The organism is Nocardioides sp. Bht2 (genome assembly GCF_047308515.1).
Taxonomy (GTDB): Bacteria; Actinomycetota; Actinomycetes; order Propionibacteriales; family Nocardioidaceae; genus Nocardioides.
In genome coordinates this window covers 109638-224980 of the sequence record NZ_JBLBWI010000001.1, presented here as the reverse complement: position 1 = coordinate 224980, position 115343 = coordinate 109638, and the positions used below count along the sequence as shown (strand labels likewise).

The window sequence follows — 115343 nt, the reverse complement described above, 5'->3', positions numbered from 1 at the left end:
GCCGGGGGAGTTGGAGACCATCGGTGGCACCACGTTGATGAAGTGCTCGCCGAACTTGGAGACACCGGCACCGATCCAGACGATGCAGATGATGACCTTGAAGGCGACGACGAGGTTGATGAAGTCCGCGGCGCTCGCGTTGTCGCTCATCACGATCCAGCCGAGCGTGGCCGAGAAGAGCATGATCGGCAGGTACTGCTCGGAGCGCGCGGCCAGGAAGATCACCTTGTCGCGCAGACCCATCAGCGGCATCAGGATCAGGATCGGCAGGAACGCCGACGGCGGCACGAGCTCCTGGGGGCCGGTGCCGGCCGGCAGGAACTGGACCGGCTCGGCCGAGATGGCCAAGGGGTAGATCAGTGCAGCGAGCACCGCCAGGTAGAGCAGGACGTCGCCGATGGTCCGCTCGTCGCCGCCGGTGAACGGCACCCGGCGACCCCAGGGCGCCATCCGCAGGGTTCCCGGGCGCAGCCAGTACCGGATGTTGCCGGTCATCGGCCGGAAGTGGCCGCAGAGCGGGCCCCAGGTCCCGCCGAGGCCGACCACCTCGAGCAGCATCAACCAGATCGCCAGCTTCTGATAGACGACCACGTTGTCGAACCAGGTGCCCGGCTCGGTGAAGTGCACGTACTCGGTGGTCGCTGAGGTGATCGCCAGACCGACCGCGAAATAGAGCCCGAGCATCTTGAGGATGTAGACCACGTGCAGCATTCGCGGGGTACCGAAGCCGTCCTCGACCCAGTGGGTGGAGAGGATCCGGATCCGTTCGCGCAGCGGCAGGGTGACGAACTCAGCCGGTGGCACCGGCGGGGTCGAGGGGTTGATGAATCCCATCTCAGGCCTCCTTGGCACCGACAGCGGCGAGCTGACGACGCAATGTGGGTTTGTCGATCTTTCCGACCGGGTTCTTGGGAAGTGCGTCGAGTACGTGGATCTCGACCGGGAGCTTGACCTTGGTGAGGTGCTGGCGGCTGTGCGCCAGGACGGCGTCGACGTCGAGCGGCGCACCCGCCGCGGCGGAGATGAAGGCGACCGGGACCTCGCCGTAGACCGGGTCGGAGCCGCCGACCACGGCTGCCTCCAGCACACCCGGGGCTCCGTGCAGGACGTTCTCGATCTCCTTGGGGTAGAGGTTCTCGCCGCCTCGGATGATCAGGTCCTTGATCCGGTCGACGATCCGGAGGTAGCCGTCCTCGTCGAGGACCCCGACGTCACCGGTGCGCAGCCAGCCGTCGACCAGGGTCTCGGCGGTCGCCTCGGGACGGTTCAGATAGCCGCGCATCACGTTGGCGCCGCGGATCACCACCTCGCCGCGCTCGCCGGTCGGTACTCCGGCGCCGTCCGGGCCGACCACGGCGACCTCCTGCCCGGGGAGGGCGACGCCGACCGTGCCGGGCTTGCGGACGCCGCGGACCGGGTTGCAGGTGGAGGCGCAGGTGCCCTCGGAGAGGCCGTAGCCCTCGATCATCCCGAACCCGAATCGCGCCTCGACCGCGGCCAAGAGGTCCGGGGGAGCCGGGGCGGCGCCGCAGATCGCGAACCGCAGCGAGCCGACGTCCGGGGTGATCTCGGCGGGCAGTGCGACCAGGTGCGAGTAGATGGTGGGGACCGCGGAGAAGTAGGTGGGCCGCAGGGTCTCCACGGAGGTGAGGAACTCGACCGGGTGGAACCGTTCCAGCACCGAAAGCTGAGCACCGACCGAGAGCGGGGTCAGGAAGCTGACGCAGATCGCGTTGACGTGGAAGAGCGGCAGCACCAGCAGACAGTGGTCGGTGGCGCTGATCGTGATCGCCGCACCCATGCTGGCCACCATCGCGTCGAGGTTGGCGTGGTCCAACATCACGCCCTTCGGTCGGCCGGTCGATCCGCTCGTGTAGACCAGGAGGGCCAGGTCGGCGGGGTCGGTCTTGGCCGCCGGCGGCGTCGTCGTCGAGGTGACGGCGAGGTCGTCGACGTGCAGCGGGACGACGGAGCCTAGGTCGAGGGTGGTGTCGGCGCAGACGACCAGCATCGCGCCGGAGTCGGTGATCTGGTACCCGGCCTCGGAGGCGGTGAAGGTGGGGTTGATCGGGGTGGCGGCGGCGCCGAGGCGCCAGGCGGCCATCACCGTGATCAGGAGTTCGACCCGGTTGGGGAGCATCGTCGCCACCACCGAGCCGGGGCCGACCCCGAGCGCCGCGAACTGTTCGGCAGCCGCGTCCACGCGGTCGGCGAACTGGTCGTAGGTCAGTTCGACGCGGGCGTCGCGGACGCAGGGACGTTCGTTGAAGGCGGCCGGACGGCGCCAGGGGAGGTAGGACATCGACATCGGGTGGGCTCCTGCAAGAAGGAAGGACGATGCGCTGACCGTAGGACGTAGATCACACTTCGTTCTTGGTCCCGGAGCACAAAGTCGGACCGCAGTTCAGGTTCGCGAACTGAAGCCGTCGAACCGGATCGACGTGGCATGATGGTGTGATGACCGTCACTGGGTTGTGTCGGTAACCCAATTGCCCAGGAGGAGCGGGTGACGGACGCCGAACGCGAGCTGCATCAGATCGCGGTGGTGATGTCGGAGCAGGGCGGCAGACTCGTCGACTACTTGGTGGACAGTTTCCGGACGCTGATCCCGGAGCTCCCCAGCGACCTGGTCCTGGTGGAGATGTTGGAGGGCAGTACCGGCTCCAACCTGGAGATGCTGGCCCACGTCTTCCGTGGACACGTGCCGATCGTCGAGGTCCAGGCGCCGGCCGCCGCCGTCGAATACGCCCGCAGGCTGGCGCAGCGGGGGACGCCGCCCAGCGCGTTGCTCCGCGCCTACCGTCTCGGGCAGCAGTTGGTATTGCGCTGGACGGGCGAGCAGTTGGCCCTGCGCCAGACGCCGCCGGCCGTCGCGCTGGCCACCAGCCAGCTGCTGATGGAGGTCTCCTTCCAGTACATCGACCGGGTCTCGGAGTCGGTGATGGGCGCCTACCAGGACGAGCGGGAACGGTGGCTGGCCAACCGGAGCGCCGTCCAGCGGGAGATGGTCGAGACCCTGCTTCGCGACGACCACGTGGACCTGGTCGCCGCCGAGGCGGCGATCGGCTACCGGCTCCGGCAGCAGCACGTCGCTCTGATCCTGTGGGCCGAGGCGGGCGACGTCGGGATGGCCAACGGCGAACGGCTGGTGGCTCGGATCGCGCAGAAGATCGGGTCGACCACCCGTCCGCTCTACGTACCCCGCGACCGCCAGACGGCGTGGTGCTGGCTCGCGGTGAACCGGCCGGGCGACGTCGACCAGGCCGCGATCGAGGAGTCGTTGCGGGGCAACGACGGGGTCTATGTCGCCGTCGGCTCTCCGGAGTCCGGGGCACCCGGTTTCCGGGCCACCCACCTGGGCGCGCTCGCCGCGTACCGCGTCGCGACGCTAGGACAGCGTCAGCAGCCGGTGATCTCGTACGGCGACCAGGAGGTCCGCGCCGCCGCGATGCTCGTCCACGACCTCCCGAGCGCGCGCCGGATGGTGGCCCGCACTCTGGGCGGGCTGGCCGAACCGAACCGGGGCGCGGCGCGGATGCGGGAGACCCTGCTCGCGTTCATCCAGGATCGGGAGAGCTACGTGGCGACCGCAGCCCGCCTGCACCTGCACAAGAACACCGTCAAGTACCGGGTCGACCGGGCACTGGAGGCGAGGGGCAAGCCGCTGCAGACCGAACGCCTCGACCTCGAGCTGGCGTTGATCGGCTGTGCCTGGCTGGGGCCGGAACTCCTTGCTTGACAACCGTCTCGCCGGTCAGCCTCCTGACGGAGCCGTCCCAGCTCCCCTCTAGCATTCAAGGCATGGCTGACGAGAAGATCGTGCTCGTCGACGGGGCCCGTACCCCGGTCGGCAGCTTCGGAGGAATGTTCAAGGACGTACCCGGCTTCGAGCTGGGTGCGGCGGCAACCGTGGAGGCGCTCAAGCGCTCCGGCGTCGAGGGAAGTGACGTCGACGAGGTCGTGATGGGCTGCATCGGCCAGGTCGGCCCGGACGCCTACAACGCCCGACGGGTCGCGGTCACCGCCGGCCTGCCGAAGAACGTTCCCGCCTACACCGTCAACCGGCTCTGCGGTTCGGGCCTGCAGGCGATCTGGTCGGCTGCGATGCAGATGCGCTGGGGTGGCGCCGACATCACCGTTGCCGGTGGTGACGAGTCGATGACCCGGATGCCTTTCTACGACTTCGGTGCCCGCAACGGGTACAAGCTCGGCAACCGCGAGCTGCTCGACGGCACCGTGCTGATGCTCACCGACCCGTTCCACAACACCCACATGGGTGTCACGGCCGAGAACGTGGCCAACAAGTACGGCGTCTCCCGCACCGAGCAGGACGAGTTCGCCGTCGAATCCCAGCGCCGCGCCGCGACCGCCGAGGCTAAGGCCGCCTTCGCCGAGGAGATCGTCGCGTTCGAGGTCGGCGGCCGCAAGCCGTTCACCGCGACCACCGACGAGCACCCCAAGCCCGAGACCACCGTGGAGACCCTGGCCAAGCTGCGGCCGGCCTTCGTCAAGGACGGGTCGGTCACCGCTGGCAACGCCTCCGGGATCAACGACGGCGCCGCCGCCGTCGTCCTGGCCCGTGAGTCGGTCGCCGCCGAGCGCGGCCTGACGGGTCTGGTCAGCCTCGAGTCCGTGGCCACCGCCGCGATGGAGCCCGAGCTGATGGGCTACGCCCCGGTGCTGGCGCTGAAGAAGCTCTTCGCGCAGACCGGCCTGGCGCCGTCCGACATCGGCACCATCGAGCTCAACGAGGCGTTCGCCTCCCAGGCCATCGCGGTGATCCGGGACGCCGAGCTCGACGCGACCAAGGTGAACCCCTACGGCGGTGCGATCGCGCTCGGCCACCCGGTCGGTGCGACCGGCGCGATCCTCTCGGTGCGTGCGGCCAAGACGATGGTCCGCAACGACCTCGAGTACGGCATCGTCACCATGTGCATCGGCGGCGGCCAGGCTCTTGCCGCCCTCTACAAGCGGATCTGAGGCCGGCATGTCTGAGAACCTGGTGAACTACTCCGTCGCTGACGGCGTTGCCCACATCGAGCTGAACCGTCCCGCGGTCTCCAACTCGATCGACCTGCCGACCGCGCTCGCGCTCGACGCCGCGGTCGAGGCCGCCGGTGCCGACGACGCGGTCCGCGCCGTCCTGCTGACCGGTGCCGGCAAGCGGTTCTGCGCCGGTGGCGACGTGGCTTCCATGGTCGCCGCCGAGGACCAGGCCGCCTTCCTGCTGGAGCTTGCCGAAGCCCTCGATCTGGCTGCGCGGAAGCTCGACGGGCTGGCCAAGCCGGTCGTCTGCGCCGTCCAGGGCGCGGTCGCCGGCGCCGGCAACTCGGTGATGCTGGCGGCTGACGTGATCGTGGCTGCGGCCTCGACCAAGTTCGTGATCGCCTACCCGGGTGTCGGACTGACGCCGGACATCGGTGCCTCCTGGCTGCTGCCGCGTGCGGTCGGCCAGGTCCGGGCACTGGAGTACGCGTTGACCGGCAAGCAGCTCACTGCCGCCGAGGCGCGCGAATGGGGCCTGGTGACCACGGTCGTCGACGACGAGGTGGTCATCGACGAGGCGCGCGTACTCGCCGTCAAGCTGGCAGCCGGCCCGGTCTTCGCGCTCGGCCAGGCCCGCAAGCTGATCCGCGGTTCGTGGGAGAAGACCCGCGAGCAGGCGGGTGCCGACGAGGCCCGCACCATCGCCGAGGCGGTACAGACCGAGGACGCCCAGCAGCGACTGGCCGCCTTCACCAAGAAGTGACGAGGCGTCGATGACGTCTCCGGCCCCGATCACCCCGCGCTACGACGCGGTGGTGGTCGGGGCCGGCATCGTTGGGCTGGCTGTGGCCCGCGAACTGCTGCACCGCCGTCCGGACAGCCGGATCGTGGTGGTCGAGCAGGCGGCCGACGTCGCGGCCCACCAGACCGGACACAACTCCGGCGTGATCCACGGCGGTATCTACTACCAGCCGGGCTCGTTGAAGGCACGGCTCTGTGTCGAGGGCGCGCGGTTGATGTACGACTACTGCGCCGAGCACAAGATTCCGCACGAGCGCTCCGGCAAGCTGATCGTGGCCCGCGATGCCCAGGAACTGGGACGGCTCGACGAGTTGGAACGTCGCGGCCTGGCCAACCAGGTGCCCGGGCTACGGCGGATCGACGGTGCTGAGATCGCCGAGATCGAGCCGCACGCGGTCGGCGCCGCAGCGCTGCACGCCCCGAACACCGGGATCGTCGACTATGCGCAGGTGGCCCGCGCGATCCGTGCCGAACTGGAGGGTCAGGGCGTCGAGTTCCGATTCGGCGAACAGGTCCGTGAGGTCGACGAGACCGGTGGGGTCCGGACGGCGACAGCGCGCCTGCGCGCCGATCGGGTGGTGGTCTGCGCGGGGCTCTGGGCCGACCGGCTGGCCCGCTCGTGTGGGGCGGAGGCGAATCCGCGGATCGTCCCCTTCCGGGGCGCCTATCTGCGTCTCGCGCGGACCGAGAATCCGGTGGTGCGCGGGATGATCTATCCGGTCCCCGACCCGGACCTTCCGTTCCTGGGTGTCCATCTGACCCGGCACCTCGACGGACTGGTCTCGCTCGGCCCGACCGCGATGCTGGTCGGCGCCCGCGACGCCTACCGGCTGGGGCGGGTGCGGGGGCGGGATCTCGCCGAGACGTTGAGCTGGCCCGGCACCTGGCGAGTGGCTCGGCAGTACTGGCGGACCGGGCTGGGGGAGATCGCGACCGCGGCCAGCCGCCGCAGGTTCGTGGCGGCTGCCGCGGAGTACGTGCCGGGACTCGGTGTCGGAGATCTCGACGGCACCGTCCATGCCGGCGTCAGAGCCCAGGCGGTGGACCGTGACGGAACCCTGGTCGACGACTTCGTGATCTCCGAGCACGGCGTCACCGGTTTCGTGCGCAACGCGCCGTCTCCGGCCGCGACGTCGGCCTTCGCGCTGGCCCGGGAGCTTGTCGACCGGCTCGGCTGAGGCCGCCTCCGGTCAGGCCGGGGGCTCCGAGGGGGTGTCGCCGTGACCGGAGGTACCGGAACTCGGGGCCTGATCCTTCTCGGTGTCGAGTTCGGTGACCTCCTCGGGGGTGACGTCGTCGAGTGCCGGGTTCTGGTCCGGATCGGGGTCGCGGCCGATGACGTCCTCGTTGTTCGCGCCGGGTGTCGAGTCGGGCAGCGCGTCGACGCCACCGGGGGCGAGGTCGGGGTCGATGGCGCGGGGCGCCGGCGGCGGGCTGGTCGCGCCGTCGGGCAGGTTGGGTTCTTCCGGCATGGTCACCACTTCCGAGTCGTGGTCGTCGGCCGTCCTGCGGCCCTGACTCCTGCATTGAAGGCAGGTGGTCCCAGGGTTTTCAAGGGCCGGGAACGCAGAGCGGGCGGTCACCCGCACCGGTGACCGCCCGCTCTCAGTGGCCGTGGCTCACTTGATGTCGTCGTTCTTGCCGTCCAGCTTGTCGAGGGCGTCCTTCGCCTTCTCGGCCGCCTTGTCGACCTTGTCGCCGAGCTTGCCGCCGCTCTTCTCGTTCACGAATCCAGCTGCCTTGTCGATGCCGTCGGAGATCTTGTCGCCGTGCTTGTCGACGGCGTCGGTCGCCTTCTCCTTGATCTCGGACGACTTGCCCTTCAGCTTGTCCAGAAAGCTCACGAGTCTTCCCCTCTTCCGCGATGAGTTGGTTGCGCCGCACTCGTCGCGGCGCGTGACACTTCGTTTGGAACACTAGCCCCCATGACCCCCGCCCCAACACCTCAACCGGAGCCGACCTTCGAAGCGGTGCCGAGCCTGGTGGTGGCCGTGGTCGGCGCAACGGCGGCGGGCAAGACGGGGCTGTCGCTGGAACTTGCGGAGCGGCTCGGCGGAGAGATCGTCAACACGGACGCTATGCAGGTCTATCGGGGCATGGACATCGGCACCGCGAAGCTGCCGGTCGCGGAGCGGCAAGGCATTCCGCATCACCTGCTGGATCTGATGGAGATCACCGAACAGGCGTCGGTCGCGGACTTCCAACAGTTGGCTCGCGCCACGATCACCGAGATCCAGAGCCGGGGACGGGTACCGATCCTGGTCGGGGGATCCGCGCTCTACACCCGGGCGGTGCTCGACCAGTTCGAGTTCCCGGGCACCGACCCCGAGGTCCGCGCGCGCTGGGAGGCCCGGCTGGAGGCCGAGGGTTCCGGGGTGCTGCACCGAGAGCTGGCGGTGCTGGATCCCCTTGCCGCACAGAGCATCCTCGCCTCCAACGGGCGGCGCGTCGTGCGGGCGCTCGAAGTGGTCGAGCTGACCGGGCGCCCCTACTCGGCGACCCTGCCCCGCCTCGAGTACGCGATGCCTGGCGCGGTCCAGGTCGGGGTCGAGATCGACCGGCCACGGTTGGACGCGCGGATCGTCGCTCGGGTCGACCAGATGTTCGCCGACGGTTTCGTCGCCGAGGTGGAGGGTCTGGTGGCGCGCGGCCTGGCCGCAACGCCGACCGCTTCGCGCGCGATCGGGTACCCCGAGGTGATGGCCCACCTGCGTGGCGAGCTCACCGAGGTCCAGGCCCGGGAACGGACCGTGATCGCGACCCGCCGGTTCGCTCGGCGTCAGGACCAGTGGTTCACCAAGGACCCCCGGATCAACTGGTTCGCCTGGGACGCCGACGACCTCGCCGACCAGGTGCTGGCGCGGTTGGTCGGAGCTTGAGCGGGCAACACCGGGCTGCGAAGTGAGCAAGAACGGTCGGGCGCGGACAGCGGCGGGCCGGGCAGACTTGCCCCATGGGAAGAGACCGGCTCCGCGAACTCCTTGACGCGGCGCTAGGCGAGGCCGACGGATCGCTGCCGGCGATGGCCGGTCGGGCCAACTCCTCGCCGTTCCACTTCGCACGTCAGATCTCGCGTGGGGCCAGGGAGGCTCCCGTCGCGCTGCGCCGCCGAGTGATGTTGGAGCGTGCTCGATGGCGGTTGACCGAGGGGGCCTCGGTCACCGAGGTGGCCCTCGAGGCGGGCTATGAGTCGACCGACGGCTTCGCCCGGGCGTTCGCGCGGGCGTGGGGACACCCGCCATCCGCAACACCGAAGGCGGACGGGGCGGCTCGCTACGACGCGCAGTGGCTGTCGGCGCCGAACGGGATCCACTTCCACCCACCCTTCAACCTCTGGCTCAGCCAGCAGGACACGGAGCTGGTCGAGATGCCGGTCACGATGCACCTGATCCACCATGACCTCGACGACACCCGGACGCTGCTGCTCGCGTCCGCTGATCTCGACCCGGACCAGCTCGACGCTGTCGGACTGCCCGGGATGCGGGTGCTGGCCTTCAACGGCGCGGAGGAGTCGTTGCGTCGCGTGTTGGGCAATCTCGTGCACAGTAAGGAGATCTGGCTCGCCGCGTTACAGGGCCATGCCCACCCCGGGGATGCCGACGAGTCGCCGTCGGGCCTGTTACGTCGTCACGATCAGGTGGCGGCGGCGTGGTCCGCGCAGGTCCGCGAGATCGAGCGTCGGGGTGCCTGGAACGACCAGTTCGTGGACGCCCTCTGCGAGCCGCCGGAGAGCTTCGTGGTGAGCAGCGTGATGGCGCACGTGCTCACCCACTCCGCGCAGCGGCGTGGGTTGGTCCGGCACCTGCTGCGCCAGCACGGGGTGAGGATCGACGACGGGGACCCGATCAACTGGCTGCGCGAGGGCAGCCGCTATCAGGAGGAACGATGACCAGGACCAGCTACTTCGTGGCCAGCACGGTGGACGGCTTCATCGCGACGCCCGACGACGGGTTGGACTGGTTGGTGACCCGCGACCAGGGCGCTGACGCGGGTGGAACTTTGGGCTACGAGGCCTTCATCGCCCAGGTCGGTGCGATCGCGATGGGCGCCGCCACCTATGAGTGGCTGCTCCGCCACCACGGCGACGAGCCGTGGTTCTATAGCCAGCCCTGTTGGGTCTTCACCCACCGCGACCTGCCGCTGCGCGAGGGCGCCGACCTCCGGCTCACGCAGTCCCCGGTCGCCGAGGTCCACGCCGAGATGGCGGCAGCCGCTGGTGAGAAGAACATCTGGATCGTCGGCGGCGGGGAGTTGGTGGCCCAGTTCCATGACGCCGGTCTGCTCGACGAGGTGCTCATCTCGGTTGCCCCGTTGACGATCGGCGCAGGCAAGCCGTTACTGCCCCGGCACGTCGAACTCGCCGTGGTCGAGTCACGTGTCGCAGGGGAGTTCGTGGTGACCCGCTACCGCACGGTCCGTTGATCGAGCCAGCGCCGTTGATCGAGCCAGCGCCGTTGATCGAGCCAGCCCCGTTGATCGAGCTTGTCGAGATCACTTTGCGTGGTCTCGACAGGCTCGACCACCGGGTGTGGGTGGTCTCGACAGGCTCGACCACCGGGGGTGTGGGTGGTCTCGACAGGCTCGACCACCGGGTGTGCGAGGTCAGTCGCCGGTTCCTTCGAGAGCTTCGCGGTGCAGGGCGCTGATCCTTTCGTAGCCGGGACCGTTGGTACGCAGACCGGCGACCTCGTCATCGGTGAGTTCGCGGCGCACCTTGGCCGGGACCCCGGCGACCAGGCTGCGGGGCGGGATCACCATGCCCTGTGGGATCAGGGCGCCACCGGCGATCAGCGACTCGGCGCCGACATGGGCACCGTTCATCACCGTGGCGTTCATCCCGATCAGCGAATAGTCGTCGACCCGGGCGCCGTGCACGACTGCGGCGTGCCCCACGGTCACCCCTGCGCCGATCACGATGGGGAAGCCCCGGTCGACGTGGAAGACCGCGTTGTCCTGGACGTTCGAGCCATCGCCGATGGTGATCGAGTCGAACTCCGCGCGCAGTACCGCGCCGTAGAAGACCGAGCAGCGGGCCCCGATCGTCACGTCGCCGACCAACGTGGCGTTGGGGGCGACCCAGGCGGACTCGTCGACTGAGGGGGACAGATCACCCAGGGAAAGCTGCATGGCGACGTAGCCTACGAAGGGTGACTTGGACGCCGATCACCGACCTCGACCAACTCGTCTCCATCGTGGGCGAGCCGATCCCGCGGGTGCGGGACAAGGTCCGCAGTGCCCTGCACCCGTTGGACCAGGCCTGGTTGGCGGCGTCCCCGTTCTGCGTCCTGGCGACCTCCGACGCCGAGGGGCGGTGCGACGCCTCGCCGAAGGGTGACCCTGCCGGGCAGCTCGCTCACGCTTTGGACGCGCAGACCGTGGTGCTCGCCGAGCGGCCGGGCAACCGTCGCGTCGACGGCTACCGCAACATCTTGGAGAACCCCCAGGTCGGTCTGAACTTCTTCATCCCGGGTCGGGGCGACACGTTGCGGGTCAACGGCCGCGCGACACTGGTGGCGGACGCGCCGTTCTTCGACGACCTCGCCGTGCAGGGCAAACGGCCGATCCTGGCGTTGGTGGTCGAGGTCGAGGAGGTCTTCCACCACTGTGCGAAGGCCTTCCTCCGGTCCGGTCTCTGGGAGCCCGAGACGTGGGCCCCCGAAGCGGTGGTGCCGTCGCGGCCCGAGATCGCGCAGCTGCTGGACCGCAACGACCTGACGCTGGCCGAACTGCGGGAGTACTACGGGGACCAGTACCGCAATCACCTGTACTGACCGTCCGCCTCCTCTCAGGATGGGGTCGCGCGCGGCGAGTGCGTTGCGAACGAGTGAGAGAATGGCTCGGTGAGCTACCCCTTCGCTATCGGCCATGGCACGGAGAACGACTTCGTGCTGCTGCCCGACCACGACGGCTCGGTGCACGGCGACCTGCCTGCCGAGCGGGTCGCTGCGCTCTGCGAGCGCCGCGCCGGGCTGGGCGGCGATGGGGTGATCCGGGTGATCCGGACGGCGGCGCTCGGCTTCGACCATGACGCCGAATGGTTCATGGACTACCGCAACAGCGACGGCTCGATCGCCGAGATGTGCGGTAACGGGGTCCGCGTCTTCGGTCGTTACCTCGCCGACGAGGGCCTCGTCTCCACCACCGAACCGGTCCCGGTCGGCACCCGCGACGGTGTCAAGGTGATCACCTTCGAGGCGGACGGTGAGATCACCGTCGACATGGGCACTCCGCAGATCTTCGGTCAGAGCCTGGTCGCGGTCGACTCACAGAAGTGGCCGGCGCTCCACGTCGACATGGGCAACCCGCACGCGGTCGCCTTCGTCGAGGATCTCCTCGACGCCGGCAGCCTGCTGACCGAGCCCGACTACGACACCACCGTCTACCCGCACGGCGTCAACATCGAGTTCGTCGCCCGCCGCGGCCCGGGCCATGTCGCCTTCCGCGTCCACGAACGCGGCTCGGGGGAGACCCGCTCCTGCGGCACCGGGGCCTGCGCCGTCCTGGTCGCTGCCGCCCTGGACGACGGCGTCGTTGCGCCGCCGTCGGAGGCGGTCCGGTACGAGGTCGACGTGCCCGGCGGCCGGTTGCACCTCACCTGGTTGCCGAACGGTCATGTGCTGTTGGGCGGCCCTGCCGTGATCGTGGCGCACGGGACCACCGATCTCTGAGGTTTGAACCTGGCGCTCAGCGGAGAAGAACTCCTCGCGATCACGATTCTCCGAGGAGCCCCATGACTGAGCAGCCGCCGACTGGCGAAGAACCCACCCGGATCGGCAACGGCCCGCAGCAGCCTCCGGTCCCGCCGCCGGGACAGCCCGGTGGTTGGACCCCGCCGTCCGGCCCGCCGGCCCCGCAGTGGGGGCCGCCCGGCGCCCAGCCGCCCGGCCAGCCGCCGTACGGTCAGCCTGCCTACGGGCAGCAGCCTCCCTACGGACAGCCGCAGCAGCCGCAGCAGCCTGGTCAGTGGGGCCCGCCGCAGCAGCCGGCCAACCCGTACGAAGGCGGCTACGCCCAGCCCGGTGGCCCCGGTTACGGAGCGGGCCCGGGAGGCCCCGGCGGACCGAGCGGCCCGCAGGGCGGCTGGACGCCGATGTCGGGTGGCCCCGCACCGCGCAAGTCGAAGGTCGGCCTGATCGTCGCTGCCGCCGTTGCGGCGATCGTGCTGATCGGCGGCGGCGTCACCGCCGCGGTGGTGCTCACCGGTGACGACGACAAGGACAGCCAGGCCTCGGAGAAGAGTTCGCAGAGCGACGAGCCCACCGAGGGCACGGAGTCGACCGACCCCGAGACCGACAGCCCCGAGACCGACACCCCCGAGTCCCCGGACCCCGACGCCAGCGGTGAGACGTTCACCCCGACCAGCCTCTTCGACGTCTCCCAGGTCTGCCTGGGCAAGGCGATGGCTGGTGCCACGCCGTTCGACAAGGCGACGGCCAAAGCGTCCGGCTATGTCAACACCCCGGCCAACCCGGAGTACGGCCGGAACATCTCGATCGGCTACGACGAGCCGTGGGACGTCGAGTTCAAGGAGTTCGCCCAGATCAACCTGGTGGTCTGCGTGGACGGCACGCCCAGCACCCGCGTCCAGTCGCTGAAGTGCGAGGCCGAGGTCGACGGCAAGAAGACGAAGTACACCTACGCGCCCTACGACTACACGGTGGTTTTCCGGGAGGCCGCGACCGGCCAGGTCATCCACGAGGCGGGCATCCTGCCGGAGGCCGACGACGACTGCCCGATGTTCGCCTTCATCGTCGACGGCACCTATACCCCGTCGGCCGACTCCACCGCGATCACCGATCAGGTCAAGGCGTTCCTCGCCTCCTGAGCGCGGCACGGATCCAGCGCGCACCTCGCTCGACGAGCCCGGCCCATCCGGCCGGGCTCGTCGGCATTTCTGGTGAACCGTCGATGACCCGGCGAAGTGGCCCCCTTTATGCTGCGGGTCATGGACATCTCTGGAGCAAGTGCAATCGTCACGGGTGGTGCCTCGGGTATCGGCGCCGCTGCCGCCCGTCAGCTCGCTGCGAAGGGCGCCCGCGTTGTGGTCGCCGACCTGAACGCTGAGAAGGGCGAGGCCCTTGCCGCCGAGATCGGTGGCGTCTTCGTCAAGGTCGACGTCACCTCGACCGAGCAGATCCAGGCTGCGATCGACGCTGCCGTCGAGCTCGCGCCGCTGCGCGCGCTGGTCAACTCGGCCGGTATCGGCTGGGCCCAGCGGACCATCGGTCGCGACGGCCAGCCGGAGTCGGCCCACAGCCTCGACGCGTACCGCAAGGTCATCGAGATCAACCTGATCGGCACCTTCGACGCGCTGCGCCTCGCCGCCACCGCGATGAGCCGCAACGAGCCGCTGGAGTCCGGTGAGCGCGGTGCCGTCGTCAACATGGCCTCCGTTGCCGCGTTCGACGGTCAGATCGGTCAGGCCGCCTACTCGTCGTCCAAGGGTGGCGTCGTCGGCCTCACCCTGCCCGCCGCTCGCGACCTCTCGGCCGCCGGCATCCGCGTCAACACCGTCGCCCCGGGCCTGATCGACACCCCGATCTACGGCGAGGGCCCGGAGTCGGAGGCGTTCAAGGCGAAGCTGGGCGAGAGCGTCCTCTTCCCGCACCGTCTCGGTTCGCCGGACGAGCTGGCCTCGATGGTCGTCGAGCTGGTCACCAACTCCTACATGAACGCCGAGGTCGTCCGCGTCGACGGCGGCATCCGGATGCCACCCAAGTGAGCTGACGAGCCGTTCTCGAACGGGGCGGACCGAGCACTCGGTCCGCCCCGTTCCGTGTTCGGGGCCCTCCGCACCGAGCCGCGGACAACCCTCGGGGCGGATAACGGTTAGCCCTCCTCGCCGCCGCGACCTAGGCTGGAGGGCATATGACGAACCAATCTTCTGACTTCTCCCTCGCCGACGAACTCGCCCAGAGCTCGCAGTGGGAGTCTGACGACCTCGACGACGAGTTCGAATCGGGCTATGCCGACGAACTGATCTCGGCCGACGGCCCGGACCCCGAAGAGCTCACCACCGGCGACCAGGACCTCGTCGAGCGCCACCAGTTGCGCCGGGTGGCCGGGCTGCGGACCGAGCTCGAGGACATCACCGAGGTCGAGTACCGGCAGCTCCGCCTGGAGCGCGTCGTGCTCGTCGGCGTGTGGACCTCCGGCACCGTGCAGGACGCCGAGAACTCGATGGCCGAGCTCGCGTTGTTGGCCGAGACCGCCGGCTCCGAGGTGCTGGAGGCGATGTATCAGCGCCGTACCAAGCCGGACCCGGCCACCTACATCGGGCGCGGCAAGGTCGACGGCGTCCGCGAGATCGTCCAGGCCAGCGGCGCGGACACGGTGATCTTCGACGGTGAGCTCGCCCCGTCCCAGCTGCGCAACCTGGAAGACCAGATCAAGGTCAAGTGCGTGGACCGCACCGCGCTGATCCTGGATATCTTCGCCCAGCACGCCAAGTCCAAGGAGGGCCAGGCGCAGGTCGAGTTGGCCCAGCTGCAGTACATGCGTCAGCGGCTCCGTGGTTGGGGTGGAAACCTCTCCCGCCAGGCTGGTGGCCGGGTCGCCGGTGGTGACGGTATCGGTGGCCGTGGTCCCGGTGAGACGAAGATCGAGACCGACCGACGTCGGATCAAGACCAAGATCGCGAAGCTCCGCCGTGAGCTCGCCCAGATGAAGGGCACCCGCGAGACCAAGCGGAACGAGCGCCGTCGCAACGCGGTGCCCTCCATCGTGATCGCCGGATACACCAACGCCGGCAAGTCCTCGCTGCTCAACAAACTCACCGACGCCGGGGTACTGGTCGAGGACGCGCTGTTCGCCACCCTCGACCCGACCACCCGCCGCGCCACGACGCCCGACGGCCGGGTCTACACGATGAGCGACACGGTCGGCTTCGTGCGGCACCTGCCGCACCAGTTGGTCGAGGCGTTCCGCTCCACGCTGGAGGAGGTGGCGGACGCCGACCTGATCCTGCACGTGGTCGACGGCTCACACCCCGACCCGGAGGGCCAGATCACCGCGGTCCGCGGCGTCTTCGCCGACATCGAGGCCCATGCCGTCCCCGAGTTGATCGTGATCAACAAGGCGGACGCCGCCGACCCGATGGTGCTGGCGCGGCTCAAGAACCGCGAACCGCACTCGGTGGTGGTCAGCGCCAAGACCGGCGAGGGGATCGCTGAGGTGCTCGCGTTGATCGAGGCCGAGCTGCCGCGGCCCGCCGTCGAGTTCAACGCGCTGGTCCCGTACAGCCGCGGTGACCTACTCGACAAGCTGCACCGGGGTGGCGAGATCACCTCGTTGGAGCACACCGCAGACGGAACGCTGGTCAAGGGGCGTGCTGATGAGGCACTTGCTGGGGAGTTTGCGGCCTACGCCGTCTGAACGACAGGTGCCGGAGCGATGGCCCGAAGGTGGCCTCACGCCGACTCGTTGGGGCCTGAGTCACCCCAAATGCAACATCGCTTGGTCCCTTGGTAGATGATGCTTCTCATGTCACGTGGTGCTTTCGTACGCCTTCTGCTAGTCCTAGGACTCCTGGGAGGCTGCCTGTGGATCTCGCTGGAGAAGAAGCCGACCCTCGGAATTGACCTCCGAGGCGGTACCCAGCTGATGTACCAGGCGCAGGACCCCGCCAACCCCGACGCCAACGTGAAGGGGTCGGAGGTCGACCGCACCATCGAGGTGCTGCGTGGCCGTATCGACTCGATCGGTGTCTCCGAGCCGACCATCGCCCGGGTGGGTGAGGACCGGGTGCTGGTGGAGCTTCCCGACGTCCAGGACCCGACCCAGGCCAAGGCCGTGATCGGTAAGACCGCCCAGCTCAGCATGCACGCGGTGATCGGCGGCGTCGTCGACCCGTCCGCGAAGCCGGCCAAGGGCAACCAGATCCTCGCCGACGAGCAGGGCAACCGGCTGGAGCTCGGCCCGACCGCGGTCAAGGGCAACGAGATCAAGAGCGCCGATGCGGTGATGCCGCAGAACAGTGTCGGCTGGGAAGTCTCGATCAAGTTCGACGGCAAGGGCGACGACGCCTACACCAAGTTGACCGCCGAGGCCGCTTGTGCGCCGACCGGCGACCCGAAGCGTCGGGTCGCGATCGTGCTCGACGAGCAGATCATCTCCTCGCCCGAGGTCAACGCACAGTGCAACGTCGGTATCTCCGGCGGCACCAACATCACCGGCAACTTCTCCGAGCAGGAGGCGAAGGACCTCGCCATCCTGATCGAGGGCGGTGCCCTGCCGCTCGCCCTGGGCTCGGTCGACGACAACGGCAAGTTCGTCAACGGTGTGCCGATGTCGGACTCCGTGATCGGCCCCACCCTGGGTGACGCCGCGATCAAGGCTTCCGCCGAGGCAGCGATCATCGGTGTGATCCTGACCGGCCTCTTCATCATCATCATCTACCGCCTGGTCGGTGCCCTCGCCGCGATCGCGCTGACCTCCTACGCGCTGCTCTCCTACGCGATGCTGGTCGGGATCGGAACCACGCTGACCCTGCCAGGTCTTGCCGGTTTCGTGCTCGCGATCGGTCTCGCGATCGATGCCAACGTCCTTGTCTTCGAACGAGCCAGAGAGGAGTACGCGGCGAATCCGAAGGCGGGTCTGCGCCGCGCGCTCCAGATCGGCTTCAACAAGGCGTGGACCGCGATCATCGACTCCAACGTCACCACCCTGTTGGCGGCGCTGCTGCTCTTCCTGCTCGCCAGCGGCCCGGTCAAGGGCTTCGGTGTCACCCTCTCCATCGGTGTGATCGCCTCGATGATCTCCGCGCTGGTGATCGCCCGCGTGCTGACCGAGATCGGCGTCGGCACCAAGGCGATCGCTCGACGTCCGGCGATCAGCGGTCTCGCCAACGTGGGTCGGACCCGCGTCTGGCTGATGCGCAAGAACCCGCAGATCGTGGTCAAGAAGAAGATCTGGCTCGGTATCGCCGGTGCCCTGGTTGTGGTCGCCCTGGCCGGTGTCTTCGGCAAGGGGCTCAACCTGGGCCTCGAGTTCACCGGTGGACGCACGCTGGTCTACAGCACCGACAACAAGATCACCGCTGACCAGGCCCGCGAACTCGTCGACGGGATCGGCATCTCCGAGGCTGTCGTCCAAGAGGTCAAGGGCAGCGACGGCTCCGAGCGGATCTCCGTGCGTGCCGGCCAGATCAGCGACGCGGAGGCCGCCGAGATCGAGGCTGCTCTCGACGACAAGGTCGGCGTCAAGGAGCGAATCTCCGACGACCGGATCGAAGCCAGCCTGGGTAAGGAGTTGAAGGAGAAGGCGCTGCTCGCCCTCTTCATCGCGCTCGCCGCCCAGATGCTCTACCTGGCGATCCGTTTCCACTGGACCTTCGCTCTCGCCGCGGTCCTCTCGATGGCGCACGACGTGCTCCTGGTGACCGGTATCTTCGCCTTCCTCGACAAGCCGATCGACGGCGTCTATCTGGCTGCGGCGCTGACCATCATCGGTATCTCCGTCAACGACACCGTGGTCGTCTTCGACCGGATCCGAGAACGTTGGCAGGGCACCAAGACCGGCACCTTCGACGAGGTCTCCAACACCGCGATCCTCGAGACGATGCCGCGCACGATCAACACCGGTCTGGGTGCCATGTTCATTCTGGCCGCGCTGGTCTTCATGTCGGGCGACTCGCTCACCGACTTCGCGCTGGCGATGCTGCTGGGTCTGATCATCGGTACCGCGTCCACGGTCTTCGTGGCTACCCCGCTGGCCAGCTACCTGCAGAAGTTCCAGGCCTTCCCTCGTGAGAAGAAGGAGAAGAAGGTCCGCGATCCCGAGGACTCGGGGGCCGTCGTCTAAGCGAGGGCACGTCTCCCCGACGGGGATGCGTACTGCGCGGCATCCGTCGGGGAGGCATGCCCATACGCCGGACCCCGCGGATAAGGTGCTCTGGTGCCTGACCCCGTGAAGACTCAAAGCGCCACCGCCTCGCTCCTTGCCGAGGCGGTGGCTGCGCTTGGGGGCCAAGAACGACTCGGCCAGGTCGAGATGGCCCAGGCCGTCTCTGACGCCTTCGACGCCGAGCAGCATCTGCTGGTCCAAGCCGGCACCGGTACCGGTAAGTCGCTCGGCTACCTGGTGCCATCGCTGCTCCACCCCGAGCGGGTGGTGATCGCGACCGCGACGCTGGCGCTGCAGCACCAACTGGTCGAGCGGGACATCCCGCGCCTGATCAACGCCGTCAAGCACCACCAGCAGCTCGACACGTCGTTCGCCGTGCTCAAGGGGCGCTCCAACTACGCCTGCCTGCACCGGGTTCGTGAGGGCGCTCCGGACGAGCAGGGTGCCCTGATCGAGGTCCCCACCGGCTCGATGGGGGCCGAGGTGGTCAAGCTCCGCGAGTGGGTCGAGGAGGAGGCCGAGTCCGGCGGCACCGGTGAACGCGACAACGCGCCGCGGCACACCGAGCGGGTATGGCGACAGGTCTCGGTCAGCGCGCGTGAATGCTTGGGCCGGACCCGCTGCGCCTACGGCGAGGAGTGCTTCGCCGAGCAGGCCCGGGACAAGGCCGCCAAGTCGAAGCTCGTGGTCACCAACCACTCGCTGCTCGCGATCGACGCCATCGAAGGTGTGCCGATGATTCCGGAGTACGACGCGGTGGTGATCGATGAGGCCCACGAGGTGACCCAGCGGATCACCCAGGCGGCGACCGACGAGATCAGCGTCGGCGACGTCGAGCGGGCGGCCCGGCGCGCGCAACGTCAGGTCGACGCGGCGGAGGCGGACTCGCTCGACGACGCTGCCGGCGTCCTGCATGAGGCGCTGGAGGCAGCCCCGGTGGGCCGGATCGATGTGATGCCGGAGCAGCTGCACGACGCGATCAGCCAGGTGCGCGACGCAGCCCGTCAGGTGCTCAGCTCGATCCCCAAGGAGAAGGACGGGGAGGTCGACGCGGCCCGCAACCAGGCCAAGGCGATGGTCCAGGACGTCTTCGACGTCGCCGAGCGGATGGCGAACAACTCCGACGCCGACGTGCTGTGGCGCAACGACCGCGAACCGAGCCGGGGCGGACCGCAGCTCTGTGTCGCGCCGCTCCAGGTGTGGAGCCAGATGCGGAACAAGCTGCTCACCGAGAAGACCGTGGTCTTCGCCTCGGCCACCTTGATGCTCGGCGGCAACTTCGAAGCGGTCGCCAGCTCGGTCGGCCTGATCGGTGCTGAGCGGGCCGAGGACACCTCAGTCGCCCGAGCCGGGGACCGGCTGCCGTGGCGCGGCATCGACGTGGGCTCGCCGTTCGACTACCCCAAGCAGGGCATCCTCTACGTCGCCAAGCACCTGCCGACGCCGGGCCGCGACGGTCTGGGCAAGGCGCAGCTCGACGAGATCGTGGAGTTGATCGACGCCGCCGACGGACGGGCACTCGGGCTCTTCTCCAGCCGTCGGGCCGCCGACGCCGCCGCCGAGGCGGTCCGCGAGCGGCTTCCGCACCTGACCACTCTGGCCCAGGGCGATGCCCAGCTGCCGGAGCTGACCCGTCAGTTCATCGACGATCCGCACACCGTGCTCTTCGGAACCTTGAGCCTGTGGCAGGGTCTCGACGTCCCGGGCGACACCTGTCAGCTGGTGATGATCGACCGGATCCCGTTCCCGCGGCCCGACGACCCGCTGATGTCGGCGCGCCAGCGGGCTGCGGACCAGGCGGGTGGCAACGGCTTCATGCAGGTCTCGGCCACCCACGCCGCGCTGCTGATGGCCCAAGGTGCGGGTCGCCTGATCCGGACCACCAGCGATAAAGGCGTCGTCGCGGTGCTCGATCCACGGCTGGCCACCGCCCGGTACGGAAGCTTCCTGCGCTCCAGTCTGCCGCCGATGTGGCCCACCGACGACCCGAAGCTGGTGCGCGCCGCGTTGAAGCGGCTGGCCGCCGGGTAGTGCCTGCGGGCGCGTGCGGCGTGGACTCTCTGGGCGCGGCTGACACAATGCCGTTGTGAACGAGGATCAGTTGGCCCCGGCCTCACCCGCCCCCGCAGCGCCCGCGACCAGTGCCGGCGAGGAACGCCGCGCCCGCCAGCGTGCGCAGCAGGAGTTCCGGCAACGCACTCAGGCGCGTGAGCAGACGATCGGGCGGGGGACCGCCTGGTTGGCGCGTTGGAGCCTGCGTCTGGTGCTGATCGTGCTCGGCCTGATCGTGCTCGGTCTGGTGATCCGGTACACCTGGAGCATCGTGCTCCCGGTGACCCTGGCGATGATCTTCACGACGGTGCTCCAGCCCCCGGCCTACTTCCTGGAACGCCACCTCAAGCTGCCGTCGGCGCTGGCTGCGGCCACCGTCATGCTCGGCTCGTTCTCGGTGATCGGTCTGCTGATCTACGTGATGGCGCCGTCGGTCGCCGACCAGTCCACGCAGCTCGCGGACGACGCCGTCAAGGGGATCAACCGGCTGAGCGACTGGCTCGCCGAGTCCGACCTCGGGGTCTCGGCCAACCAACTCGACGAGATGCTCACCTCGGCCGAGGAGAAGATCAAGGACAGCGCGGGCACCATCGCCTCGGGTGTCCTGGTCGGCGTCAACATGGCGACCAACATCGTGCTCAACCTGGTGCTAGCCCTGGTCCTGACCTTCCTCTTCATCAAGGACGGCCGCCGGTTCCTGCCCTGGATCAAGAACAACTCGGGCCCCACCGCCGGTCCGCACCTCTACGAGGTTGGCAATCGGATCTGGGCAACGCTGGGTGGCTTCATCCGGACCCAGGCTCTGGTCTCAGCGATCGACGCGGTCTTCATCTACATCGGTCTGATCGCGGTCGGCGTCCCATTGGCCTTCCCGCTCGCGGTGATCACCTTCTTCGCCGGCTTCATCCCGATCATCGGTGCGGTCAGTGCCGGTGCCCTGGCGGTCCTGATCGCCCTGGTCTCGGTCGGTCCGCTGAAGGCGCTGATCGTGTTGGCCGTGATCCTCGCGGTCCAGCAGTTGGAGGGCAACGTCCTCTCGCCGCTGCTCCAGTCGCGGTCGATGAACCTGCACGCTGCTGTGGTGCTGCTCTCGGTCACCCTGGGCAGTTCGCTCTTCGGCATCATCGGCGCCTTCCTGGCGGTGCCGGTGACCGCGATCGTCGCGGTGATACTGCGGTACCTCAATGAGCAGGTCGCGCTCAACTCCACCGACCCGGATCCGGTCGAGGAGGACCTTCAGGAGGGCGACGAGCTGGTCAATCCGCCTGACGAGATCCCCGAGGAAGCGCACTACCCGGAGGACTGAACCCAGCTCGGTGGCCGTGACGACGGCGCCGAGCCGTCAGCCCTTCACGCAGCGCCCGGTGGCGCGCACCGCGTAGGCGCCGAGGCTGCCGTAGTCGCTGTAGCCGGTGGTGAGCGGATCGCGGGCACCGACGCCGTCGACGGTGACGTACCAGGTTGCCTTGCCGCGGATGCCGTAGGTACCGCTGATCGAGGCGCTGAGCCCGGTAGCGGCGCCGCTGGACGGCGAACCGGGGTTCTTTGTGGTGGTCTTCGTCCTGCCGGCTCGGCGCAGCGACAGGGCCGCATCGAGGTTGGGGCCATTCGCCGCCGGGGTGACGCTGACCCGGAGCTTCGCGCGACACGTGGTGACGATCTTGAAGACGTCCCGATCCGCGCGCGTGGAGATCACCCCTGACGACGCCACCTTCCGGCGCAACCGCTCCACACCGCGGACGCCGTTGGGGTGATCGTCGCGCACCAGCGGCGCGCCGTTGCTGGTGATCAGCGCGATGTCGTCCTGATTACGGCTCGGGTTGTTGTACTCGCTGGCGCTCCATTGGGTCAGGTGGTTGAGCGACGAACCCATCAGCGGCGCCCAGATCCCATGGCCGGCGTAGTACTCCACCGCGCCGAAACCGAGCAGACCGCCGGCAGTGCCCTGGTGTTCAAGGCCCAACGTGTGACCGGCCTCGTGAGAGACCACGTCGGCGACCTGGCGAGGTGAGTTGTTCACCTCGGGGGAGAAGGCCCAGATGATCCGGGCGTGGTTGGCATCGGTACGGGGGAAGACCCCCAGCAACGCGACACCGGCACACCCGGGTCCGCCGCAGGTAGCGTTCCGAGCGGCCACGCTGCTGGTCACCACGGCGTGCACGCCGTAGCGCTGATCGGCGTTGCTCGTCCGGCTCAGGTCGCTGGCGGGCGGCCGGACGGTGGTCACATTGATGTTGAACGGGGCGTAGTCCTCAGCGACCCGCGCCCAGGCCTCACGGATCGCCTTCTGTTCACCCGCGGAGAAGCCGGGGGAGCCATCGGTGTCGTACCCGGCATAGGTGCCGCAGGGCAGCCCGTTGTCGTTCCACTCCGTGTTGCAGACCTCCTCGCCGTCGAAATCGAGGTAGAGGGTGCGCGGCGAGGATGGGCGCGAGCTCAGCGCGACCGCGGACCGCTTCGCTGCCGCCCGGGCCTGGGTGGTCGCCCAGCTGGCGTCGCTGGTCCTCCGAGTCACCTCACCGGAGGCTGTGGCGTTGCTCGACTCGAAGTCGGCGAAGGCGACTCGCCCGTTCTCGTGCAACCGCACCGTCGGGTCGTCGACGAGAAGGTCGCGGAGCTCGGAGACACTGGTGTCGGCGAGACGTGCCGCTTGGCGCAGCTCGTCGGCCTGGACGAGTTGCCCGCGGGCCGTCCGCAGTGGCTCGACGCGGTCGCCCGCGGCTGGGGCGCCCGGAGACAGGGCGCCCACTGTCGCCAGTGCGAGCAGCGCACCGCCCGCAGCGAGCCGTGCCCGTGGCCCGCGGCCGCGACGTTGTTGCAGGGGAGCGGTCGGCAAGCGTGAAGGCTGCATGCCCTGACAACGACAGATGCCCCACGGGGTTCCGTGAGGCATCGAGTCGCGAAGGAAGAACGTCAGAGGCGGCGCAGCACCGCGGTGACGATGCCGAGGATGCTGGCGTGGGTGCCGTCGATCGGGTCGTAGGCCTGGTTGTGCGGCATCAGCCACACCTCGCCGTCCTTCTTCTTCAACGTCTTCACCGTGGCCTCGCCGTCGATCAGTGCTGCCACGATCTCACCGTTGTTGGCGGTCGGCTGCTGACGGATCACCACGTAGTCGCCGTCGCAGATCGCGGCGTCGATCATCGAGTCGCCGGAGACCTCCAGGAGGAAGAGGGTGCCTTCGCCGACCAACGTCTTGGGAAGCGGGAAGATCTCTTCGACCCGCTCCTCGGCAAGGATCGGGCCACCGGCGGCGATCCGGCCCACGACAGGGACGTAGGCCGCAGCCGGAGCGGCGTCGCCGATCCCCGTCTCATCGATGATGCTCTCCTCGGCGGCACCGAGGACGGAGGCGGCTGCGGCGTTGCCGGGCTCGAAGACCTGGAGCGCCCGGGGCCGCTTCGGGTCGCGCTTGATGAACCCCTTGTTCTCCAGGACCTTGAGCTGGTGGGCCACCGAGGACGAGCTGGTCAGGCCGACCGTCTCGCCGATCTCCCGCATGCTCGGCGGGTAACCGAGCTTGTCGAGGGAGGCGCGGATCGTCTCCAGGATCCGCTGCTGGCGGGGTGTCAGTCCGGTGGCGTCCGGCGGCCCATCGGGCAGCTCGCTGACCTTGCGGGCGTCGTGGCGAGGAGTCATCAGTGGGTACTTGCCTTCCGCTTGGTCGTCCGTGCCCGAGTCCTTGGCACTGGCTTACTACTCTGCCTTAGAGGCGCCGGTACTCTCAAACAAATGTTCGAACTCGGCGTGTCGACCGGGGCTGGCTACTGGACCGGGATGTGCAGGGTCTGGCCGGCCTGCAGGGCCGAGGAGTCGAGCGCGTTGAGCTGCTTGATCGTCTGCACCATCTCGCGGACCTCGCCGTCGTCGGCGATCTCGGCCGCGATCGCCCAGAGGGTCTGGCCGTGGTCGACGCGGATCATCTCCGTTTGGGTGGGGGTGCCGCCCGCGGAGTTGGTCGCGACCGAGCTGGTGCCGAGTACGAGCGCTGCGGCCATCACCATCAAGCAGGCGGCAACGAAGACCACGATCCGTCCGCGCCGGGTGAGGCGAAGAGTGGGTCGCGAAGCAGCGATGCGGGGACCGGCGACGGTGATGGTGCTCATGGGAGACCTCCGGGGGGAAGTAGGTCGGTTGCTGTGTCAGACCGACCCTTTCGCCCACCTCCGACAGAATCCCTTCGTCGGAGCCAGTCGATCAGTTGTTCGATCGAACACAGGTACGAAGTTAGAGCATGTGTTCGAACGATGCAAGCATTTCGGGGAACAAATGTTCGAACGCCTCCGGGGTGGTCCCGGAGGCGTTCGAACGATGCGGTGCTGCTGCGGCGTCAGCGGACGGTGAAGCTCCGCGACCAGCGCTCGGTGCACTCCAGCTTGGCGGCACCCTTCGGCGAGTAGACCGGCGGGAGGTAGACCGTCAGCCTGCCGGTCTTCCCGCGCGGCAGGACGAAGCTGCCGTTCTTCTTCGTAGTGGTCTTGGAGACCTTCTTGTTGCCGCGGTAGACGACCACCGGCACCTTGCTCTGGCAGGCCGTCTTCGAGGTCGCGGCGACGACCTTGCCGACGAACGCCTTCTTGGACTTGTTGTACTTCGCCTTCAGGGTGCGCTTGACCTCAGGACAGCCGGAGAAGGTGTTCGCCTTGACGGTGGGGCACTTGTCGCCCGAGACGAGGCCGTCGCCGTCGCGGTCGGCGTCGCACGCGTCGCCGATCCCGTCCTTGTCCTGGTCGGCCTGGTTGGCGTTGGCGCGGGTCGGGCAGTTGTCCTTGTTGTTGAGGACGCCGTCGCCGTCCATGTCCGGGTCGCAAGCATCTCCGAGGCCGTCCCGGTCGAGGTTCGACTGGCTGGTGTTGGCCACCGTCGGGCAGTTGTCCCGAGTGTCCGCGACGCCATCCTTGTCGTAGTCGCAGTCGTAGGTCACGACCGCGGACCAGGAGTGCATCTGGCCGTTCTCGCTCCGGCCGACCTGGCGCGGGGTGGTCAGGGTCCAGGCCCCGTCGGCCGTCCTGCCCTCGAAGCGTGACAGGTTCTGCTTGGGCGCGTACGAGCCAGGCCCGCTGCGCTTGTTGATCGACGTGCTGGAGGCGTCGTCGAAGGTGATGCCGAGCAGCGGCTCATTGGTCTCGGACCAGTCGCCGAGCCAGTCGTTCTTCAGGACGGCGGTCGCGCCCTCATGGCTGATCTTGATCTCGTAGGCCCGCGACTCGCCCTTGTCTACGGTCATCGAGACCTTGGCCAGCGCCTTGAGCACCTTAGGCGCTACAGCGCCGGTGCTGACGTTGGCGGTGAAGGTGCTGCCAGCGGTGACGGCGCCGGTCGTCCCGGTGGCGTTCACCGTGCAGACCACGGGCGTCACCGCGGCTTCCGCCGCCGTCGTCGTGGAGACAGTGGTGAGCGCGGTCAAGCCGGCCGCAGAGACCGCGAGTGCGAGACCTGAGCGAATGGCTACGCCAAGGCGCGACGTCATATGGGTTCCCCTCCCAGAGTGCTTCAGGCCGCCTCCCCTCGGGGCCTTTCGACCCCGGCAGTCTAGGCCGGATGGAGGGGTCGGGTAGGACCTTTGGAGGAAAAGGCAGGACCTCTCCTCGAAGGGTCAACGAGCCGATCCGGGTGAGGTGACGGCGGCCCGCGTTCACCTCACGCCGAGTGGCACCCGGATCACGCCCGCCGCCACGCCGCCCACAGTTCGGCGTAGCGTCCTTCGTGGGCGATCAGCTCGGCATGGGTACCGGCCTCGACGACGGCGCCGTCGTGCATCACCAGGACCCGGTCCGCGGTCGCCGACTGGGTGAGTCGATGCGCGACGACCAGCGCACCGCGCCCCTCGGTGATCGCCAGCGCCGCCAGTTCCAGGTCGCGGGCACCGGCGGAACCGGCTTCAGCGGTCGCCTCGTCGAGGACGACGAACCAGGGGTCCGCGAGCCAGACCCGGGCCAACGCCAACTGCTGCGCTTGAGCGGGGGTCAGCGGGTGGCCGCCGTCGCCGACCACGGTCTCGAACCCCTCGGGCAGTGCGGTGACCCAGCCGTCGGCCCCGACCAGGGTGACGGCTTCCTGCAGTCGGGCCGGGCTCGCAGCGGGGTCGCCGAGGGTGAGCGCGTCTCGGATCGTTCCGGAGAAGATGTGGACGTCCTGGCTGACCAGGGCGACCCGGCTGCGGAGGGCGGGGCCGTTCAGGTTGCGGTACGGCTCCCCGGCCAGGGACACCTCACCGACGCTCGGCGTCAGTACCCCGCCTGCGATCGCGCCCAGGGTGGTCTTCCCCGCTCCGGTCGCACCGACCACGGCGACCCGTTCACCGGGGGCGATCTCCAGGTTGAGCGGGGCCAGCGCGGTGCGGCCGGCCAGGTAGGAGTGAGCGACGTCGTCCAGGCGCAGCGAACCGGGGTCAGCCGGGGCTGCCGCGGCCTGCGGCGGCTTCGCCACCTGAGTGACGCCGACCAGGCGCGAGAGGGAGGCCCCGGTCGACTGCAACTCGTCGAAGAGGTAGAGCAGGGCGCCGATCGGATTGAACAGCCGGTGGAAGAAGAGTGCGGCCGCAGTGACCGCGCCCACCGTGACGGCGTCCTCGCGGACCAGCCAGAAACCGACCCCGAGAACCGCGAGCAGACCGATCAGCTCGGAGCGGTTGCTGCGTGCGCCGAACCGGGTGAGCATCGCGAAGACGCCCAACGAGATCGACATCGCCGCGTCGGACCGCCGTTCGATCGCCTCGAGTCGCGGCGCCTGGTGGCCGAGAGCACGGAGGGTCCCGGCGCCACGGATGCCGCTGACCAGTGCCTCCGCCCGCTCGCCCTGGGCGATCCGCTCGGCGCGGTACATCGGACCGGAGCGGGGGAGGTACCAGCGCAGGCCGAGCAGATAGGACGGCGCGGCGAGCAGGCCGGCCAGGCCGAGCCGCCAGTCGAGGGCGAGCAGCCCGCCCACGGTGAAGGTGACCAGGATCAGCGAGTTGATCAGGACCGGGATCGCTTCGGAGAGCGAGGCGGCCACGGTCCGGGCGTCGTCGCCGACCCGGGAGAGGACGTCGCCCGCTCCGGCCGCCTCGATGCGGCCGGCGTCCAGGTGTAGCGCTCGATCCAGCACCTCCTCGCGCAGTTCGGCCAGTGCAGGTTCGCCGACCCGGGCGAGCAGCGCGACCGAGAGGACGGTGAAGAGTGCACCGACGACCGCAGCGACGGCGATCGCGGTGACCGGGACGGTGAGGGAAGCGCCTGGTTCGTCGATCGCATCGACGATCCGCCCGAGCATGAAGGGTGGCACCAGGGCGCAGAGTCCGACCACCACGAAGGAGGCGGCTGCGCCGATCAGCGTGATCCGGTGTCGGCGCAGCAGACGCCAGGCATAGCGGGCGGTGTCGCGGCCGGAGGCTACCGGCAACAGTTGGCGGGTACTCATCGCAGCACCAACTCCTGATAGTCGGGATGGTCGCCCAGGTCGTGGTGGGTGCCGCTGGCCACCACCCGGCCGTCGCGGATCAGGACGACCCGGTCGGCAGCCGCGAGCAGGGCCGGCGAGCTGGTGATCAGCCAGGTGGTCAACCCGCGCGGCTGGTCGTGGCGGAGAGCGCGAACGCCGGCGGCGATCCGGTGCTCGGTGACGGCGTCGACGGCGGTGGTCGGGTCGTGCAGGACGAGCCAGGGTGCGGCGCTCGCCAACGCCCGGGCGAGGGCCAACCGTTGTCGCTGGCCGCCCGAGAGCGCGGTCCCGTCCGGGGTGACGGCGGCGTCCAGACCGGCAGGGTCAGCGGCGACCACGTCGTCTGCGGCCGAAGCGTCGAGGAGCGCGGCCAGTGCGACGTCGTCGAGTAGGCCGGTGGGGTCGACGTTGCTCCGCAAGGTGCCCTCGAAGAGGTCGACGTGGTGCGGGATGACGGCCAGATGCTGGCGTCGGCTCTCCAGTGTCAAAGCGTCGAGTGCGACGCCGTCGAGCCGTACCGTCGCCGAGCCTTCGGCCAACGCGGCGAGCAGGTCGGCGGCGGTCGCCGGGTCGTCGACCGCGATGCCCAGGATCTCGCCGGGCGCCGAGGTGAATCGCAGCGCATCGGACTCGACGCTGACCGGCTTGGCCCGGCCCGGGTCGGAGAGCTGGTGGGTGCCGCTGCTGACCAGTGCCGGGCTGGCCAGGTAGTCGGCGATCCGGCGCGCGGAGCCGTGGGCCCGGGCGAACTGGGCGCTGAGGTCGCCGAGCCCGCGGATCGGCTCGGCGATGAACTGGGTGAGCCCGACGACCATCACCAGTTCGCCGATCGAGATCTCCCCGGCCAGTGCGGCCCGCCCGGCGAGGAGCGCGACGATGGCCAGGAAGAGGCCACTGAGCAGGTCGGTCACCCCCGTCATCGCCGCGTAGGACTCCGCGCTCCTGATGCCGGCGCGTTGTGCGTCGCGACTGACGGCGCGGTAGCGCTGGGCGGCGGTGTCCTCGGCGCCGATGCCCTTGAGTACCCGCAGGCCACGGACAAGATCGCTGGCGATGCCGGTGGCCCGGGCGGCGGCTGCCTGCTGCGCTCCGGCGCGACGCGCGATGAGAGGGGAGAGGCCCTGGATCAACACGAGCACCAGGGGAACGCCCCCGATCACCACCAACCCGAGCACCACGTCGATGCGGAGCAGGAGCCAGCCGCTGACGATCAACGAGGCAGCTGAGGAGAGGGTGAAGATCAACGAGCGCAGCGCGAAGCCGACGCTCTCGGCGTCCGAGGTGGCCAGGGAGAGCGTCTCGCCGGGGAGGAGCCGGGTGCGGACGCCGCGGGGTGCCAGTGCGTGGCCGGCGATCTCCAGGCGGAGGAGGTGCGTTTCGCGTTGGACGGCGCTGAATCCGAGGCGCGATCCGAAGCGGTAGGCGTAGGAGAGCACGCTGAACAACACGATCAGCGCGACTCCCCAACGCAGCAGGGCGTCTACGTCACCGGTGGCCACGGCGCGGTCGATGGTGAGGCCGATCAGCACCGGGACCAGCGTCTCGCAGAGGTGCCACACGATGATCAGCGCCATGCCGGCGCCGAGGCTCCGCCGGTGGCGGCCCAGCGCGCGCAGCAGCAGGCCCCGCGCGGTCAGGTTCGTGGGATCAGCCATGGTCGGGCACCAGCACAGGTCGCTCCTCGAAGGGGTCGGTGAAGACGTCGGGCACGGAGTCTCGGCCGGACCGCGCAAGAAGAGGTTAGCCTCACCTAACTGTTCTTGGCGCGCGGGTTCGCCACCGGGGATGGGGTCAGCCCTGATGTCGGGCGACCTGGTCCGTCGACCCTGAGGTCAGCGGGCGACCCGCTTTCCCTGGTAACGCGCGGGCGTACGCGGAGTGCCGGCCGGCTGCTGGTCGGGGCGTTGGGCCGGGATGGTGGCGGTCGGCGCCGGGTCGTCCTGGGTGGGATCGGCCTGGGTCGGGATGGTGGCGGTCGGCGCCGGATCCTCGAGCTCCGCGGCGTCGCGGTAGCTGGGCGGCGTCTCGCGCGGCTCTGCCGAACCGAAGCCGGGCAGGGGTGGGTCGACCGGTTCGGGGCGAGCCAGGGGAGCCAGGATGCCGACCAGTCGGAGCACCTTCGCACCCAGGATCAGGCCGGCGAAGAGGCAGGCCGCGGCGCCCACGCAGGCCAGTGCGAGGAAGCCCCAGGCGCGGCCGTCGCCCTCGCGGGCGGTGGCGCCGAAATCGATGGCGGCATAGACCAGGTAGCCCCAGGCCACGACCGACACGGTGACGCCCAAACAGTGCAGGACGGCGGTACGCGACGGCAGCGAGCGTTGCTTGCGTCCGCGTCGCGATCCGGTCCGCTTCCCTGCTGTTGCCACCCGGTCATTGTGTCAGGCCCCTGGTCGTGGCGGGCCGGAACAGGCAGGGGAGGTGGCCCAGATCGCACTGGCTGTGGCGGCCGACGGCGGTACCACCGTCTGGATGTCGGATTCGTCTCGTTTCGCGGGATCACCAGCTCTGGAGGCGACCGCAAATCTTGCGCCGACACGCCGCCTGGACGGGGTTCTGTCGGGGGTCGGTGCCACCCTGACCTGCGGTTTCTTTATGTCATCGGAGCCCCTCAAGTAAAGCTGGCGAGGGGACTTGCAACGCGTTGTGGCAGCACGTACGGTTACCACTACATCTAGTAGTTACACGGTTGTGCTTTTCCACATGTAGCGGCGTTTGCTCCACAGATAGAGACGCTGGATTCACAAGGAAAGCCGAGTTATCCACAGGCGCAGGAAGGGTTGTCGTGCACTGTCCGTACTGTCGCAGCACCGACACCCGCGTCCTTGACTCCCGAGTGGCGGACGACGGTGGCGCCATCCGGCGTCGTCGGACCTGCCCCTCGTGCGAGAAGCGGTTCACCACAGTGGAACAGATGCAGTTGACCGTGCTCAAGAGGTCCGGAGCGACCGAGCCGTTCAACCGAGAGAAGGCTGTGTCCGGCGTCCGCAAGGCTTGTAAGGGGCGCCCCGTGAGCGAGGACCAACTGGCCTGCCTGGGGCAGACCGTTGAGGATGTCCTCCGTTCAGAAGGATGGGCAGAGGTGCCGGCGAACGAGGTCGGCCTCGCCATCTTGGGACCACTGCGCGAGCTCGACGAGGTGGCCTACCTCCGATTCGCCAGTGTGTACCGCGCATTCGAATCGGCAGAGGACTTCGAGTCCGAGATCGCCATGCTCCGCATGGAGCGCGTCAGTTCCGCATCGGGCTGACGCCACAGATTCACCCGGCACGTAGTGGGGAAGCTGCGTGCCGGGTGGCACCACGTAGAAGGTGACGCACCGCTGCCGCGTAGGGAGCGGTGCGAGACCGAGCACCACCAGCACGGATCGCGCAGTAGAGATCAAGCAGCACGAAGCGGTACAGGGTGAAAAGAAATAAAGGGCGAAAGACCTACCGGCCGAAGGGGATTGGACCAAAGATGACCGAGACCGTGAACAACGGACAGAAGACCGCTGGATTGACCATCGAGCGGGTGTTCAGCACTGAGGGAGTGCACCCCTACGACGAGCTCAACTGGGAGCGTCGCGACGTCGTCCAGACCAACTGGAAGACCGGCGAGACCGTCTTCGAGCAGCGCGGTGTGGAGTACCCCGATTTCTGGTCGGTCAACGCCTCCACCATCGTCACCACCAAGTACTTCCGCGGCGCCGTCGGCACCGACGCCCGTGAGTGGAGCCTCAAGCAGCTCATCGACCGCGTCGTGAAGACCTACACCGACGCCGGCCAGGAGCACGGCTACTTCGCCTCCGCCGCTGACGCCGAGCTCTTCGAGCACGAGCTCACCTGGCTGCTGGTCCACCAGTACTTCTCGTTCAACTCCCCGGTCTGGTTCAACGTCGGTACCTCGTCCCCGCAGCAGGTCTCGGCCTGCTTCATCCTGTCGGTCGACGACTCGATGGACTCGATCCTCAACTGGTACAAGGAAGAGGGCTTCATCTTCAAGGGCGGCTCCGGTGCCGGCCTGAACCTCTCCCGGATCCGTTCGTCGAAGGAGCTGCTGACCTCCGGCGGCACCGCCTCGGGCCCGGTCTCCTTCATGCGCGGTGCCGACGCCTCCGCAGGAACCATCAAGTCCGGCGGCGCCACCCGTCGTGCCGCGAAGATGGTCGTCCTCGACGTCGACCACCCGGACATCGTCGAGTTCGTCGAGACCAAGGCCCGCGAAGAGGACAAGATCCGCGCGCTGCGCGACGCCGGCTTCGACATGGACCTCGGCGGCAAGGACATCACCTCGGTCCAGTACCAGAACGCCAACAACTCGGTGCGGGTCACCGACGAGTTCATGCGTGCGGTCGAGGACGGCACCGAGTTCGGCCTGCGTGCCCGTGGCACCGGCGAGGTGATCGAGACGGTCGACGCTCGTGACCTCTTCAAGAAGATCTCCAAGGCCGCCTGGGAGTGCGCCGACCCGGGTCTGCAGTACGACGACACCATCAACGACTGGCACACCAACCCGGAGACCGGCCGGATCACCGCATCCAACCCGTGCTCGGAGTACATGTCGCTGGACAACTCCTCGTGCAACCTGGCGTCGCTGAACCTGCTCAAGTTCCTCAAGGACGACGACACCTTCGACGCGAAGCTCTTCGCGCAGGCCGTCGAGCTGATCATCACCGCGATGGACATCTCGATCTGCTTCGCCGACTTCCCGACCGAGTCGATCGGCAAGACCACCGTCGACTACCGCCAGCTGGGTATCGGCTACGCCAACCTCGGCGCCCTGCTGATGGCGATGGGTCTGGGCTACGACTCCGAGGGTGGCCGCTCGATGGCCGCCACGATCACCTCGCTGATGACCGGTACCTCCTACCGTCGCTCGGCCGAGCTGGCCGGTGTCGTCGGTGCCTACAACGGCTACGCCCGCAACGCTGAGGCCCACAAGCGCGTCATGCGTAAGCACCAGGCCGCGAACGACGCCGTCCGCACCCTGCACGTCTCGGACGCCCAGGTGCACAAGCTGGCCACCGCCGAGTGGGCGAAGGTCCAGGAGATCGGTGCCGACAACGGCTTCCGTAACGCTCAGGCCTCGGTGCTCGCGCCGACCGGCACCATCGGCTTCATGATGGACTGCGACACCACCGGCATCGAGCCGGACTTCTCGCTGGTCAAGTTCAAGAAGCTGGTCGGCGGCGGCTCGATGCAGATCGTCAACCAGACGATCCCGCGGGCGCTGGTGAAGCTGGGTTACCAGCCTGAGCAGGTCGAGGCGATCGTCGCCTACATCTCCGAGCACGGTCACGTGGTCGACGCTCCGGGGCTGCGCACCGAGCACTACGAGATCTTCGACACCGCGATGGGTGAGCGCGCCCTGAAGCCGATGGGCCACGTCCGGATGATGGCTGCCACCCAGCCGTTCCTCTCCGGTGCGATCAGCAAGACGGTCAACCTGCCCGAGACCGCCACGGTCGAGGAGATCGAGGACATCTACCTGCAGTCGTGGAAGCTGGGCCTCAAGGCCACCGCTGTCTACCGCGACAACTGCAAGGTCGGTCAGCCGCTCTCCGACGGCAAGGCCAAGAAGGCCGACACCACCGTCGAGGAGACCGCCGAGGCCGACGCCCCGGCGAAGATCGTCGAGAAGATCGTCTACCGCCCGACCCGTAAGCGCCTGCCGAAGAGCCGGATCTCGCGGACCACCTCCTTCACGGTGGGTGGCGCCGAGGGTTACATGACCTCCGGTGCGCACGACGACGGCGAGCTCGGTGAGGTCTTCCTCAAGCTCGGCAAGCAGGGCTCGACCCTGGCCGGCGTGATGGACGCCTTCTCGATCGCGGTCTCGATCGGCCTGCAGTACGGCGTGCCGCTGGAGACCTACGTCTCGAAGTTCACCAACCTGCGCTTCGAGCCGGCCGGTCTGACCGACGACCCGGACGTGCGGATGGCGCAGTCGATCATGGACTACATCTTCCGTCGCCTCGCCCTGGACTACCTGTCCTTCGAGGAGCGGTCGATGCTCGGCATCTACTCCGCCGAGGAGCGTCAGCGTCACCTCGAGACCGGCTCGTACGAGCTGACCGAGGCCAGCGAGCTGGAGTCGCTCAAGTCCGAGCCCGAGGCCGAGGCCGCCCCGGTTGCCCAGGCCGAGGCAGTGATCGAGGCGACGGTGGTCGAGACCCAGACCGCGCACACCACCGCCGAGCTCCTGGAGAAGATCACCGGCACCGCCGTCGACTCGCCGCTCTGCTTCACCTGCGGCACCAAGATGCGCCCCGCCGGCTCCTGCTACGTCTGCGAAGGCTGCGGCAGCACCTCCGGCTGCAGCTGATCTGAGCCACGAACGGCCCGCCCTCACCTGAGGGCGGGCCGTTCTGCTGTTGCTTCAACGACTAAGTGGCGTCTGGCTCCCACCATCAGGGAGCCAGACGCCACTTAGGGACCTACAGCTACTTCTTGTACTTCAGCTTGGTCTTGGCGGACTGCACGTTGGCCGGGCCGGTGTAGCTGACGGTCAGCTTGTGCTTGCCACGCTTGAGCTTCGCGAGGCTGACGGTCGCTCTGCCCTTGGCCTTCGGCTTGAGAGTGATCGTGGCGATCACCTTCTTGCCGTCCTTGACCACGAGGGTGCCGGTGGGCCTGCTCCAGGTAGGCACGGTGACGGTGACGGTCAGCTTGGCCTTCGCCACCGACGCCTTCACCGAGGCGGGTGCCTTGGGCACGGTCACCGGCTTGCTGGTGAAGACCGTCGAGGCACGTAGGCCCTCGGGGTCGTCGATGGTCAGCGTGTAGGTCAGTGCGCGGTTACCCGCGGTGACGGGGACCTTGAACTTCTGGCCCCAGCCACCAGCTGCGAAATCGTCAGCGGGCCTGCCGTCCAAGAACCACTCCACCCAGGCCGAGTCCTTGTCGATGTCGGCGCCCACCAGGGAGCCGGGGTCGACGGTCAGGGTCTGCCCGACCGCGACCTTGCCGGTCAGCTTCGGCTTGATGGCGAAGACCGCCGCCGGAAGGAACAGTTGGACGTCGTCGATCAGCCCGTCGTACAACTCCAGACCCGGCGCGGTGATCGTGCCGGTGGCGCCGACGGTCACGGTGACCGGGGAACCGGTCTCCGGGTGGACCAACTGCTCCGTCTGATAGCCGGCCTTGCTGTAGGCGAGGCGGTACCGGCCCGGGCGCAGCGCCAGCCGGTAGACCCCGGCGTCGCCGAAGGTCGCATCCGGGCCGGTCAACACCGTCACGGCATCGCCGCCGGTCAACGGCGAGGCCGTCACGGTGACGCCGTCGAGAGGCTCGTAGTACGGGTCATAGACCAGCCCGACCACGTCGAAGGTCGAGTCGGCGCTGGCCGCGGTCAGCCGGGTCAGCAACGGCGTCGACTCACCGTCCACGGTGACGACGCCACCCTGGCCGACCTTCACCTCCGCAGCGATCTCGCCGCCGAACCAGGCGTCGCGGTAGCGGACGGCGTTGCTGGTGCGGTCGGTGAAGCGCAGCTTGTACGTGCCGATCCGTAGGCCGTGCGCGGTCGTCGCGGCGGTACCTGCGCCGGTGAAGGCGAAGGCCCCCGTGGAGTCGGTGACACCGGTGGCGATCACAGCGCCGTCGTCGGTGGAGACCGCTTCCACGGTGATTCCACCGACCCCGTCCTCGCCGTCGGTGGCGCTGCCTGCGACCGGGTACGGGACGGTGCCCTGGAGCACTACGACGCCCACCTCGCCGCCCAGCACGGGCTCCGCATCGACGGTGACCCCGGCGGCGCTGACCACGACGCGTGCCTTGGTGGGCGGCTCCGCCTCCTCGTTGGCCAGGAAGCCGGCCGCGAACTCCGCGTTGGCGGCAACCGTGATCTGGTAGCTACCGGCCTTCAGCGCCAGCTCGAACTGGCCATCGTCGGCGTCGCCAGGAACGGCGCCGGTCACGGTGCTGGCGACCGTGCCGATCGGGTTCGTGCCGGGGATCGGCGTGGCGGTCACGGTGACGCCGTCGATCGGGTCGGCGTTGACGTCCTCGACCGCGCCGAGCACCGAATAGGTGGTGGTCGCGTCGGCCTGAGCCAGGCGGATCGTGGGCAGCGTGGAGATCGGCTCGCCGTCCTCGATGGTGACCACGCCGCCCTGGGCGACCCAGACGGTCTCCGGGACCGAGCCGCCCAGCCACGCGGTCACGAAGTGTGGGGCGACCTGGTCCAGGTCGGTGAACTCCAGGTTGTAGGCACCGATGGGCAGCGCGAGGTGGTAGTTGCCGGACCCGTTGCTGATCCCGGTGATCGGCTCCTCGTCGCCGTGCGCGCGGACCGTGATTCCCGACAGCGGGCTCGAGGTGGCGTCGGCGACTGTGCCGTTGACCGTGAACGGGGTGCTCGCGAGCACCATCTCCGGTAGCTGGTTGTTGAGGATCTCGTCGGCCGGGCTCACGCTCAGCGACCCGTTGACGGCGACGCTGACCTGCCCGCCGTAGGTGCCGGTGAGGAAGCCGGTCCGCGCGAAGCTCACCTGGTAGGTCCCGGGCAGGACCGGGACCGAATAACTGCCGGCGGCGTCGTCGACGCCGCCGGTGGTCCCGGTCGCGGTGCCCTGGGTGGCGCCGACCCCGGTCACGGTGACCGTGACGTTGTTGATGCCGACGCCGAGGGCGTCGCTCACCCGCCCGGCGATCGGGTACGCGGTGCTGGCGCTGCCGGCGGTCAGGGTGATCGCGCCGAGGGGCAGGTCGCCGTTCACCGTTACGGCTTCGGGCTCGCCGGCGCCGTACCAGCGGTCCACGTAGCCGTGGGCCGGGTCGGTGAAGCGCAGGTAGTAGATGCCGCTGCGGACCGGAAGGGTGAAGTTGCCGCCGGCGACCGTGCTGGTGGTTGCCAGTGGCTCCTCGTCCTCGGGGTCGGCGAACAGGCCGACCGTGATCCCGGCCAGTGCCTGGCCGCCGGGCGCCTGCACGGTCCCGCTGAGCGCGTGGACGGTGCTGGAGACCAGGACGACGTCGTCGAGCAGGCCCTCCTCGACCGGCTCGCCGTCCAGGGCGACGCCGCCGTCGGCGTCGACCGTGACCACGGCCGGCTCCTCGATGCCGAGCCATCCGGGGTCGTACCCGGCGCGGGTGAAGGTCAGTGTGTAGCTGCCCGCCGACAGGGCGAGCGTGTAGCCGCCGTCGACGTCGGTGGTGGTGCTGGCCGCCACCGACGCAGGGTCGGAATGCGGGTGCGCCTGCACGGTGACGTCGCTCAGCGGATCGCCCAGTGAGTCGTAGACCGACCCGGTCACGGTCGCCGGCGCCGCATGAGCGCTGGCACCGAGCAGCGCGGAGACTCCGAGGAGCACGGCGATGCTCATGAGGACGGCGAGGAGGCGGGCCGCTGGCCGCGCGGAGGGAGACGACATGTCAGCACTATCGGCGGGCCGGAGCCGAAATTTTGGCAACCATCGTTCTGGTCCAGACCATTGGTCGTCCCGTCGACCGGCTGCTCTTCACATGGCGGTCATCTGATCGTCGTATCGGTGGGCTTTCGCGTTCGCCTCCGCGCGATTGCGTGCAGGCACAAACAGACGAAAGGAAGTGTCGTGCCTCGACGCAAGCACGTGGGTCTGGCGGTCGCCGCCGCAGCTGGAGTGGTCCTGGTCGGAACGTTCGGAGCCCAGGCTCAGATCGCTCCGGTCGAGCAGGGTTTCACCAAGGAGCGCTCTGCGGAGTTGGCTGGTCAGATCGACCCGGCGAAGCCACGCAACGTCATCCTGATCATCGGTGACGGCATGGATGACTCGATGATCACTGCCGCCCGCAACTACGAGAAGGGCGCCAGCGGTCGCTTCGAGGGCCTGGACGCGCTGCCGTTCACCGGCGCGATGACGACCCACGGCCTGAAGGCCGGCGAGGGCCCGGACTACCCGATCGCCTACGTCTCCGACTCCGCGCCGACCGCCTCGGGCTGGTCGACCGGCAAGAAGACCATCGACGGCCGGATCTCCCAGGGCCCGAGCTCCGCGGCCAACGTGCCCGGCGAGGACTACGGCACCGTCCTGGAGCAGTACAAGGCCGACGGCAAGCTGGTCGGCAACGTCAGCACCGCCGAGGTCACCGACGCGACTCCCGCTGCCGCGGCCTCGCACATCAATGCGCGCGCCTGCCAGGGTCCGGCCGACATGGCGAACTGCGCCCCGGCCAAGAAGGCCAACGGCGGCAAGGGTTCCATCGCGGAGCAGTTGGTGGACAACAAGATCGACGTCCTGCTCGGTGGCGGGCTCAACCGCTACAACCAGGCCACCGACGACGGCCCCACGGTCAAGGAGTACGCCGAGACCACCCGCGACTACCGCTTCGTGGGCGACAAGGCGGGCCTCGACGCCGTCACCTCACTCAAGGACGGCCCGGTGCTGGGCCTCTTCACCGGCGGCAACATGACGCCGGAGTACAAGTCGCTGGTCGCCACCGCGCCGCCCGGTGTGGGTGGCCCCGAGACCCGGTGCGAGACCGCCGATCGCGGCAACCAGCCCGACTTCGCGCAGATGACCGCCAAGGCGATCGAGCTGCTCGACAACGAGAAGGGCTTCTTCCTGCAGGCCGAGAGCGCGATGATCGACAAGCAGGAGCACGCCTCCGACATCTGCGGCGCGATCGGTGACGTCAAGGCGCTCGACGAGGCCGTCCAGGTGGCGCTCGACTTCCAGGCGGAGAACCCGGACACCCTGATCATCGTCACCGGTGACCACGCCCACTCGACGCAGATCGTCGGCGGTGCCGACCAGGGCCGTCAGACCGCGACGGTCAAGACCGCCGACGGCGACCCGATGACGGTGGCCTACTCGACCTCGGCGTCGGGCTCGAACCACACCGGTGCCCAGATCCGGGTCGCCGCCTCCGGTCCGCAGGCCGCCAACGTGACCGGCGTGATCGACCAGACCGACCTCTACGCCACGATGCTCGGCCGTACCCCGAGCAAGCTCCCGGTGACCACGGTCCCGGCGAAGCCGTCGGCCTCGTTGGCAGCGGCGAAGAAGGTCTCCAGCAAGGTGCTCGCCAAGCGGGGCATCTCGGTGGTGACCGCGGCTTCGGCGTCGACCTCGGTGAAGGTGACCCTGGTGAAGGGGGCGAAGACGCTGGCCACCAAGAAGGCCGCAAAGACCGGCGGTGTGGTCACCCTGAAGGCGAAGAAGGTGACCGGCAAGGTGACCGTCGTGGTCACCGCGACCGGTCCGGGTGGTACGACGACCGCCAAGACCAAGGTGACCGTCACCCGCTGACGGCGCTGACAGCGCTGACGGAGCTGACGGCGCCGGATCAACCGCGCTGAGGGGTGGCCATGCGAAGGCGTGGCCACCCTTTCGGCGTTGTGGGCGAGCGTTACGGCAGCAGTCGGGCGGTCGCTTCGGCCAGGATCTGACTGACCTCTTCGGGGTTGCGGCCCGAGGCGACGCCGATCATGGCGCCGAGGAACATCATCGACAGCATCCGGGTGGCGCTGGCGATCTGTTCGGGGGAGTGCTCCGAGCCGGCCAGGGTCTCGCCGATCCAGGCGGCCTGTTCCGGGCCGAAGCCGACGACGCCGTCCTCGTCGGCCCAGTCAGGGGCGCTGGCGACGTAGCCGCGGTAGAGCGCCTGGTAGAGCAGCGGCTTCTCGCCCGCCTCGCGCAGGATCCGGGCGAAGACGACGCCCAGTCGATCGGCCGGCGTCGCACCCTGGGGTGGCCGGGCCCGGAACGCCTCGGTGGAGCGCTCGCCGAGGGACATCAGCGCCTCCATCAGCAACTGGTCCTTGGAGCTTGCGTGCTGGTAGGCGGTCGGCACCGAGACGCCGGCAGCGGCGGCTACCTGCCGGATCCCGACGGCGTCGTAACCGCCCTCGGTGGCCAGGTCGATCACGGTGGCGATCAGCTTCTCGCGGGTCGCCGCCCGGGCAGGCGAGAGCACGCGCTGCACGACGCGGTGGCGACTGGTCATGGGCAGCACCCTATACGGCTCGGTAGCCAAACGAATAGACGAGCGGTTGACACATGTCTACTCACCTGACAATCTGACGCTCAACGCCTCTTCCGGCCGCGAACCAAGGAGTGTCATGGAACTGCGTGAGACCCCCGCTCAACAGGCGCTACGCCAAGAGCTGCGGGAATACTTCGCCCAACTGTTGCCCGACGACGAGCGCCGCGCGGTGGGTGAGCTCGGTGCCGGTGGCCCGCGCTTCCGCGAGGTCGTGAAGATGATGGGCCGCGACGGCTGGCTCGGGGTCGGCTGGCCCAAGGAGTACGGCGGCCGCGGGCTGGGCGCCGAAGAGCAGTTCATCTTCTACGACGAGATCCAGCGCGCCGGTGTGCCGTTCCCGCTGGTCACCATCAACACCGTCGGTCCGACGCTGATGCAGTTCGGTACCGAGGAGCAGAAGAAGAAGTACCTGCCCGGCATGCTGACCGGCGACATCGTCTTCGCGATCGGCTACACCGAGTCCGACGCCGGTACCGACCTCGCGTCGCTGAAGACCCGCGCGGTCGCCGACGGCGACGACTTCGTCGTCAACGGCTCGAAGATCTTCACCACCGGCGGCAACACCTCCGACTACGTGTGGCTGGCCTGCCGGACCGACCCGGACGCGCCCAAGCACAAGGGCATCTCGATCCTGATCGTGCCCTGCGACGACCCGGGTTACTCGCACAGCCAGATCAAGTCGGTCGGCGGCATCCACCCCTGCGCCACCTACTACCAGGACATCCGCGTCTCCAAGAGCGAGGTCGTCGGCGAGGTCAACGGCGGTTGGTCGTTGATCACCGCGCAGCTCAACCACGAGCGCGTCGCGCTGGCCGCCCTCGGCGGCCGGATGATCCAGCTCTGGGAGCAGACGCTGGAGTGGGCCAAGGAGACCGGCGTCATCGACAAGCCGTGGGTCCAGCAGGAGTTCGCCCGCACCCACGCCAAGCTTGAGGCGATGCGGCTGGTCAACTGGAAGCTCGCTGCTGCGGTGGGCGACCACAACCTGCGCGGCGAGCAGGCCGGCGCCGCCAAGGCGTACGGCACCGAGACGCACATCGACCTGCAGCGCACCCTCTTCCAGATCCTGGGCGCCGCGGGCCGGATCCGGGCCGGTTCCACCGGTGAGGTGCTGCACGCCCAGGTCGAGCAGCTCTCCCGTCAGGGCCTGGTCAACACCTTCGGCGGCGGCGTCAACGAAGTCCTGCGCGACATGATCGCGACGATGGGCCTGGGCATGCCGAGGGGGAAGCGCTGATGAGCGAGCAAGCAGCTGAAGCGCGCAGCTACGACGAGCGCCTGGCCGCCTTCGTCGGCCGGGTGATCAACGCCAAGACGCCGTCGCAGGACCCGGTCAACGTGCCGATGATCCGGCACTGGGTCGAGGCCTTCGACCTCACCAACCCGGCCCACCTCGACGCCGACGCCGCAGCCGCCACCGGCCGTGACGCCGTCGTGGCCCCGGCCTCGATGGTGCAGGCCTGGGTGATGCGCGGTTACGCCAAGACGGTCCGCCCGGTCGCCGACTCCGGTGCCGGCGCCGGGTTCGCCGAGCTGGTCGACCTGCTCGCCGAGGGCGGCTATACCTCGGTGGTGGCGACCGACTCGGAGTTCGAGTTCGAGCGTGAGCTCATCCCCGGCGACGACATCACCATCGAAGAGGTCGTCTCCGCGATCGGTCCCGAGAAGGAGACCGGCCTCGGTACCGGTCGCTTCGTGACCACCGTGAAGACCTACCGCGACGCCGACGACCAGGTCGTCGCGACGCAGACCTGGCGCACCCTGCGGTTCAAGCCGAAGGCGAAGGCCGAGCCGAAGGCGCTGCGTCCGCGTCCGGCGATCAACCTCGACAACCAGTTCTGGTTCGAGGCCGCCAAGGAGCACCGCCTGGTGATCCAGCGCTGCGCCGCGTGTTCGGAGCTCCGTCACCCGGTCGGGCCGCAGTGCCCGAAGTGCCAGTCGTTCGAGTGGGACACCGTCGAGGCCAGCGGCAAGGCGACGCTCTACTCGTTCACCGTGGCGCACCACCCCAAGCACCCTGCGTTCGACTACCCGCTGGTGATCGCGGTCGTCGAGCTCGAGGAGGGCACCCGCCTGATCGCCAACCTCGCCGGGGTCAGCCCGGACGAGGCGACGATCGGGATGGCGCTCACCCTCGACTGGATCGACGCCGATCCTGACTTGACCCTGCCGGTCTTCCGCGCCGCAGCAACCGAGGAGAACTGATGGACTTCAACCTTGACGAGGACCTCCAGGCCCTGGGCGGCCTGGCGGCTGAGATATTCGACGGCAAGGCCGACACCGATCGGGTGCGGGCGATCGAGGTCTCCGAGACCCGGATCGACGACGTCCTGTGGCAGGCGCTGGCCCAGGCCGGCCTGCTCGGTCTGACGATCGCCGAGGAGCACGGCGGCGCCGGCCTCGGCTTCGACGCCCTGGCCGTGGTGCTGGAGGAGCAGGGGCGCCACGTGGCCCCGGTTCCGCTCTGGTCGGCAGCGGTCGCTGCCGAGGCGATCGCCCGGTTCGGTACCGCCGAGCAGCAGGCAGCCCTGCTGCCGGGCACCGCGGCCGGCGAGAGCCGGGTCGCGCTGGCGCTGGAGGAGTACGACGGCGCTGAGACGACGGCTCCGTTGGCCACGGCCACCCCGGCCGGTGACGCCTACCAGCTGAACGGCGTCAAGGCGGTCGTGCCGAGCCTGGCCGGTGCCCAGCACGTGCTGGTCTCCGCGACCGCACCGAACGGCCCCGGTCTCTTCCTGGTCGACCTCGCCGCTGACGGCGTCGCGGTCGCCACCTCGGAGACCACCAGCTACGACCTGGCCGGCGAGCTCACCCTCAACGGTGCCCTCGGCGTCGCCGTGGGTCAGCCTGGCGACCAGGCCCTCGCGGTCACGCTGCGGTTGGGTGCGATCGCCCTGGCCGCGATCCAGGTCGGTGTCACCGACGGCGCGATGCGGCTGGCGGCCTCCTACCTGTCGGAGCGCGAGCAGTTCGGCCGTCCGCTGGGCTCGTTCCAGGCCGTCCAGCACCAGTTGGCGGACTGCTGGATCGACATCGACGGCATGCGAGTCACCCTGTGGCAGGCGCTGGCCGCCGACGCCGACGACACGCTGGGCGCCGATGAGCTGCGGGTCGCCGAGCGCTCCGCGCTGGTGGCCAAGTGGTGGTGCGACCAGGCCGGTCTCGACGTGGTGCACCGTACGCAGCACGTCCACGGCGGTATGGGCATCGACACCGACTACGCCGTGCACCGTCACTTCCTGTGGGGCAAGCAGATCTCCTCGACCCTGGGTGGCGCTTCGGCGGCCCTGGCCAGCCTGGGCACCCTGCTCACCGAGACGGAGGTGCGCTCATGAGCATCGCCGCCACCAAGCGGGCCTCCGAGGTCACCGTGGGCGAGCAGATCGCCGAGCTGCCGATCCCGCTGACCCGGACGATGATCGTGGCCACCGCGATCGCCAGCCGTGACTACCAGGACGTCCACCACGACCCGGCGCTCGCCGTGGAGCGTGGCTCGAAGGACATCTTCATGAACATCCTTGCCAGCAACGGGTTCGTGGAGAAGTACGTCGTCGAGTGGGCCGGACCCGGCGCGGTCGTGAAGAAGATCAAGGTCCGTCTCGGCGCACCCAACTACCCCGGCGACACGATGACGATGACCGGCTCGGTCACCGCCGTCGAGGGCCGTCGGGTCACGGTCGAGGTCAAGGGCATGAACAGCTACGGACCGCACGCGAGCGGCTTCGTCGTCGTCGAACTGCCGGAGGAGGACGCATGAGCGTGACTGTTGATCGGAACCTCTCGGGTGCCACCGCGATCGTCGGGATCGGCGCCACCGAGTTCTCCAAGGAGTCGGGCCGTTCCGAGCTGCAGCTCGGCTGCGAGGCGGTCACCGCGGCCATCGCCGACGCCGGGCTCAAGCCCAGCGACGTCGACGGTCTGGTCACCTTCACCGCCGAGTCCAGCTCGGAGATCCACATCGCCCGCAACGTCGGCATCGGTGACTTCACCTTCTTCTCGCGCGTCGGCTACGGCGGTGGCGCGGCAGCAGGCACGGTGGCGCACGCGGCAGCAGCGATCAACGCCGGCCTCGCCGACGTCGTGGTCTGCTGGCGCTCCTTCAACGAGCGGTCGGGGGAGCGGTACGGCCTCGGCCAGGCCAACCGCCCGATGGACACCAACGCCGACCGTGCCGCCTACTCCTGGATGACGCCGTTCGGTCTCTCCACCCCGGCACAGTGGGTGGCGATGTTCGCGCAGCGTTACATGCACGAGTACGGCGCGACGTCGGAGGACTTCGGTCGGGTCTCGGTGCTCTCGCGGGCCCGTGCCGCGACCAACCCGGCGGCGCACTTCTACGGTCGTCCGATCACCTTGGAGGAGCACCAGGCGTCGCGGTGGATCTCGGAGCCGCTGCACCTGCTCGACTGCTGCCAGGAGACCGACGGCGGCCAGGCGCTCGTCCTGGTCTCGGCCGAGCGTGCCAAGGACCTGCCCAACAAGCCGGTCCACGTGGTCGGTGCCTCGCAGGCTGCCGGCGACGACCAGCACATGATGACGTCGTACTACCGCGACTCGATCTCGGGCATCCCCGAGATGGGTCTGGTCGGCGACCAGCTCTGGGCGCAGAGCGGGCTCAAGGCCTCCGACATGGACGCCGCGATCATCTACGACCACTTCACCCCGTTCGTCCTCTCGCAACTGGAGGAGCTCGGCTTCTGCGGCCGCGGCGAGGCGCCCGACTTCATCAAGTCCGGTGCCCTCGAGATGGACGGCGCGGTGCCGATGAACACCCACGGCGGCCAGCTCGGCGAGGCGTACCTGCACGGTATGAACGGCATCGCCGAGGCGGTCCGTCTGGTCCGCGGTACTTCGGTGAACCAGCCGAAGACCGTTGACAACGTGGTGGTCACCGCCGGTACCGGTGTGCCGACCTCGGGTCTGGTGCTCGGGGCACGCTGAGAGACCGTTCGCTGAACGCACAGGGGCAGGCCGCAAGGCCTGCCCCTGTTGGCGTTCTGCGGTGGAGTGCCAGCGAGTGGGACCAGGCCACACCTGCATCGCACGGTGCTCGATGCTGAGGCCATGCGTCTGGAGCAATGCCGTCGAGTCTTCATCTCGTTCCCGCAGGTGACCGACCCCGCCAAGCATCCCGAGTACAACGCCTGGCACCAGCTCGATCACCAACCGGAGAACCGTGCCCTGCCCGGGGTTCTGCACGGCGACCGCTGGGTTCGGACGCCGTCCGACCGGGCGGCGGGTACGGCGGCGACCGAGGTGAGCAGCGACGCCCGCGCCCTCGACCGGGCCGACTACGTGGCGATGTACTGGTTCGCCGATCCGGTAGCCGACAGCGTCGCCGAGTGGATGGAGCTCGGTCGGACGACCGGCGAGCTGGGCCGCCGTCCGGATCTGGCGTGGACGACCCGCCGGCTGACCGGGTTCTTCCGACCGTTGGAGGGCCGGGTCGCGGACGGTGTCGAGATCAGCGCGTCGGCGTTGCCGTTCCGGATCCATGCCGGGGTGATCGTCGAGGTGGTCCAGGTCGCCGAACCCGGCACCGTGACCGCCGACGCCGCGATGCGCAGGTGGCACCGCGAGCACCTGGCTGCGGTCCGCCGCCGGCCCGGCGTCGCCGGTACCTGGACCTTCGCCAGCCGTGACGTCACGATCATCGACGACGAGCCGACCCGTTCCAAGCGGGCCGGCGAGTACCTGGTGGCGATCCATTTCTGCGAGACCGCCCCCGCCGAGATCCGTGTCGGCAGTGGGCCGACCATTCCAGGCCTGACTCCGATCGTGACGACCCCCGTCTCCACGATCACCCCCTTCGCCTGGGACTGGTTCTCCTAACCCCGAGGGCGCACCAATAGCCCCGAGGGCGCGGAAACAGCCAGCGAGGGCGCAGAAAGCTGGCTACCGTGAGCGCAGCTGAGTCGGGTTCGACAACAGCACGCGCGAGTACGGGGGAGCAGGTCATGTCAGTACGGGTGAGGTTGGTGGGTGCGGCGACGGCGGTCGCCCTGCTGGTCGGCGGCGGAGCGATCGGTAGCGCCGAGGCGGCGTCCAGCGGAGTCAGCACCAAGGACCTGCCGACACTCGCTGAGGTGGTCAAGGTGGTGCCTGCGATCAAGGGCGGCAGAACGACGACCCAGAAGACGAAGGCGTACTACGGCAACACCGGCGACTGTCGTCCTGAGGGCCGCCGGACGACTATCAGGGTCGGCCGGATCACGAGTTACTGGGCGAAGCCGAGCCGCACCGGCTTCGGAAGTGAGGCACACGTCGAGGTAGCGCACTTCAAGACGAAGAAGGCCGCCCGCCGTGCCATGACCGACTACACCGCTTGGGTGAAGAACTGCAAGGAGTCGTCTCCTGAACTCCTGTTCCTCAAGCAGCAGCCGGTGCCCAAGCTCGGGCACCAGCGGTTGGGCTTTGCCACGAAGTACGCCGCCTCCGATGAACTGCCGGCACGCAGCACCTCGTCGATCCTGGTGCGCAAGGGCCGGATGGTGGTTCAGGTCATGCGCTGGCAGAAGGGACACGACGTCAAGTTCAAGCAGACGGTCGGGCTGGTTCGGGTCGCCTACAAGCGCGCAAGGTGACCACGCACCCTGATGCTGAGCTGGTGTAGACCGGTGCTTGCATAAAGCAACTGTCTTCGGACTTCCGGAGGCGTTGAGGCTAGGCTCCCGCGGACTGATGACGACTGATCGGGAGTGAGTGCAAATGGGTGCACGTAAGAAGTTCGTGGGGATCGTTGCCGCAAGCGCGCTGCTGCTGAGTGGTGCGATGGGCACGGCTCAGGCCGCGCCGAAGCCGGTGACCGACAAGAACCTGCCGACGATGGCGCAGGTCGCCAAGGCGGTTCCGACGCTGAAGAAGGGTTCGTTCTTCGGCGAGAAGCTGCGCGTCATCGATGTCCCCGGTAAGACCTGTGAGGCGACCAAGCGCGCGAAGGCGGACGCAGGACGTGTCGGGGTCTACCTGCCCCACCCGAAGTCTGAGCTCGGCTTCAATGGCATGACGATGGTGCAGACCGTTCGCTTCACGAAGAAGGCCAAGGCCAAGCAGGTCGTCTCCGACTTCCAGCGGTTCGTGAAGCGCTGTTCCGGTAAGAGCATGGACGGCACCAAGATGACGTCGATCAAGGTGCCGAAGCTCGGGGACCAGCGGGTGGGGTTCTTCATGCGGACGGTGGAAGAGGGCGAGGAGATGATCGCTAACGTGATCGTCACCCGCCGCGGCGGCACCGTGATCCAGGTGTTCCAGTTCGGCGCCGAGAAGTCCGACAAGAGCCAGACCGTCGGCGTGACCCGCGCGGCTCTGCAGCGCTCGCGCTGATCAACGAAACGGCCGCCGTCTGCTGGGATTCCTCCCCGCGGACGGCGGCCGAGTCGTTACCGTGGCCGCGTGGACGACGAACTGGCCAGCCGCCTCGCCCGACTCGAGGCAGTCGCTGAGATCACCGCTCTCAAGCACCGTTACCTCCGGGCCTGTGACGCCAAGCGTCCTGACGAGTTCCGGGCCTGCTTCGTGGCGGAAGGTGCGGTCCTCGACTACGGACCGCTCGGCGCCTTCACCGGCGTCGAACCGATCGCGGCGATCTACGAGCGCGTGGCGTTGCGCCAGGTCGAGGGCCGCTACGTCATCTTCGACATGCACCACGCCGTCCATCCCGACATCACCGTGCTGGACGCCGACAACGCACGTGGTGACTGGACGTTGAGGTTCCGTCAGGTCAACACCGAAGCCGGCACCGAGCAGGTCAGCGCGATCGAGTACCACGACACCTATCGCCGGGAGAACGGTTCCTGGCGGATCGCGTCCAGCAAGGTGCACGTTCTGTGGTCGATGACCACGCCATTGCCTGCGGGCTTCAAGGTCCAGGAGTCCTTCCGATGAGTGCACAGGTCGCGTTGGTCACCGGCGGTAGCCGCGGCGTCGGCGAGGGGATCGCTGTCGGCCTGGCAGAGGCAGGCTGGACCGTCCATGTCTCGGGCCGCAACGCCGAGCGTCTGGCCCGTACCGTGGTGCGGATCGAGGAGGCCGGCGGACGTGGAGTGGCCCATGAGGTCGACCACGCGGACGATGCTGCCGTCCAGGACCTGGTGGCCGCCGTCGTCGAGGCCGAGGGACGCCTCGACCTGCTGGTCAACAACGTCTGGGCCGGTCCGCGGCTCAACCACGTCAACCCCGAGCCCCTCTGGGAGCGGCCGTTGAGCGACTGGGACAGCCTGATCGGTATCGGTCTGCGCGCGCACTACGTGGCACTTCATGCGGCTTCGCCGGTGATGGTCCAGCAGCGGTCGGGCACGATCGTCAACATCACCTCGGTCGGCACGCGTGCCTACCTGCACTCGACGTTGTACGGGATTTCCAAGGCAGGGTTGGACAAACTCACCCACGATGCGGCCCTGGAGCTGCGTCCCTATGGCGTCAACGTGGTCTCGCTCTGGCCCGGTCTGGTGCGGACCGAGCTGCTGCTGAAGAGCGGCCTCGACAACATAGCCGGGGTACCGATCAGTGACACCGAAACTCCTGAGCTCCAAGGGCGCGTGCTGGCCCGCCTGGTGGCCGACGCCGATCTGCCGAAGCTCAGCGGCCAAGCGTTGCTGACAGCGGAGCTCGCTGAGCAGTACGGCATCGAGGAGCCCGGCGGCAAGCCGATCTCGCCGCGGCTGATGTTCGGCGGCGGACCGGTCTTCCCGCCCCTGACCTGAAGCTCAATGTGACCTGAGCGCTTGGTTTGCGCCTCTGAGTGCGCGCTCAGGTCACATTGAGCTGGCTAGAGCGAACAAGCGAGGTAGCTGGCCCTGGTGGTGAGCTTCTTGCCGTTCTTGAGCTTGACGACGGCGCTGATCTTCGCGGGCTTGTGGTCGGCGATCTTGAGGCTGGTCGCCTTGGACCTCTTCACCTTGTTGCCCTTGAGGGTGACGGTCTTCTTGCCGTTGACCGTGTAGGCGATCGAGGCGATCTTCTTGGCCCGCTTGGCTTTGCTGGTCACCTTGGCTCTGGCGTCATGGGTTGCACAGCTGCGGCTCGCAGGCAGGGTGACATAGGGCTTGGCCTTGCCGCTGGGCCTGGCGCTTGCGCTGCCGATCGGGGCGAAGCTGATGGAGAGCTCGGCGCTGAACGCCCGGAGCGGCTGGCTGCTCCGTTCGCCGTTGCGGACCTCGGCCTCCAGGTAGCCGTTGTAGCTCCCCGGTGGGAGGAGGTATCGCCCGCTGCTACTTCCCTCGGTCTTCTCGCCCCCGGACTCGAAGTACGGGTCGTCGCCGTCCAGTGAGAAGTCCACCTCTGCCATCAACGGGCCCCGGTGGGATAGTGCCCAGTTGGCCCAGGTCGGAGTGGTGAGCGTGAAGTTGGAGACGACGTTGGCTCCGGTGTACGTCGTAGCGGGACAGGCGAAGGAAGCCTTGCTTGCCGTCGTCCGGGTGGACCCCTTGACGGAGAGCGTCATCGAGGCGGGCCGGTTGCCGACGGCGGTGGCTCGGGCCTGCGCCGTCAGGGTGTTGCTCTGGGTCAGGGTGTCGGTGGGATCGGCGTTCGACTGGTAGGTCGCCGTGGCTGCTGCACTCTGGACGTGCTTCGAGCCGTTCGGCGTGATCGGGACCGACGGCGCGTTGACGACCGGTGTGCTGGCCAGCACGCAGGGGCCACTGACGTAGGTCCCGGCGCTCGGGTCGAGCTCCAAGTAGGCGAAGGCAGCTGCCTGAACCGGCACCAGGGAGGCACCGACGAGCGCCAAGCTGGCGTGGCGACCCCGCAGCCGAGGACGGCCGTGGATCTGGCGGCACCGAGACGGCGCGAAGGCGAGTAGGACATGTGAACCCCCTGAAGGCACGGACGGACTGATCCAACGCATGGGGGCGCTGCCCACCGTAGACCGTTTTCCCGCCTCCAGCCAGGCTCAATGTGACCTGAGCGCTTGGTTCACCCCTCTGAGCGCGCGCTCAGGTCACATTGAGGTGGGTCAGGCGGTGCAAGCCAGGTAGCTGGCCTTGGTGGTGAGCTTCTTGCCGTTCTTGAGCTTGACGGTCGCCTGAATCTTGGCGGACTTGTCGTCGGCGATCTTGAGGCTGGTGGCCTTGCTCTTCGTCACCTTGCTGCCCTTAAGGGTCGCGCCCTTCTTGCCGTTGACGGTGTAGGTGATCGAAGCGATCTTCTTAGCGCGCTTGGCTTTGCCAGTCACCTTGGCGGTTGCATCGTGAGTGGCGCAGGAGCGGGCGGCGGGGAGAGTGACGTAGGGGCTGGCCTTGCCACTCGGCTTTGCGCTTGCGCTGCCGGCAGGTGTGAACTTGAGGGAGACGCTTGCCTTCGCCTTGCGTGCCGAGGTCGTGTTGATCCGTGTTCGGACCTCTGCCTCGAGGTAGCCGTCGTACTCGCCGGGCTGCAACAGGTACATACCTGTCGTGGTTCCGTCCACGTCGCGCCCGTAGGCGTCGATGTACGTTTCGGCATTGTCGATGTAGAAGTAGACGTTGGTGTACATCGGGCCCTTGCGCGCCATGGAGTAGCTCGCCCAGGTCGGCTCGGTGATGGTGAAGACGAAGTTGGTTCTGGCGCCGACGTAGGTGACGGGCGTGCAGGCGGACGCGGGCTTGCTCGCCGTCTGGCTCGCTGTGCCAGTGGCCTCAAGAGCGATCGACGTCGGCCGGTTGCCAACCGCGGTGGCCCTGGACTTCAGAGCGATCTTGGTGGTCTGGGTGACGGTGTCGGTCGTGTCGGCGTTGTTCTCATAGGAAGAGGTCGCGGTGGCCTCGCTCGCCGCGGCCGGGCCGTTCGGCGTCATCGGCACGGCGGTGGGATTGACGATTGCTGGGCTGGTCTGCGTGCAGACCCCGATGGGAAAGGAGCCGGCGTAAGGGTCGAGGTCGAGTTCGCTGAAGGGGGCAGCCTGCACCGGTGTGAGGGTGCTGGCGAGCAGCGTGACGCTAGCCGTAGCGACCCCGCTCGCGAGGGCGGCGGTGCGGAGAGTAAAGCGCGAAGACATGCGAATTCCCTTCGGGAGGTTCGCCCGAGACGAGAATGGACACCTAGGACGCTATCGGCGGCAGGGTCTCCGCGGGTGGCAATCGTGAAAGTCGTCAGTGCACACTCGACGGCGTTCGTGTCAAGCGTCGGACTAGGCTCGCGCTATGCAGCACCGGATCTTCACCACCAGCTTTGCGTCTGTCTATCCCCACTACGTCACCAAGGTGGAGAAGAAGGGCCGTAGCCGCGCCGAGCTGGACGCCGTCATCGCGTGGTTGACCGGCTTCGACGCGGAGGCGCTCGCGCGGCACCTGGAGGCGGAGTCGACCTTCGAGGAGTTCTTCGCCGATGCCTCCCTGAATCCGAACGCCGGGCTGATCAAGGGCGTCGTCTGCGGTGTTCGGGTCGAGGAGGTCGAGGACCCGTTGATGCAGAAGATCCGTTACCTCGACAAGCTCGTTGATGAGTTGGCCAAGGGCAAGGCACTCGACCTCGTCCGGCGCGCTTCTTCGTAGCGCTAGACCCACCGGAACAAGGTGACCTGAGCGAGTGATCGGCGCGCGATCGCGGACGCCCAGGTCACCTTGATCGCCTAGAAGGAGCAGGCCAGGTACGCGGCCTTGGTGGAGAGCTTCTTGCCGTTGTTGAGTTTGACGATTGCTTCGATCTTGGCAGCCTTGTTGTCGGCGATCTTCAGGCTGGTGCTCTTGCCCTTCTTGACCTTGTTGCCCTTGAGTGCGGCCACCTTCTTGCCGTTCACGGTGTAGGTGATCGAATCGATCTGCTTGACGCGCTTGGCGTTGCCGGTCACCTTGGCCGTGGCGCCGTTCGTGGCGCAGCTGCGAGCAGAGGGCAGGGTGACGAACGGCTTGGCCTTACCAGTGGGCTTGGCACTGGCGCTTCCCGCAGGGGCGAACTTGAGGGAGAGGCTCGCCTTTGCCTTGCCGAACGAGGTCGAGTTGCCCCGCACCCTGACCTCGGCCTCGAGATAGCCGTCGTAGTCACCGGGCTGCAACAGGTAGGTGCCGGTCGTGGTTCCGTCCAGTTCGCGACCGTAGGCGTCGATGTACGGGTCGGCGTCATTGAGGTAGAGATAGGTCTCGGTGTACATCGGACCCTTGCGTGCCATGGAGTAGCTCACCCAGGTCGGTTCGGACAGGGTGAAGGCGAAGTCGGTGTCAGCGCCGGCGTAGGTGACGATCGTGCACGCGGCGGTGGGCTTGCTCGTCGTCTGAGTCACAGAACCAGTCGCTTCGACGGTGATCGCTGTCGGCCGGTTGCCGACCGCTGTCGCCTTGGAGTTCACCGCGATCTTTGTGGTCTGGGTGATGGTGTCGGTCGCATCGCCGGTCGCCTGGTGGGACGAGGTCGCGGTGAAGGTGGCTGCTGCCGCCGGGCCGTTCGGCGTCATCGGCACGGAGGCCGGTGCAGCAGTCACCGATTCGGTCGACGTGCAGGACCCGCTGGATACGTAACTGCCCGAGTATGGGTCGAGTTCAAGCTCGCTGAAGGCGGCGGCTTGCACGGGCATAACTGTGCTGGCAAGGAGCGCGACGCTTGCCGTGGTTGCGCCACCTGCGAAACTCAATGCGCGGATCTTGGTGCGGGGGGTCATACGGATTCCCTTCGGCTGTCACCCGAGATGAGTTTTGGACATTCAGACGCTAGCCGTGGGTTCATCTCCGCGGACAACAAACGCGGAAAGTCTTCTGGACGGCCCTCCTGGAATCTTGAGCGCGTTACGCCAGTCGGCGGGCAGGCACCAACGCCAGTGCCGCGAGCACTGCTGCCGTCAGCACCAGACCGGTCGCAGCGGCCACCGGGGCGTTCTGCGCGAACCCGGCGAAGACCACGCCGCCGATCGCCAGGAACGCAGCGATGCTGATGTAGTCGTTGGTCTGGAGCGCGGCCGAGGTGCGCCCTTCCTCGCCGTCGCGCGCGGTAGCCAGGGCGAGCACGGAGAGTGTCGAGAACGCCATGCCGATCCCGAGTCCGCCCACACCCCACGCCGCCAGCGGTACAGCCAGCGGAACGGCGGGGATCGCGACGGTGGTGAACCCGAGGAGCCCGACCGCGACCAGGCCGGCGCCGATACGCACCCGGCCAGGCTGGTCCGCGAGCGCCTGCCAGCGCGCCGCGAGGACGGCGCCCGCCGACCAGGTGATGGCGCCGATCGTCAGCACCCATCCCGCTTCGGTGAGGCTGAGCCCACGTTTCATCGTGAGCAGCAGCGGGAGGTAGACCTCGGCCGCAGCGAAGGAGGTCCCGATCGCGGCCCGGGTCAGCAGCACGGCGGGCAGCCCGGGAGCCAGCCGCCATGAGCCGGGTGGGAGCAGGCGTCGTCCGCCGACGTAGATCGCCACCACGCCGAGGATCACCAGGCCTGGCCACCAGGCCACCACCCGCTGACCCGCCAACGCCAACAGGAGAGCGCCGCCGGCGGTGAGCCAAGCGAAGCGGAGCCCCACCTTCTCGGGGCCGACTGAACTTGGCCGCGAAGGCGCATCGGCGACCAACAGCCAGGCGGCGAAGGCGAGCGCGGGCACTCCGAGGAAGACCCAGCGCCAGCCCACGGCGTCCGCGATCTGGGCGGCGAGCAGTGGTCCGACGAGCGCCGGCAGCACCCAGGCGGTGGTCAGCACGGCGAAGACCCGCGGCCGCATCGCCTCGGGATAGGCCTGCGCGATCAGGACGTACAGGGCGACGCCGAGGACGCCGCCGCCGTAGCCGTGGACGAGTCGCCCCGCGACGAAGAGGGGCATCGTGGGTGCGGCCCCGGCGAGCAGCACGCCCAAAGTGAAGATCACCAGGCCGCGACGGAGGACCGGGCCGGGGCCGTACCTGTCGGCAGCCGGTCCTGCCCAGGCCAGAGCAACGATCGACGCCGCCAACGGGCCCGCGAAGGCGACCGGGTACCAGCTGAGCCCGTCGAGCTGGTCGGCGACGCGGGGCATCACGGTGGAGACGGCGAGGGCCTCGAAGGCGAAGAGGAACGCCAAGGAGAAGACCCCGACGGTGGTGCGGCCGTGGCGGCCGCGCCACGGAGAAGGGTGGGTGACGTCGAGGACGGCGCTCACCGGGACACCGCCAGGACGACCTTGCCCACGGTCCGCCGCTGCTCGATCGCGCGGTGGGCCTCGGCGGCGTCGGCGAGATCGAAGTGGGAGGAGACCAGTGGGACCCGGACGCCGGACGCCGCAGCGGCGAGTGCGTCCTGCTCGAACTCGGCGATCCGGCTCAGGATCGGTGGCCCGAGAACGTCGATCACCCGACGCTGGGGGTCGTCGTAGGTGGGCGGTTCGTCGCTGAACCAGCCGTAGCGGACCAGGCGACCGCCGGGGGCCAGACGTCGGTACAGCGCCTCGCCGACGACTCCGCCGACGCCGTCGAAGACGAGGGTGTAGGGGCCGTGCTCGTCGATCTGGTCGGCCCAGTCGGCGGCGCGGTGATCGATCGCAGTCGCGCCATAGGAGGTGACGATCGCAGCTTTCTCACCGCCGCCGGAGACGCCGACGGCGGTGCCGCCAGCGGCGCGGATCCCTTGCAGTAGAAGAGCTCCCAGCCCGCCTGCTGCCGAGGTGACCGCTGCTGTATCGGCGCTGGTGAGGCCGGAGAGTTCGAGGATCGCCGAAGCAGTGCGGCCGGTGCCGATGGCGGCCACGGCGGTAGCGGCATCTAGTCCGTCGGGGATCGAGTAGGCCCGCTCGACGGCAACGACGGCCTGCGAGGCGTAGCCGCCACCGCCGAGCCCCAGGTGGGCGACGACGCGCCGACCCAACCAGGAGCGCTCGACGCCGTCGCCGATCAGGTCGACGGTGCCGGCGACCTCGCGTCCGGGAATGGCGGGGAGCTCGGGTGCTTGCCCCATGCCGAAGGATCGGCCGGCTCGGATCGCGGTGTCGAGGACATGGACCCCGGCCGCCTCGACGGCGATACGGAGCTGTCCGGGCTGGGGAGTGAGGTCGACCAGTAGTTCGAGGCCGAGGACGTCGGCGGGCCCGAAGGCGTGGTGTCGGATCGCGTGCATGGACTGATCGAACTACCTCAACTAAGGTTGAGGTCAATGACTGTCGAACGCCGACTTGCAGCACACAACCTGATGCCTGGCGAGGTCGCCCGCCGGGCGGGGATCGCCGTCTCTGCGCTGCACTTCTACGAACGCGAAGGCCTGATCTCCAGTACCCGCAACGCGGGCAACCAACGGCGCTACCATCGCGACGTCCTACGGCGGATCGGGTTCATCCGTGCGGCGCAAGGGGTGGGCATCTCGCTGGCAGAGATCCGGACCGCCCTTGCCACTCTGCCCGAGGAGCGGACGCCGACCAAAGCGGACTGGTCGCGGCTCTCCCGGTCCTGGCGCGGCAAGATCGAAGCTCAGATCACTCGGCTCGAGCGACTGCGCGACACCCTCGACGACTGCATCGGATGCGGGTGCCTGTCGATGAAGTCGTGTCAGCTCGCCAACCCCGACGACGAGTTGTCCGAGGTGGGGGACGGGCCGGTCCGGCTGTTGGGGCGCCGCTCGCCCTGACCGGTGCTCGCTCCCGGCCAACAGAAAGCCGGACCGGAGCGCAACCGAAAGTCGCCGACCTTCGGCGGCTGGTGTGGTTTGCTGAATCGGGCTAGCGGAGCGGAGAGGCAGCGTGGCGGACCGATGGCGGTAGTGACCCTGGCAGCAGGCCTTGCCCTGCTGGTCTTCGGCGCCGAACTCGTGGTGCGGCAAGGCTCCGCGTTGGCGACCCGGCTCAAGGTGAGCCCGATCGTGGTCGGGATGACCGTGGTCGCGTTGGGCACCAGCCTTCCGGAGTTGGCGATCGGACTCAATGCCGCCTCGCAAGGGCGCGGAGAGTTGGCAGTGGGCAACATCGTCGGCACCAACCTGGTCAACATCTTGTTGATCCTGGGGCTGGCCGCGCTGCTGCGCCCGATCGAGTTCGACGACCGTACGCTGCGCGTCGACCTGCCGATGATGGTCGGTGCCGCGGTCCTGATGGCGCTGCTCGCCTTCGACGGCGACCTCGGGACCAGCGACGGTCTGCTGCTGACCGGCTACGGTGTGCTCTACCTGGCGGTGGTCCTCGGCCTGAGCGCTCGGGAGAGCCGCCGGGCGCGCGCAGAGACAGCATCACTCCAAGCGAATCCGCGGGGCACCGGCTCCCCGCTGCACCCGCGACGACCTCGGGTCGGCGTCGAGATCCTGCTGCTCCTGTTCGGCCTCGGGCTGGTCCTGGTGGGATCGGAGTTCCTGGTCGACGGTGCTGTGGAGATCGCTTCGTCGATCGGTGCCAGTGATGCGTTCATCGGCCTCACCGTCGTCGCGATCGGCACCTCTGCTCCGGAGCTCGCGACCGCGATCGTGGCGACCGTCCGTGGCGACCGTTCGCTGGCGTTGGGCAACCTGATCGGCTCCAGCGTCTTCAACATCGCGTTGATCCTCGGGCCGACGGTGATCGCTGCCCCCGGCGCAGTGCCGGTGCCGGACGAACTGATCGCCGTCGACCTGCTGCTGATGCTGGCGGCCGCCGGGATCTGCATCCCGGCCTTCTGGAGCCATCGCCGCCTCGGCCGGGTCGAGGGCGGCCTCTTCGTCGCGGCCTACATCGCCTACCTGAGTTGGCTGTTGGCCACCCGGCTCTGAAAGGTCAGTCGCCTTCCAGTGGTTCCCCGGCGGCGAGCCGGGCGGTCTCGGCGCTGGTCCATCCCGGTGGCGGCAGGATCGCGGCCCAGGCCCAGACCGGCTCCTTGCCGAACCGGTGGCCCTGGCCCGCCGGGACCTCGTTGGCCATCAGCTGGTCGGCACCCAACTGCAGCATGGTGACGCCGGGGATCCACCGGATGTCGGGGGAGACGCCGGGCGGCTTCTCCTCCTTGAGCCAATCGGGGCGTTGGACGGCGAGCGACCAGTTCCACCAGGTGATCGGATCGTTAGCGTGTTGCAGGTAGCCGACGCGGGTCCCTTCCCAACCCGGGCTGGGCAGCTCCCAGTCGGCCGGGTCGCCGGCGAAGCGGACGACCTCGCCCTTGTCGTAGATCGGCTCCATCTCGGTGCTCCCCGGATCACGTTCCTCGGTGAACCGACTCCACAGCTCGTTGGCGTTGGTAGGCCCCACGAAGAGTGCCCCGTCGATCCGGTTCGCCATGTCCTGCTCACCGCTGAACGCGGCCTCGCCGCCGAAGCTGCCGAGGCTCTCGCCGCTGACCACGAGCTTCGGGCGACTCGCCTCGGGAAGCCGCAGCCACTTGCCGAAGACGGCGTCGAAGAGCAGTCGGCCGGCGTCCTTCGCGCGGCCCCGGTCGACGAGGAAGGAGATCGGGCTCGGCAGGTAGGAGTACTGCATGCTCACCGTCGCGGTGTCGCCGTTCCACATGTACTCGAGTGCTTGCGCCTGGTCCTCGTTGACCCAGCCGCGCCCGGTGCCGGTGACCACGTTGACGACCGCCCGATCGAATCCGCCGAGTCGCTCCAGCTCGTCGGCGGCGACGATCGCCTGCTCACGCAGGTCGATGTCGCCGTCGGTGCCGATCCCGACGTAGGCCCGCACCGGCTCCGTCGCGGGTTGTGTCGAGAACCGGGTGATCTCCTCGGCGCTCGGCCGGTTGCTGATGAAGACCCGGCCCTGGCGTCCGAGCTTGTCCCACTCCACCGCGGAGTTCGGGCCAGCGGAGACGTAGACGTTCGTCGGTGCCGGGCGGTCGGCCCGGAACTCGTCGTTGACCGCGACTGCGGCCGCGTCGAGCGAGGCGAGGACCCGTGAGGTGGCGACGTCGACGAGCAGGGTGTAGACGACGAAGGCGGTCAGCACCACCCCGAGCAAGGTCGCGACCGGAGCAGGAAGGAACCGTCCGACGATCCGTGCCAGCCCGGCGAATCCAGCCTTGACCAGGCGCGAGACGGCGATCAGGACCGTGAACAGGAGCGCCGCGATCAGCAGAGTGACGACGATCGCGCCGATGCCCTGGTGCTCCATCCCGACCAGATCGCGGAGCTCGTTCTCCCAGGAGTAGTACCACCAGATCATCAGCAGGCTGCCGGTGGCGCCGCCGACCGCCAACGCCTGCCAGCAGCGACGCCGCAAGGGACCGACGAGGCGCCCGCCGGAACGCCGGATCGCCCAGCCGATCAGGGCGCCGAGCCCGTAGCCGGCCCAAGCCGCGACCGCGACCACGACGCCCTGCAACGGTGAGCTGCGGGGCAGCAGCGACGGCGTCAGCGCGGACCAGGCGGCGACCAGGGCGAGCGCGCTCGCCAGGACCGGGGCGCGGAAGTGTCGCCGGGCGTGGCGTCGCGCCGTCTCCAAGAAGGGTGTGGTGGCGCTCATCGGTACTGCCCCTTGTGTTCGGCGGGAACGTCAGCCTAGGTGGACTCAGGCCAACGGGGTGCCCAGTCTCAGGTCGACGCTGCGCTGTGCCTCCCAGACGGTGACCGGGCGTGCGCCCATGGCGCCGTCACGTGAGGAGACGGTCAGTACATAGCGCCCGTTGGCGGGGCGGGGGATCAGGTACCGGCCCTCGTGGTCGGTCCGAATGGTGTCGACCACTTCTCCGGTGGCGCGGGTGAGCACCACCAGCGCGTCGACGACCGGTGCTTCGTCGGCGTCGGTGATCACTCCGGTCAGTGTGTAGCGCTGGCGCAGGACGATGTACGGGAGCGGGTGCAGGTCGTCGAGGTCCATCACCCAGGACCGGGGCTGCCACCCTTCGGCCGCGGTGACGACCAGGTAGTCGCCGGGGCGAGGGATGGCCACGTTGAATCGGCCCTCGGAGTCGGCTTGGCCCCAGTCGATCGCGACGCCGTCCGGGGTGAGCACGGTGACCACCGCGTTCCTGATCGGGTCGCCGGTGGCGGAGACGACGCGGCTGCGGACGACCCGCGTCTCGGCGCCCATCTGCTCGGTTCCGGCGCGGTCCCACTCCTCGGAGAAGGCCCGCATCCTCAACGTCGGAACGCCGATCGCGGTCGCACACAACGAGGCGCCGGCCGCCAACCAGAGGACCAGGGTGAGGGCGTCCTTGCTGGGCGCCATCGTGTCGGCGACCGCCACCGCCGAGGCGGCGGTGACCGCGGCGGTGATCGCGCTGGCGGTCGAGGTGCCGACCGAGCGGAGCAGGACGTTGAGGCCGTTGGCCGAGGCGGTTTCGGTGACCGGTACGGCACGCATGATCAGGGTCGGGAGGGCGCCGTAGGCGAGCGCGGTGCCGATCCCGACGAAGACTGAACCGAGGACGATCTGGCTCAGGTTGTCGCTGAGGAAGACCCGGGAGCCATAGGCCGCCGTCATCAGTGAGGTGCCGATCAGCATGGTCACCTGAGGGCTGTAGCGTCGCGTCATCCAGGCTGAGACCGGCGCCATCAGGCCGAAGGCCGCGGCGTTGGGCACCATCCACCAACCGGTCTCCAGGACGTCGAGCCCGAGGCCGTAGCCGGTGGCCTCGGGCATCTGCAGGAACTGGGTGGTGACCAGCATGTTGGTGAACATCGCGAACCCGGCGAAGACCGAGACGATGTTGACCACCATGACCGGTGTCCGCGAGGCGACCCGGATGTCGACCAGCGGGCTGGGGGTACGCAGCTCCATCGGGATCCAGAGCCCGACCAGCATGATCCCGACCGCGCTGAGGCCCAGTGTGGTGGCCGAGGTCCAGCCCCACATCGAGCCCTTCGAGACTGCCAGCAGCAGCGCTGTCAGGGCTGCGGAGAGGATGACCGCGCCACGGAGGTCGAAGGTGCCTCGGGTCTGCACCGGCGATTCGGGGAGCACCATGATTGTGGTGACCAGGAGCAAGCCGGCGACCATCGCGGTCAGCCAGAAGATCGCATGCCAGTCGAGGTGGTTGGCGATCAGGCCGGCCAAGGGGAGGCCGATGCCCGCGCCGACGGCGAGGGTGGCGCTCATGATCGCGACGCCGAGGGGCACCTTCTCGCGGGGCAGTTCGTCGCGCATGATCGCGATGGCGACCGGCACCAACGCCAGGCCGACACCCTGCAACGCGCGTGCCGTGATCAGCAGCGGCAGCAGTTCGCTGACGGCGCCCAGAAGTGAGCCCAGCAAGGAGATCGTCAACGCCGCCACCATCATCCGCCGCTTGCCGTACATGTCGGCGAGACGGGAGACGGTCGGGGTGGCGACCGCGCCGGCCAGCAGCGTGGCGGTGACCAGCCAGGAGGCGCTGTCGCTGGAGGTGCCCAGCAGGCGGGGGAGTTCCGGCAGCAGCGGGAGCAGCAGGGTCTGCTGGAGTGAGACGACGACGCCGCACAGGGAGAGGACGAAGACGATCGTGTTCGGGCTGGCGCGCCGACGTCCCTGGACTGGGGCGACCTGAGGCGTGCTGCTGGCGTTCACCGCATCTTCTCCTGAGCGGGACGTGACAGACGCACGCCCATCGCTTTGTCGTATTCAAGCAGTCCCGCCCATCGAGTGGGACAGGGTGGTTCCGCCGAACAGAACTGGTCTATGCCGAATCGGCCTGTGCAGAGCGCTCCAGGTAGGAGGACGCCGAGGGGCCGACGTCGTGACGACGTCAGCCCCTCGTAGGTCCAGGCGCGAGCTCAGACCAGTGCGGGCTCGTCCTCCGGCTCGGCTTCCGGCTTCTTCTCGTCGCCGTGGCCGGGCCACCACGCCGCGTGTCCGATCAACGCGGTGAGGGCCGGGGTGAAGAACATCGCCATCACGAAGGCCGCGACTGCGATGCCTACCGAGAGCGCGAAGCCCATCGAGACCATCAACGAGTTCCCGGCCAGCATCAGCGACGCGAACGTGCCGGCCAGGATCACGCCGGCCGCCGCGATGGTCGGACCGGCGTGCTTGACCGCCTCAGCAGCGGCGTCACGCGGGTTGCGGCCCTCTCGGGCCTCTTCCCGCAACCGGGCGATCATCAAGATGTTGTAGTCGGTGCCGAGCGCCGTCACGAACAGGTAGATGTAGATCGGCAGCATGAAGATCAGGCCGGACTCGCCCTGGATGTGCTGGAAGACGATCACCGTTGCACCCAGGGTGGCGGCGAAGCCGAGACCCACCGCGGCCATCAGGTACCAGGGGGCGACCAGGCTGCGCAGCAACACCATCAGGATCAGCAGGATGATCGCCGCGGCCACCGGGAAGACGACGGAGTAGTCGCGGTCCATCGCCTTCTGCATGTCCGCGAAGATCGATGCCGTACCGCCGACGTAGGCGGAGGTGCCGTCGGGGGCGGCGTCGTGGGCTGCGGTGCGGATCGGGCCCTTGACGTCGTTGAGGGCCTGGTCGGAGACCGGGTCGTGTTCGAGGATCACGCTGAACACGGCGGCCTTGCCGTCCTCGGAGACCTGTGCCGGTTGGACGGAGTCGACGCCCCGGGCGGCCTCGAGGGACTTCTGGAAGCCCGGCAGTTGAGCGGGGTCGAGGGTGCCGTCCTTGGCGACCAGCAGGACCGGCGCCGGATCGGCCTGCCCGGCGGCGAAGTGGTCCTGGAAGTTCTCCATCGCCTCGGTGGACTCGACGTTCTTCGGCAACGAGGAGTTGAAGTCGAACGACGGGTTGAAGCCCAAGGAGAAGGCCGCCAGGACCAACATCAACAGACCGGAGACGGCGGCGAAGGTGCCGGGACGGCGTCCCAGGGAGCGCCCGACCCTGCTGAACCGGGCGGCCTCGGGCTCGGCCATCCACTTCTTCGACGGCCAGAACAGGGCACGACCGAGCAGCGTGACCACGGCCGGAACCAGCGTCAGCACGGCGATCATCGTGACGAAGACGGCGATCGCCAGGGCCGGGCCGATGGCCCGGAAGATGCTGAGGGAGCTGAGCAGCAGCGCCAGGAACGCCACGATCACGGCGCCGCCGGCGGAGGTGATCGCCTCACCCGCGCGCTCCAGGCCGTAGCGCACCGAGGCCTTCACATCGGCACCGTGGCGCAGCCGCTCGCGATAGCGGAACAGGAAGAACAGGATGTAGTCGGTGCCGATGCCGTAGAGCACGACGACCAGGATGGTCTGGATCGAGGAGTCGGCCTTGAGATCGAACGCCTCGTTGGCGAAACCGATCAGGCCGGTAGCCACCACCGAGACCAGGCCGACGATCACGATCGGCATCAGGCAGATGATCACGCTGCGGAAGATCAGGGCGAGGAGCAACACGATCAGCACGATCGTGGCGATACCGACGATGGCCAGAGCCTGTTCGCTGGACTCCTGGGAGTCGAGGCCCTGGGGCACGGTGCCCGTGGTCTGGGCGGTGAGATCGGTGTCGGCGAGTAGCTTCTTCAGCTCCGCGCGCATCTCCTTGGCGTCGTCGAACGCCTGCGGGTCGTACCCGGTGGCGTCCTTGGCCAGCGGCACGATGCCGAGCATCACAGTGCCGTCCTGGGAGACGTTCGGTGCGTCGCCGGTGCTGGTGACCATCGTCTGGACGAAGGTCTTCGTGCCCAGCTTGGGCCCGAGTTCAGCGCCGAGGTCGTTGACCGCCTCCTGGTCGGCCGCGGTCAGCTTGCCGCCGTCCTCGCGTTCGAAGAGAACGATGGCGCCGGGGGTGGAGTTCGCCTCCGGGAAGTGGTCGAGCTGTGACTGCGCGGCACGGATCGACTCGTAGTGCGAGGGCAGGAACTCCGACTGGTCGGAGGTTGTCTTGAGGGTCGGAGCGGTGAGGGCGACGGCTACCGCCACCACCACCCAGACTCGATCACGATCCAGGGATGGGAGGACACGAGGCGACCGAGGGCTTTGAACACGCACGGCACGTTACCGAAACCGTCCGACATGACGACACCTTTTTTGCCGCTTCAGGGTGAAGCCAGGGTCGGTTCGGGGTCGATGGGCGTGTGCCGATGACTTTCCGCTTCGGCCGCGGTCCAATCAGGTATGACCAACGACCGCGTGAACGTCAAGCGTGACGAGATCCCGCTGATCCTCTCCCCGCAGCCCCTGCTGACCCCGACCGTCCTCTCCTTGCCCGATGAGGTGGCGGTGGTCCAGTTGCACAACGAGGGCGTGACGCTCGCTGACCTACCCGGCATCTTCGACGCCGGCTACTCCGTCCTGGCCGGGTTGGGGCCGATCGGCCCCGGGTTCGCGATCTACAGCGGTGACGTGGCCTCCACCTTCGACCTCACCATCGGTTTCCCGGTGGCAGGGGCGCCCACCCCGCCCGGGATCGTCCCGACGAACGCCGTCGTCAACCCCGCCGATCTGCCCGACGGGGTCGAGCACGGCACCTTCCCCAGTGGCAATGCCCTGGTCAAGAGCCACCTCGGTTCCTTCGATGGCCTCGGCCCGGCCTGGGCGGCGCTGCTTGAGACCCCGGACCTGGTCCGCAGCGGCCCGATCATCGAGATCTACGTTACCGACCCCAGCGTGACGCCGATGGAGGAGTGGCGTACCGACCTGGTGGTGCCGCTGGGCTGAGCGTCCTCAGGCTGGAAGCCACGGGTTCACGATCTTCGCGCCCGTCGGTTCGAAGTCGGAGACGTTCCGGGTGGCGACGATGAGCCCGTGTTCGAGCGCTGTCGCTGCAATCAGCATGTCGCGTTCCGGGCGAGGGTCAGGAACATGAAGGGTCGCTGCCCGTCGAGCAACGGCGAGATCGACGGGCAGGAGGCGATCGGCGTAGCGGGTGAGCACGGTTCCTTCGAGCCAGCCACGCAACGGCGCGCCTTGTGGGGCGTCGCGTCGTTCGACGGCGAGCACGCCAGCCTCGATCTCACGGATCGTCACGACGCTGATGAATGCGTCGCGCCGCCCGATCTCCTCCGCCCAGGCGGCAACACGGTGGTCGGGGTTTGCCTTGCGCAGTTCGCTGACGACGTTCGTGTCGAGCAGATAGGCCACAGCTCGGCGACCCTGCCAAGGTCCCGCGCGACGATCGGCTCGAAGTCGACGTCCGTGTCGGTCGCGATGTCCATCCTGAGGGAGTCCCTAACGCTTGCGTGGCCCGTCAGTTCCTCATAGGTGTCGATGCTCATCAGCACGGCCATCGCCCGGCCGCGTTCGGTGATGAAGACCGGTCCGTCCTGCGCCAGCGCCTTGACCTTGGAAGGCGATTGGTTGAACGTACGTGCGCTGACTGTGCTCATGCGGTGCACCTCCGACTTTCAAGATAACTAGGTAACTACCTTCGTTCAAGCCCAGATGGCGGCGAGGTGACCGTCTCCGAACTCCTCCGGAACGGGCGGGTGGCTGACGGCGTCACCGACCGCGTAGCGCTGCGCGGTCCAGGCCGCGGCTGCGGCGTCCAGGACGTCGTCGACGCCGGCCATCGCACCGGCGAGGCCGAGGTCGTCGGGGATCACGATGCCCGCTTCGCGAAGTAGACGTCGTCGATTCTCGGCACCGGACCAGGTGGACTTCGCGTGCCGGAGGGGGCCTCCCTGCATGGTGGCGAAACTGAGCTCCGGATGGACCTCGATCACGGCCTGCGCTGCCTCCCGGGCCCAGACATCGACCTCCAGGATCTTGCGGCTCAGCGCGAACGCCTGTTGGCTCAACCCCTTACCGGTCGCGCTGACACTGATCGCCGTCGCCTCGGCGTGGGTGGCCGCGCTGATCGCTGCGCGTACCGGCGTCGTGAAGACCGACGAGGCCCGCTTACCGATCAATCCACGGGCCAGCGCGTCCGACTGACGCACCGTGTTGATGGGCAGACCGATCGGCATGTCGACCCCGACGACGGCCAGCGCGCCGTCCAACTCCGCAGCAGCCACCAGTTCGGTGATGGTGGCCCCGAAGTACCCGCGGGCGTCGCTGCTGATCCCCACCCAACCCTTCTTGCAGGCGTCGACGCCAAGGGCCCGGACCGGTCGTGTTGCAGTCATGCGGAGAGGCTATAGAGATGGCATCGAGGAGATCGCCAGCCCTCGGCGTCAACTCGTGAGCGCGTAGAACCCGGGGTGGGTCTCGCGGAAGCGAGGTTCTCGCCAACCTGGTGGTTCGGGGACGCGCGAGACGTATCGGTGGCCGGTCAGGGTGATGGTCTCGACCTCTTGTCGGTCCTCGGCTGCGTTGATCACGCGTTGTCGCCAGCCGGCTACCTGTTTGGCGTGGTTGCAGGCCTCGCAGAGGCCCTGTCCGTTGATCGCATCGGTGGTACCGCCGGCAGCGAACGACCTGATGTGGTCGAAATGTCGGATCGGAGCATTGCAGTAGGGGGTGCTGCAGATCCCGGCGCCCCGGATCGCGAGAAACTCGGCCATGGCGGACGGGAAGAAGCGCTGCTTGGCGCTCATCGAGACCAACCCGCCAACCGGGGAGACGGTGAGGCGCCTGAACCAGGCGCCGACTCCGGTCGAGATCGCCCGCGATGCGAGCAATCTGGCGATCTCAGCGGGCAGAACCTCCTGACCGATGCCCGATGCCGTCAAGGTTGCCGGGGCATGACCGCCGGCAAGCGTCGAGGCAGTCATGGTCAGGTTCAGCGAGACGGGAACTGCAGGAGCCTGTTCCGGGGACCCGGTGTCGGGCAATCCGGTCAGGCGCGACAACGCGAGGTCGCACATCAACTGGCCCAGGCTGCGTGGATCACCCGCGGCCCGCGCCGCCAACGAAGCCTTGCGGACCGCCGCATAGGCGGCAACGGCTTGGGGGATCGGCATCAGGAAGGTCAGGTAGCCCATCGTGTCGGGAGCAGGGCGGACCGACGCGTGGCGGTCCGCTTCGGCCCGCCGGGCGCGCTCGACGACGGCGGCTGGATCGATCTCGACGGCGAGCCGCCGCACCTTCGCGTTCAAGTCCCGGTTGCCCAGGCCGGTCAGGGCAGCGGGGTCGGCGCAGATCTCCTCATCGACGAACCTGCGGTCGGCACGCGATAGACAGGCCGTCTCCTTGACGAGGATCTGCGCCCGATATTCGCTCAGGCTGCCATCTCGCAGTCGGGCGAGCGTGTGCGGCATCTCCGCCGTCAGCGCCTTGCTCATGCCGAGAAGAGTGCGGCCGCGGTGCGGCGACTCCTTGCGCGCCAGAGCGATCTCGCTCGCGATACCGGAGCCTTGCCGCACGGCGGGGACCGCAGCAAGTGCGCGCTCCTTGCGCCGTACCTCGTCGAAGACTGCCGAGGCCTCGGCCTGAACCGCGCACGCCGCCGACTTCAGCTCTTCGAGTGAGCCGATCAGTTCGATCAGTTCCGTCGCGTCATGGCCGCAGCCTCCAGCCGAGAGGCGGGCCCGAAGTGCCTGCACCTCTCGCACCAGGAGCGAGTGACTGATCGACATAGAACCACCGTGGACCCCACCTCCGACAGAACCCGTGCAGGCTCGAATGGGTGGGACCCTGACCGCGAAATCACCGGCGCGGAGAGCGGTGTGACGCTACCGTCCGATGGCAGAGACCGTTCGACAGGACTGAGAGGGAGCACCCATGGAGAACGACCTACAGGCTGAGATCGAGATCGCCGCATCGCCGTCGGCGGTATGGCAGCTCGTGCGTGACCCGGCTCAGATGCCGCGGTGGAGCCCGCAGGTGGAGTCGGTACGGATGCCCGAGGGGGAGTCGGTCGACGTCGGCACGCGGTTCACCAACCGCAACCGGGACGGCGAACTGGCGTGGGTCACGCACGGCGAGATCGTGCGCTACCAGCCCGAGCGGGAGATCGCGTTCCGGATCGACGAGAACTGGGTGACGTGGTCGCTCGCGTTGGCGCAGACCTCCGGCGGCACACTGTTGACGCAGCGTCGGGAGACGTCGGAGGGCATCTCGCCGCTCTCGACCGAGCTGGCCGATGGCTTCTACGGCGGTGTCGCGGCCTACGGCGAGGTCATGCTGAAGGGGATGCGCGAGACGCTGGCCGCGATCAAGACGACCGCCGAGGAGTGAGCCCTCAGCGGTTCTCCTCGGCGGAGATCGCCGTCCGTTGCGTGAACCGGTAGAGCCAGCCGATCACCAGGACGAAGGCGATCACACCCAGGGCTTCGGCCCAGTGCACGAACCCGTCGCCGACGATGCCGAGCGGGGCCTCTTCGCCGGTGGCGGCCACGACGCCGGCGAACGCGACCCCGAAGAGGCTCTCGCCGACGATCAGGCCGGTCGCCAGCAGGATGCCGAAGCGCTTGCTGCGCTCGGGGTCCTTGCTGCGCTCGGCCCAGCGGTTGTAGGCCAGACCGAGGAACGCGCCGATCGGGATCACCAGGGTGAGGGCGATCGGGAGGTACATCCCCATCCCCACCGCCAGCGGTGGCAGCCGGAGACGTCCCGACGTCTTGCCGAGCACCTCGTCGATGATCACCACGGCGACCCCGATGAGTGCGCCGAGACCGATCAGGTTCCAGTTCAGGTCGCCACCGAACACGCCCTTGGCCAGGGAGGAGATCAAGGCGGCTTGCGGCGCTGCCAGCGCGTCGGCGTCGGCGCCGGGCATTCCTTGGAAGCCGAACGCGGTCTTCAGCAGTTCCAGGATCGGGGCGATGATCACCGAACCGAAGACGACGCCGATGATCAGCGCGACCTGCTGCTTCCACGGTGTCGAGCCGACGAGTTGACCGGTCTTGAGGTCCTGCAGGTTGTCGTTGGAGATGGTGGCGACACCGAAGACCACCGCCGTGGTGAAGAGCGTGTACGCGATCAGCGCGGTGGTCTCGTCGGGGCTGTTGCCGGTGCCGTGCACGGCCTTGATCAGGAGTGCGGCTGCCAGGACGACGAGGACTCCGACGCCGGAGATGGGGCTGTTCGACGACCCGATCAGTCCAGCCATGTAGCCGCACACCGCAGCCACGATGAGCCCGATCAACAGCACGAACAGGACGCTGAGCATGACCAGGGTTCCCGCGTGGTCGGCGATCGCGGTGTCGCGGGTGAAGCCCCACAGCAGGAGTCCGATCGGCACCATCGAGATCGCGACGATGAGCGCGACGAGGTTGATCGGGATGTCGCGTTCGGTGATGTCGACCTGGTCACCGCCGCGGCGGGTACGGGCCGACACGATGGCGGCGCGGATCCCGGAGAGGATCGGGCCGAGGATCTTCAACAACGTCCAGATCGCGGCGACGGCGATCGCGCCGGCGCCGACGAACCGCACGTCGTCGGCGAAGACGGTGTTGACGACGTCCGCCACCGGCGTGCCGCCACCGAACTCGCCGGACGACCGGATCGGCAGTAGAACGCCGAAGGAGATCAACAGGCCGACGATCATCGCGAGTCCGACGGTGACGCCCACCAGGTGGCCGACGCCGATCAACGCCAGCGACAGGCTGGCGCCGACCATCGTGCCGCCGGAGCCGACTCGGAACGCGGTGGAGAGCGAACTGCTGATCACCTTCAGCGCGGCGACCAGGCTGAAGCCGGCGGCGGCGACCGCGCCCCAGACGATCACCCGAAGCCCGGCTTTGTTGTCGCCGGCGGCGTCCTGAGAGTCGCCGACCTTGAGCACCTCAGCTCCGGCCACGCCTTCGGGGTAGGGGAGGTCGGATCCGGTGACCAACGCCCGGCGCAGCGGGATCGAGTACATGACGCCGAGCATCCCGCCGAACGCGCAGACGGCGACCGTCGTCCAGTAGGGGAAGCCGGACCACCACCCGATCATCAGCAGACCAGGCAGTACGAAGATGATCGCCGACAGCGTGCCTGCCGCCGAGGCGATCGTCTGCACGATGTTGTTCTCGACGATGGAGTGGTCCGCGAAGCGGCGCAGCACCGTCATCGAGATGACCGCCGCGGGGATCGACGTCGCGAACGTCAGCCCGACCTTGAGCCCGAGGTAGACGTTGGCGGCGGTGAAGACCAACGTGATCAGCCCACCGAGGATCACCGCTCGTATGGTCAGCTCCCGGACCGGCGACGACTTCCTAGCCGGGGTCGAGGTTGACGTTGCCATGTGCCCTCCCAAGAAACCGTTGCCGCCGGACCTTCTCGCGTCCTCACGTTATTGCGTGGGACGCCGAAATGGCGAGAGCGGTACTTCGCTGTCGTCAGGCGACAGTGAAGTACCGCTCTCGTTAGAACTGGCGGAGCCTCAGCCCTTGTTCGCCTTACGCGCACGCGAAGCGGTCTTGGCGCGCTCGCCGGCGTCCAGGACGACCTTGCGGATGCGGACCGAGTCCGGGGTGACCTCGACGCACTCGTCGTCGCGGCAGAACTCCAGGCACTGCTCCAGCGACAGCTTCTTCGGCGGGATCAGCTTCTCGAAGTTGTCCGACGTCGCGGAGCGGATGTTGGTTTGCTGCTTCTCCTTGGTGATGTTGACGTCCATGTCGTCGGCGCGCGAGTTCTCGCCGACGATCATGCCCTCGTACACCTCGGTGGTCGGGTCGACGAACAGGATGCCGCGCTCCTGGAGCGAGGTCATCGCGTACGCCGTCGCGGCGCCCTTACGGTCGGCGACCAGCGAACCGTTGTTGCGCGAACGGATCTCGCCGGCCCACGGGGCGTAGCCCTCGGAGATGCTGTGCGCGATACCGGTACCGCGGGTCTCGGTGAGGAAGTCGGTCCGGAAACCGATCAGGCCACGGGCCGGAACGATGAACTCCATCCGGATCCAGCCGGTGCCGTGGTTGCTCATCGTCTCCAGGCGGCCCTTGCGGGCAGCGAGCAGCTCGGTGATCGTGCCGAGGTACTCCTCGGGCGCGTCGATGGTGAGACGCTCCATCGGCTCGTGCAGCTTGCCGTTGACCTCGCGGGTCACCACCTGCGGCTTGCCGACGGTGAGCTCGAAGCCTTCACGCCGCATCTGCTCGACGAGGATCGCCAGCGCCAGCTCGCCGCGGCCCTGGACCTCCCAGGCGTCGGGACGCTCGGTCGGCAGGATGCGGAGCGACACGTTGCCGACGAGTTCGGCGTCGAGGCGGTCCTTGACCAGACGGGCGGTCACCTTCGAGCCCTTGACCTTGCCGACCAGCGGCGAGGTGTTGGTACCGATGGTCATCGAGATGGCCGGCTCGTCCACGTGGATCAGCGGCAGCGCGATCGGGTTCTCGGCGTCGGCGAGGGTCTCACCGATCATGATCTCCGGGATACCGGCGACGGCCACGATCTCGCCCGGGCCGGCGGACTCGCCGGGCTTGCGGTCGAGACCCTCGGTGATCAGGAGCTCGGTGATCCGGACGTTCTTGACGTCCCCGTTGCGCTGCATCCAGGCGACGGTCTGGCCCTTCTTCAGGGTGCCCTGGTGGATCCGGAGCAGTGCCAGGCGGCCGAGGAACGGCGAGGCGTCGAGGTTGGTGACGTGAGCCTGCAGCGGCGCACCCTCGTCGTACTGCGGGGCCGGAATGGTGTTCAAGATGGTCTCGAACAGCGGCTCGAGGTCTGGCGAGTCCGGCAGGGTGCCGTTCTCGGGGACGTTCAGCGAGGCGCGGCCGGCCTTGCCCGAGGCGTAGACGACCGGGAAGTCGAGGCCGTCGACGTCGTCGTCGCCGAGCAGGTCCATGAAGAGCTCGTAGGCCTCGTCGACGACTTCGGCGATCCGGGCGTCGGGACGGTCGACCTTGTTGAGCACCAGGATGACCGGCATCTTGGCCTTGAGCGCCTTACCCAGCACGAAGCGGGTCTGCGGCAGCGGGCCCTCGGAGGCGTCCACCAGCAGCACGATGCCGTCCACCATGGACAGGCCGCGCTCCACCTCGCCACCGAAGTCGGCGTGGCCGGGGGTGTCGATGATGTTGATGGTCATGCCACCAGCGGGCGCGTGCGCACCGTTGTAGTGGATGGCGGTGTTCTTCGCGAGAATGGTGATGCCCTTCTCGCGTTCCAGGTCGCCGGAGTCCATGACGCGCTCGGCCACGCCCTCGGCCTGGTGCGCGGAGTAGGCGCCGCCCTGGAGCAGCATCGCGTCGACCAGGGTGGTCTTGCCGTGGTCGACGTGGGCAACGATGGCAACGTTGCGAATGTCGGATCGAGCCGTGCGGTTCTCGGACATGAGTCACTTTCGTCGAATGCAGCCCGCGGACACGAGCCGACCGATTCTACGTGCCACTAGCCCATCATTCCGAATCGTGCAAGACCTGCAGGGGTCAGGAAGCGTCGGCGAAGCCGGGCAGATGTTCGACCAGATGGGCGCGGAACGGCACCGTCGCCTCCAGTTGGCAGAGCACGCCGATGCCGCCCACCCAGACCCGGTGGATCAGCATGTATTCCGGTGGCAGGTTCAGTTTGAACGCCGCCGCGAAGTTCTCGGTGTTCGGCGTCGCCACCCGGGTCGCCTGGCTACGCAGCCAGGCGCGGTTGAAGGCGAACTCATCGGCGCGGGCGGGGTCGAGGAACGGGCCCAGGTAGTCGGCGATCGCCTCCGGTGAGAACTGCACCTTGGGCAGCAGGAACCCCTCATCGCGGAGACCCTGATGCACGGCCTCCCAGTCGCCGTCGACCGCGTGCCGCAGCAGTGTGCCGAGCGGACGGGGGAGCCCGTCGGGCAGTCGCGCGACGGCGCCGAAGTCCACGACGCCGAGGCGGCCGTCTGCCAGCACCCGGAAGTTTCCGGGATGCGGGTCGGCGTGCAGCAAGCCGGTACGTGCCGGGCCGACGACGAGAAAGCGTGCGTAGAGCTCACCGAAGTGGTCGCGCTCCTGCTCTTCGCCCTCGGCGATGACCCGGGCCAACGAGGAGACGCTCTCCATCCACTCGGTGACCAGCACCCGTGGGGTGAACTCCACGACCGCCGGGATCACGAAGTCGGGATCGTCGGCGAACTCGTCGGCGAAGACCTGCTGGGAGGCGGCCTCCAGGGTGTAGTCGAGCTCTTCGGCGATCCGGGCCTCGATCTCGGCCAGCAGCGGCTTGATGTCGATCCCCGGAGCCAACACGGTGAAAGCCCGGGCCAGGCGGCCCAACTGCTTGATGTCCGAGCGCAGCGCGGCACCCGCGCCGGGGTACTGCACCTTGACGGCGACCTCGCGGCCGTCCGCCCAGACCGCGCGGTGCACTTGGCCGATCGAGGCCGAGGCGACCGGTGTCTCGTCGAAGGACGCGAAGCGGCTGCGCCAGGAGCTGCCGAGTTCTTCGCTGAGTACCTGGTGCAGCAGGCGCGACGGCATCGGCGGCGCGGCGTCCTGGAGCCGGACCAGCACCTCGCGGTACGGACCGATCAACTCGTCGGGCAGCGCGGACTCGAAGATGCTCAACGCCTGGCCGAACTTCATCGCTCCGCCCTTGAGTTCGCCGAGTACCCGGAAGATCTGGTCGGCGGTCCGGAGCTGTACCTCGTTCAGAACGGCGGCAGCGGGCCGACCGACCAATCGCTTCCCGACACCGAGCGTGGTGCGACCGGCGAAACCGACCGGGATGCTGGCCAGACGCGCGGTCCGACCGAGCGCACTGCGCTTTAACCCGTCCCGCTCCGCCATGCGGTCTAGGGTAGCGGGGGCACCTATCCCGGACAGCGGATCGCAGGAGGCACCGATGGCACCACCCTGGCTCTCTCCGGGGCTCTTCCTGGTGTCCGGAGCGTTGCTCGCGGCCAGCCTGGTCGGCTGCTCCGGCGACGACGAGAGCCAGCCGCGCATCGCGACGCCGAGTTCGCCGGTCTCTGCGACCACCCTGACGGCGGGAACGTGCTGGGACGGAGCCAGGATCAGTGCCGACGACGCGCTGGCGTTGGTCGGTGAGCTCGACACCTTGGAGACCGACGCGTTGAGTGAGCTGCCGGCGTTCGCCGAGCCGATCGACTGTGCCCAACCGCATGGTCTCGAAGTGCTGCGGGTGGTGCCCTTGGTCGACGAGCTGGCGAAGACGACCTACCTCGATCTGGTGGACCCGACCCGGCCCGGCTACTCGGCACTCCGCTCGAAGGTGGCGACCGAATGTCGCGCCGCCGACCCGGCGCTGACCGCGGCTGCGGAGGCGAGCCCGTTGGATCTGATCCCGACGCCGGCTTTCGCCCAGGGACGCCGGATCACCTGGGCGCCGGTTCCGTACGCCAGCTTCAAAGCGGGAACCCGCGAGGTGCTCTGTCTCTTCGAGCAGGACGAGCCGGGCACGGTGCGCGCCGACGACTTCCGCAGCGCCGAGCTGGACCCAGCGGCGAGGGTCTGCCTGGACGCCGACCTGGTCACCGTCGCCTGCAACGAGCCGCACACCCGGGAGCAACTGCTCACCCTGATCGCGACCACGGCCGTCGCCGACGGACAGCTGCCGGGAAGCAGTGCGGTCAACGCGAAGGGGGAGAAGTACGTCGCGCTACGCAACGAGGCCTTCACCCTCTTCGACGCCGAATGCGACGCCTACTTCCGGGCCGTTGCACCGAACGCTCCCGACGGCCTGGTCGCGGTGGCCGAGTTCTATCCCGAACTCTGGGGCGACAAGAACGGGGAGTTCTCGGCGGTCTGCACCGTCAGCTCACCGCTGACGGTCGCCGCGGCGGAGATGCTGGAGACCAGCACCTCCGTCGTCGGCTGAGGTTCCTTCGTCGGCTGACGCTTAACTGAGCGCGGCGTCCAGAGCTGCCTTCACGTGCAGCGTGGTGCCCGGGAAGATCGGGACTTCGACATCGGTCTGCTTGACCAGGAGTTCCAACTCGGTGCACCCGAGGATGACGCCGCCGGCGCCTTGGTCCCAGAGGTCCTCGATCAGCTTGACCACCTTGCGGCGCGAAGCGTCGAGCACCTTCCCGTGCACCAACTCCTCGTAGATGATCGTGTTCAGCCACTCGTGGTCGGCTTCGTCGGGCACCACGACGTTCAGGCCGTGCGAGGCGATCCGGTCGGTGAAGAAGGTCCGCGACATCGCGAACGTGGTGCCGATCAGAGCGACCGACTCCAGGCGATGTGCCTTGCAGGCTTCAGCGATCACGTCGGCCAGGTGCAGCACCGGGATGTCGATCGACTCCTGCACCTGCTCGGCGACACGGTGGAAGGTCGTCGTGCAGAGCAGCAGGAAGTCGGCGCCGGCGGCTTCGACGGCGCGGCCCGCGGTGGAGAGGATCTCGGCGACCGAGTCCCAGTCCTCTTGCTCCTGCAGGGCGGTGACCTCGGCGAAATTGACCGAGGTCATGGCGATCTTGGCTGAGGTGAGGCCGCCTTCGCGGCTCTCCGCACCAAGGTTCAGGTCGCGGTAATAGACGGCGCTGGATTCCCAGCTCATGCCACCGATAAGTCCGATCGTCTTCACCCGTGTCAGTCTGCCATCTTCCGTGCGGTTCGGGCAGGGTTCGTTCACGTTACGGACCGGTGAGTAGCAAAGCCGACATGCCTACGGCGTAACGCGATGCACCTTGTGCTGAGCGGCCTGGGCGCGCGGCTTGATCACCATCTCGTCGATGTTGACGTGCGCCGGGCGGCTGGCGACCCAGCTGATCGCCTCCGCGATGTCGTCGGCGACCAGCGGCTCGGCCACCCCTGCGTAGACGGCGTCCGCCTTCGCCTGGTCGCCACCGAACCTGACCGCCGAGAACTCCTCGGTCGCCACCATGCCGGGGGCGATCTCGGTGATCCGGATCGGTTCGGCGACGAGTTCGAGGCGCAGCGTCTGCGTGATCACCTTGGTGCCGTGCTTGGCCGCGGTATACCCGGCACCGCCCTCGTAGGCGACCCGCCCGGCGGTCGAGCCGATGTTCACGATCAATGCGTCGCCGCTGGCACGAAGTGCCGGCAACAGCGCCTGGGTCACGTGCAGCAGCCCGAGCACGTTGACGTCGTACATCGCCTTCCACTGCGCCGGGTCCGCCTCGGCGATCGGGTCCAGCCCGAACGCCCCGCCGGCGTTGTTGACCAGGACGTGGACCTCCGGCCCGGCCACCTCGGCCAACCGGGCGACGGCGGCCGGATCGGTCACGTCACAGGCGACGGCGACCCCGCCGATCTCGGCGGCGAGCTCGGCGATCCGATCCTCGCGTCGGGCCGCCGCGATCACCCGGAACCCGTCGCGCGCCAGTGCCCGCGCGGTGGCGCGGCCGATCCCACTCGAAGCTCCGGTGACGACGGCGATGCGGGGAGTGCTCATGGCGACCATTGTCGCAGGGCGTACCGGGGCGGCGCATGCCCGTTGCAGACCCGTCACCGGGTGCGCGGAATACTTTGATGCGACGTCTGGTTGCGCATCGTGGCGCCGAAGGAGGTGGAGACGTGACGGACAGAGTGGCCATGATCAGCCTGCACACCTCTCCGCTCGACCAACCCGGTACCGGCGACGCCGGCGGGATGAACGTCTACGTCATCGAGCTCGCGAAGCGGATCGCCGCCCGCGGGATCGGCGTCGACATCTTCACCCGCGCCACCGCCTCCCGCCTGCCCCAGGTGGTCGAGGCGGGCGACAACATCTTGGTCCGCCACGTCGCTGCTGGACCGTTCGAGGGGCTGAGCAAGGCCGAACTGCCGGGCCAGATGTGTACGTTCGCTCGCGAGGTCCTGCGCGCCGAGGCGGCTCATGAGGCCGGTCACTACAGCGCCGTGCACTCGCACTATTGGCTCTCGGGTCAGGTCGGGGCGTTGGCCCGGGACCGGTGGGGTGTTCCGCTGATCCACTCGATGCACACGATGGCGAAGGTCAAGAACGACGCGTTGGCGCTCGGGGACACCCCGGAGCCGGCGGCCCGGGTCCTCGGCGAGGAACAGGTCGTCGCCGCGGCGGACGCGCTGATCGCGAACACCGACCTGGAAGCCAAGCAGCTGATCAATCTGTACGACGCGGACCCGGCCCGGGTCGAGGTGGTTCACCCCGGCGTCGACCTCGATGTCTTCCGGCCCGCGCCACAAGCCGACGCGCGACGACGGCTCGGGCTTCCGATCGACGCACACGTGCTCCTCTTCGCCGGCCGGATCCAGCCGCTGAAGGCACCCGATGTGCTGCTCCGGGCGGTCGCCGTCCTGCTCGCCCGTGACCCTGCGCTCCGTTCGCGGCTGGTGGTGCCGGTCGTCGGCGGACCCTCGGGGAGCGGGCTGGAGCATCCGACGATGCTGGCCGATCTGGCACGGGACCTGGGGATCGCCGACGTGGTTCGTTTCGTACCGCCGGTCTCGCAGTCCGTGCTCGCCGAGTGGTGTGCCGCAGCGACCTTGGTCGCGGTGCCCTCGTACAACGAGTCGTTCGGTCTGGTCGCGGTCGAGGCCCAGGCCACCGGTACCCCGGTCGTCGCCGCCGCGGTCGGCGGCCTGACCACGGTGGTCCGGGACGGCCGCTCGGGTCTTCTTGTCGACACCCACGAACCGGGCGACTGGGCCGGTGCGATCAAGAAGGTGCTCGACGACGAGGCGTTGCGCGCCCGGTTGGCCGCCGGCGCCTTGGTGCAGGCGAACGAGTTCTCCTGGGAACGGACGGCGGAGTGCACGCTGGCCGTCTACGCCCAGGCCGCAGAGATGATGCGACGGGAGGCCACTGTTGGCTGAGGACGAGATCGGTACCGATGCCTGGAGTGCGGAACGGTCGGCTGCCGCCGATGCGGTCCGCGGTTGGCTGCGCGAGAACGAGGTCGAGTTCGCCGAGGAGCGACCCGGCGTCTTCTCCTTCGCACTGCCCGGTGAGAAGAAGCTCCAGACGCCGGTCCGCCTGGACGCCGGTACGCATGCGCTCGGCGTCCACGCATTCGTCTGCCGCAACCCCGACGAGAACCACGCAGGCGTGCATCGCTGGCTGCTGGAGAAGAACATGCGGCTCTACGCCGTGGCCTTCGCCCTCGACGAGCTCGGCGACATCTACCTCGACGCCCGGCTGCCCCTGGAAATGACCAGTGCCGAACAACTCGACACGTTGCTCGGCACGGTGTTGGCCACCGCCGACGAATCCTTCAACACCCTGCTGGAGTTGGGGTTCGCGACGTCGATCCGTAAGGAATGGGAGTGGCGGATCTCGCGGGGCGAGTCCACCGCCAACCTCGAAGCGTTCCGCGGTTGGTTGGAGAGCTGAACCCCTACAGGTCCAGCTTGTAGCCCAACCCACGCACGGTGACCAGGAACTTCGGCGTCGCCGGGTCCGGCTCCAGCTTCGCCCGTAGCCGCTTCACGTGGACGTCCAGCGTCTTGGTGTCGCCGACGTAGTCCGAACCCCAGACCCGGTCGATCAGCTGGCCGCGGGTGAGCACCCGGCCCGGGTTGCGCAGGAACATCTCGAGGAGCTCGAACTCCTTGAGCGGCAGCCGCTGCTCGACGCCGTCGACGGTGACTACGTGGCGTTCCACGTCCATCCGCACCGGGCCGGCCTCCAGGGCACCCTCTTCGGGGGCGTCCTCGAAGCCGCCGCGCCGCAGCACCGCACGGATCCGGGCGACCAGCTCGCGCGGGGAGTAGGGCTTGGTGACGTAGTCGTCGGCGCCCAACTCGAGGCCGACCACCTTGTCGACCTCGTCGTCCTTCGCACTCACCATGATCACCGGGACGCTGGAGGTCTGCCGGATCTGACGGCAGACCTCGGTACCGGGCAGGCCGGGCAGCATCAGGTCCAGCAGCACGATGTCGGCGCCGGAGCGCTCGAACTCCGTCAACGCGTCGGGGCCGGTGTTCGCCACCGCCACCTCGAAGCCCTCCTTGCGTAGCAGGTAGGCCAGCGCGTCGCTGTAACTCTCTTCGTCCTCAACTACCAGCACCCGGGTCACCCGGCGTCCTCCTTGTTCAGCCTTGCGGTCTCGTTCATTGTGCTCTCGTCCGGTTCACGCGGGAGCGAGAGTGTGAAGGTGGAGCCCTGGCCCTCGATGGACCAGACGCGGATGTCGCCGCCGTGGGTGGCGGCGACATGCTTGACGATCGACAGTCCGAGGCCCGTTCCGCCGGTCGAACGGTGCCGGGCCGGGTCGACCCGGTAGAACCGTTCGAAGATCCGGTCCAGCTCGTCGGGCGGGATGCCGATGCCCTGGTCGGTGACGGCGATCTCGACCATGTCGTCGACGGCGCGGACGGTGACCAGGACCGCCGAGTTGTCCGGCGAGTAGTTGACGGCGTTGGCGACCAGGTTGCCGATCGCGACCGTCACCTGCTCGCGGTTGCCGAAGACCTGGAGGCCCTTCTCCCCGGAGGCGACGACGCGCAGCCCGCGGGCCTGGGCATCGATCGCCACGGTGTCGATGGCGACCGCGACCGCGTCGTCCAGGGAGATCTTCTCCTGGCCGTCGTGGGCGTCGTCGGACTGGAGCCGGGAGAGCTCGATGATCTGTTGGACCAGGCGGGTCAGCCGCTCGCTCTCGGTGATCATCCGGCCGGCGAACCTTTCGACGGCCTCGGGGTCGTCGGAGGCGTCCTGGACGGCCTCGGCGAGCAGGCGGATGGCGCCGACCGGTGTCTTGAGCTCATGGCTGACGTTGGCCACGAAGTCGCGACGGATCGCCTCGACCCGGCGTTCCCGGGTGCGGTCCTCGACCAGGGCGAGGACCTGCCGGGTGCCGAGCGGGGCGACCCGGGCCGTGACATGGCGGACGGGGCCGTTGCCGGTGCGGGGCAGGATCAGTTCGCTCTGCCGGATCTGGCCGTCGCGACGGACGCTGTGGATGGTGTCCATCAGCTCCTCCACCGCGACCGAGGTGCCGCGGACGATGCCCATCGCGTAGGCGGGCGCGCTGGCCTTCAACACGACGTCGTCGTCGTCGACGACGACCGCGGAGGCCCGCAGCACCGACAGCACGGCGCCGACGCCGGCCGGGACGGCGGGTTCTGGGGTCGGAGGGATTCGTTTCTGCTGGCGTTCACTGATCAGGAACGCCGCGACTACGCCGCCCAGGAACAGTGCACACAGCACGCCCATGAGCGCGAGTTCGGGCATGGTCACAGTGAGATCGTACGCAGACTTTCACCGGGCGTTTGCCGCCCCAGGGCCTGAACGCCGACTGTTCACCACCCGTTCATTACAGATCACCTCCCGGCCATCTGGGCTGGCTAGCCTCGCGTCCATGCGTGAGGCTTACTACGACCAGCTCGACTCGATCTTCGGCCAACTCGGGACCATCGCCCGTGAGGTCGAGGTCGCCGTCGGTCGAGCAACCAAGGCACTGCTGACCGGTGACGGCGAGATCGCCGAGCAGGTGATCAGCGCCGACGCGTCGATCGATCGACAGCGCGAAGAGATCGAGGACAGCGCCTTCTCGCTGCTCTCCCTGCAGCAGCCGGTCGCCGGCGATCTGCGCACCATCGTCGCGGCACTGCGGATGGTGGGCGAGCTGGAGCGGATGGGTGATCTCTCGGTGCACGTCGCCAAGGTGGCGCGGCTCCGGGTGCCCGGGGTCGCGGTTCCGCCGGACATGGTGCCGACGATCGAGCAGATGTCCGCGGTGGCGATCGACATGGTCGGCCAGGTGGCCGCCCTGATCGAGAGCCGCGACGTCGAGGCGGCGAAGGCGCTCGCCGACGACGACGAGGAGATGGACCGCCTGCGTCGGGTCTCGTTCCGCGAACTTCTCAGCAAGGACTGGCCGCACGGCGTGGAGCCCGCGGTCGACCTGGCGCTGCTCGGCCGTTACTACGAGCGGATCGCCGACCACGCGGTCTCGATCGCGAACCGGGTGATCTTCGTGGTCACCGGCGAGACGCCGTCCAACTCCTGACCTGAGGGCCGGCTGATGCCCCGGTCGCTTCGCAGCGCCGGGGCTTCTTGTTCCTACAACGCAGAAGGCCCGAACACCTGGCGGTGTTCGGGCCTTCTGTCTGCTGTTTCTTACCGGCCTTGGTTGGCCACCGCGGCGGCAGCAGCAGCAGCGGCCTCGGGGTCGAGGTAGGTGCCCCCGGCCACGGTCGGGCGCAGGTCGGCGTCGAGCTGGTAGACCAGCGGCATCCCGGTGGGGATGTTGAGGCCGGCGATCGCGTCGTCGTCGATCTGATCGAGGTGCTTGACCAGGGCCCGCAGGCTGTTGCCGTGGGCGGCGACCAGCACGGTCTTCCCGGCCTTGAGGTCCGGCACGATCTCCGCATCCCAGTAGGGCAGGAAGCGCTCGATGACGTCCTTGAGGCACTCGGTGCGCGGAGCCGCGGCACCGGGGCCACCGTTGGCGACCGAGTAACGCGGGTCCTCGGCCTGGGAGAACTCCGACTCGTCGCTCAGCGGCGGCGGGGGAGTGTCGAACGAGCGACGCCAGGTCATGAACTGTTCCTCGCCGAACTCGGCCAGGGTCTGCTTCTTGTCCTTGCCCTGCAGAGCGCCGTAGTGCCGCTCGTTGAGGCGCCACGACCGCTTGACCGGGATCCAGTGCCGGTCGGCTGCGTCGAGCGCCAGGGCGGCGGTGTTGATCGCCCGGCGCTGCAGCGAGGTGTGCACGACGTCCGGCTCGAGACCGGCGGCCTTGAGCTGCTCGCCGCCCCGGACGGCCTCGTCGCGACCGGCGTCAGTCAGTGCGACGTCGACCCAGCCGGTGAAGAGGTTCTTGGCGTTCCATTCGCTCTGCCCGTGACGGAGCAGGATGAGGGTGTAGGTCATCAGTGACCCGACCCGCCCTCTTCGACGTGGGTGTTGAGCTCATCGGTCTTGCACGCCTCGGCGATCGGGCCGTCGCCGTCCTCGCCTGCGAAGTGGTTGGTGTTGCAGACCACGGGGACCTGGATCTTCACGGTGCCCGCGTTGGCGAACTGCAGGTCGATGCTGACGAAGTCGCCGATCTTGAAGTCGCCGGTGACCGGGATGCCGGGGGCGTACTTCGGGCCGGGCTTGTCGACGGCGTCCTTACCGAGCGAGTTCAGCGCCAGCAGGCCAGCGGCCGGGATGACCAGCTTCTGGGAGGGCAGCGTGGCGGTGACGTCGCCGTTGACACCGGTCAAGGTGTCGTCGCCTGCGTTCAGGGCGTCGGTCGGCTTGTTGGTCACGTTGTTCGAGAACGTGGCGACCAGGGTGCCCTTGCCGTCCTGGGAGGCGACGATCGCTGCGTTGAGCACGTCGACCTGGCCGCTCCGGTCGTTGGCGCCCGGCGCGGGGGTGTAGACCTTGTCGGTGGCGAAGTTCATGCCACAGCCGGCCAGGGTGGGCACGGCGAGCACGAGGGCGCCGGCGGCAATCCCGCGGGCGATCCGGTTGCGAAGCAGCATCGTTTGAGAGCCTTTTGTTCGGCGGTGGACCGTCTCTGATCGGTCACCAAGTGCGAGGCCCACCCTAGATGATCGCCTGCGCGGGCGAGCGTGGTGTCCGGGGTCAGTCGGCTATGAGGCCGAAGTTGACGCCGACCAGGACGGTGGCGACCAGCACGATCACCAGGTAGCCGACGGTGAGGGCGAGCAGTTTCGGCGCGCCGGTACGCAGGGCGAGGGCCAGCGGGAGGGTGCGCCAACCGTCGGCGTTGTCGTCGACCAGGCCGGGCAGAGAGGCCAGTACGTGAAGGCCGATGCCGATCAGGGCGCCACAGGCGACGATCGCGATCGTCGGGGCACCTCCGTCGCCCTCGCCACCCCAGCCGCCGTAGGAGAGGAAGCCGGCGAAGCCGCCGAAGGTGAGCGCCCAGGTGAGGAAGGAGAGTTTGCCGCGGCGGAACAGGCCGGCGTTGCCGATCATCGCGACAGCCAGGATCGCCAGGTGGATCCCGCCGGCGATCCGGCCGTTGGCGATCGAGAGCGGCACCACCAGCAGCACCGCGACGGCGATCGCGAAGGCTGCCGTCCCGGGGTCGAGGTAGCCCTCGGCGAGCGGTTTTCCTTCACGTCCGTGGGTGCGGTCGCGGGTCCGGTCGACGAGGTCGTTCTGGAGTCCGAGGATGAACTGTCCGACAAGAACGGTCAGTAGGACCAGTCCGACCTCGCGGGTACTGCGGCCAGCCAGGGCAGCGGCGACGGTGACGCCGAGCGCGACCAGCGCCGCGCGGCTCGGGTGGCAGGCACGGAAAAGGGCAATGGGCAGTGAACGTCCGAGATCGAACTGCTCAACGAGGACTCCCTCCGCATTGACACGCTTGATCCGGCGAACGGGCTGATACCGCTTGGCAGACATAGGCCGCAGTATTGACCAATCTGGCAACGGATGCGGGCCACACGCGGAGGTTTGACCGATCGGCCAGGAGTGCTCCGGGTGTGGCTTTCGGGCGTGTCGGACGGTGTCGAGGCACATTGCCACCGTTTCTGTCAACCTTTGATGTGGCCTCTGACCTGCACAAACGCCGGATGAGGGTGCCCAAAGTCGTGTTAGACTGGTCACCTAGGAAGGGGTACTTTGCACATGACATTCACCGTCGGCGAAACGGTTGTTTACCCAAACCATGGTGCAGCGGTCATCGAGGACATCGAGACCCGCACCATCAAGGGAGAAGAAAGGGAATATCTCGTTCTTCGCATCGTCGCCCAGCAGGACCTGGTGGTTCGGGTCCCGGCCTGCAACCTGGATCTCGTCGGGGTACGCGACGTCGTTGACAAGGATGGGCTCGACCGTGTGTTCGACGTCCTCCGCGCAGCGCACGTCGAGGAGCCGACCAACTGGTCGCGTCGCTACAAGGCGAACCTGGAGAAGTTGCACTCGGGAGATGTGATGAAGGTTGCCGAGGTCGTTCGCGATCTGTGGCGGCGTGAGCGTGACCGTGGCCTGTCGGCCGGCGAGAAGCGGATGTTGGCCAAGGCGCGCCAGATCCTCGTCTCCGAGCTGGCTCTGGCCGAGCGCACCAACGAGGACAAGGCTGAGACCATCCTCGACGAGGTGCTTGCGTCCTGATCGACGCACACCCACAACGACATGAGCCCCTCACACCCGGTGGTGTGAGGGGCTCAGTCGTTCCCGGAGCATGATCTGCCGGTCCTGAGCGTGACTGTGAGCCTGTGAGGAGGAGTTGACACACCCGTGAAACAAGACGCAGCGGCGCTGTAACCGACGGTTCCTAGCCTCGACGCATCGTCGAGCAGGGCATTCGTCGCAGAAGGAGCAGCCCGTGGCCAGCAACGCTGTCAGTACCGCTTCCGGTTCCAGTTACTCACCGGGAGGAGTCACCATCGCGGACTGGCGCCCGGAGGACCCCGCGTTCTGGGAGGCCGGCGCCGCGCGGGTCGCCAAGCGGAACCTCGGGTGGTCGATCTTCGCCGAGCACCTCGGCTTCTCGGTCTGGCTGATGTGGAGTGTCAGTTCGGCCTATCTGCTGTCGATGGGATTCGACTTCACGCCGCAGGAACTGTTCCTGATCGTCGCCGCGCCGAACCTGGTGGGCTCCTTGATCCGGCTGCCCTACACCTTCGCGGTGCCGCGGTTCGGCGGACGGAACTGGACCGTGGTCAGCGCGCTGCTCCTGCTGATCCCGACGCTGCTGTTCGCCCTCTTCGTGCAGCGGCCGGAGACCCCGCTGTGGGTCTTCGTGGCGATCGCCGCGACCGCGGGGTTGGGCGGCGGCAACTTCGCCTCGTCGATGGCGAACATCAACTTCTTCTATCCGGCGTCGAAGAAGGGCGCCGCGCTCGGGCTGAACGCGGCCGGCGGCAATCTCGGGGTGGCGATCATTCAGTTCTTCCTTCCGGTCGTCGTCGGCGGTGCCGGCATCTTCGGCATGGTCACTGCCAGTGACGGGGGCATCCACCTGGAGCGTGCCTCGTACGTCTACGCGGCCCTCGCCCTGGTGGCGGCGGCGGGGGCCTTCCTCTTCATGAACAACCTGACCACCGCGAGTGTCAGCCCCCGGCAGTCGCTGGCGGTGGTCCGGAACAAGCACACCTGGGTGATGTCCTTGCTCTACATCGGGACGTTCGGTTCGTTCATCGGCTACTCCGCGGCGATGCCGCTGCTGATCAAGATCAACTTCTGGGGGCCGAGCGGCGGTCCGACCGGTACCGGCATCCACTTCGCGTACTACGCCTTCCTGGGTGCCCTGGTCGGTTCGGTCGCGCGACCCCTCGGCGGCTGGCTGGCCGACAAGTACGGCGGCGCCCGGGTGACCGCGTGGAGCTTCGTGGGGATGGGAGTCGGCACCGCAGCGGTGCTCTGGACGCTGACCCAGTTGACGCCGAACCCGGCCCAGCAGCCGTCGATCGCCCAGGACAACCAGGCCTGGTTCGGCTGGTTCCTCGCCTCCTTCCTGGTGATCTTCGCGGCGAGCGGGATCGGCAACGGTTCGACCTACCGGATGATCCCGCTGATCTGGGCACGGCAGGCCCGGACGGCGACCGCCGACGGCACACCCGAGCGGCTGGCCGCGATGCAGCAGTCCACCCGCAACGCCTCCGCGGTGATCGGGATCGCCGGCGCGGTCGGTGCGATGGGCGGCTTCCTGATCCCGATGTCGTTCGGTGCGCCCTGGGTCGACGATCCGGCCTCCGCGGCGCGAGGCGCGTTCGCGGTCTTCGGCGGCTACTACGTGGTCTGCCTGGCGATCACCTGGTTCGTCTACACCCGGCGGTCGTTCCTGGTCTCCCGGCTGCCGAGCCTGGCTGAGGCTCGGATCTGATGACCGCCACCCACTGCCCGTACTGCTCGCTGCAATGTGGCATGCGGCTGACCGTGGGGGACCGCGCCTCGGGCACCGGACCGCAGGTCTCCGGGTGGGAAGAGTTCTCGGTCAATCAGGGAGCCCTGTGCCGAAAGGGCTGGACAGCGACCGGGCTGCTCAAGCACCGGGAACGGCTGACCACGCCGTTGCTCCGTGACCGGACGAGTGGTGAACTGCGGCCAGCCACCTGGGAGCAGGCGCTCGACGTCGTCGCGGAGCGTTGTGCCGAGTTGCAGGCAGCGCATGGTGCCGACGCGGTGGCGGTCTTCGGCGGTGGCGGTCTGACCAACGAGAAGTCCTATCTCCTGGGCAAGTTCGCGCGAGTAGCGCTCGGCACCAGCCAGATCGACTACAACGGTCGCTGGTGCATGTCGTCGGCCGCGGCCGCCGGGGCCCGCGCGTTCGGTGTCGACCGCGGGCTGCCGTTCCCGTTGGCCGACATCGAGCAGGCAGACGTGGTGGTGTTGGTCGGCTCCAACCTGGCCGAGACGATGCCGCCCGCTGCTCGGCACCTGACCCGGCTGCGGGAGAACGGTGGCCGGGTCGTGGTCGTCGACCCGCGCCGGACGCCGACCGCCGAGCTCGCGGACCTCTTCGTGCAGCCGGTGCCGGGGACCGACCTCGCGGTGGCGGCGGGGTTGTTGCACCTCGTCGTCGCCGGGGGACTCGTGGACGAGCAGTATGTGGCTGAGCGGACCGTCGGGTTCGACGGCGTTCGGGAGTCGGTCACCGCGTGGTGGCCGGAGCGGGTGGAGCGGGTCAGCGGGGTGCCGACGTCGCAGCTGCGGGAGCTGGCCGAGCTGCTGGGCGCGGCGGAGAAGGTCGTCGTGCTGACGGCACGTGGTGCCGAACAGCACGCCACCGGCACCGACACCGTGCTGGCCTGGATCAACCTCGCGCTGGCGCTCGGTACGCCGGGGCGTGCGTTCAGCGGCTACGGCTGTCTCACCGGACAGGGCAATGGGCAGGGCGGGCGCGAGCACGGTCAGAAGGCCGATCAGTTGCCGGGCTATCGGATGATCGACGACCCTGCCGCGCGCGAGCACGTGGCCGGGGTCTGGGGTGTGGCGCCGGAGTCGCTGCCGGGCAAGGGCCGCTCGGCCTACGAGCTGTTGGAGGCGCTGGGCACCGACGCCGGCCCGAAGGCGCTGCTGGTCTTCGGCTCCAACATCGTGGTCTCAGCGCCCAACGCGCGCAGCGTCTCCGAGCGGTTGGATGCGCTGGACCTGCTGGTGGTGGCCGACATCGTGATGTCGGAGACGGCGGCCCGCGCCGACGTCGTGCTGCCGATCACGCAGTGGTCGGAGGAGGACGGCACGATGACCAACCTGGAGGGCCGGGTGATCCGCCGCGAGCGGGCGTTGACACCCCCGAACGGCGTCCGCAGCGACCTGGAGATCATCGCCGGCCTCGCCGCCCGGCTGGGTTCGGCGGCGTCGTTCCCGACCGAGCCGGAGGTGGTCTTCGACGAGTTGCGCCGCGCCTCGGCCGGTGGCAAGGCCGACTACGCGGGGATCACCTGGGCGCGGATCCGGGCGGAGGGTGGCCTCTTCTGGCCCTGCCCGGACGAGGCGCACCCCGGGACGCCCCGGATGTTCACGGAACGGTTCGCGCACGCCGACGGCCGCGCGCGGTTCCACGTCGTCGAGCATCGCGGCGCCGCGGAGGTGCCGGACGCCGACTATCCCGTGCACCTGACCACCGGTCGGGTGTTGGCGCAGTACCAGTCGGGAGCGCAGACCAGGCGGGTGCGCGAACTTCCGGATCAGGGACCGTTCGTCGAGCTGCACCCGATGCTGGCGCGCCGGGTCGGTGTCGTGGACGGGGAGCAGGTGGAGCTGCGCACCCGCCGCGGCGCGTTGCGGGTTCCGGCGAAGGTGGTCAGCACGATCCGTCCGGACACCGTTTTCGTGCCGTTCCACTGGGTCGGCGCGAACCTGCTGACCAACGACGCCCTCGACCCGACGTCGCGGATGCCGGAGTTCAAGGTCTGTGCGGTGGCGGTTAGCGCGGCGTGAACGGCGAACGGTTGGTGATCGTCGGCAACGGGATGGCGACGACGAGGTTGGTCGAGGAACTGGTGGCGGCCCGCTACGACGGCCGGGTCACGATCGTGGGCGACGAGCCGGGACCTGCCTACAACCGGATCCTGCTCTCGGCGGTGCTGGAGGGCACGCACTCGCTGGATGCGCTGGTGCTCCGGGCTCCGCAGTGGTTCGCGGCCCATACCGTGGACCTGCGGCTGGGGGCGCGGGTGCTGGAGATCGATCGGGAGGCCGGCGAGGTGATGCTGGTCGACGGCAGCCGGATCGGGTACGACCGGTTGGTGCTGGCGACCGGCTCGATCCCGTCGCTGCCACCGATCCGAGGTCTGGTGCAACTGGACGGGCAGCTGCACCCGAAGGTGCATGCGTTCCGGTCGTTGGCGGACTGCCTGCGCCTGTTGGGCGCGGTGCCGTCGGCCGAGCGTGCGGTGGTGGTCGGCGGCGGGCTGCTCGGCCTCCAGGTCGCGCGGGCGCTGACGGTGCGTGGCGTGCTGACCGAGGTGGTCGAGGGTGCCGAGCATCTGCTGTCCCGTCAGGTCGATGAGCAGGGTGGGTCGGTGCTGCGGCGCAGCCTGCGCAGATTGGGGACCGAGGTCTACACGGGGGTGCGGGCCGTCCGCCTCACCGACGACGGCCTCCGGCTCGACAACGGGCATGTCCTGGAGACCGATCTGGTGGTGCTGACCGCGGGTGGTCGGCCCTCGACGGCGTTGGCCCGCGGAGCCGGACTGGCGGTCCGGCGAGGTGTGGTGGTGGATGAGCGCTTGGCCTCGGTGACGGATGAGCGGATCCACGCGATCGGGGACTGCGCCGAGTTCGCCTCGCGGATCACGGGCTTCGTCGCCCCTGCCTGGGAGCAGGCCGGGGTGCTCGCGGCGGTGCTGACCCGGTCCGGCAGTCGCGTTGCGCGCTACTCCGGATCGCGCAACGTGGCGCGGCTCCGGGCGACCGGGCTCGACGTCGCGGTGCTCGGTGATCCGGAGCAGGCGGACGGCGAGGTCGTCGAGGTCACCAACCCGATCGTCGGATCGCACCGCAAACTGGTGGTGCGTGGTGGCGTGGTGGTGGCGGGGACCTTGATCGGCGACCTGTCGCGGATCGGCTTGATCACGCAGTTGTATGAGCGGGGCACGGTGCTCGGTGAGTCCGAGCCGGGCGAACTGCTGTTGGCCGAACGGCCCGCGGGGGAGTCGGGCCCGTTGCTGCCCGACGATGCCGAGGTCTGTGCCTGCGCAGGGGTCAACGCGGGCCGCCTCCGCGCATGTGGCTCGGTCGCGGAGGCGCGCGAGTCGACCCGCGCCACCACCGGGTGCGGTGGTTGCGCCTCTGTGGTGGCGCAGTTGGTGGGCCGCGCGACTGCTACGGCGGGGCCCTGATCTCGACAGGCTCGATCACCGGTGGCCCTGATCTCGACAGGCTCGATCACCGGTGGCCCTGATCTCAACAGGCTCGATCACCGGTGGCCCTGATCTCAACAGGCTCGATCACCGGTGGCCCGGTGGTCGAGCTTGTCGAGACCCAGTCGACGACTGGGGTGAGCACGCACCATTGGTGCGCCAATCGGAGCGGCCGGCGTACGGCTTTCAACGCACGGACATGATCCTGCGAGACCAGCCCAGCAGACGGCCCGAATCAAGGTCAGTGACCTCATACGGAGTGTGCGTGGCGCGACCTCCTCACGTGCGTGAAGAAGGATTGACCTCGCTGTTACACAAGCAACACGCAGCCACAACACGACGTTCCTAGGTTCGTGACCACGGGTCTACGAAGGGAACGTCGATGAGTCACATGCGTAGAACACTGGTGGTGGTGGGCCACGGGATGGTGGGGCACCGCTTCGTGCAGGCCGCGATCGAGCGGGGTGTCACCGAGCGCTGGGATCTCGTGGTCATCGGCGAAGAGCCGCGGCCGGCCTACGACCGGGTAGCCCTCACCTCGTTCTTCGAGGTCGGTGCTGAGCAGCTCTCCTTCCTGCCGGACGGCGCCTACGAGGACCCCCGGGTTCGGCTCCTGCTGAACACCTCCGCCGTCGCCATCGACCGGGAGGCACGCACCGTCGCACTCAGCGATGGCACGCACCTTGCCTTCGACGAACTGGTCCTGGCCACCGGCGCTGGGCCGTTCGTGCCGCCGATCCCTGGCAAGGAGCTCACCGGTACCTTCGTCTACCGGACGATCGAGGACCTCGAAGCCATCCGGGCCGCTGCCACCCACGCCACTGTCGGCGCGGTGATCGGCGGCGGTCTGCTGGGCCTTGAGGCCGCCAACGCCCTGGTGCAGTTGGGATTGCAGACCCACGTCGTCGAGATGGCGCCGCGACTGATGCCGGTGCAACTGGACCAACCCGCCGGCCAGACCCTGGTCCGGCACATCGAGAAGCTCGGTGTCACCGTCCACGCCGGCGCGGCCACGACCGAGGTGATCGACGCCGGGGACGGGACGGTGGCCGGACTGGGGCTCAAGGACGCCGACGCGATCCCCGCCGAGGTCGTGGTCTTCTCCGCAGGGATCCGGCCACGGGACCAGTTGGCTCGCGACTGCGGGCTGGAGGTTGCCGAGCGCGGCGGCATCCTGGTCGATCCGCAGTGCCGCACCAGCGATCCGACGATCTTCGCGATCGGTGAGTGCGCCGCGCCGGGCGGCAGGATGTACGGCCTCGTCGCTCCCGGCTACGCGATGGCCGAGGTCGCTGCCGACGCACTGTTGGGTGGCCCCGGTGAGTTCCTGGGCGCCGACATGTCCACCAAACTCAAGCTCCTCGGCGTCGACGTCGCCTCGTTCGGTGATGCGTTCGGTGCCACCGAGGGTTCGCTCGAGGTGGTCTTCGCCGACGCCGTCGCGGGGGTCTACAAGAAGCTGGTCGTCTCCGAGACCGACGACGGCCGTTACCGCCTGCTCGGCGGCATCCTGGTCGGTGACGCCTCCGCCTACGGGGTGCTTCGGCCGATGGTGGCCAGTGGCATGGCGCTGCCCGAGAACCCGGAGGAGCTGATCCTGCCGGCGTCACGGGACGGCGTACCGCAGCTCGGGATGCCGGACGACGCCGTGGTCTGTTCCTGCAACAACGTCACCAAGGCCTCGATCACCGACGCCCTCGACGGAGAGGACCATGCCTGCGCCGATGTGGCGTGTGTGAAGAGCTGTACCAAGGCCGGTAGTACCTGCGGCTCGTGCGTGCCGGTGGTGAAGAACCTGATCGAGCAGCACTTCTCGGCACAGGGGAAGGCCGTCGCGAAGGGGATCTGTGAGCACTTCGCGCACACCCGCCAGGAACTCTTCGACCTGGTTCTGGTGCACGGCTATCGGAGCTTCGACCCGATCGTCGCTGCCCACGGCTCGGGACGTGGCTGTGACATCTGCAAGCCGACGATCGCCTCGATCCTGGCCAGTCAGTTCAACGACCATGTGCTCGGCGCCGAGACTGGTGCCTTGCAGGACACCAACGATGCCTACCTGGCCAACCTGCAGAAGAACGGGACCTACTCCGTCGTGCCGCGGATCCCGGGCGGCGAGATCACCCCGGAGAAGCTGATCGTGATCGGGGAGGTCGCCCGCGACTACGGCCTCTACACGAAGATCACCGGTGGTCAACGGGTCGATCTCTTCGGGGCACGGATGGAGCAACTTCCGGCGATCTGGACCCGGCTGGTGGACGCTGGCTTCGAGAGCGGTCATGCGTACGGCAAGTCGTTGCGGACCGTGAAGTCCTGTGTGGGTTCGTCCTGGTGCCGCTTCGGCGTCCAGGACTCGGTGCAGATGGCGATCGACCTGGAGCTGCGCTATCGGGGCCTGAGGTCTCCGCACAAACTCAAGGGCGGCGTCAGCGGCTGTGCGCGTGAATGCGCGGAGGCCCGCGGCAAGGACTTCGGGGTGATCGCCACGGAGAAGGGCTGGAACCTCTACGTCTGCGGCAACGGTGGCGCTACGCCGGCCCACGCCCAGTTGCTGGCCGCCGACCTGTCCAGCGTCGAACTGATCCGCTGCCTGGACCGGTTCCTGATGTACTACATCCGGACCGCCGATCGGCTGCAACGCACCTCGGCGTGGTTGGAGACACTCGACGGCGGATTGGCTCGGGTCCGCGAGATCGTGGTCGACGACGTCCTCGGTCTCGGCACGGAGTTGGAGGCGGCGATGGCCCAGCACGTCGACACCTACGTCGACGAATGGCGTGCAACGCTGGATGATCCCGAGAAGCTGGCGCGTTTCGTCTCCTTCGTGAACGCGCCCGATACCCCCGACCCGAGCATCACCTTCACCGAGGAACGGGGCCAGATCACGCCGACGCTGACCGATGGCCCTGTGCAACTGGGCGTCACGATCCCGGTAGGTGCGCCATGACGATGCCGGAGTGGCAGCCGGTCTGTGCCTACCGCGACCTCGAGGTGGAGCGCGGTGCGACCGCCCTGGTGCACGGGCACGCGGTGGCGATCTTCCGTACCCACGAAGGAAACGTCCATGCCCTGGGGAACTACGACCCGATCGCTCGGGCGAGCGTACTGGCCCGGGGGATCGTGGGCACGCGGGGTGAGGTGCCGTTCGTCGCCTCACCGATGCACAAGCACGGATTCGATCTGCGCAGCGGGGAGTGCCTCGACGACCGGGGGGTGAAGGTCCCCGTCTACGCCGTCAGGATCGTGGACGGCATCGTCGAGGTCGGACCACGGGAGTGCGGATGAGCACGGAGCACGGCGTCCTGCCGTTGACCGGTTGCCGGGTCGGCGTCACCGCGGCGCGGAAGGCCGAGGAGCAGAACGCCCTGCTGGCACGGCGGGGTGCGTCGGTGGAGTGGGCTCCGGTGCTCTCCGTGGAGCCCAGCAAGGTCGATGAGGAAGGCCTGCGACGCGCCACCGAAGCGGTGTTGGCGCAGGACGTCGACATCTTCATCGCGACTACCGGGATCGGTCTTCGATCCTGGTTCCGCGCGGCGGAGCAGTGGGGGATCCTGGACCGGCTGATCGGCCATCTCGGAGGTGCCGAGATCCTGGCACGCGGACCGAAATCGGTGGGCGCGTTGCGTCGCGCCGGCCTGCGTGAGCTGTGGTCGCCCGAGTCGGAGTGCTTCGAGGATGTCCTCGCGCATCTACGCGGGCGCTCCCTGAGGGGCGTGCGGATCGTCGTCCAGGAGCATGGCCAATCACTCTCCACGGTCGCCAATGTCTTGCGCAGGCAGGGCGCAGAGGTCGAGGTGGTCACCGTCTATCGGGTCGAGGGGCCTGAGGATCCCGGCCGGGTCTTCGGCCTGGTCGACCTGACCGCGGAGCGCAAGCTGGACGCCGTCACCTTCACCTCCGCGCCGGCGGCGGCCTCGTTCCTGGAGACGGCGGCCGCGATGGGTCGTCGGGACGAGGTGGTGGCCGCCTTCCAGGCCGACGTGATCGCGACCTGCGTCGGACCGGTCACTGCGGCTGCGCTCGAGCTCTGGGGCGTACCGACCCTGCAGCCGGACCGCTCCCGGCTGGCCGCGATGGTGCGTGCCCTGGAGCTCGAGCTGCCGTTGCGACGGAGTGGGCAGAGCCTTGTGGTGGCAGGGAGTTCGCTGCTGCTGCACGGCGACGTCGTCCACCTCGACGGCGTCGCGATCCACCTGGCGTCGGCACAGCACGCTGTGCTGGCCGCACTGGCCGTCAACCCTGGGCACGTGGTCTCGAGGCGGGATCTGCTCGGTGTGCTGCCGAGCGGTCAGGCGGCGAGTGAACACGCGGTGGAGATGGCGGTGGCGCGGTTACGGGCCGTGATCGGTACGAAGCTCATCCAGACGGTGGTCAAGCGTGGCTATCGATTGGCCGTGGCATGAACCCGCTGATCACGGTCGCGCACGGCACCCGGCATCGGGGTGGTGCTGTGGTCGCGAGCAGCCTGACGGCGCGCGCCGGGCGGCGCCTCGGCGTCGCGGCGTCGGCGACCTTCCTGGAGTTGAACCGTCCCCGTTTCGCGCAGGTGATGGGGCAACGGTTCGAGGCCCGGCCGGTCGTCGTACCGCTGTTGCTGGCGGGTGGGGTGCATCTGGACGGTGACATCCCGGAAGCGGTGCAGGAGGGCGGCAGCGGGGCGATCATCGCGCCAGCACTGGGGCCGCATCCGTTGTTGGCCGAGGTGCTGCTGCGACGGTTGCTCGGTTCCGGGGCGCGACCGGGTGAGCCAGTGGTGCTGGCGGCGGCTGGGAGCAGTCGACCGGCCGGTCTGGTCGATCTGAAGACGGCGGGGCGCCTGTTGCAGGCACGGTGGCCCGGCCCGGTACGAGTCGCCACGATGAGCGGGTTGGGGCCGAGCCTCGCGGCCCAGATCGAGGCGAGCAAGCCGGCTGGTCGGGTGACCGTGGCGCCGTATCTGCTCGCTCCAGGGTTCTTCGCCGAACGGATCACCCAGTTGGCGACCTACAGCGGTGCCGACCTGGTGACCGAGGTGTTGGGCGCCGAACAGTTGATCGCCGAACTGATCGTGCGGCGTTACCGGTGGGCGCTGAGCACGCCGACGTTGGCGGCGACCGGCTGAGCCAACGCGTATCGGACGTACTCGTTCAACGTCGCCGAGACCGTGGTCTCGCGCTCCAGCGGCAGCATGTGGCCGGCCCGCGGCAGGATGATGAACCGGGAGCCGGGGATCGCGGAGGCGATCACCCGGCCGTGGTTGATCGGCGTCAGCAGGTCGCGGTCGCCGACCATCACGGTCACCTTCTTGCCGCCGTAGGCGGCAAGGGCACTGGTGCGGTGGTGGTTGTCGAGCATGTCGCGCAGGAAGCCCTCCATCGTCGCCGACGGCGAGTTCAGCAGCTGGTCCATGGCCAGGCCCACGTCGCGGGCCCGGGCGCCGGGGCCGAAGAGGAAACGGGCCAGCATCTGCCGTTCGGTGGTGGGGAAGAGGGCGTGACCGCGCGCGATCTTGTTGGCCCGCCGGCCCAGCATCCGGGGGAGTTGGGCCTTGAGCTTCGGCCCCATCTCCGGCAGGCCGAGGGTGACGGTGTTGAGGTGGTCCGACGAGGTGGCCAGGAAAAGCGCGGCGCGGACCCGGCCGACCAGGTCGGGACGCTGCTCGGCGAGCGCCATCATCGTCATCCCGCCGATCGAGTGGCCGGCGAAGATCAGGTCGCCGGTGGGGGCGTAGGTGTCGATCAGCTGGGCGAAGTCGCGACCCAGGTTGGTCACCGTGCATGCCGCCATCGGCGCGTGGTCGGAGAGGCCGTGGCCACGGTGGTCCCAGGTGACGATCTGGATCTGGTGGCCGAACTCGCCGAGCAGGTCCCGTACCTGGTAGTGCCACAGCTCCGTGTCGGCGGTCCAGCAGTGCGCCAGGAAGACCGTCACCGGAGCGTCGCTCGGGCCGTAGGCACGGACGTAGAGATTGAGGCCGTCGAAGGTCTGCATGGCTGCTGCTTTCTGCTCGCGACGCCGCTACGGACGGTGTGACAGCGTCTATGCGACATTGAGAATGTCATAATCGATCTCGTTGATGTCAAGGAATCGGTAAGCAAGGAGGCCCGAGCCCCGATGAGCGCACGCGAGATGACCATCGACCAACTCGCCTCAGCGGTCGGCATGACCGTGCGGAACGTGCGCGCCTACGCGACCCGTGGGCTGCTCCCGTCGCCGAAACTGGTGGGCCGCAAGGGCTTCTACGGTCCGGAGCATGAGGCCCGGCTGCGGCTGATCCGCGACCTGATCGACCGTGGCTACACCTTGGGCGCCGTCGAGAAGGCGCTGGTGGAGACCCCGGAGCTGCCCGACCCGCACGCGCTCGACCTGCTGGGTCTGTTGGCGAACCCCTGGGGCGGCGGCGCCCCGGAGCCGGAGGAGATCAGCCGCGACACGCTCGCGACGCTGGCCGGGATCGAAGGGCAGCCGGAACTGCGCGACGCACTGGTCGCCGCGATGGAGGAGCGCCGCCTGGTCGAGGTGATCGACGACGACACCCTGCGGCTGTTGCAGCCGGTGATGGTGCGGACCGGGGCGAAGGCGCTGCACATCGGGATGTCGATGGAGACCGTCCTCGGTCTCTTCGAGGTGATCACACAGGACACCAGCGAACTGGCCCAGCGCTTCGTCGACGCCGCCCGCGCCGAGGTCTGGAAGCCGTTCGCCGAGCGCGGCATGCCGGACGCCGAGTGGGAGGTCATGCTCCGCTCGTTCGAGGCGATCATCCCGGTCGCCGTCCAGTCCGTCCTGGCCGGTTTCCGGCAGGCACTGACCGCCAGCATCGAGAACGCGATGGCCGAAGAGATCAACGCGATCACCCCTGAGCAGTTGGCGAAGCTGCTTCCACCGCAGAGCTGAGAGCCTCGACGCGGGCCGACCCTCCGCGACTAGACGGTGACGACCAGCGCCGTCGCGATCGCCGCGACGCCCTCGCCGCGGCCGGTGAGGCCGAGGCCGTCGGTGGTGGTCGCGGAGAGGGTGACCGTGGCACCGGCGGCGGCAGAGAGCACCTCTTCGGCCTCGGCGCGGCGCTTGCCGACCCGGGGCCGGTTGCCGATCACCTGGACCGCGACGTTGCCGATCTCGAAGCCAGCCGCGCGGACCCGGCGTGCGGTCTCGGTGAGCAGGGCGACGCCGGAGGCGCCGGCCCACTGCGGCTCAGCGGTGCCGAAGTTGCTGCCGAGGTCCCCGAGCCCGGAAGCGGAGAGCAGGGCGTCGCAGGCCGCGTGTGCGGCGACGTCGGCGTCGGAGTGGCCCTCCAGCCCCACCGTCTCCTCGGGCCAGTGCAGGCCCGCCATCCACATCTCGCGCCCCTCGGCGAAGCGGTGGACGTCGGTGCCGATGCCGATACGAGGAAGACCGTTCACAGGCTCGATCATGCCGCACGGCACGCCGAAGGCCACTGTGCGGTGGCGGTGCGGAGCATCGGTTCTGACACCATGGCGGGGTGAGGATGGCACGGGTTGCTTGGCCGCTGGCCGGCGTGGTCGCGGGCATCGCCGGGTTGGCGGTGAGCCACGCGCTGACCATGGCACTCAGTTTGCGACCCAACCCGTTGGTCTCGATCAGCGAGTGGCTGGTCGGCCATCTGCCCGACTGGTTGGAGGACCTGGTCCACCAACTGACCGGCATCAAGGATGCCGCGCCGAGCGCTACCACCGGTGCCGAACTGCTCGAGCCGTACGTGATCGCCTTCCTCTTCCTCGGCTTCCTCGGCGTCGCCGCGGTGGCCGGTCAACTGTCGCGCCGCGGCTGGTGGCAGGCGATCCCGCTGCAGGTCGCGGTGATCGTGATCGCCGCGATCGGGATGGTCGGACGGTTCACCCTGACCTCCCTCACCGTGACGCCGGTGATCGCGGGCGGCGTCACCTGGATCGTGCTCACCTCCTTCGTCGCCGGCCCGCTGCAACGGGCCCGTGCCAGCGCGTTGCGGATGGCGGCTACGCCGGCCGACGACGGCCCCCCGGTCATCTCGGCCGAGCGGATGGCCCGTTGGTGGCGTTTCGACCGGCGGGACTTCGTGGTGCGGGCCGCCGTCGCCGGCTTCGGTGGGCTGGCGCTCTGGCTCTACGGCGGCAACTTCGCTCAGAAGCGTCGCCGCGTCGACCAGACCCGTCGGCTGCTCAACCTGCCGATCCACGACCGTGCGCCGCGTCCGGAGTTCCGGATCGACATCGACGGCGTACAGCCGTGGCGGACCAAGAACGAGAACTTCTTCAACGAGCAGACCGGTTTCGTAGACCCCGTGGTCGAGCTCTCCGAGTGGCGGCTCCGCATCCACGGCCTGGTGGAGCGGGAGCTGGTGCTCACCTACCAGGACCTGATCGACCGCCAGATCGTCGAGTCCTGGACGACGTTGGTCAACGTGAACAACCCGGTCGGCGGCGACCTGATCGGCAACGCCTGGTGGAGCGGGGTGCTGATCGGAGATCTGCTGACCGAGGCCGGCCTCGACCCGACGGCGGATGCCGTCCTGCAGCGCTCGGTCGACGGCTGGACCTGCGTCACGCCGCTGACCGCGTTGACCGACCGGCGCAATGCGATGCTCGCGGTCGGGATGAACGGCGTCCCGCTGCCGCTGGAGCAGGGCTACCCGGTCCGCTCCATCGTGCCGGGCCTGTACGGCCATGTCTCGGACTGCAAGTTCCTCACCGAGCTGAAGGTCACCCGGTTCGCCGACGACCGGGGTTTCGCCAACGAACAGCAGGGGTTCGCCGAACGGGGACCGATCAAGGTCGGCTCGCGGATCGATACCCCGCACAACGGGGACGACCTGGCGCCCGGCACGATCTCGATCGGCGGCTCGGCGTGGGCGCCGAACCGCGGCATCGCCGCCGTCGAGGTGGCCGTCGACGACGGACCGTGGCTGCTCGCGGAGCTGGCCCGGGTGCCGAACGCCGACACCTGGGTGCAGTGGGGGATCGCGGTCGAGTTGGCGTCGGGTTCGCACCGGGCCCGGGTGCGGGCCACCGCCGCCGACGGCGAGGTGCAGACCGGCGTCGTCAGCGGTACCCATCCGGACGGTGCTTCGGGCTGGCACGAGGTCGGTTTCGACGTCTCCTGACGCCCCGGGACCGCTCGGAATCGGCGGCGCGCCGCTCGGCTCATTAGGATTGCCGGGTGACTCTGCGGATCCATGACTCAGCCACGCGCACGGTGCGCGACTTCGTGCCCCTCCACGAGGGCAAGGTGGGCATCTACCTCTGTGGCCTGACCGTGCAGTCCGAGCCGCACGTCGGCCACATCCGTTCCGGCGTCAACTTCGACGTGTTGCAGCGTTGGCTGCGGGCCAGCGGCTATGAGGTCACCTTCATCCGCAACACCACCGACATCGACGACAAGATCCTCAGCAAGGCCGAGGAGCAGGGTCGTCCCTGGTACAACCTCGCCTACGAGATGGCGCACGAGCTGAGCAAGGCCTACGGCCTGCTGAACGTCGCCCGGCCGACCTACGAGCCCAACGCCACCGGCCACATCCCCGAGATGGTCGAGATGATCGAGCTGCTGATCGACCGGGGGCACGCCTACCCGGCCGCCGACGGTTCCGGTGACGTCTACTTCGACGTGCGTTCGTGGAAGGAGTACGGCGAGCTCTCCGGTCAGAAGGTCGAAGAGATGGAGGCTGCCGCGGACGCCGATCCGCGCGGCAAGCGCGACCCGCGTGACTTCGCCCTGTGGAAGGGCGCCAAGGCCACCGAGCCGTACACCGCGACCTGGCCGAGCCCGTGGGGACGGGGCCGTCCCGGCTGGCACATCGAGTGCTCGGCGATGGCCGGGAAGTATCTCGGCGAGGCGTTCGACATCCACGGCGGCGGAATCGACCTGCGGTTCCCGCACCACGAGAACGAGCAGGCACAGAGCCGCGCCGCCGGTCACGGGTTCGCCAACTACTGGATGCACAACGCGTGGATCACCACAGCGGGCGAGAAGATGAGCAAGTCGCTCGGCAACTCGCTGCTGGTGCCGAACGTCCTGGAGCGGGTCCGCGCCGTCGAGCTGCGGTTCTACATGGTCTCGGCGCACTACCGCTCGATGGTGGAGTTCTCCTTCGAGGCCCTCGACGAGGCGGCGACCGCGTTCCGCCGGATCGAGAACTTCCTCGACCGGGCCCCCGAGGCCGTGGCTCTCGCCCCGGCCCGGGCCAAGTTGCCGGCCGCGTTCACTGAGGCGATGGACGACGACCTCGGCACTCCGGCCGCGGTGGCGGTGATCGCCAACCATGTGCGTGAGGGCAACAAGCAGCTCGCCGAGGGCGATGCGACGGCCGCGGCTGTGAGTGCGGGCCGGGTTCGTGCGATGCTCGACGTGCTGGGTCTCGACCCGGCCGACGTGGCGTTCGCAGGTGGCGGCGGCGAGGAGACGGCCCTCGCGGGCGCCGTCGACGCGTTGGTGGCGAGCCTGCTGGAGCAGCGGGCAGCGGCGCGGGCGGCGAAGGAGTTCGCTGCGGCGGACGCGATCCGCGACCAGATCAAGGCCGCGGGGATCCAACTCGAGGACACCCCCGGCGGCACCACATGGAGCATTTGAGCGAGGCGCAGGCCTCCTACCCCAGATCGGAAGGAAACGGCTGTGGCCGGTAACTCCCAGCGCAAGGGCGCTATTCGTAAGTCCGGCAAGGGCAACGCGACCGCAGGCTCCGGCGGTCGGGTGCGCCGTGGTCTGGAAGGTCGCGGCCCGACGCCGAAGGCGAAGGACCGCGAGTACCACCAGGCCCACAAGACCGCGAAGCGTGCCGAGCGCGCCGCCGCGAAGCGTCCCCGCAAGACGGCCCGTGGCGGCGACGCCGAGTGGATCGCCGGACGGAACTCGGTGGTCGAGGCGCTGCGCGCCGAGATGCCGCTGACCGCCCTCTACGTCGCCGAGGGCGCCGAGCGTGATGGCCGACTGCGCGAGGCGTTCGAGCTGGCCGCGGCGGCGGGCATCCCGCTGCTGGAGGTCTCCCGCGGGGAGATGGACCGGCTCACCGCGGGCGCGGTGCACCAGGGCCTCGCGGCCCGGATGCCGGCCTACGAGTACGCCCACCCCGACGACCTGCTGGACCGCGCCGACGACCTGGACGGGGCGCCGTTGATCGTGGCGCTCGACTCGGTCACCGACCCGCGCAACCTCGGCGCCATCGTCCGCTCCGCCTCGGGCTTCGGTGCGCACGGCGTGCTGATCCCGGAACGTCGCTCGGCCGGAATGACGGCATCGGCCTGGAAGACCTCGGCCGGTGCCGCCGCGCGGGTCCCGGTCGCGCAGACGGTCAACCTGGTCCGCCAGCTCCGGGCCTATCAGGAGGCCGGCTGCATGGTGATCGGTCTGGACGCCGACGGCGACGTCTCGCTGCCTGCGCTGGATCTGGCCGCCGGCCCGCTCGTGGTCGTGGTCGGTTCCGAGGGCAAGGGCCTGGGGCGCCTGGTCGCGGAGACCTGTGACCAGTTGGTCTCGATCCCGATGGGCAACGACCTGGAGTCGCTGAACGCAGGTGTCGCAGCCTCGATCACGCTCTACTCGATCGCTCAGGCACGCGCCGCAGCGGAGCAGTGACCTGAACACCACCGGGCTCCACATCGTCGGCTATGTCCCGGGGGAGCGTGGCTGCCCGGTGGTGTTGAAAGGTTCCGTGAACAAGGGCTGGGAGTGGGACGCGTTCGATCCGCGGCTGACCGGCCCGGTGCCGTCCGGATACGTCTTGACCACCCGCCACCAGGTGGTGGAATTCGACTATTGGGGCCTGAACGCGCTGGCGTCCCAACGGTTCGTCGACCTCTGCGATGCGTTCGAGTTGAACGTCCAGGCGGTGCCGGTCGAGGTGGTTCAATCGGGCCGGAAGCCGACCACCAAGCCCTACTACTACTACCTGCGCTGGGGAACCTGGGCCTCGGTCGTCGACCTGGAACGTTCCGACCTCACCCTCGAGCGCGACCTCGCCTCCGGTCAGGTGCTGCAGCACCTGTACTTCCCGGACGTCCCGATGCTGGCGACGGTCGCCGAGTTCGTGGTGGACGAGGAGAAGATCCCGTCCGCTGCTGCCTTCCCCTGCCTCGACCTGGGCTACGACCTGGTCTGTAACGACGAGTTCCGCCAAGCGTGTGAGAGCGAAGGCCTGCTCGGCGTGGGATTCGAACCACTGACGGGCTATCGCAAGGCCGACTTCTGGGACTGAGACTGCGACGGGCCGAGTTGGCGGCAGATGATTGGCTTGTCCCATGCAGTTGAACCGCCGTTCGGTCCGTCGTCTCGCCCTCTACGTGGCTGCGTGGTTGGTGACGGCGATCCCGGCTGCGCTGCTGATCTTCTTCAATTCCTCGACGACGATCGCGGTGGCCAGTCACGACACGGCGGTCTCGCCGACAACCGACGGTTGGGTGACCATCCACACCGGTCCGTACCTCCCGGATCTGCGGTACCCGACGGACTCCCGGGTCGGCGTCGATCTGAACCTGGGCAAGACCGAGGCGAAGAGTGCCGAGGAGACCGTCCAGCGCTACGCGTTCATCGCCAGCCAGCCGGACGCGCAGGTCGACCTGGTCCGCGAAGCCGTCCGTGACCTGGCTTGGGACGCAGCGTTGCAGGGCGCTCTGCTGGGCACGATTCCCTTGCTGGTCTGGGGATTGGTGGGGCCTCGCCGTCGTCGGGAGTTGTGGGGCGAGACCACTCCACGGCGGATCCTGGTCGGTGTGGTCGCGGTGGCACTGGTCGGCGGCATGACGACGCTGCTCACCGCGCGCCCCTGGCGACCGGAGGACCGACTGCAGAACGACACCGGCGATTGGGAGACGTTGGCCCAGTACCTTCCCGAGCTCGCGGTGCCGCAGAGCGCTGCCCGGGTCGAGGTGCAGGTGAGTGCCACCACCGCAGAGAGCAAGAAGCTGCTGCTCAGCGCCGTCGACACCTACGACCGGTCGCAGCGGTTCTACACCGCGGCGCTGACGGCCGCCGAGGCCGTCGAGCTGAGGCAGCCGGAGGCGGGTGAGACGGTGGCGGTGATCGTCTCGGACCGACACGACAACATCGGGATGGACCCGGTGATCCGCAAGGTCGCCGACCGAGCCGGTGCCACGGCGATCATCGACGCCGGCGACGACACCTCGACCGGCGAGCCGTGGGAAGCGTTCTCCCTGGACTCGCTGGAACGCGAGTTCCACGACTTCGACCGGTACGCGATCCAGGGCAACCACGATCACGGCACCTTCGTCCAGGGCTACCTGGGCGACCGGGGCTGGAAAACGGCCCAGGAGGACATCTTCGACGGCCCCGGCGGGATGCGGATGATCGCGCGCAACGACCCGCGATCCAGTGGGTTGGGCACCTGGCGCGACGCCCAGGGCAAGACCACCGCCGACGTGGACACCGAGGTCGCCGAGAAGGCGTGTTCAGCAGACGACCGGGTCAACCTGGTGCTGGTCCACGACGACGACATGGCCAAGTCCGCGTTGGATCAGGGCTGCACCGATCTCGTGGTCTCGGGACACGTACACGTCCGGATCGGCCCGGAGAAGGTGGTCGGCAGCAACGGCCAGACCGGCTACGCGTTCACCTCCGGCACCTCGGGCGGTGCGGCCTACGCGATTGCGGTCGGCAGCAAGCTGCGGCGTCCGGCGCAGTTCGCCTTCCTGACCATCCGCGACGGTCGCCCGTCGGGGATCCAGGCGGTCACCCTGGAGACCAACGGGGTCTTCAAGGTGGACGAGTTCACACCCCTGGGCTACGGCGGTTCGGGCGCCCTCTGAGGGAGCGGTGCTGGCATCGGCCCGAGCCCGACGCCAGCACTCGGATCACTTGATCCAGGCGTTGCTCAGCAGGAGCATCGAGTTCGAGGCGCCGGCCACTCCGTGCACATTGGCGGCCCACGCGTTCACGTCGGCGTACGCACCCCAGTTGAGGAAAGGCACCTGGGCGTTGAGCTGTTCCTGGATCCTCGCCATCACGCCGCGGGTCGCGTCGACGTCGGCGGGGTCGAGGAGCTGTTCGATGAGGGCGTCCATCTCCGGCGAGGTGTGCATCCCGTAGGACTGGTTGCCCTCGCTGTGCAAGGTGGCGAACATCTTCGGGTAGGGGTCGGACTCGCGGTAGACCAGACCCCAGGCGGCGACGTCGTAGTCACCGTCGATGGCGACCTTGGTGAACTGGGTGACGACGTTGTCGACGAGGTCGAGCTTCACCGTGAAGCCGACGGCCTCGAGTTGTGCCTTCACCGCAAGGGCGCTGTCGCGCGAGGAGGGCTCGGAGCTCTCCAGGTAGGTGATCCTGCCGTCGTAGCCATCGGCCATCGCCTCGCCGAGCAGCTTCTTGGCGTGCGCCATGTCGAAGGCCGGGCCGTCGACCTCGGAGGTCCAGCGAGTGGCGTCGGGGAAGAGTTCGCTGCTGCCGATGGCGGCCGGTCCGTAGGCCTTGGTCATCATGAACTGCGGGTCGGTGGCGGCCTGCAGCGCTTGGCGGACGCGGACGTCGGCGCCCGGGTGGCCTTCGCGGGCGTTGATCAGCGCGACATTGTTGGCGGCGGTGATGTTGATGTAGTGCCCGCCGCCGAGCTTGAGGATGGCAGCAGCCTGATCGGGGTCGATCACCATGGTGGCGTCGAGGTCACCGGCGCGAAGCGAGTCGACCCGAGCGCCCTGGTCGTTGACGAAGGCGAAGTCGAGTTCGGCGATCGGCGGGGCGCCGTCCCAGTAGTCGGGGTTGCGGGTGAGGAGCAACCGTTCCTGTGGCTTCCAGGTCTTCAACTGGAACGGGCCGGCGCCGATCGGCACGAACTCCTCACCCGACTTCGCTGCCTCCGCGACGATCATTCCGGGGCCCGTGCTCAGGATCGAGGCAAACCCCGGCCACGGGTAGGCGAGGGTGAACTCGACGGTCAGGTCACCGGTCGCCTTGGCTGCCTTGACGTGCCGTTTCCAGAGCGCGGACTCGGGGCCCTGCAGCGTTACGTATCGATCGATGCTGGCCACCACCGCGGCCGCGTCGAGCGTGTCGCCGTTGGTGAAGGTGACGTTGGGGCGCAGGGTCAGCGTCCAGACGTCGGCGGTGGCGTTCGGCTCGAGGTTCTCGGCGAGTTGCGGGACGAACGCCTGCGACGTGGTGTCGTAGCGCATCAGCGAGTCGTAGATGTTGAGCATCTCGGTGCCGCCGGTGGTCGCCGCGGCGATGCTGACGGCGGGGTCGAGGGAACGTGGCTCCGCGTAGGAACCGAACCGGAGCTTGGCGGTCTCGGTGGGCGCGCCGGCGTCCTTGTCGGCGGTGATTCCTTCACGCAGGACCGAGGTGTCAGCGGCCTCCTTCTCGGCGGAGGACTTGGCCTCGGAGCAGCTGACCGTGGTGAAGGCGAGCAGCGTGGTGGCGGCAGCGGCGATCAGCCGGCGCGCGCCGTTCGATCGGGGCAGTAGGGCTGCTCCAGGATGACGGGTGGACAAGCGAACCTCCAGGTTTGAATGGTGAGAGATCAAGCTGCGCTGCGCCGCAGGGCCGCGGCCTCGAAGATCCGCCGGGGGTTGTCGGCGAGGATGCTGCGCAAGGTGTCGGCGTCGACCCCGGCCTCTTGAGCCAGGGGGAGCACGGTGCGGTGGATGAAGGTGAAGTCGACGTCCGGGAACTCCGGGCCGTCGGCGAACTCCTGCCAGTCGAGGGAGAGCCCGACGAACGTGGCCAGGTCGTGGGAGAGCAGCAGTTGGGAGCTGAAGCCGCGGCGGCACAGCTCAGCGAGCGTGGCGATCCGTTCCGCCAGGCCGTTGCTGGCCTTCGGCATGGTGGCGTACCCGAACCGGTCCAGTCCGAGGTAACAGCCGCGCGCCAGTAGGCCCTCCAGGTAGTCGAGGTCGTTCGAGTCGCCGGCGTGCCCGAGGATCAGCTGATCGCTGCTGGCCCCACTGGCCTCGAAGATGTCGCAGATCGTCTGGCCGTCGCCCTCGGACGGGTGGTGGTGGACGAAGACCGGCACGCCCTGCTCGGCGGCGACCCGGCCGATCACGCTGAAGCCCCGCTCCAGGGTCGGCGTCACGCCGTGGTCGGCGCAGGCGGCCTTCATGGCCCCGGCCCGGATCCCGGTGCTGCCGATCCCGTCGGCGCACTCGCTGCTGAGCAGTTCGTAGAGCCCGTCGCTGTTTCCCCAACGCAGGTAGGTCTCCTCGTGGAAGTAGAAGCCGCTGGAGGCGATGAAGTTGACCCCGGACCGCTCGGCCACCTCCCGGATCAGCGCGACGTCGCGGCCGATGCTGGGTGGCGTGCCGTCGAGAACGGTCCGGACGCCGACCTCGCGGGCCCGGCGGAACTGAGCCACGGCCCGGTCCGCGACCTCCTGGTGTCGGTAGTAGCGGTCGCCCAGGTTCATCCGCAGCGCCCAGTCCGCCGAGGAGATGTGTTCGTGCATGAGCGTCTGGCCGAGATCGGTGGAGTCGACGGTGCCGAGGACGGTCGCTACCTGCATGCGGTGCTCCTTGCTCAGTTGCGCAAACGAGGACCGCTCGCGCGACGTAGTGATGCGCGATGACAGTAGGGAGGAGGATCGGACACCCTTCGCGGGTTCCCGTTGGATGAAACCGGGCCGTCGGGTCGCTGCGAAGCGCCGGGGGTCAGCCGCTATTCTTGCGCCGACGACCTCGTCGTTGCCCCCTTAGCTCAGAGGCCAGAGCGTCCGCCTTGTAAGCGGAGGGTCGTCGGTTCGATTCCGACAGGGGGCTCTCTCGCAGCCTGGGTCAGACCCGGGCGAGGAACTCCAGCAGAGCCGCGTTGACGGCGTCCGGTTGTTCCTGCTGGACATGGTGGCCGGCGCCCGGGATCACCCGTTCGGTCAGGTCGGTGAAGAGTTCCGGGTCGGTCTCGGTGAACTTGCGGACCGGATCATGCTCGCCGATCAGCAGCATCGCGGGTCGGTCGATGGGTACGCCGAGCCACGAGGACTCGTAGGCCCAGTCCGCGTCGGCAGCCCGATAGGAGCCGAAACCGCCGGCGAACTCGCGGCCGGGCCCGCCCGAGGCGAAGGCGTCGACGAAGGTGGCGAACTCCGCCTCCGAGAGCCAGGGCCAGGGCAACGGGGGAGCGGGCGGCAGCGCGTCGAGGTACGAGGTCTGCGCAGAGGGGTGGCCGAAGACGGAGAAGTAGTTGCCGTCGCCGGAGAGCGCCCAGAGCAGCCGGGCAAGGAACTCCGGCACCTGCTCGCCCCCGAGGTCACGCTCCGCGACGCCGACCGCCTGGAAGTAGTGGAGGTGCAGGAAGTGGTGGCGTCCCAGCGCGGCCCAGGTCCGGGTCGGCGGTTCGTCCTGCGACAGGTCGGCGAACGGCACCGTACCCACCACGGCGCGGACCCGCTCCGGATGGTGGCGAGCCAGGTTCCAGGCGTACTTGGAGCCGAAGTCCTGGCCGATCAGGACAGCCTGGTCTGCGCCGAGAGCATCGACGACGCCCAGCAGGTCCTGCTCGATCACCTCGGTCGTGTATCCGTCGGCGGGACGCTCCGAACCGCCGTAGCCACGGGTATCAATCGCGACCGCCTGCCATCCCGCCGCTGCCAGCACCGGAAGCTGGTGGCGCCAGCTGAAGCTGGTGCCCGGGAAACCGTGCACCAAGAGGGCGAGCGGTCCGTCGCCGTCGACCTGAGCGTGCAGGTCGATGCCGTTGGTAGGGATCAGCCGGGACTCCATGGTCGAACGCTAGTGGTTCTCAGCGATCGAGGTGTCGGGCTTGTGCGAAACAGAAGACCCCGTAGCAGGCCAGACCGAGCGCGATGATACCGACGAGCACCGGCCCGAAGGGCTGGTCGAGCACCTTACGCAGGGCGACGTCGACGCCGCCGGACTCCTTGGCCCGATGGGAGATCGCGGCGTACCCGAAGAGTCCACCCACGATCAGCAGGGCGACACCCTTGGCACTGTGGCCCAGACGTCCTGCCCACCGGTAGAGGCGACCGGTGTGACCGCTGGTGCCTGTGCCGTCCATCTGCTTGAGGTAGGACTCACGATAGGCCACGACGAAGAGGCCGATGCCGGTAGCGATGATGGCGAGGGCGATCGCGCCGACGATGAGCTGGCCGCCCGGGAGATCCATCAGCTTGGCGGTCAAGGAGTCGGTCCGGTCGCCCTTGCTCCTGGCGCCCGCGGCGATCTTGATCGCGCTGGCGCCGATGACGAGATAGACGACCGCCTTGCCGGCGCTGGCCAACCGCTTCGCGGTGCGCTTGGCATCGTCTTCGTGTCGATGGCCCGCGATCGCCTCCACGCTCTGCCAGGCGACCAGGGCCAGCATGCCGAGCACCACCGCCCAGACCAGGACGGTGCCGAACGGCTTCTCCGCCAACTCCTGGACCGCGCCGGTGGTGGATGCTTTGCCCTTGCGGTCGCCGAAGGCGAGTGAGACGGCGAGCCAGGCGAAGACCAGGTGGACGGCGCCGAAAACCACCAGACCGGTAGCTGCCAGCCGGTCCACCCAGGGACTGGCATGGACCTTCTGAGCCGTCACCGAATCACCGCTCATCGCCCCTCCTCGCGTCGGTCTGTTCACCCTAGTTCCCGGTCCCGACCACCTACAAGGAGCGGTTCGGGAGTGCTGCCTCAACATCCGGAAAGGAGCCTGGGAGGTGAAATGTCTGAGGACGCGGGCCGTGCTCGGGCTAGTTGATAAAGTGCGGTATTGACCCGAAGCAGTCAATACCTCAGACTTTTCGGTGTACGGTTTCATGGACGGTTAAGGAGGGCGCCGGTGCGCCGGATCGCGATGCTCAACCTCGACGGAAAGTCAGGGCCCGTCACCGACCCGGAGATCGACGTCTCGGAGGTTCGCGTCGAGCTGTACCACCTGGCTCACCGCGTGTTGGCGCGGACGCCGTACGACCGGTTGTTGACCGACCTGTTGACGGTCGGCGCGGGCGAGAGGGCGATCGCCGACGGATGCTCGACGATCTTCATCGACTCGTTCGCCGACTACGGTTCGGCGGCCCTCCGGGCGGCCACCGACCTGCCGGTGATCGGCGCCGGCGAAGCCGGCATCGCCCACGCCGCCGAGCACGGCAGCTACTCGATCGTCACGGTCTGGCCCGCGTCGATGGGCTTCCTCTACGACGAGCGACTGGCCTCTTGCGTCGGCGGTACGGCATGCCGTGCCGTGCATCACGTGGGGGACGAGCGTGAGCCCGATCGGGTGGGCACGTCGGCGTCGGCACGTGCCCGGATGGTTCGCGGCGACCGGGAGTACCTCGACCTGTTGGAGGCCGCCTGCCGGGCTGCCGTCGCCGACGACGGCACGGACGCCGTGCTGTTGGGCTGCACCTGCATGTCTCCGGTTGCTGCCGAACTCGACCGACGGTGCGAGTTCCCGGTCCTCGACCCGTCCGCCTTGGGGTGGGCGGACGCCGTTGCAGCCGCTACGGACCAAGGAGAGACGGGGCCCTCGGCCCGTCGAGGCGCACAGACCCGGCGTGCGGGCGAGGTCTCGCAGGTTGTCGAGGCCTGGCTGGCTGCGGTGACCTCCCCGTCCGACGACTGCGATGTTTGTCAGATTGTCCCGAAGAACGTGTGATTGGAGAGGTTCGTTGAACGAGACGGCAGGAACCGAGGAGCTTGAAGCGCTGCGCGACGCCGTGCGTCAGGTATGCACCCGCTACGGCCACGACTACTACCTGGAGACCAGTGCGTCCGCAGGCAATGCTCGTGAGCTCTGGAGCGACCTGGGCGCGCTGGGCGCGCTCGGCGTGGCGATCCCGGAGGAACACGGTGGCGGTGGGCAGGGCATGGAGGCACTTGCCGTGGTCGCCGAGGAGGTGGCTGCCTGCGGCGTTCCGCTGATGCTGATCGCGCTCTCGCCTGCGGTCTGCGCCACCATGCTGCGCGACCATGGCAGTGTTGAACAGCAGGCGGCATGGCTGCCCGGGCTGGCGGATGGCAGCAAGGTGTTGGCCTTCGCGATCACCGAGCCGGACGCGGGATCCAACGCCCACAACATCTCCACGCGGGCATCGTTCGAGGACGGTGAGTGGGTGCTTCGTGGGCAGAAGTACTACGTCTCCCACGTCGACAACGCCGATGCGATGGTGGTGATCGCCCAGGCTGAGGGTGGTCCCGACCAGCTTGCGCCGGGCCCCAAAGCGTTCCTGGTGCCGGTCGACGCCCCGGGCTTGAGTCGCAGCGAGATCGAGGTTGAGATCGTCTCGCCGGAGCGACAGTATTCGCTCTTCTTCGACGACGTCCGAGTCCCGGCGGAGGCGGTTGTCGGCGGCGAGAAGGGTCTGGGCGTGCTGTTCTCAGGTCTCAACCCGGAGCGGATCCTGAGCGCGGCCCTGCTGAACGGGATCGCCCGGTACGCGCTTGACAAGGCTGTCGCCTACGCACGTGAGCGGGTGGTCTGGGATCAGCCCATCGGTGCGCACCAGGCGATCGCCCATCCGCTTGCGCACGCTGCCACGCGGCTGGCGGCGGCCCGGCTGCTGACCCTCGAAGCGGCCCGTGCCACCGACCGCGGCGAGACCGGCGGAGTGGCGGCGGCTATGGCGAAGCTCGAGGCATCGGAGACCGCCTCCTACGCACTGGACGCGGCGATCCAGACCCACGGCGGCAACGGGATGGCGCGCGAGTATGGACTTGCCACCCTGAGTGGCCTGGTCAGGCTCTTCAAGATCGCGCCGGTGAGCTCGGAGATGCTGCTCAACCACATTGCGCACAAGGCGCTCGGTCTTCCGCGCTCGTACCGATGAACGGTCTGGAGATCCGTCGCACCGACCGGGTGGTGACGGTCGAGCTGAACGGCGACCGCCGTAACGCTCTGGGCCGGGCCCGCTATGCCGGCCTGGTCGAGGCGGCGCGCTCGGTCGGCGTCGGAGAGATCCTGCACCTACGGGCGCGCGGCCCGCACTTCTGTGCGGGCCAGGATCTGGCGGAGTTCGCCGAGGACCAGGCTCGCGGCGCCAGCGCCGAAGGCCTTGAACTGGGGGCCGCTGCGATCCTTGCAGTGCTCAGATGCCGGGGCGTGGTGCTGGTCGAGGCCCAGGGAGCCGCCGTCGGCGGTGGCGCCCTCCTGGTGGCGGCGGCGGACGTCGCCGTACTCTCCGACGACGCCTGGCTGGCGTTGCCTGAGCTTCAGCTCGGGCTCGCCCTGGGCGCCAGCGTTGCGGAACGCCTCCTGCCCGCGGCGCTGGTGCGCAGGATGATGCTGCTCGGCGAGCGCGCGCCGGCTACGCAGTTGGCCGCGCTCGGTGTGGCATCGGTGGTCGCGGCTGCCGAGTTGGTGCCCGAAGCGGCTCGTGCGTTGGAGGCGATGGTCGGCCTGGACAGCGCGGTGGTGGCGGAGGCCAGAGCGGCGTGGGGCGGCGGTGAACGCGAGGTCGCCGCGACCCGCTACGAAGCAGAGGTGGCTTCCTGCCTGCGGCGCTTCGGCGTTCAGGCATAGCGCTCCCAAGGCTCGCGCCGGTTGCGGACCGTCACCTGCCACGCCAGCAGAGCGGCGGCCGCTGCCGTGCCGATCAGCACGGTGTCCAAGGGCCACCTTCCGACCAGTGGACCAGCGAGTAGTGCCGAGCCGCCGAGGGTGCTGAAGGCGACAACGAGCCAGGCGGCGTACGTCTCCGCCTGCCGGCCGGGTGGTGCGATCAGGCCGACGATGGTGGCCGCGCCGAGAAGGCTGAGTCCGGCGCCGGCGCCGAGCAGCGCGAGCCCTACCAGCACGACCCACCGTGAGTCGGCCGAGGTCCCGAAGCTGAGCAGTAGCCAGCAGCCGGTGCTGAGGATGGTGCCGACCACGACGGTCAGTTGTGGTCGCAACCGGTGGGCGGCGAGTTGGATCAGGGCGACGGCGACCAGGGGGAGTGCCACGAGTTGGCCGGTCGCTGATTCGGAGGTCCAGCCCAGGGTGCGGGCGAGGTGGGGACCGAAGGCGCCGATCAGGCCGAAGGTGACGTTGGTGGAGATGATCGCGAAAGCGGCGACGGCAAAGGCACTGCGTACCTCTCGGGGGACTCCGATCGGTCGGAGCCCTGCACCCGGGGTGCCTGCCAGGGGGCGGCGGTCGGCGGCGCGGGCGAGGGTCAGCATCGGCACGGCAAGTAGTGCGCCGATGGCCAGATAGGGGGTCGCCAGTGGACGGGGTAGGCCGTCGGCCAGGAGTCCCGCGGCGAACGGTCCCAGGGCCACGCCGAGACTGACCAGGAAGGCGTTGATGAAGGAACCTGCCGAGACGCCGCGGGGGTGCTCCTCCATCAGCGAAGCGGCAGCGGCCGCGGTGATCAGGCCGGCGGCCAGGCCGTGGACCACCCGGCCGACGATCAGCCAGCCGTAGGTCGGTGCGCAGGCCAGCAGCGTCATCGCCGACACCAGGCCGGTGATCCCCACCAACATCGCACGGCGTCGACCGATTCGATCCGAGAGTCCGCCGAAGGCGATCAAGGTGAGGATCACGCCGATCGGATAGCCGGCGAAGATCACGCTGACCTGACTCGGGCTGAGGCCCCAGCGTTCCTGGTAGAGCGGATACAGGGGCGACGGGGCATAGCTGGCCACCATGGTGACCAGGACCAGGGTGCCCGCTCCCCAGACCAGCCGGCGGTTGTGCGTGGGCCGAGGAGCCGCCGTCACGAAGCTGACTGCCGCAGCACGAAGTGCGCGCCGTAACGGCTGGCGAGACCGAGTTGGCGGCGACCGTCGACGACGACGTCTGCCGATACCGTCCCGTGCTTGCCATCGGCCAGAGCGGCTGCGACTACGTCGAGATCAGGCAGGTCGCAGACGGCGACCACGCGCGGGATCGGATCGGGTGCGAGAGTGCCGCCGGGGATGGTCTGCGCGAACTCGAGGCGGGCGTTCGCCGAGGTGGGCCCCCGGAACAGGGCGGCCTCGAACCCTTCGCCGGGGGAGAGGGCCAGCATCTGCTCGACCGCGGGCCCGTCGAAGCGTCCGGTGAAGTACTCGGCGCCGCCAAGCACGGTGGTGGCGAAGTCGCGCGCTCCCGCCAGATCCGCGGTCATGAAGACGGCGGCGACCACTTCGCTGACCTTGGTGTCGGGGTGTTGATCGATCACGCACCGGGTACCGCGGGGGCGGTACTGGACGAAGGCATGAAGCAGTCCTGACTCGTCTTGCCGAAGCATGCGTTCGCGCACCGGGATCGAGGTCCCGGGAAGGTCGTAGTGCACGGGCTCGGTGACGAAGTCCCAACCCTGGTTGACGATCGCGTGCTCCACCGGACCGGGATCGGCGAGGTAGAAGTCGAGTGCGTAAGGGCCGTTCCGATCAGGTCGGCCTGCGGGTGACGCGGCCGGGAGCATCGGTACGTCCAGGATCCTGATCGCGCCGCCGCTGCTTCCGGGCTTGGCCAGCAAGATGGTTCGAACGGGCGCCGCAGGCAGGCCGTACAGGGCGCCGTACAGGGCGTCAGGTGCATCGTCGGTGTCGACCTCCACGAAGCCCATCAGGTCTCGATAGAGGGCCACCAAGGATCGCGGGTCTGACGACGGGAGGGCGAGTTCTGTGATTCCGTCGAACATCAGTAGCTCCGGGGCAGGCCCAGGCTCTCGCCCAGGAGGTTGCGGGTCATCTCGTTGCTGATCGGGCTGAAGAGCTGCAACCGAGCGTCGCGGAAGTACATCTGCATCCGGGACTCCGTGGCCAGCCCCATCGCCCCCAAGGCCCGCATCCCGCGATCGACGATGCGGGCTGTGGTCTCGGAGCTGACCAGCTTCGCCATGGCTGCTTGCGGATGGGTGCTTTGGCCCTGCTCCAGGCGGACCGTGGTCGCTTCGATCAGTGCACGGGCGGCAGCGAGCTCGGCTGCGCTGTCTGCGAGCGGGTGCTGGACGGCCTGGAGGGCGCCGATCGGGCGCCCGAAGGCTTCGCGCTGGCAGGCGTACTCCTGGTGCAGTTCGGCTGCGGCGCGTCCGATCCCGAGGCTGATGGCCGCGGCCATCAGCCGTTCGACGTCCAGCGTCCTGGCCAGTATCCGCATCCCTCGACCGCGTTCGCCGATCAGATGATCGGGTGGCGCGACGGCGTTGTCGAGGGTCACTTCGCAGGTCATCGCGGCGCGCATCCCAGCCAGATGGACCCGGCGTACCTGGACGCCAGGCTGGTCGGTAGGAACCGCGATCAGGCTGAGCCCACGCGAGGTGTGTTCGGCAGTCGCGGGGTCGGTCCGGCAGAGCACGAAGATCAGGTCGGCCTCGCTCGCCAATGAGATCCAGGTCTTCTGGCCACTGATCAGCCAGCCGTCATCGGTCCGGGAGGCGCGGGTGCGCAACGCGAGGAGGTCGGTGCCGACGTCCGGTTCGCTGAGGCCGTAGCTGAAGATCTGGGAGCCCGACGCGGCGTCTGCGAGCCAGGAGGCAGGAGCCTCGAGATCGGGTTCGCTCAGCATCCGGGTGACCATTCCGCTCAGTACGTAGTCGACGGCAAGGCTGGGTAGCACTCGGGCGATCTCCTCGGTCACCGCGATGGCATCGCCTACCGTTCCGCCGCTTCCGCCGCTGTCTTCGGGTGCGGCGATGCCCAGCAGGCCCGACGTCCCCAGCTCTCGCCATAGCTCCCGGTCGAACATGCCCTGCTCGTCGAGCTCCTGTGCGCGGTGCGCAGGAAGGTGGCGGGCAAGCAGGGTGGCCGTCATCTCGCGGAGGTCGGCTCGAGTCTGAGGTTCCTCAGTTGGTCCCATTCCCACCATTTTGAAGCCGTCCTTTTGTAAAAGTCTGGTGAATCAATGTTTCGGCTTGGTTCATCCAAGGTCGTAGCTCGGCTTGGCGTTGGACTCACCCATCGGGTGTCAGATTACGGCGAGATCACGCCAGAAAGCTAGGCTGCGGGAAAAGTGTGCCCCCATCTGACTGGACTACTTGCGCACTGTGAGGGCGCTCACTTAGTGTCTATGTCTGACATATTGGTCGACCGGGCTGGACGGTCGAGAGAGATGGAGTCGAGATGCGTTCGAGAAAAGTACGCGGCATCGCCCTGACGGGAGCTGTCGCGTTGGCGTCGGGAGTGCTGGCCGCATGTGGCGGGGCTTCCGACGGCTCGTCGTCGGAGCGAGACAAGACCCTGGTCATGGCCTGGTCCGCAGTCCCGCCCCAGCTGGACCCCATGGTCTATTCGGGTAACACCATGGTTTACGCCACCGACGCTTTCCTGTCGGGTCTGCTGGAGTACGACTACTCCGCGGCCAGCAAGGACAAGGTGATCGGTACCGACCAGCTCGTCCCCGGGCTCGCTGAGTCGTATGAGGCGAATGAGGACCGCACCGAGTTCACCTTCAAGCTCCGCAAGGGCGTCACCAGCCAGTACGGCAACGAGATGACCGCCGACGACGTGGTGTGGACCTTCGAACGCTTCCTCTCCAACCCGGTCGGCCTGCAGGCCGGTGCGCTGATGACGCCGGCCAACGTCGACATGAAGAACCCGATCGAGAAGATCGACGACTACACGATCAAGTACCACCTGACCGCGCCTTCCGCGATCGGGCTGTCGATCCTGGCCTACCCGATCATGGGCATCCTCGACTCCACCGAGGTGAAGAAGCACGCCACGGCCAAGGACCCCTACGCCGGCGAGTGGATCGCGAAGAACTCGGCAGGCTTCGGCCCCTACCAGTTGGAGAGCCTCTCCCCGGGTGAGGAGATCCGGATGACGCTCAACAAGAACTACTGGGACGACGCGCCCTACTTCGAGAAGATCGTGGTGCGGAACGTCCCGGACGGCGCCAACCGCGCCCAGTTGCTGATGTCCGGTGAGGTCGACCTGATCTCGGAGCCGCCGATCGATCAACTGAAGAAGATCGACGAGAGCAGCGCCAGCGTCGTCAACGTGCAGCCTGACGCCAACCGCCACAACTTCAACCTGTCGATGAAGGACCCGGACCTCAAGAAGCCCGAGGTGCGGCGCGCGATCAACATGGCGATCAACCGCGAGGCGATCGTGGAGTCGGTCTACCAGGGTTACGCGAAGCCTGCGTGGACTCCTGTCCCGAGCAGCATGATGGCCGACCAGGAGCCGATGACCTCCTACGACCCGGCAGAGGCGAAGAAGCTGCTGGCCGAAGCTGGCTACCCCAACGGGTTCGACATGGAGATCGCGATCAGCTCCGAGCGCCCCGGACCTTACGCCGAGAACATCGCGCGGCTGCTCCAGACCGATCTCAAGGAGATCGGGGTCAAGGTGACGATCAAGAACATCCCGTCGCCGGCGGACTTCGAAGAGGCGGTCGCCAAGCAGTCCCTCCAGGCCTACCTCTACACCGATCGGCCTTCGCAGCCGGACCCGGGCTTCTCGATGTTCCTCTACAACTCCTCGAAGTCGGTGCTCAACAAGGTCGGATTCGCCAACCCCGAGTTCGACGCGCTTCTCGGCGAGGTCCTGCAACTCGACCACGGCACTGAGCGCGACGGTCTGGTCAACGAGGCGATGGACATGCTGCGCGAGAACCAGCCGATCTTCTCGCTGGTGGAGATGCCCGACATCACCGGTGAGTCGGCCAAGCTCGAAGGTCGCATCGGCCTGCCTTCGGGTGGCTTCTCGTTCGCAACCATGAAGCGAGGCTGATCCGGTGGCCCTGAGCACTACACCAGGCGTCGCCGTCCGGAAACCGACGAAGGCCTCCGGTCCGATCCGGCTGGTGCTGGCGCGACTGGGCTTCCTCCTCGCGGCACTCTTCGGGGTGGTGACGCTGTCCTTCCTGTTGGTCAGCGTCACCCCCGGAGACCCTGCCGAACTGATCGCCGGACCGATGGCGACCGAGGCGGAGGTCGACCAGATCCGTGCCGACCTCGGCCTCAACGACTCCATCGGTACCCGGTACGTCGACTACATGTCGGGGCTCGCCCGTGGCGACCTCGGTACCTCTTACTTCTCCAAGCGGCCGGTCAGTGAGGAGATCGCTGACAAGCTCCCGGCCACGCTGGAACTGATCCTGCTCGCCGTCATTGTCGCGGCACTGCTCGGCGTTGCCGTCGGCGCGCTCGGCGCGTACTTCCGGGGGCGCTGGCCGGACAAGGTCAGCCGTCTGGTCACCGGAGTGTTCCAAGCGATCCCGGACTTCTTCCTCGGTCTGATCCTGATCTACGTGGTCTTCTTCGTGGCCGGGATCGCGCCCGCCCCGACCGGCCGGGTCGGCATCTTGGAGACGGCTCCGGAGAAGGTCACCGGATTCTTCCTGGTCGACTCCCTGCTCGCGGGCGACATGGCGCTGTTCGGCTCGGTCGTGCAGCACCTGATGCTGCCGGTACTGACGCTGGGTCTGGTCTACGCGGCGTACTTCGCCAAAACTGCGCGGACCACCATCGGCAAGTCCCTGAACTCGCAACAGGCACAGTTCGCCCGAGCGTTGGGCCTGCGGGAGCGGACCGTCGTCCGGTATGCGTTCGTCGAATCCCGGACCACGATCGTCACCTATGCCGGGGTCATCTTCGCCTCGCTGCTGGGCGGCGAAGCGATCGTGGAACGGATCTTCTCCTGGGACGGCATCGGGCGCTGGTCGCTGGAGGGCATTACCAAGCTCGACATCCCCGTCGTCCAAGGCATGGTCCTGGTAGCGGGAGCGCTGACCCTGATCATCTACACCGTGCTGGACATCGTCATCGGCCTACTCGACCCGAGGATCTCGCATGCCTGAGACTCTTTCTGCGCCCCGGTCGCGGGCATTCCTGAAGCTGATCGGTCAGCACCGGACGGCGGCTCTGGGCGTCGCCTTCATCGCTGTGTTGCTGCTTGCAAGTCTGGTCGCTCCGCTGCCCCACGACCCGCAGGCGACCGATAGCTCAGCCACTCTGCAGGCCCCGTCGGCGGA

At 68.5% G+C, this 115343-nt stretch carries 103 protein-coding genes and 1 tRNA gene (2 of these 104 cut by a window edge); 59 read left to right on the top strand and 45 right to left on the bottom strand.

Going from position 1 to position 115343, the window contains the following annotated elements; all coding sequences use genetic code 11:
- Positions 1-834, bottom strand: the 5' portion of a protein-coding gene (locus ACLM5J_RS01115) for a DUF3556 domain-containing protein (protein WP_413654161.1). The gene continues 1020 nt to the left of window position 1, outside the view; 834 of the gene's 1854 nt are visible here — the first part of the coding sequence; the start codon lies at positions 832-834; its stop codon lies beyond the left edge, outside the window.
- Position 835: 1 nt separating this feature from the next.
- Positions 836-2308, bottom strand: coding sequence for a class I adenylate-forming enzyme family protein (locus ACLM5J_RS01110; protein WP_413654160.1), 1473 nt, complete (start codon positions 2306-2308; stop codon positions 836-838).
- Between the two features lie 198 nt (positions 2309-2506).
- Between ACLM5J_RS01110 and ACLM5J_RS01105 the strand changes: the two genes are divergently transcribed.
- The 4 genes from ACLM5J_RS01105 (at position 2507) to lhgO (ending at position 6965) form a co-directional block, all read left to right on the top strand.
- Positions 2507-3739: a PucR family transcriptional regulator gene (locus tag ACLM5J_RS01105; protein WP_413654159.1), complete on the top strand. Its 1233-nt coding sequence runs from the start codon at positions 2507-2509 to the stop codon at positions 3737-3739.
- A 62-nt stretch (positions 3740-3801) separates the two neighbouring features.
- Positions 3802-4980: a thiolase family protein gene (locus tag ACLM5J_RS01100; protein WP_413654158.1), complete on the top strand. Its 1179-nt coding sequence runs from the start codon at positions 3802-3804 to the stop codon at positions 4978-4980.
- Positions 4981-4987: 7 nt separating this feature from the next.
- On the top strand, positions 4988-5749 hold the full coding sequence (locus ACLM5J_RS01095; RefSeq protein ID WP_413654157.1) for an enoyl-CoA hydratase/isomerase family protein: 762 nt from the start codon (positions 4988-4990) through the stop codon (positions 5747-5749).
- Between the two features lie 10 nt (positions 5750-5759).
- Entirely contained in the window at positions 5760-6965 is a 1206-nt protein-coding gene (gene lhgO / locus ACLM5J_RS01090; protein ID WP_413654156.1) for an L-2-hydroxyglutarate oxidase, read from the top strand.
- Positions 6966-6977: 12 nt separating this feature from the next.
- Here the strand turns inward: lhgO and ACLM5J_RS01085 are convergent, their stop codons facing one another.
- A complete protein-coding gene (locus tag ACLM5J_RS01085; protein ID WP_413654155.1) occupies positions 6978-7259 on the bottom strand; it encodes a hypothetical protein in 282 nt (93 codons plus the stop codon).
- Between the two features lie 147 nt (positions 7260-7406).
- Entirely contained in the window at positions 7407-7631 is a 225-nt protein-coding gene (locus ACLM5J_RS01080; RefSeq protein ID WP_413654154.1) for an antitoxin, read from the bottom strand.
- Between the two features lie 81 nt (positions 7632-7712).
- Between ACLM5J_RS01080 and miaA the strand changes: the two genes are divergently transcribed.
- From miaA to ACLM5J_RS01065, 3 genes are all read left to right on the top strand, one after another.
- Positions 7713-8666, top strand: a complete 954-nt coding sequence (gene miaA, locus ACLM5J_RS01075) for a tRNA (adenosine(37)-N6)-dimethylallyltransferase MiaA (protein WP_413654153.1) — start codon at positions 7713-7715, stop codon at positions 8664-8666.
- 74 nt (positions 8667-8740) lie between these two features.
- Positions 8741-9676, top strand: coding sequence for a helix-turn-helix domain-containing protein (locus ACLM5J_RS01070; protein WP_413654152.1), 936 nt, complete (start codon positions 8741-8743; stop codon positions 9674-9676).
- A complete protein-coding gene (locus ACLM5J_RS01065; RefSeq protein ID WP_413654151.1) occupies positions 9673-10209 on the top strand; it encodes a dihydrofolate reductase family protein in 537 nt (178 codons plus the stop codon). Before ACLM5J_RS01070 ends, ACLM5J_RS01065 begins: the two co-directional genes overlap by 4 nt.
- 180 nt (positions 10210-10389) lie before the next feature.
- On the opposite strand, the gene ACLM5J_RS01060 is transcribed toward ACLM5J_RS01065, so the two are convergent.
- Positions 10390-10914, bottom strand: coding sequence for a gamma carbonic anhydrase family protein (locus ACLM5J_RS01060; RefSeq protein ID WP_413654150.1), 525 nt, complete (start codon positions 10912-10914; stop codon positions 10390-10392).
- 20 nt (positions 10915-10934) lie between these two features.
- Between ACLM5J_RS01060 and ACLM5J_RS01055 the strand changes: the two genes are divergently transcribed.
- From ACLM5J_RS01055 to ACLM5J_RS01020, 8 genes are all read left to right on the top strand, one after another.
- The gene (locus ACLM5J_RS01055) at positions 10935-11558 is read left to right on the top strand and encodes a pyridoxamine 5'-phosphate oxidase family protein (RefSeq protein ID WP_413654149.1); all 624 of its coding nucleotides are present in this window, start codon (positions 10935-10937) and stop codon (positions 11556-11558) included.
- 69 nt (positions 11559-11627) lie between these two features.
- The gene (dapF, locus tag ACLM5J_RS01050) at positions 11628-12455 is read left to right on the top strand and encodes a diaminopimelate epimerase (protein WP_413654148.1); all 828 of its coding nucleotides are present in this window, start codon (positions 11628-11630) and stop codon (positions 12453-12455) included.
- Positions 12456-12517: 62 nt separating this feature from the next.
- Positions 12518-13612, top strand: coding sequence for a hypothetical protein (locus ACLM5J_RS01045; RefSeq protein WP_413654147.1), 1095 nt, complete (start codon positions 12518-12520; stop codon positions 13610-13612).
- Positions 13613-13732: 120 nt separating this feature from the next.
- Positions 13733-14509, top strand: a complete 777-nt coding sequence (locus ACLM5J_RS01040; protein ID WP_413654146.1) for an SDR family NAD(P)-dependent oxidoreductase — start codon at positions 13733-13735, stop codon at positions 14507-14509.
- Between the two features lie 146 nt (positions 14510-14655).
- Positions 14656-16161, top strand: coding sequence for a GTPase HflX (gene hflX / locus ACLM5J_RS01035; RefSeq protein ID WP_413654145.1), 1506 nt, complete (start codon positions 14656-14658; stop codon positions 16159-16161).
- Between the two features lie 96 nt (positions 16162-16257).
- Positions 16258-18588, top strand: coding sequence for a protein translocase subunit SecD (gene secD / locus ACLM5J_RS01030; protein ID WP_413654144.1), 2331 nt, complete (start codon positions 16258-16260; stop codon positions 18586-18588).
- Between the two features lie 90 nt (positions 18589-18678).
- On the top strand, positions 18679-20661 hold the full coding sequence (locus tag ACLM5J_RS01025) for an ATP-dependent DNA helicase (protein WP_413654996.1): 1983 nt from the start codon (positions 18679-18681) through the stop codon (positions 20659-20661).
- A 55-nt stretch (positions 20662-20716) separates the two neighbouring features.
- The gene (locus ACLM5J_RS01020) at positions 20717-21988 is read left to right on the top strand and encodes an AI-2E family transporter (RefSeq protein WP_413654143.1); all 1272 of its coding nucleotides are present in this window, start codon (positions 20717-20719) and stop codon (positions 21986-21988) included.
- Positions 21989-22024: 36 nt separating this feature from the next.
- Here the strand turns inward: ACLM5J_RS01020 and ACLM5J_RS01015 are convergent, their stop codons facing one another.
- The 7 genes from ACLM5J_RS01015 to ACLM5J_RS00985 all read right to left on the bottom strand — a co-directional run bounded on the left by ACLM5J_RS01015 (position 22025) and on the right by ACLM5J_RS00985 (position 30470).
- Positions 22025-23518, bottom strand: a complete 1494-nt coding sequence (locus ACLM5J_RS01015; RefSeq protein ID WP_413654142.1) for a hypothetical protein — start codon at positions 23516-23518, stop codon at positions 22025-22027.
- A gap of 77 nt (positions 23519-23595) precedes the next feature.
- Positions 23596-24321 carry a transcriptional repressor LexA gene (gene lexA / locus ACLM5J_RS01010; RefSeq protein WP_413654141.1) on the bottom strand — a complete coding sequence of 242 codons (726 nt, stop codon included), beginning with the start codon at positions 24319-24321 and terminating at the stop codon, positions 23596-23598.
- Positions 24322-24446: 125 nt separating this feature from the next.
- Positions 24447-24788 (bottom strand): LysM peptidoglycan-binding domain-containing protein, encoded by a 342-nt coding sequence (locus ACLM5J_RS01005; RefSeq protein WP_413654140.1) that lies wholly within the window; start codon positions 24786-24788, stop codon positions 24447-24449.
- Between the two features lie 224 nt (positions 24789-25012).
- Positions 25013-26152 carry a thrombospondin type 3 repeat-containing protein gene (locus tag ACLM5J_RS01000; RefSeq protein ID WP_413654139.1) on the bottom strand — a complete coding sequence of 380 codons (1140 nt, stop codon included), beginning with the start codon at positions 26150-26152 and terminating at the stop codon, positions 25013-25015.
- 191 nt (positions 26153-26343) lie between these two features.
- Positions 26344-28083: an ABC transporter ATP-binding protein gene (locus tag ACLM5J_RS00995; RefSeq protein ID WP_413654138.1), complete on the bottom strand. Its 1740-nt coding sequence runs from the start codon at positions 28081-28083 to the stop codon at positions 26344-26346.
- Positions 28080-29759: an ABC transporter transmembrane domain-containing protein gene (locus ACLM5J_RS00990; protein WP_413654137.1), complete on the bottom strand. Its 1680-nt coding sequence runs from the start codon at positions 29757-29759 to the stop codon at positions 28080-28082. Before ACLM5J_RS00990 ends, ACLM5J_RS00995 begins: the two co-directional genes overlap by 4 nt.
- 177 nt (positions 29760-29936) lie before the next feature.
- The gene (locus tag ACLM5J_RS00985; RefSeq protein ID WP_413654136.1) at positions 29937-30470 is read right to left on the bottom strand and encodes a hypothetical protein; all 534 of its coding nucleotides are present in this window, start codon (positions 30468-30470) and stop codon (positions 29937-29939) included.
- Between the two features lie 416 nt (positions 30471-30886).
- Between ACLM5J_RS00985 and nrdR the strand changes: the two genes are divergently transcribed.
- Positions 30887-31351: a transcriptional regulator NrdR gene (nrdR, locus tag ACLM5J_RS00980; RefSeq protein WP_413654135.1), complete on the top strand. Its 465-nt coding sequence runs from the start codon at positions 30887-30889 to the stop codon at positions 31349-31351.
- A gap of 209 nt (positions 31352-31560) precedes the next feature.
- Positions 31561-34407 (top strand): vitamin B12-dependent ribonucleotide reductase, encoded by a 2847-nt coding sequence (locus ACLM5J_RS00975; protein WP_413654134.1) that lies wholly within the window; start codon positions 31561-31563, stop codon positions 34405-34407.
- A 118-nt stretch (positions 34408-34525) separates the two neighbouring features.
- On the opposite strand, the gene ACLM5J_RS00970 is transcribed toward ACLM5J_RS00975, so the two are convergent.
- Positions 34526-37456: a carboxypeptidase regulatory-like domain-containing protein gene (locus ACLM5J_RS00970; RefSeq protein WP_413654133.1), complete on the bottom strand. Its 2931-nt coding sequence runs from the start codon at positions 37454-37456 to the stop codon at positions 34526-34528.
- Between the two features lie 180 nt (positions 37457-37636).
- On the opposite strand from ACLM5J_RS00970, the gene ACLM5J_RS00965 reads away from it, so the two are divergent.
- Positions 37637-39313: an alkaline phosphatase gene (locus tag ACLM5J_RS00965; RefSeq protein WP_413654132.1), complete on the top strand. Its 1677-nt coding sequence runs from the start codon at positions 37637-37639 to the stop codon at positions 39311-39313.
- Between the two features lie 100 nt (positions 39314-39413).
- On the opposite strand, the gene ACLM5J_RS00960 is transcribed toward ACLM5J_RS00965, so the two are convergent.
- A complete protein-coding gene (locus ACLM5J_RS00960) occupies positions 39414-40010 on the bottom strand; it encodes a TetR/AcrR family transcriptional regulator (protein ID WP_413654131.1) in 597 nt (198 codons plus the stop codon).
- A gap of 115 nt (positions 40011-40125) precedes the next feature.
- Between ACLM5J_RS00960 and ACLM5J_RS00955 the strand changes: the two genes are divergently transcribed.
- The 10 genes from ACLM5J_RS00955 to ACLM5J_RS00910 all read left to right on the top strand — a co-directional run bounded on the left by ACLM5J_RS00955 (position 40126) and on the right by ACLM5J_RS00910 (position 48751).
- The gene (locus tag ACLM5J_RS00955) at positions 40126-41286 is read left to right on the top strand and encodes an acyl-CoA dehydrogenase family protein (protein WP_413654130.1); all 1161 of its coding nucleotides are present in this window, start codon (positions 40126-40128) and stop codon (positions 41284-41286) included.
- Positions 41286-42254: a bifunctional MaoC family dehydratase N-terminal/OB-fold nucleic acid binding domain-containing protein gene (locus ACLM5J_RS00950; protein WP_413654129.1), complete on the top strand. Its 969-nt coding sequence runs from the start codon at positions 41286-41288 to the stop codon at positions 42252-42254. Before ACLM5J_RS00955 ends, ACLM5J_RS00950 begins: the two co-directional genes overlap by 1 nt.
- The gene (locus ACLM5J_RS00945) at positions 42254-43384 is read left to right on the top strand and encodes an acyl-CoA dehydrogenase family protein (protein WP_413654128.1); all 1131 of its coding nucleotides are present in this window, start codon (positions 42254-42256) and stop codon (positions 43382-43384) included. The genes ACLM5J_RS00950 and ACLM5J_RS00945 overlap by 1 nt, the downstream gene beginning before the upstream one ends.
- Positions 43381-43806 carry a MaoC family dehydratase gene (locus tag ACLM5J_RS00940; protein WP_413654127.1) on the top strand — a complete coding sequence of 142 codons (426 nt, stop codon included), beginning with the start codon at positions 43381-43383 and terminating at the stop codon, positions 43804-43806. The genes ACLM5J_RS00945 and ACLM5J_RS00940 overlap by 4 nt, the downstream gene beginning before the upstream one ends.
- Positions 43803-44990 carry a lipid-transfer protein gene (locus ACLM5J_RS00935; protein ID WP_413654126.1) on the top strand — a complete coding sequence of 396 codons (1188 nt, stop codon included), beginning with the start codon at positions 43803-43805 and terminating at the stop codon, positions 44988-44990. The genes ACLM5J_RS00940 and ACLM5J_RS00935 overlap by 4 nt, the downstream gene beginning before the upstream one ends.
- Before the next feature lie 123 nt (positions 44991-45113).
- Positions 45114-45881 (top strand): hypothetical protein, encoded by a 768-nt coding sequence (locus tag ACLM5J_RS00930; protein ID WP_413654125.1) that lies wholly within the window; start codon positions 45114-45116, stop codon positions 45879-45881.
- Between the two features lie 125 nt (positions 45882-46006).
- Positions 46007-46633, top strand: a complete 627-nt coding sequence (locus ACLM5J_RS00925) for a hypothetical protein (RefSeq protein WP_413654124.1) — start codon at positions 46007-46009, stop codon at positions 46631-46633.
- Between the two features lie 124 nt (positions 46634-46757).
- Positions 46758-47372 (top strand): hypothetical protein, encoded by a 615-nt coding sequence (locus ACLM5J_RS00920; RefSeq protein ID WP_413654123.1) that lies wholly within the window; start codon positions 46758-46760, stop codon positions 47370-47372.
- A gap of 69 nt (positions 47373-47441) precedes the next feature.
- Positions 47442-47933, top strand: coding sequence for a nuclear transport factor 2 family protein (locus tag ACLM5J_RS00915; protein WP_413654122.1), 492 nt, complete (start codon positions 47442-47444; stop codon positions 47931-47933).
- A complete protein-coding gene (locus ACLM5J_RS00910; protein WP_413654121.1) occupies positions 47930-48751 on the top strand; it encodes an SDR family NAD(P)-dependent oxidoreductase in 822 nt (273 codons plus the stop codon). The genes ACLM5J_RS00915 and ACLM5J_RS00910 overlap by 4 nt, the downstream gene beginning before the upstream one ends.
- Positions 48752-48816: 65 nt before the next feature.
- Here the strand turns inward: ACLM5J_RS00910 and ACLM5J_RS00905 are convergent, their stop codons facing one another.
- Both ACLM5J_RS00905 and ACLM5J_RS00900 read right to left on the bottom strand, forming a co-directional pair.
- Positions 48817-49779 carry a hypothetical protein gene (locus ACLM5J_RS00905; RefSeq protein WP_413654120.1) on the bottom strand — a complete coding sequence of 321 codons (963 nt, stop codon included), beginning with the start codon at positions 49777-49779 and terminating at the stop codon, positions 48817-48819.
- 225 nt (positions 49780-50004) lie between these two features.
- Positions 50005-51024: a hypothetical protein gene (locus ACLM5J_RS00900; RefSeq protein WP_413654119.1), complete on the bottom strand. Its 1020-nt coding sequence runs from the start codon at positions 51022-51024 to the stop codon at positions 50005-50007.
- Between the two features lie 145 nt (positions 51025-51169).
- On the opposite strand from ACLM5J_RS00900, the gene ACLM5J_RS00895 reads away from it, so the two are divergent.
- Positions 51170-51520 (top strand): DUF2200 domain-containing protein, encoded by a 351-nt coding sequence (locus tag ACLM5J_RS00895; RefSeq protein ID WP_413654118.1) that lies wholly within the window; start codon positions 51170-51172, stop codon positions 51518-51520.
- A gap of 77 nt (positions 51521-51597) precedes the next feature.
- On the opposite strand, the gene ACLM5J_RS00890 is transcribed toward ACLM5J_RS00895, so the two are convergent.
- Positions 51598-52245, bottom strand: a complete 648-nt coding sequence (locus ACLM5J_RS00890) for a hypothetical protein (RefSeq protein ID WP_413654117.1) — start codon at positions 52243-52245, stop codon at positions 51598-51600.
- 19 nt (positions 52246-52264) lie between these two features.
- Here ACLM5J_RS00890 and ACLM5J_RS00885 point away from each other — a divergent pair, with 19 nt between their 5' ends.
- Positions 52265-52480 (top strand): hypothetical protein, encoded by a 216-nt coding sequence (locus tag ACLM5J_RS00885; RefSeq protein WP_413654116.1) that lies wholly within the window; start codon positions 52265-52267, stop codon positions 52478-52480.
- A 264-nt stretch (positions 52481-52744) separates the two neighbouring features.
- Here ACLM5J_RS00885 and ACLM5J_RS00880 read toward each other — a convergent pair whose 3' ends face one another.
- Positions 52745-54082: an MFS transporter gene (locus tag ACLM5J_RS00880; protein ID WP_413654115.1), complete on the bottom strand. Its 1338-nt coding sequence runs from the start codon at positions 54080-54082 to the stop codon at positions 52745-52747.
- Positions 54079-55032, bottom strand: a complete 954-nt coding sequence (locus ACLM5J_RS00875) for a zinc-binding dehydrogenase (RefSeq protein ID WP_413654114.1) — start codon at positions 55030-55032, stop codon at positions 54079-54081. Before ACLM5J_RS00875 ends, ACLM5J_RS00880 begins: the two co-directional genes overlap by 4 nt.
- Positions 55033-55068: 36 nt before the next feature.
- Here ACLM5J_RS00875 and soxR point away from each other — a divergent pair, with 36 nt between their 5' ends.
- Both soxR and ACLM5J_RS00865 read left to right on the top strand, forming a co-directional pair.
- Positions 55069-55536, top strand: coding sequence for a redox-sensitive transcriptional activator SoxR (gene soxR, locus ACLM5J_RS00870; RefSeq protein WP_413654113.1), 468 nt, complete (start codon positions 55069-55071; stop codon positions 55534-55536).
- A gap of 123 nt (positions 55537-55659) precedes the next feature.
- Positions 55660-56643, top strand: a complete 984-nt coding sequence (locus tag ACLM5J_RS00865) for a calcium/sodium antiporter (protein WP_413654112.1) — start codon at positions 55660-55662, stop codon at positions 56641-56643.
- A gap of 4 nt (positions 56644-56647) precedes the next feature.
- Here the strand turns inward: ACLM5J_RS00865 and ACLM5J_RS00860 are convergent, their stop codons facing one another.
- The 3 genes from ACLM5J_RS00860 to ACLM5J_RS00850 form a co-directional block, all read right to left on the bottom strand.
- Complete coding sequence (locus ACLM5J_RS00860) at positions 56648-58324, bottom strand: alpha/beta hydrolase (RefSeq protein ID WP_413654111.1); 1677 nt, start codon at positions 58322-58324, stop codon at positions 56648-56650.
- 45 nt (positions 58325-58369) lie between these two features.
- A complete protein-coding gene (locus ACLM5J_RS00855) occupies positions 58370-60346 on the bottom strand; it encodes an MFS transporter (RefSeq protein WP_413654110.1) in 1977 nt (658 codons plus the stop codon).
- Positions 60347-60552: 206 nt separating this feature from the next.
- Positions 60553-62643, bottom strand: coding sequence for an MMPL family transporter (locus tag ACLM5J_RS00850; protein ID WP_413654109.1), 2091 nt, complete (start codon positions 62641-62643; stop codon positions 60553-60555).
- Between the two features lie 192 nt (positions 62644-62835).
- On the opposite strand from ACLM5J_RS00850, the gene ACLM5J_RS00845 reads away from it, so the two are divergent.
- Complete coding sequence (locus ACLM5J_RS00845) at positions 62836-63378, top strand: GyrI-like domain-containing protein (protein ID WP_413654108.1); 543 nt, start codon at positions 62836-62838, stop codon at positions 63376-63378.
- Positions 63379-63384: 6 nt separating this feature from the next.
- On the opposite strand, the gene ACLM5J_RS00840 is transcribed toward ACLM5J_RS00845, so the two are convergent.
- The 4 genes from ACLM5J_RS00840 to ACLM5J_RS00825 are packed head-to-tail and all read right to left on the bottom strand — an operon-like array spanning position 63385 to position 66176.
- Positions 63385-63801: a type II toxin-antitoxin system VapC family toxin gene (locus ACLM5J_RS00840; RefSeq protein ID WP_413654107.1), complete on the bottom strand. Its 417-nt coding sequence runs from the start codon at positions 63799-63801 to the stop codon at positions 63385-63387.
- Entirely contained in the window at positions 63684-64046 is a 363-nt protein-coding gene (locus tag ACLM5J_RS00835) for a type II toxin-antitoxin system Phd/YefM family antitoxin (RefSeq protein ID WP_413654106.1), read from the bottom strand. Before ACLM5J_RS00835 ends, ACLM5J_RS00840 begins: the two co-directional genes overlap by 118 nt.
- A 45-nt stretch (positions 64047-64091) precedes the next feature.
- Positions 64092-64784, bottom strand: a complete 693-nt coding sequence (locus ACLM5J_RS00830; RefSeq protein ID WP_413654105.1) for a DUF429 domain-containing protein — start codon at positions 64782-64784, stop codon at positions 64092-64094.
- Between the two features lie 48 nt (positions 64785-64832).
- Positions 64833-66176 (bottom strand): HNH endonuclease, encoded by a 1344-nt coding sequence (locus ACLM5J_RS00825; RefSeq protein ID WP_413654104.1) that lies wholly within the window; start codon positions 66174-66176, stop codon positions 64833-64835.
- Positions 66177-66321: 145 nt separating this feature from the next.
- On the opposite strand from ACLM5J_RS00825, the gene ACLM5J_RS00820 reads away from it, so the two are divergent.
- On the top strand, positions 66322-66777 hold the full coding sequence (locus ACLM5J_RS00820) for an SRPBCC family protein (RefSeq protein ID WP_413654103.1): 456 nt from the start codon (positions 66322-66324) through the stop codon (positions 66775-66777).
- Between the two features lie 4 nt (positions 66778-66781).
- On the opposite strand, the gene ACLM5J_RS00815 is transcribed toward ACLM5J_RS00820, so the two are convergent.
- The 3 genes from ACLM5J_RS00815 to ACLM5J_RS00805 form a co-directional block, all read right to left on the bottom strand.
- Entirely contained in the window at positions 66782-68719 is a 1938-nt protein-coding gene (locus ACLM5J_RS00815) for an OPT family oligopeptide transporter (protein WP_413654995.1), read from the bottom strand.
- A 189-nt stretch (positions 68720-68908) separates the two neighbouring features.
- The gene (gene typA / locus ACLM5J_RS00810) at positions 68909-70807 is read right to left on the bottom strand and encodes a translational GTPase TypA (RefSeq protein WP_413654102.1); all 1899 of its coding nucleotides are present in this window, start codon (positions 70805-70807) and stop codon (positions 68909-68911) included.
- 94 nt (positions 70808-70901) lie between these two features.
- Positions 70902-72230: an ABC1 kinase family protein gene (locus ACLM5J_RS00805; protein ID WP_413654101.1), complete on the bottom strand. Its 1329-nt coding sequence runs from the start codon at positions 72228-72230 to the stop codon at positions 70902-70904.
- Between the two features lie 55 nt (positions 72231-72285).
- Here ACLM5J_RS00805 and ACLM5J_RS00800 point away from each other — a divergent pair, with 55 nt between their 5' ends.
- Positions 72286-73281 (top strand): hypothetical protein, encoded by a 996-nt coding sequence (locus ACLM5J_RS00800; RefSeq protein WP_413654100.1) that lies wholly within the window; start codon positions 72286-72288, stop codon positions 73279-73281.
- A gap of 21 nt (positions 73282-73302) precedes the next feature.
- On the opposite strand, the gene ACLM5J_RS00795 is transcribed toward ACLM5J_RS00800, so the two are convergent.
- Positions 73303-73992 carry an aspartate/glutamate racemase family protein gene (locus ACLM5J_RS00795; protein ID WP_413654099.1) on the bottom strand — a complete coding sequence of 230 codons (690 nt, stop codon included), beginning with the start codon at positions 73990-73992 and terminating at the stop codon, positions 73303-73305.
- 81 nt (positions 73993-74073) lie between these two features.
- Positions 74074-74823: an SDR family NAD(P)-dependent oxidoreductase gene (locus ACLM5J_RS00790; protein WP_413654098.1), complete on the bottom strand. Its 750-nt coding sequence runs from the start codon at positions 74821-74823 to the stop codon at positions 74074-74076.
- Positions 74824-74945: 122 nt separating this feature from the next.
- Between ACLM5J_RS00790 and mshA the strand changes: the two genes are divergently transcribed.
- Together mshA and ACLM5J_RS00780 are read left to right on the top strand one after the other, a co-directional pair.
- A complete protein-coding gene (mshA, locus tag ACLM5J_RS00785) occupies positions 74946-76205 on the top strand; it encodes a D-inositol-3-phosphate glycosyltransferase (protein WP_413654097.1) in 1260 nt (419 codons plus the stop codon).
- Positions 76198-76722 carry a YbjN domain-containing protein gene (locus tag ACLM5J_RS00780; protein WP_413654096.1) on the top strand — a complete coding sequence of 175 codons (525 nt, stop codon included), beginning with the start codon at positions 76198-76200 and terminating at the stop codon, positions 76720-76722. Before mshA ends, ACLM5J_RS00780 begins: the two co-directional genes overlap by 8 nt.
- Before the next feature lie 4 nt (positions 76723-76726).
- Here ACLM5J_RS00780 and ACLM5J_RS00775 read toward each other — a convergent pair whose 3' ends face one another.
- Entirely contained in the window at positions 76727-77407 is a 681-nt protein-coding gene (locus ACLM5J_RS00775) for a response regulator (protein WP_413654095.1), read from the bottom strand.
- Positions 77404-78564 (bottom strand): sensor histidine kinase, encoded by a 1161-nt coding sequence (locus ACLM5J_RS00770; RefSeq protein ID WP_413654994.1) that lies wholly within the window; start codon positions 78562-78564, stop codon positions 77404-77406. Before ACLM5J_RS00770 ends, ACLM5J_RS00775 begins: the two co-directional genes overlap by 4 nt.
- Before the next feature lie 127 nt (positions 78565-78691).
- Between ACLM5J_RS00770 and phoU the strand changes: the two genes are divergently transcribed.
- Positions 78692-79342 carry a phosphate signaling complex protein PhoU gene (phoU, locus tag ACLM5J_RS00765; RefSeq protein WP_413654094.1) on the top strand — a complete coding sequence of 217 codons (651 nt, stop codon included), beginning with the start codon at positions 78692-78694 and terminating at the stop codon, positions 79340-79342.
- Between the two features lie 110 nt (positions 79343-79452).
- Here the strand turns inward: phoU and ACLM5J_RS00760 are convergent, their stop codons facing one another.
- The 3 genes from ACLM5J_RS00760 to ACLM5J_RS00750 form a co-directional block, all read right to left on the bottom strand.
- Positions 79453-80208, bottom strand: a complete 756-nt coding sequence (locus tag ACLM5J_RS00760) for a phosphoglyceromutase (protein WP_413654093.1) — start codon at positions 80206-80208, stop codon at positions 79453-79455.
- A complete protein-coding gene (locus ACLM5J_RS00755) occupies positions 80208-80810 on the bottom strand; it encodes a hypothetical protein (RefSeq protein WP_413654092.1) in 603 nt (200 codons plus the stop codon). The genes ACLM5J_RS00760 and ACLM5J_RS00755 overlap by 1 nt, the downstream gene beginning before the upstream one ends.
- A 103-nt stretch (positions 80811-80913) precedes the next feature.
- Positions 80914-81702, bottom strand: a complete 789-nt coding sequence (locus ACLM5J_RS00750) for a hypothetical protein (RefSeq protein ID WP_413654091.1) — start codon at positions 81700-81702, stop codon at positions 80914-80916.
- Between the two features lie 225 nt (positions 81703-81927).
- Between ACLM5J_RS00750 and ACLM5J_RS00745 the strand changes: the two genes are divergently transcribed.
- The 8 genes from ACLM5J_RS00745 to ACLM5J_RS00710 all read left to right on the top strand — a co-directional run bounded on the left by ACLM5J_RS00745 (position 81928) and on the right by ACLM5J_RS00710 (position 92709).
- Complete coding sequence (locus ACLM5J_RS00745) at positions 81928-82413, top strand: CarD family transcriptional regulator (protein ID WP_413654090.1); 486 nt, start codon at positions 81928-81930, stop codon at positions 82411-82413.
- A 214-nt stretch (positions 82414-82627) separates the two neighbouring features.
- On the top strand, positions 82628-84127 hold the full coding sequence (locus tag ACLM5J_RS00740) for an MFS transporter (protein ID WP_413654089.1): 1500 nt from the start codon (positions 82628-82630) through the stop codon (positions 84125-84127).
- A complete protein-coding gene (locus ACLM5J_RS00735; RefSeq protein ID WP_413654088.1) occupies positions 84127-86187 on the top strand; it encodes a molybdopterin oxidoreductase family protein in 2061 nt (686 codons plus the stop codon). Before ACLM5J_RS00740 ends, ACLM5J_RS00735 begins: the two co-directional genes overlap by 1 nt.
- Positions 86184-87590, top strand: coding sequence for an FAD-dependent oxidoreductase (locus ACLM5J_RS00730; RefSeq protein WP_413654087.1), 1407 nt, complete (start codon positions 86184-86186; stop codon positions 87588-87590). Before ACLM5J_RS00735 ends, ACLM5J_RS00730 begins: the two co-directional genes overlap by 4 nt.
- A 412-nt stretch (positions 87591-88002) precedes the next feature.
- Positions 88003-90555 (top strand): nitrite reductase large subunit NirB, encoded by a 2553-nt coding sequence (nirB, locus tag ACLM5J_RS00725; RefSeq protein WP_413654086.1) that lies wholly within the window; start codon positions 88003-88005, stop codon positions 90553-90555.
- Positions 90552-90893, top strand: coding sequence for a nitrite reductase small subunit NirD (nirD, locus tag ACLM5J_RS00720; RefSeq protein ID WP_413654085.1), 342 nt, complete (start codon positions 90552-90554; stop codon positions 90891-90893). The genes nirB and nirD overlap by 4 nt, the downstream gene beginning before the upstream one ends.
- Positions 90890-92011 (top strand): uroporphyrinogen-III synthase, encoded by a 1122-nt coding sequence (locus tag ACLM5J_RS00715; protein WP_413654084.1) that lies wholly within the window; start codon positions 90890-90892, stop codon positions 92009-92011. The genes nirD and ACLM5J_RS00715 overlap by 4 nt, the downstream gene beginning before the upstream one ends.
- Entirely contained in the window at positions 92008-92709 is a 702-nt protein-coding gene (locus ACLM5J_RS00710) for a sirohydrochlorin chelatase (protein ID WP_413654083.1), read from the top strand. The genes ACLM5J_RS00715 and ACLM5J_RS00710 overlap by 4 nt, the downstream gene beginning before the upstream one ends.
- Here ACLM5J_RS00710 and ACLM5J_RS00705 read toward each other — a convergent pair.
- Complete coding sequence (locus tag ACLM5J_RS00705) at positions 92664-93578, bottom strand: alpha/beta fold hydrolase (protein ID WP_413654082.1); 915 nt, start codon at positions 93576-93578, stop codon at positions 92664-92666. The genes ACLM5J_RS00710 and ACLM5J_RS00705 overlap by 46 nt on opposite strands.
- A 123-nt stretch (positions 93579-93701) precedes the next feature.
- On the opposite strand from ACLM5J_RS00705, the gene ACLM5J_RS00700 reads away from it, so the two are divergent.
- Positions 93702-94484, top strand: coding sequence for a MerR family transcriptional regulator (locus ACLM5J_RS00700; RefSeq protein WP_413654081.1), 783 nt, complete (start codon positions 93702-93704; stop codon positions 94482-94484).
- A gap of 29 nt (positions 94485-94513) precedes the next feature.
- On the opposite strand, the gene ispF is transcribed toward ACLM5J_RS00700, so the two are convergent.
- On the bottom strand, positions 94514-95005 hold the full coding sequence (gene ispF / locus ACLM5J_RS00695) for a 2-C-methyl-D-erythritol 2,4-cyclodiphosphate synthase (protein ID WP_413654080.1): 492 nt from the start codon (positions 95003-95005) through the stop codon (positions 94514-94516).
- A 74-nt stretch (positions 95006-95079) separates the two neighbouring features.
- On the opposite strand from ispF, the gene ACLM5J_RS00690 reads away from it, so the two are divergent.
- The 5 genes from ACLM5J_RS00690 to ACLM5J_RS00670 all read left to right on the top strand — a co-directional run bounded on the left by ACLM5J_RS00690 (position 95080) and on the right by ACLM5J_RS00670 (position 101341).
- Entirely contained in the window at positions 95080-96690 is a 1611-nt protein-coding gene (locus ACLM5J_RS00690; RefSeq protein ID WP_413654079.1) for a molybdopterin-dependent oxidoreductase, read from the top strand.
- Positions 96691-96746: 56 nt separating this feature from the next.
- Entirely contained in the window at positions 96747-98153 is a 1407-nt protein-coding gene (gene cysS / locus ACLM5J_RS00685; RefSeq protein WP_413654078.1) for a cysteine--tRNA ligase, read from the top strand.
- A gap of 42 nt (positions 98154-98195) precedes the next feature.
- Positions 98196-99155 carry a 23S rRNA (guanosine(2251)-2'-O)-methyltransferase RlmB gene (gene rlmB, locus ACLM5J_RS00680; RefSeq protein ID WP_413654077.1) on the top strand — a complete coding sequence of 320 codons (960 nt, stop codon included), beginning with the start codon at positions 98196-98198 and terminating at the stop codon, positions 99153-99155.
- 76 nt (positions 99156-99231) lie between these two features.
- On the top strand, positions 99232-99774 hold the full coding sequence (locus ACLM5J_RS00675) for an imm11 family protein (RefSeq protein WP_413654076.1): 543 nt from the start codon (positions 99232-99234) through the stop codon (positions 99772-99774).
- A 43-nt stretch (positions 99775-99817) separates the two neighbouring features.
- A complete protein-coding gene (locus ACLM5J_RS00670; protein ID WP_413654075.1) occupies positions 99818-101341 on the top strand; it encodes a metallophosphoesterase family protein in 1524 nt (507 codons plus the stop codon).
- A 45-nt stretch (positions 101342-101386) separates the two neighbouring features.
- On the opposite strand, the gene ACLM5J_RS00665 is transcribed toward ACLM5J_RS00670, so the two are convergent.
- Both ACLM5J_RS00665 and ACLM5J_RS00660 read right to left on the bottom strand, forming a co-directional pair.
- Positions 101387-103021, bottom strand: a complete 1635-nt coding sequence (locus ACLM5J_RS00665; RefSeq protein ID WP_413654074.1) for an ABC transporter substrate-binding protein — start codon at positions 103019-103021, stop codon at positions 101387-101389.
- A gap of 29 nt (positions 103022-103050) precedes the next feature.
- On the bottom strand, positions 103051-104031 hold the full coding sequence (locus ACLM5J_RS00660; protein ID WP_413654073.1) for a phosphotriesterase: 981 nt from the start codon (positions 104029-104031) through the stop codon (positions 103051-103053).
- 180 nt (positions 104032-104211) lie between these two features.
- Between ACLM5J_RS00660 and ACLM5J_RS00655 the strand changes: the two genes are divergently transcribed.
- Positions 104212-104284, top strand: a tRNA-Thr gene (locus ACLM5J_RS00655).
- Between the two features lie 15 nt (positions 104285-104299).
- Here ACLM5J_RS00655 and ACLM5J_RS00650 read toward each other — a convergent pair.
- Together ACLM5J_RS00650 and ACLM5J_RS00645 are read right to left on the bottom strand one after the other, a co-directional pair.
- Complete coding sequence (locus ACLM5J_RS00650) at positions 104300-105244, bottom strand: alpha/beta fold hydrolase (RefSeq protein ID WP_413654072.1); 945 nt, start codon at positions 105242-105244, stop codon at positions 104300-104302.
- 19 nt (positions 105245-105263) lie between these two features.
- On the bottom strand, positions 105264-106073 hold the full coding sequence (locus ACLM5J_RS00645) for a DUF1206 domain-containing protein (protein ID WP_413654071.1): 810 nt from the start codon (positions 106071-106073) through the stop codon (positions 105264-105266).
- 225 nt (positions 106074-106298) lie between these two features.
- Here ACLM5J_RS00645 and ACLM5J_RS00640 point away from each other — a divergent pair, with 225 nt between their 5' ends.
- The 3 genes from ACLM5J_RS00640 to ACLM5J_RS00630 are packed head-to-tail and all read left to right on the top strand — an operon-like array spanning position 106299 to position 108977.
- Positions 106299-107114 carry an aspartate/glutamate racemase family protein gene (locus tag ACLM5J_RS00640; RefSeq protein WP_413654070.1) on the top strand — a complete coding sequence of 272 codons (816 nt, stop codon included), beginning with the start codon at positions 106299-106301 and terminating at the stop codon, positions 107112-107114.
- A 13-nt stretch (positions 107115-107127) separates the two neighbouring features.
- Complete coding sequence (locus ACLM5J_RS00635) at positions 107128-108285, top strand: acyl-CoA dehydrogenase family protein (RefSeq protein ID WP_413654069.1); 1158 nt, start codon at positions 107128-107130, stop codon at positions 108283-108285.
- Complete coding sequence (locus ACLM5J_RS00630; RefSeq protein ID WP_413654068.1) at positions 108282-108977, top strand: enoyl-CoA hydratase/isomerase family protein; 696 nt, start codon at positions 108282-108284, stop codon at positions 108975-108977. Before ACLM5J_RS00635 ends, ACLM5J_RS00630 begins: the two co-directional genes overlap by 4 nt.
- Here ACLM5J_RS00630 and ACLM5J_RS00625 read toward each other — a convergent pair.
- The 3 genes from ACLM5J_RS00625 to ACLM5J_RS00615 are packed head-to-tail and all read right to left on the bottom strand — an operon-like array spanning position 108968 to position 112223.
- Positions 108968-110158, bottom strand: coding sequence for an MFS transporter (locus tag ACLM5J_RS00625; protein ID WP_413654067.1), 1191 nt, complete (start codon positions 110156-110158; stop codon positions 108968-108970). The two genes, ACLM5J_RS00630 and ACLM5J_RS00625, sit on opposite strands and share 10 nt — an antisense overlap.
- On the bottom strand, positions 110155-111066 hold the full coding sequence (locus ACLM5J_RS00620) for a hypothetical protein (protein ID WP_413654066.1): 912 nt from the start codon (positions 111064-111066) through the stop codon (positions 110155-110157). Before ACLM5J_RS00620 ends, ACLM5J_RS00625 begins: the two co-directional genes overlap by 4 nt.
- Positions 111066-112223: an acyl-CoA dehydrogenase family protein gene (locus ACLM5J_RS00615; RefSeq protein ID WP_413654065.1), complete on the bottom strand. Its 1158-nt coding sequence runs from the start codon at positions 112221-112223 to the stop codon at positions 111066-111068. The genes ACLM5J_RS00620 and ACLM5J_RS00615 overlap by 1 nt, the downstream gene beginning before the upstream one ends.
- Before the next feature lie 263 nt (positions 112224-112486).
- Between ACLM5J_RS00615 and ACLM5J_RS00610 the strand changes: the two genes are divergently transcribed.
- The 3 genes in view from ACLM5J_RS00610 to ACLM5J_RS00600 are tightly spaced (at most 4 nt apart) and all read left to right on the top strand, a layout consistent with a single transcriptional unit that may run on beyond the window.
- Positions 112487-114100, top strand: coding sequence for an ABC transporter substrate-binding protein (locus ACLM5J_RS00610; protein ID WP_413654064.1), 1614 nt, complete (start codon positions 112487-112489; stop codon positions 114098-114100).
- Between the two features lie 4 nt (positions 114101-114104).
- Entirely contained in the window at positions 114105-115169 is a 1065-nt protein-coding gene (locus tag ACLM5J_RS00605) for an ABC transporter permease (RefSeq protein ID WP_413654063.1), read from the top strand.
- A protein-coding gene (locus ACLM5J_RS00600; protein ID WP_413654062.1) for an ABC transporter permease crosses the window boundary here: on the top strand, positions 115162-115343 show its 5' end (the start). Its footprint extends 667 nt past the window's final position; the window shows 182 of its 849 coding nt (coding positions 1-182); its start codon is at positions 115162-115164; its stop codon lies off the right edge, out of view. Before ACLM5J_RS00605 ends, ACLM5J_RS00600 begins: the two co-directional genes overlap by 8 nt.

Coding starts and splice junctions, on each gene's coding strand:
- ACLM5J_RS00700 (WP_413654081.1), top strand. CDS start 93,702: ATGAGCGCACGCGAGATGACCATCGACCAACTCGCCTCAGCGGTCGGC.
- ACLM5J_RS00955 (WP_413654130.1), top strand. CDS start 40,126: ATGGAACTGCGTGAGACCCCCGCTCAACAGGCGCTACGCCAAGAGCTG.
- ACLM5J_RS00940 (WP_413654127.1), top strand. CDS start 43,381: ATGAGCATCGCCGCCACCAAGCGGGCCTCCGAGGTCACCGTGGGCGAG.
- ACLM5J_RS01085 (WP_413654155.1), bottom strand. CDS start 7,259: ATGCCGGAAGAACCCAACCTGCCCGACGGCGCGACCAGCCCGCCGCCG.
- soxR (WP_413654113.1), top strand. CDS start 55,069: ATGACTGTCGAACGCCGACTTGCAGCACACAACCTGATGCCTGGCGAG.
- ACLM5J_RS00755 (WP_413654092.1), bottom strand. CDS start 80,810: ATGCTGCTTCGCAACCGGATCGCCCGCGGGATTGCCGCCGGCGCCCTC.
- ACLM5J_RS01100 (WP_413654158.1), top strand. CDS start 3,802: ATGGCTGACGAGAAGATCGTGCTCGTCGACGGGGCCCGTACCCCGGTC.
- ACLM5J_RS00860 (WP_413654111.1), bottom strand. CDS start 58,324: ATGAGCGCCACCACACCCTTCTTGGAGACGGCGCGACGCCACGCCCGG.
- ACLM5J_RS00745 (WP_413654090.1), top strand. CDS start 81,928: ATGACATTCACCGTCGGCGAAACGGTTGTTTACCCAAACCATGGTGCA.
- ACLM5J_RS00930 (WP_413654125.1), top strand. CDS start 45,114: ATGCGTCTGGAGCAATGCCGTCGAGTCTTCATCTCGTTCCCGCAGGTG.
- ACLM5J_RS00970 (WP_413654133.1), bottom strand. CDS start 37,456: ATGTCGTCTCCCTCCGCGCGGCCAGCGGCCCGCCTCCTCGCCGTCCTC.
- ACLM5J_RS00610 (WP_413654064.1), top strand. CDS start 112,487: ATGCGTTCGAGAAAAGTACGCGGCATCGCCCTGACGGGAGCTGTCGCG.
- ACLM5J_RS00910 (WP_413654121.1), top strand. CDS start 47,930: ATGAGTGCACAGGTCGCGTTGGTCACCGGCGGTAGCCGCGGCGTCGGC.
- ACLM5J_RS00925 (WP_413654124.1), top strand. CDS start 46,007: ATGTCAGTACGGGTGAGGTTGGTGGGTGCGGCGACGGCGGTCGCCCTG.
- lhgO (WP_413654156.1), top strand. CDS start 5,760: ATGACGTCTCCGGCCCCGATCACCCCGCGCTACGACGCGGTGGTGGTC.
- ACLM5J_RS00825 (WP_413654104.1), bottom strand. CDS start 66,176: ATGTCGATCAGTCACTCGCTCCTGGTGCGAGAGGTGCAGGCACTTCGG.
- hflX (WP_413654145.1), top strand. CDS start 14,656: ATGACGAACCAATCTTCTGACTTCTCCCTCGCCGACGAACTCGCCCAG.
- ACLM5J_RS00790 (WP_413654098.1), bottom strand. CDS start 74,823: ATGAGCACTCCCCGCATCGCCGTCGTCACCGGAGCTTCGAGTGGGATC.
- miaA (WP_413654153.1), top strand. CDS start 7,713: ATGACCCCCGCCCCAACACCTCAACCGGAGCCGACCTTCGAAGCGGTG.
- ACLM5J_RS00950 (WP_413654129.1), top strand. CDS start 41,286: ATGAGCGAGCAAGCAGCTGAAGCGCGCAGCTACGACGAGCGCCTGGCC.
- ACLM5J_RS00800 (WP_413654100.1), top strand. CDS start 72,286: ATGGCACCACCCTGGCTCTCTCCGGGGCTCTTCCTGGTGTCCGGAGCG.
- ACLM5J_RS01095 (WP_413654157.1), top strand. CDS start 4,988: ATGTCTGAGAACCTGGTGAACTACTCCGTCGCTGACGGCGTTGCCCAC.
- ACLM5J_RS00670 (WP_413654075.1), top strand. CDS start 99,818: ATGCAGTTGAACCGCCGTTCGGTCCGTCGTCTCGCCCTCTACGTGGCT.
- nirB (WP_413654086.1), top strand. CDS start 88,003: ATGCGTAGAACACTGGTGGTGGTGGGCCACGGGATGGTGGGGCACCGC.
- ACLM5J_RS00865 (WP_413654112.1), top strand. CDS start 55,660: ATGGCGGTAGTGACCCTGGCAGCAGGCCTTGCCCTGCTGGTCTTCGGC.
- ACLM5J_RS00750 (WP_413654091.1), bottom strand. CDS start 81,702: ATGTCTGCCAAGCGGTATCAGCCCGTTCGCCGGATCAAGCGTGTCAAT.
- ACLM5J_RS00805 (WP_413654101.1), bottom strand. CDS start 72,230: ATGGCGGAGCGGGACGGGTTAAAGCGCAGTGCGCTCGGTCGGACCGCG.
- ACLM5J_RS00660 (WP_413654073.1), bottom strand. CDS start 104,031: ATGCAGGTAGCGACCGTCCTCGGCACCGTCGACTCCACCGATCTCGGC.
- ACLM5J_RS00760 (WP_413654093.1), bottom strand. CDS start 80,208: ATGACCTACACCCTCATCCTGCTCCGTCACGGGCAGAGCGAATGGAAC.
- ACLM5J_RS00615 (WP_413654065.1), bottom strand. CDS start 112,223: ATGGGACCAACTGAGGAACCTCAGACTCGAGCCGACCTCCGCGAGATG.
- ACLM5J_RS00690 (WP_413654079.1), top strand. CDS start 95,080: ATGGCACGGGTTGCTTGGCCGCTGGCCGGCGTGGTCGCGGGCATCGCC.
- typA (WP_413654102.1), bottom strand. CDS start 70,807: ATGTCCGAGAACCGCACGGCTCGATCCGACATTCGCAACGTTGCCATC.
- lexA (WP_413654141.1), bottom strand. CDS start 24,321: ATGACTCCTCGCCACGACGCCCGCAAGGTCAGCGAGCTGCCCGATGGG.
- ACLM5J_RS00735 (WP_413654088.1), top strand. CDS start 84,127: ATGACCGCCACCCACTGCCCGTACTGCTCGCTGCAATGTGGCATGCGG.
- ACLM5J_RS00645 (WP_413654071.1), bottom strand. CDS start 106,073: ATGAGCGGTGATTCGGTGACGGCTCAGAAGGTCCATGCCAGTCCCTGG.
- ACLM5J_RS01040 (WP_413654146.1), top strand. CDS start 13,733: ATGGACATCTCTGGAGCAAGTGCAATCGTCACGGGTGGTGCCTCGGGT.
- ACLM5J_RS01065 (WP_413654151.1), top strand. CDS start 9,673: ATGACCAGGACCAGCTACTTCGTGGCCAGCACGGTGGACGGCTTCATC.
- nirD (WP_413654085.1), top strand. CDS start 90,552: ATGACGATGCCGGAGTGGCAGCCGGTCTGTGCCTACCGCGACCTCGAG.
- ACLM5J_RS01000 (WP_413654139.1), bottom strand. CDS start 26,152: ATGACGTCGCGCCTTGGCGTAGCCATTCGCTCAGGTCTCGCACTCGCG.
- ACLM5J_RS01070 (WP_413654152.1), top strand. CDS start 8,741: ATGGGAAGAGACCGGCTCCGCGAACTCCTTGACGCGGCGCTAGGCGAG.
- ACLM5J_RS00770 (WP_413654994.1), bottom strand. CDS start 78,564: ATGCCCGAACTCGCGCTCATGGGCGTGCTGTGTGCACTGTTCCTGGGC.
- ACLM5J_RS00630 (WP_413654068.1), top strand. CDS start 108,282: ATGAACGGTCTGGAGATCCGTCGCACCGACCGGGTGGTGACGGTCGAG.
- ACLM5J_RS00920 (WP_413654123.1), top strand. CDS start 46,758: ATGGGTGCACGTAAGAAGTTCGTGGGGATCGTTGCCGCAAGCGCGCTG.
- ACLM5J_RS00830 (WP_413654105.1), bottom strand. CDS start 64,784: ATGACTGCAACACGACCGGTCCGGGCCCTTGGCGTCGACGCCTGCAAG.
- ACLM5J_RS00820 (WP_413654103.1), top strand. CDS start 66,322: ATGGAGAACGACCTACAGGCTGAGATCGAGATCGCCGCATCGCCGTCG.
- ACLM5J_RS01060 (WP_413654150.1), bottom strand. CDS start 10,914: ATGCAGCTTTCCCTGGGTGATCTGTCCCCCTCAGTCGACGAGTCCGCC.
- ACLM5J_RS00975 (WP_413654134.1), top strand. CDS start 31,561: ATGACCGAGACCGTGAACAACGGACAGAAGACCGCTGGATTGACCATC.
- ACLM5J_RS00895 (WP_413654118.1), top strand. CDS start 51,170: ATGCAGCACCGGATCTTCACCACCAGCTTTGCGTCTGTCTATCCCCAC.
- ispF (WP_413654080.1), bottom strand. CDS start 95,005: ATGATCGAGCCTGTGAACGGTCTTCCTCGTATCGGCATCGGCACCGAC.
- phoU (WP_413654094.1), top strand. CDS start 78,692: ATGCGTGAGGCTTACTACGACCAGCTCGACTCGATCTTCGGCCAACTC.
- ACLM5J_RS00935 (WP_413654126.1), top strand. CDS start 43,803: ATGAGCGTGACTGTTGATCGGAACCTCTCGGGTGCCACCGCGATCGTC.
- ACLM5J_RS00900 (WP_413654119.1), bottom strand. CDS start 51,024: ATGTCTTCGCGCTTTACTCTCCGCACCGCCGCCCTCGCGAGCGGGGTC.
- ACLM5J_RS01005 (WP_413654140.1), bottom strand. CDS start 24,788: ATGAGCACCATCACCGTCGCCGGTCCCCGCATCGCTGCTTCGCGACCC.
- ACLM5J_RS00835 (WP_413654106.1), bottom strand. CDS start 64,046: ATGAGCACAGTCAGCGCACGTACGTTCAACCAATCGCCTTCCAAGGTC.
- ACLM5J_RS00705 (WP_413654082.1), bottom strand. CDS start 93,578: ATGCAGACCTTCGACGGCCTCAATCTCTACGTCCGTGCCTACGGCCCG.
- ACLM5J_RS00875 (WP_413654114.1), bottom strand. CDS start 55,032: ATGCACGCGATCCGACACCACGCCTTCGGGCCCGCCGACGTCCTCGGC.
- ACLM5J_RS01045 (WP_413654147.1), top strand. CDS start 12,518: ATGACTGAGCAGCCGCCGACTGGCGAAGAACCCACCCGGATCGGCAAC.
- ACLM5J_RS00715 (WP_413654084.1), top strand. CDS start 90,890: ATGAGCACGGAGCACGGCGTCCTGCCGTTGACCGGTTGCCGGGTCGGC.
- ACLM5J_RS00845 (WP_413654108.1), top strand. CDS start 62,836: ATGACCAACGACCGCGTGAACGTCAAGCGTGACGAGATCCCGCTGATC.
- secD (WP_413654144.1), top strand. CDS start 16,258: ATGATGCTTCTCATGTCACGTGGTGCTTTCGTACGCCTTCTGCTAGTC.
- ACLM5J_RS00650 (WP_413654072.1), bottom strand. CDS start 105,244: ATGGAGTCCCGGCTGATCCCTACCAACGGCATCGACCTGCACGCTCAG.
- ACLM5J_RS00960 (WP_413654131.1), bottom strand. CDS start 40,010: ATGACCAGTCGCCACCGCGTCGTGCAGCGCGTGCTCTCGCCTGCCCGG.
- ACLM5J_RS00990 (WP_413654137.1), bottom strand. CDS start 29,759: ATGGCTGATCCCACGAACCTGACCGCGCGGGGCCTGCTGCTGCGCGCG.
- ACLM5J_RS00945 (WP_413654128.1), top strand. CDS start 42,254: ATGGACTTCAACCTTGACGAGGACCTCCAGGCCCTGGGCGGCCTGGCG.
- ACLM5J_RS00995 (WP_413654138.1), bottom strand. CDS start 28,083: ATGAGTACCCGCCAACTGTTGCCGGTAGCCTCCGGCCGCGACACCGCC.
- ACLM5J_RS00710 (WP_413654083.1), top strand. CDS start 92,008: ATGAACCCGCTGATCACGGTCGCGCACGGCACCCGGCATCGGGGTGGT.
- ACLM5J_RS01110 (WP_413654160.1), bottom strand. CDS start 2,308: ATGTCGATGTCCTACCTCCCCTGGCGCCGTCCGGCCGCCTTCAACGAA.
- ACLM5J_RS00620 (WP_413654066.1), bottom strand. CDS start 111,066: ATGTTCGACGGAATCACAGAACTCGCCCTCCCGTCGTCAGACCCGCGA.